The sequence below is a fragment of the Pseudomonas migulae genome, assembly GCF_024169315.1.
GTDB lineage: Bacteria > Pseudomonadota > Gammaproteobacteria > Pseudomonadales > Pseudomonadaceae > Aquipseudomonas > Aquipseudomonas migulae_B.
Genome location: NZ_JALJWR010000001.1, coordinates 4,619,505 through 4,734,847, shown reverse-complemented (window position 1 = coordinate 4,734,847; position 115,343 = coordinate 4,619,505). Strand labels below are relative to the sequence as shown.

The window sequence follows — 115,343 nt, the reverse complement described above, 5'->3', positions numbered from 1 at the left end:
GACGATTTCCAGTACGTCTTCCAGGGTCACTGGTTCGAAGTACAGGCGATCGGAGGTGTCGTAGTCGGTGGAAACGGTTTCCGGGTTGCAGTTGACCATGATGGTCTCGTACCCGTCTTCACGCAGGGCCAGTGCCGCGTGTACACAGCAGTAGTCGAACTCGATGCCCTGGCCGATACGGTTTGGACCGCCGCCGAGGATCATGATCTTGTCGCGACCCGATGGCGCGGCTTCGCACTCTTCCTCGTAAGTCGAGTACATGTAGGCGGTGTCGGTAGCGAACTCGGCCGCGCAAGTGTCAACGCGCTTGTAGACCGGGTAAACCTCGAGCTTGTGGCGATGGCGACGCAGCGCCTTCTCGGTCACGCCCAACAGCTTGGCCAGACGCATGTCGGAGAAGCCTTTGCGCTTGAGGCGGAACATCACGTCGCGGTCGATGCTGGCCAGACCCAGGGTCTTGACCTTCTCTTCTTCCTTGATCAGATCTTCGATCTGCACCAGGAACCACGGGTCGATCATGTTCATGCCGAAGATGTCTTCGACCGACAGGCCGGCGCGGAAGGCGTCAGCCACGTACCAGATACGCTCGGCGCCCGGCACGGTCAGTTCGCGCTTGAGCACGCTCATGCTTTCCGGGTTGCTCAGGTCGAGTTTCTCGTCCAGGCCGCAAACGCCCACTTCCAGACCGCGCAGGGCTTTCTGCAGGGATTCCTGGAAGGTCCGGCCGATGGCCATGACTTCACCGACCGACTTCATTTGAGTGGTCAGGCGTGCGTCGGCTTTCGGGAATTTCTCGAAGGCGAAGCGTGGCAGCTTGGTCACGACGTAGTCGATGGACGGCTCGAAGGACGCAGGAGTCGCGCCCCCGGTGATTTCGTTCGACAGTTCGTCGAGGGTGTAGCCGATCGCCAGCTTGGCAGCGATACGCGCAATCGGGAAACCAGTGGCTTTCGAGGCCAGTGCCGAAGAGCGGGATACACGCGGGTTCATCTCGATCACGACCATACGGCCAGTGTCCGGGCAGATGCCAAACTGAACGTTGGAGCCGCCGGTTTCCACGCCGATCTCACGCAGTACCGCCAACGAGGCGTTACGCATGATCTGGTATTCCTTGTCCGTCAGGGTCTGTGCTGGCGCCACAGTGATCGAGTCACCGGTGTGCACGCCCATCGGGTCAAAGTTTTCGATGGAGCAAACGATGATGCAGTTGTCCTTCTTATCGCGGACAACCTCCATCTCGTACTCTTTCCAGCCGATCAGGGATTCGTCGATCAGCAGCTCTTTGGTTGGCGACAGGTCCAGACCACGGGCGCAGATTTCTTCGAACTCTTCACGGTTGTAAGCGATACCGCCACCCGTGCCGCCCATGGTGAAGGACGGACGGATGATGCACGGAAAGCCCAGACGCTCAAGAACGGCGTTGGCTTCTTCCATGCTGTGGGCGATACCCGAGCGCGGGCAGTCCAGGCCGATGGATTTCATCGCCTTGTCGAAGCGCGAACGGTCTTCAGCCTTGTCGATGGTGTCCGCGTTGGCGCCGATCATCTCTACGCCGAACTTCTCCAGAACGCCTTCACGCTCCAGGTCCAGCGCACAGTTCAGAGCGGTCTGGCCACCCATGGTTGGCAGCAGCGCGTCCGGACGCTCTTTCTCGATGATCTTGGCAACGGTCTGCCATTTGATCGGCTCGATGTACGTGGCGTCGGCCATGTCCGGGTCTGTCATGATGGTCGCCGGGTTGGAGTTCACCAGGATGACGCGATAACCCTCCTCGCGCAGGGCTTTGCAGGCCTGGGCGCCGGAGTAGTCGAATTCGCAAGCCTGGCCGATAACGATCGGGCCAGCGCCGAGAATCAGGATGCTTTTAATGTCTGTACGTTTTGGCATGGGTTTGTCACTCAAATCCGCAGGTCAGTCGGCAAGCCGTCTTGTTCAATCTTTAAAGCCTTGAGGGGGCCGCCGGTGTCGGGACCACCCTCAAGCTTTGCTGCATCAAGGCGAGCGATCAGCGTCGCTTGGCCATTTCGTTGATGAAGCGATCGAACAATGGCGCTACGTCGTTCGGGCCAGGGCTGGCTTCCGGGTGACCCTGGAAGCTGAAGGCGCTCTTGTCGGTGCGCTCGATGCCTTGCAGGGTGCCGTCGAACAGCGATTTGTGAATCGCGCGAACGTTGGCCGGCAAGGTCGCTTCGTCTACCGCAAAACCGTGGTTCTGGCTGGTGATCATCACCACACCGCTGTCCAGATCCTGAACCGGGTGGTTGGCACCGTGGTGGCCGTGGCCCATTTTCAGGGTCTTGGCGCCAGAGGCCAGGGCCAGCAGTTGGTGACCGAGGCAGATACCGAACACCGGGATCTCGGTTTCCAGCACGTCCTTGATCGCCTGGATCGCGTAGTCGCAAGGCTCCGGATCACCAGGGCCGTTGGACAGGAACACGCCGTCCGGCTTCATCGCCAGCACGTCGGCAGCTGGTGTTTGAGCCGGCACTACGGTGACGCGGCAACCGCGCGCGACCAGCATGCGCAGGATGTTCAGCTTGACGCCGTAGTCGTAGGCAACCACGTGGTACGGCAGCTCGGAAGCGTCGATGGTCGCGTGGCTGTCGGTTTTCAGGTCCCAGACAGTCGAGCGCCATTCGTACTGCTCTTTGGTGCTGACGACTTTTGCCAGGTCCATGCCTTTCAGGCCAGGGAAGCCTTGAGCCGCGGCGATGGCCGCTTCTTCGGAAATGTTGTCACCGGCCATGATGCAGCCGTTCTGCGCGCCTTTTTCACGCAGGATGCGCGTGAGGCGGCGGGTGTCGATACCGGCGATGGCCACAACGTTGTTGGCTTTCAGGTAGTCGGACAGGGACATCGTGTTACGCCAGTTGCTCGCAACCAGTGGCAGGTCACGGATGACCAGGCCAGCAGACCAGACGCGGTCGGACTCGGCGTCTTCCGGCGTGGTGCCGGTGTTGCCGATGTGCGGGTAAGTCAGGGTAACGATCTGTTGGGCGTAGGAAGGATCGGTAAGGATTTCCTGATAGCCGGTCATGGCGGTGTTGAACACCACCTCTCCAACGGTTTGACCGTCGGCTCCAATGGCTTCGCCGCGAAAAATGCTGCCATCAGCAAGGGCGAGTATGGCTGGCTTAGTCAAGAAGACCTCCCGTAAATAAAGCCTGAAAGGGCGATCGCAGGTTGTAAAAAAGCGGAGTGACGTATGGACACGTCACCCCGCTTCTTCACTGAATTATTCTGCGCGCTTTTAGTGGACACACTAAAGCTGTAGCTTACAGAAAAAGGCATTTTTGGTCTACCGCCAATGAGCCTTAAAGGCCGGGGAATGCGACAGGACGTCGCTTGGCGTAATAAAACCGGGCCCCATCGCTGGGTTGGAGCCCGGTTTCGGCTGCATCTTAACGCAGGTCGAGCACGTCTTGCATGTCGTAAAGGCCAGGCTCACGACCGTCAAGCCACAACGCCGCACGCACCGCGCCCTTGGCGAAAGTCATGCGACTCGACGCCTTGTGCGTGATTTCGAGACGCTCGCCCTCACAGGCGAACAGCACGGTGTGATCACCGACCACATCACCGCCACGCACAGTGGCAAAACCGATCGTTTCACGCTCACGCGCACCAGTGTGGCCTTCACGCCCGTAGACCGCGACCTTCTGCAGATCACGATCCAGTGCACTGGCAATCACCTCTCCCATGCGCAGTGCCGTGCCCGAAGGCGCGTCGATCTTGTGCCGATGGTGAGCCTCGATGATTTCGATATCTGCATCATCGCCCAGCACGCGCGCAGCCATGTCGAGCAGCTTCAGCGACAGGTTCACGCCGACACTGAAGTTGGCGGCGAACACGATAGGAATGTCCTTGCCCGCCTCGACCAGCAACTGCTTCTGCGCAGCATCGAGCCCGGTCGTGCCGATCACCATGGCCTTGCCCGCCTTGCGGCAGAACGCCAGGTTTTTCAGCATGACTTCCGGCAGCGTGAAGTCGATCAACACATCGAACTCTTCTGCCACCGACTCGACATGACCGGACAACGGCACACCGATACGTCCCAACGAAGCCAGCTCACCGGCATCCACACCAATCAGCGTGCTGCCGGGGCGCACGATGGCTGCCGTCAGCCCCGTCTGCGGCGCGCGTTGCTGCACCGCTTCGACCAGGATCTTGCCCATGCGGCCAGCAGCGCCCATCACAGCTATACGTCGCATGCTCACTCCTTACAGATCGCCGAAGAAGCGCTTCACGCCTTCGAACCAACCGGTGGTTTTCGGCGAATGGCTGTTGTCGTCTGCCAGCGAACTGCGGAATTCTTCCAGCAATTCGCGCTGACGGCGACCCAGGTTGACCGGGGTTTCGACCGCCACACGGCACATCAGGTCGCCGGCACCACCGCCACGCACAGGCGCGACGCCTTTGCCGCGCACACGGAATTGCTTGCCGGTCTGAGTCCCTTCAGGGATTTTCAGTTTGACCCGACCATCGAGGGTCGGAATCTCCAGCTCGCCACCCAGCGCCGCATCGACGAAGCTGATCGGCACTTCGCAGAACAGGTGCTTGCCATCGCGCTGGAAGATCGCGTGCTCGCGCACATTGATCACTACATACAGGTCGCCAGTCGGACCACCCTGAGCACCCGCCTCGCCTTCGCCGGACAGACGAATGCGGTCGCCAGTGTCGACACCGGCCGGCACTTTCACGGAAAGGGTCTTGTACTCTTCAACGCGACCGTCACCGTTACAGGAGGTGCATGGATCGGAAATGATCTTGCCCTGGCCATGGCAGCGCGGACAGGTCTGCTGCACCGAGAAGAAACCTTGCTGCATGCGGACCTGACCGATACCGCCGCACGTCGGGCAGGTGATCGGAGAGGAGCCTTTCTTGGCGCCCGAACCATCACACGGTTTGCAGTTGACCAGTGTCGGAACGCGGATATTCACGGTCGTGCCGCGCACCGCTTCTTCCAGATTCAGCTCCAGGGTGTAACGCAAATCGCTGCCGCGCTGGGCACCGCCACGAGCACCGCCGCGACCGCCACCGAAGAAGTCACTGAAGACATCGCCGAAGATGTCGGAGAAGTTCTGACCGCCAAACCCGGCACCGCCGCCGCCCATGCTCGGGTCGACGCCGGCATGACCATACTGGTCGTACGCCGCGCGCTTGCTGGAATCGGACAGCACTTCGTAGGCCTCGTTGGCCTCTTTGAACATTTCTTCCGACGCTTTGTCATCGGGATTACGGTCCGGGTGGTGCTTCATCGCCAGCCGACGGTAGGCCTTTTTCAGGTCCGCTTCGCTCGAGCCACGCTCAACACCCAACACTTCGTAATAGTCACGCTTTGCCATAAGTCTTTGCACTCTTAAGGACGTTCGGCAAACCTCTCCTGAGCCTCGCCAAACTCGTTGAGCCCCAATACAGGCCCGGACCCAACTCACGTCAATTCAACGATCCTGGTCTTTGATTCATTGCGGCACTTACGGCTCGAAAAGCAGGAGCATTTTCGGCCATACCGCCAACACGCGAACGCTGTCGCATGCTGTAAAAATTCGTGTACTCCAGACACGCCAACGCGGGAGCAAGCTCCCGCGCGGCGACATCCTACCAGTCACCGCCGCAAGGCAGTCAACCGGGCGACCACTAACTTACTTGTGGTCTTTGACTTCTTCGAACTCGGCATCGACAACGTCGTCAGCCTTCTCAGCCGATTCGCCTTGCGGTGCAGCGCCTTCAGCAGGCTGGGCCTGTTCGGCGTACATCTTCTGCGCCACTGGAGCGGAGACTTTCGACAGCTCTTCAACCTTGGCTTCGATGGCAGCCTTGTCGTCGCCTTTGATGGCGGCTTCCAGGGCAACTACTGCGGCTTCGATTGCAGTCTTCTCTTCAGCGGTCACTTTATCGCCAGCGTCCACGACCATTTTGCGCGTCGAGTGAACCAGTGCATCGCCCTGGTTGCGGGCAGCAGCCAGCTCTTCGAACTTGCGGTCTTCCTCGGAGTTCGCTTCAGCATCGCGAATCATTTTCTCGATCTCTTCATCAGACAAACCGGAGTTCGCCTTGATCACGATCGATTGAGCCTTGCCGGTGGCCTTGTCTTTGGCGCCTACGTGCAGGATGCCGTTGGCGTCGATGTCGAAGGTCACTTCGATTTGTGGCACGCCACGTGGTGCTGGTGGAATCTCGGCCAGGTCGAACTTGCCCAGGGACTTGTTCTGAGCGGCTTGCTTACGCTCGCCTTGCAGCACGTGAATGGTCACGGCGCCCTGGTTGTCGTCGGCAGTCGAGAACACTTGCGATTTTTTGGTAGGAATCGTGGTGTTTTTCTCGATCAGCGCGGTCATCACGCCACCCATGGTTTCGATACCCAGGGTCAGCGGGCTGACGTCGAGCAGCAGAACGTCTTTCACGTCACCAGCCAATACGGCGCCCTGGATAGCAGCACCCATGGCAACGGCTTCGTCCGGGTTCACGTCTTTACGAGCTTCTTTACCGAAGAACTCGGTCACCAGCTTCTGAACCAGTGGCATACGGGTCTGACCGCCGACCAGGATCACGTCGTTGATGGCGCCAACGTCGATACCGGAGTCTTTCAGAGCGATGCGGCAAGGTTCGATGGTGCGTTGAACCAGGTCTTCTACCAGCGCTTCAAGCTTGGCGCGGGAGATTTTCACGTTCAAGTGCTTAGGACCGGTGGCGTCTGCAGTGATGTACGGCAGGTTCACGTCGGTCGAATTGCTCGAAGACAGTTCGATCTTGGCTTTCTCAGCGGCTTCTTTCAGGCGCTGCATGGCCAGCGGGTCACCCTTGAGGTTCATGCCGCTTTCTTTCTTGAACTCGTCGACGAGGTAGTCGATCAGACGAATGTCAAAGTCTTCACCGCCCAGGAACGTGTCACCGTTGGTGGCCAATACTTCGAACTGGTGCTCGCCATCGACTTCAGCGATTTCGATCACGGAAACGTCGAAAGTACCGCCGCCCAGGTCGTAAACGATCACGGTGTGATCGCCTTTCGCCTTGTCCATACCGTAAGCCAGCGCGGCTGCGGTAGGTTCGTTGATGATACGTTTAACGTCCAGGCCCGCGATGCGGCCGGCGTCTTTGGTCGCCTGACGCTGGCTGTCGTTGAAGTAGGCCGGAACGGTGATCACCGCTTCGGTCACTGGCTCGCCGAGGTAGTCTTCGGCGGTCTTCTTCATTTTCTTCAGAATTTCAGCCGAGATCTGTGGCGGCGACATTTTCTGGCCGTTCACTTCTACCCACGCGTCGCCGTTGTCAGCCTTGGCGATTTTGTAAGGGACCATCTTGATGTCTTTCTGTACGACTTCTTCGTCGAACTTACGACCGATCAGACGCTTCACCGCATACAGGGTGTTGTGCGGATTGGTCACAGCCTGACGCTTGGCCGACTGACCAACGAGGATCTCGCCATCGTTGGCGTAAGCAATGATCGACGGCGTGGTACGCGCGCCTTCGGCGTTTTCAATAACTTTGGCTACGCCGTTTTCAAGCACGGAGACGCAGGAGTTGGTAGTCCCCAGGTCGATACCGATAATTTTGCCCATGTTCACTCTCCCGAAACTTTGGATTTGGTTGCCGCAGCAGTGGTGGCTAACTGCGGTAGCACTTAAACGCTTGACTTCTAAATGGGGGCCTTGCGGCTAATTTCAAGCCTGCTCGTCAATCGAAGGCGAAACCGGCGCAGGAGCCTTGCTGACCACGACCATGGCCGGGCGCAGCAGGCGACCGTTGAGCTGATAACCCTTCTGGAACACCTTGAGCACGCTGTTCGGCTCGACGTCGGCGCTTTCCTGCATGGCCATTGCCTGATGCTGAACGGCGTTGAACGGTTCGCCATGCGGATCGATCGCTTCCAGCTGATAACGCTTCAGGGTGTCCTGGAACATTTTCAGGGTCAGCTCGATACCTTCGCGCATCGGACGGATGCTTTCGTCGTCCGGGCTGGACAACTCCAGGCCACGCTCCAGACTGTCGATGATCGGCAGCAAATCGCCTGCGAATTTCTCCAGGGCGAATTTGTGCGCTTTTTCTACATCCTGTTCGGCGCGGCGGCGGACGTTCTGCAGATCAGCTGCTACACGCAAGGCCTGATCCTGGGCGCCAGCCAGCTGCTCTTCGAGCACTTGTACACGAGCCGCCAGGTCTTTACCCGATTCCTGGGCAGCCTGATCGGCGTCTAGATTTTGCGTATCCACTGTCTGTTCGTCAGCCATAGATTTCTCCTTTCAATTTCGTCCGCGAGCTCAACTCGCGCTTCTGTCCCGGTATATGGGGCCGCAAAAATCAGCTTCAAGGGGCTTGCCATGATTAACCCTACAAAAAACAGCTGCATTGTCATTCCTCGATGCACTAACGATTTCGTCGGATCGAGCAAATCGAGCTAAGAGAGGGCATTGTCAGCCAGAAACAAAACACTGTATAAATAACCAGACCTAAAGCCTGGGAGCGGCCTTTATGCTGGTGCACCTGTCCGTACACAACTACGCCATCGTTGAACATCTCGATCTCGAACTCGATCGCGGGATGAGCGTGATCACAGGGGAAACCGGCGCCGGCAAGTCGATCATGCTCGACGCCCTTGGCCTGACCCTGGGCGATCGCGCCGACAGCGGCGTGGTCCGCCCCGGCGCCGACAAGGCCGACATCCTGGCCACCTTCGATCTTGTAGACATTCCGGAGGCCAGTGCCTGGCTGGCCGAGCGCGACCTCGAAAGCGATGGCCCGTGCATCCTTCGCCGGGTAATCACCGCCGAAGGACGCTCGCGCGGCTATATCAACGGCACGCCCTGCCCGCTCGGTGATCTCAAGTCCCTGGGCGAACTGCTGATTGATATCCACAGCCAGCACGAACACCAGTCCCTGCTCAAGACCGACACGCACCGTCGCCTGCTCGACGAGTATGCCGGCGCCACCGATCTTGCCCGCCAGGTTCAGCTCGCCGCCCAGCGCTGGCGCCAGACCCGGCAGGAGCTGGAACGCCTGTCGAACTCAGGTGACGAACAGCGCGCCCGCCACCAATTGCTCAGTTATCAACTCGAAGAACTGGAAAACCTCGGCCTCGGCGAAAACGAACTGGAACAGTTGGAGCAGGAACACAAGAACCTGACCAACGCCGAAACCTTACTGGGCATCTGCCGACAAGTGGTCGAGCAATGCAGCGAAAGTGATTCCGGCAATGTCTTGAACGCCCTGACGGCCAGCCTCAATCGCCTGTCGAGCGTGAACAACTCGATCGGCGCGCTGGGCGAAGCCAGCAGCTTGCTGACCAGTGCGCAGATCCAGGTGGAAGAGGCCGTGGGCGAGCTGAATCGCTTCCTCGACAACTTCGATGCCGACCCGGCGCGCCTGCAATACCTGGAAGAACGCCTCGACGCGATCTACACCATGGCACGCAAACACCGCATCCAGCCCACCGAGGTGGCCGAGATGCAGCAGCGATTGCTGGATGAAATCGAAACCCTGAATGCCAATGATGAATCCATTGAGCGGCTGAGTGACGAGCTGGCCTCTTATGCCCGCCATTATCAGGAGAAGGCTCGGGAACTGAGCGATCTGCGCCATCAAGCGTCCACGAGCCTGGCCTGCGCCGTGGAGCAGGAAATCCAGCGATTGGGCATGCCCGGCGGTCGTTTCACCATCGAATTGCGCCCCAACGCCAGCGATGAATTACTCCCCAACGGGCTGGAACAAGTCGAGTTACTGGTGAGCGCCAACCCCGGCCAACCCTTGAAAGCCCTGGCCAAAGTAGCCTCGGGCGGCGAGCTGTCACGGATCAGCCTCGCGATTCAGGTGATCACCGCGCAGACTTCACGCGTACCGACCCTGGTATTCGACGAAGTGGACGTGGGTATCGGCGGCCCGACCGCCGAGATTGTCGGCCAGCTGCTGCGTCGCCTTGGCGAGCGCGGGCAGGTATTGACGGTGACTCACTTGCCGCAAGTGGCGGCGCAGGGTCATCAGCATCTATTTGTACACAAGGTCCGTGGCGAGGATGCGACCCATACGGCCGTCTCCAAACTCAGCAAGAATGATCGCGTCGAAGAAGTCGCACGGATGCTGGGGGGCATCGATCTGACCAAGGAATCCCTGGCTCACGCGAAAAAAATGGTCGTTACCGCAAAAATCTAGGAACGGCAGAAAGCACGAAGGCGACCCAGGGGTCGCCTTCGCTCGTTTCGCGAACCTGAAGTTCGCGCGACATGCTTACTTTTTCTTGCGCACGTACAGCACAAGGTTGTGATCGACCATCTCAAAGCCATATTTGTCGACAATGGCTTTCTGCAGGCGCTCGATTTCTTCGTCGAAGAATTCGATCACTTCACTGGTCTCGACGTTGACCATATGGTCGTGATGCTTGCCGTCGTCCAGCTCGAAGACCGCATGGCCTCCGTCGAAGTTGTGCCGCACCACAAGGCCAGCTGCCTCGAACTGGGTCAGTACACGGTAAACCGTGGCCAGACCGACGTCCTCACCAGCCTCCATCAGCGCCTTGTAAACATCCTCGGCACTCATGTGGCGTTGCTCGGCGGAATCGAGCATTTGCAGAATCTTGACCCGTGGAAGGGTCACTTTGAGGCCGGCTTTGCGTAGTTCGCTATTTTCAACCATGGTCAGCTTTCTCGCGATGCTGCTTCGCAGCTTCTCTTAATGCGGGTATGATCGGCGTTTACGTTGTCCCAGCCAAGATAGTGGAAGTCGCCCACCGATGCAAAACACCAAGCTCTTGCTAACCAGTTTCACCTTTGTGGGACTGCTCGCACTCGCCGGTTGTTCATTCCCCGGGGTTTACAAAATCGACATCCAGCAGGGCAATGTCGTCACGCAGGACATGATAGACCAGTTACGCCCGGGAATGACCCGTCGGCAAGTACGGTTTATCATGGGTAACCCTCTGCTGACCGACACGTTCCATGCCGATCGCTGGGATTATCTGTACAGCCTGCAACCGGGTGGCGGTGAACGCCAACAGGAACGCATTAGCGTTATCTTCAACCCAAATGACCAACTTGTCAGCCTCTCTGGTGATTTCATGCCAGGCGTGAGCCGGGACGAAGCCATTCTCGGCAAGGACAGTGGCACTAACGTGACCGCTCCTGCAGAAAACGCCGAGAAGCCGAAACCGGAAAAACCGGTCAAGCCGGGTTCGTTGCTGGATCAGATCCAGAAGGACGTAGACGGTGTAGAAACCGTTCCGGTCCCGACGCCAGAACCGCTGGAAACTTCGCCGCAATAATTTGCGACGCAATAAAAAACCCGGAATGTCCGGGTTTTTTATTGTCTGGCGTTTGTCGCATCACTGATTCCGCGCTTTGGCCTCGGCTGCCTTGGCGGCGCGAAGCCGGCGAACCTCTTTCGGATCAGCCAACAGCGGCCGATAAATCTCGATCCGATCCCCCGCCTGAACCTGACGGGTGTCGGGATCCGCGACCACCTTGCCGAATATCCCCACCGGACAATCAGCCAGATCCAGTTCCGGAAACGCCTCGGCCACTCTCGACTTCAACAAAGCCATGCGCACTGTCGTGCCGGCGGGCACCGTTTCACAGAGAAGCACCTGACGATGCACGGCGGCATACACCACCTCAAACTCGATCACGGCCTCAACCATGGATCTGTTTGGCGCGCTGGCAGAAGGCGTCCACCAGCGTATTGGCCGCCTGATTGAACAAGGGCCCCAGGGTTGCACGAACGATCGGCCCGGCGTAGTCGAACGAAAGATCCAGGCTGATCTTGCAGGCCTTGTCGGTCAACGCCTTGAACACCCAGATACCGTGCAACTGAGTGAACGGGCCTTCCTCGAGATTCATTTCGATCGATTGCCCGGGCACCAGCGTGTTGCGCGTCACGAAATGCTGGCTGAGGCCAGCCTTGGCCACACCGACACTTGCGCGCATGTGCTCGGGAGAGCTTTCCAGGACCTCGGCCGACGAGCACCACGGCAGAAACTCCGGGTAACGCGCCACGTCATTGACCAGGTCATACAGCGCTTGCGCCGGATACGGCAGCAGAGCCGAACGTTGAATGTGTGTCGTCATGTCAGCGTCACTTCCACAGCTGGGCGGCAAACACTACGAGAATGCCGATGGGCGCCACATAGCGCATCAAAAACAGGGACAGAGTAAACAGCCTGGGACTGCGGATCGACAGCTCGTCGCGCACCGCTTCACGCCCCATCACCCAGCCCGCAAACACCACGAAACACAAACCACCGAGTGGCAGCATGATTCGCGAGGTAAAGAAATCGATCACGCCAAAGAAATCCAGGCCGCCGGCCGCACCCCATTGATAGAGATGGAACATCCCGCCTTCGTTCACGAAAAACTTGGCCTCCTTCCAGATATTGAAGGAAAACACTGTGCCCAGACCAACAAACCAGCAAGTGAACGCCAGCCAGAACGTCACCCAGGCGCGACTGACTTTAGTACGCTCAACCAGGTAAGCCACCATCGGTTCCAGCAACGAAATCGCCGAACTCCAGGCTGCAATCGCTACCAGCACGAAGAACACTACGCCCATCAACTGGCCGAACGCTACGTTACCAAAGGCAAATGGCAGGCTGACGAACATCAGGCCAGGGCCTTCGCTCGGATTCAGGCCGGCAGCAAACACTATTGGAAACAACGCCAGGCCGGCCACGAGAGAAACAAAGGTATCGAGCAGCGCCACGCCGACGACGGTGCCTGAAATCGACGAATCCTTCGGCATGTAGGCGCCGTAGATCATGATCGAGCCCACGCCCACGCTCAGGGAAAAGAACGCATGCCCCATGGCGGGCAGCAAGCCGTCGAGGACTTTTTCCGGGTGGAAGTCGAACATGAAATGCACGCCCTCCATGAAATGGCCGGTGGTCATGCTGTAACCCAGCAGCACCAGAATCATTACAAAGAGCAACGGCATCATGATGCGCAGGCTGCGCTCGAGCCCGGCAACGACGCCTTTGGCGATCACAATGGCGGACAGCAGCATAAAAATCGTGTGCCAAAGTGTCAGGCGCCATGGATCGGCGATCACCTTGCCAAAGTACGCGCCGACCTGATCAGGCGTTACACCCTGGAAATCTCCGCGCCCCATGTCGACGATGTAATCCAGCGACCAGCCGCCGACCACACTATAGAAGGACAGGATCAACAGTGCCGTGATCATCCCGGCGAAAGCGCCCCAGGACCACTTGCCAGAATGCCCCGCCTCCAGTGCCAGCACCTTCAAGGCATTGGCCGGACTTTGCCGGGCGCGCCGGCCGATCAGCGTTTCCGCCAGCATGACCGGTACGCCGATCAGTGCGATACAGGCCAGGAACATCAACACAAACGCACCGCCGCCGTAGACCCCGACCATGTACGGGAACTTCCAGATGCTACCCAGGCCCACGGCCGAACCGGTCGCGGCGAGTATGAAGACCCAGCGGCTAGCCCAACTGCCGTGGACAGAAACCTTGTCTGTCGACATCGTTACCACGTCCAAGCATTGAAAAAAGAGGGCGCATTGTCCGGGATTCAATCAACCTGCTCAAGCACGCTGCGTCACCGTAGCCGACTCGCTTGCAACTCCCTATAATGCCGCCCCTATGGCTAAACAGAAGAAACACCCAACAGGGACCATCGCGCAAAATAAAAAGGCGCGACACGATTACTTCATCGAACATCGGTTCGAGGCTGGTCTGGTCCTGGCCGGCTGGGAAGTAAAAAGTCTGCGGGCGAGCAAGCTGCAGCTGGTTGACAGTTATGTACTGCTCAAGGACGGCGAAGCATGGCTGCTCGGCAGCCACATTACGCCGCTGACGACCGCCAGTACCCACGTCATCGCTGATCCGACGCGCACCCGAAAATTGCTGCTCAACCGCCGCGAGCTGGAAAAGCTGGCCGCCGCCGTGCAGCAAAAGGGTTACGCCTGCGTGTGCCTGTCCTGGTACTGGAGCAAGCACATGGTCAAGTGCGAGATTGCGCTGGGCAAGGGCAAGAAGGAATACGACAAGCGTGATACCGAACGCGAACGCGACGCCGGTCGCGAGTTGCAGCGTGCGGTGCGCAACAAGGGCAAGGAAGATTAATCTTTCGCCCTGAGGCCGCCTTCGCGGGCAAGCCTCGCTCCTACATTGGACGTGTGGTCCTGTTGAGCGAGGCTTGCCCGCGAATGTTTCACCGCAAATTCAACTGACTACATCCCCTTGCGCCGCTCCGCCCGGGCCACGCGCTGCACTTCCTGACGCACCTCTTCCAGCACTTCCTGCACATACAAAATGTGTCGACTGGAAACTTCCCGCGCCTGTTCTGCCCTTCCTTCGATAATCGCCATGTACAACTCCCGGTGCTGCGTGATCAGCATGTCGCGGGTTTCAGTGCGTTGTTTGTACATACCGCCAATGTTGGTCACCACGTTGCGCTTGAGCAGGTCGAACAGCCCGCGAATGGTGTGCAGCAACACCGCGTTGTGACTGGCTTCGGCGATGGCCAGGTGAAATTTCGCATCCGCCGCGCCCTCTTCCGCTCGGCTCACTTCATCGTGCCGCGTGTAGCAATCCTGCAATTCATTGAAAGCCGCGGTCAGTCGCTCGCGGTCGACATCCGTGGCGCGCAACGCGGCGTAATAGGCGCAGGACGCTTCCAGGGTGTGGCGAAACTCCAGCAGATCACGCTGGGCCTCGGGGTTGCTTTCCAGCAGATGAAGCAGCGGATCACTGAACGTCGTGCCCAGTGATTCCACCACGTAATTTCCGCCGCCCTGACGACTGACCAGCAAGCCCTTGGCCGCCAGTTTCTGAATGGCTTCGCGCAACGAAGGGCGTGACACGCCGAACTGCTCGGCCAGCGCGCGTTCTGCCGGCAAGCGCTCACCCGCCTTCAGCGTGCCCTCGAGGATCATCCCCTCGAGCTGCTCGACAATATCGTCAGACAAACGGCGCTGACGAATTTGATCAAACCCCATAACTCAAATCTCCACGATCCCGACGGCTCGGCGGGCTCTCTATTCTGGCCTATCGGCGCTGTGCCAGCACCTATCAGGCGGCATTTGTTCGAACGCATCACTGGCAAACCACAGCGCTTGTTCGACAAAAGTTTTAGGGCGGCAAATTGACACACCGCCTAGAAGGCTTTTACCCTAGCGAACAGCGATTGTAAATTGGTATTACCAATTATCCAAGAACGCTGAACAGTGCCTGACCAACAACAATTAGGGGCCACCCCATATGCAAACCTGGCAACAGCTCTATACCCCGCTCGGCAGCCTCGGCCTTTCCGCGCTCGCGGCCGTTATTCCCATCGTGTTTTTCTTTCTGGCGCTGGCCGTGTTCCGGCTCAAAGGACACGTGGCCGGCAGCATCACGCTGGCCTTGTCCATCGCGGTCGCCATCTTCGCTTTCCAGATGCCGGTCGACATGGCATTCGCCGCCGCCGGGTATGGCTTCGCCTACGGCCTCTGGCCGATCGCGTGGATCATCGTGGCAGCGGTGTTCCTCTACAAACTGACGGTCAAGAGTGGTCAGTTCGAGGTCATTCGCAGTTCCGTCCTGTCGATCACCGATGACCAGCGCCTGCAGGTGTTGCTGATCGGTTTCTGCTTCGGTGCATTCCTTGAAGGTGCAGCCGGTTTCGGCGCACCGGTAGCGATTACTGCCGCACTGCTTGTAGGACTGGGCTTCAATCCGTTGTACGCCGCGGGCCTTTGCCTGATCGCCAACACCGCGCCGGTGGCGTTTGGTGCCTTGGGGATTCCGATCATCGTGGCCGGGCAAGTGACCGGTATCGATGCGTTCAAGATCGGCGCCATGACTGGCCGTCAATTGCCGCTGCTGTCGCTGTTCGTGCCGTTCTGGCTGGTGTTCATGATGGACGGCTTGCGCGGCGTTCGAGAAACCTGGCCAGCAGCATTGGTGGCCGGCTTGAGCTTTGCCATCACCCAATACTTCACCTCGAACTTCATCGGCCCTGAGTTGCCGGACATCACCTCGGCACTCGCCAGCCTGATTTCCCTAACGCTGTTCCTGAAAGTCTGGCAGCCAAAACGCGCTGCCGGCCAACACATCGCGGGCGCGGTCTCGGCCTCCGTCGTGACGGCCAGCGCCGGCGGTTTCGGCCAGCCGCGCACCACCGTGGCTTCGCCTTACAGCCTCGGTGAGATTTTCAAAGCCTGGTCGCCGTTCCTGATCCTCACCGTCCTGGTCACCATCTGGACCCTGAAGCCGTTCAAGGCGATGTTTGCCGCTGGCGGTTCGATGTACAGCTGGGTGTTCAACTTCGCCATCCCGCACCTGGATCAAATGGTGATCAAGGTCGCTCCGATCGTGACGGCTCCGACGGCCATTCCGGCGGTGTTCAAACTCGACCCGATTTCCGCGACCGGCACGGCGATTTTCTTCTCCGCGCTGATCTCGATGCTGGTGCTGAAGATCAACATCAAAACTGGTCTGACCACTTTGAGAGAGACCTTCTACGAACTGCGCTGGCCAATTCTGTCCATCGGCATGGTGCTGGCGTTTGCCTTCGTCACCAACTATTCAGGCATGTCGTCGACCATGGCCCTGGTACTGGCAGGCACTGGCGCAGCGTTCCCGTTCTTCTCGCCGTTCCTCGGCTGGCTGGGCGTGTTCCTGACCGGTTCCGATACTTCGTCCAACGCGCTGTTCAGCTCGTTGCAGGCGACCACCGCGCACCAGATCGGCGTCAGCGACACCTTGCTGGTCGCGGCGAACACCAGCGGCGGCGTCACCGGCAAAATGATCTCGCCACAATCGATCGCCGTGGCCTGCGCCGCGACCGGGCTGGTGGGCAAGGAATCGGACCTGTTCCGCTTCACCCTCAAGCACAGCCTGTTCTTTGCAACGATCGTCGGCCTGATCACCTACGTCCAGGCCTACTGGCTCACCGGCATGCTGGTGCACTAAGTACTACAAGAAAAAACGCAAAAACCGACGCCGGACCACGATTCCGGCGTCAGCTATTCACAACCCGGTCTGTAAGGCTGCTGAAAGCATCACTCACTATATTCAGCAGCCTCAGCGGACGGATAACCGGGCCCACCCGGAGACACGCCTGATGAGCGAGCTTTTTTACAACGCCGTGCCGAACGCGACCCGCGTCGCCCCGCCACTGCCCGAGCCTCGGCAGTACCCCAAAGAAAAACCGTCACGGGTCTACCTGTTCGGGACCTGCGTGGTGGACTTGTTCTACCCGGAAGCCGGGATGGACGCGATTCATCTGTTGGAACGCGAAGGCATTCGTGTCGAGTACCCGCTGGGACAAAGCTGCTGCGGGCAACCGGCCTACACCTCCGGTTACACCGACCAGGCCCGGACCGTGGCACGCTCGCAATTGGCGCTGTTCGCCGGGGATTATCCGGTGGTGGTGCCGTCGGGATCGTGTGCTGGCATGTTGCGCGAACACTACGCCGACTTGTTCAAGGACGAGCCGGAAACACTGAAACAGGTTCAGGCGCTGGCCGCCCGGACTTATGAGTTGGCCGAGTTTCTGTTGTTCGTCTGCAAGGTGCAGCTCAAGGACAGCGGCGAACCGGTCAAAGTGGCGTTGCACACCTCGTGCTCGGCACGTCGTGAGATGAACACCCACCTGCACGGCCGCGAGTTGTTGGCGCAGCTGGGCAATGTGGAACGCGTCGACCATAGCCATGAAAGCGAATGCTGTGGCTTCGGTGGGACATTCAGCGTCCGTATGCCAGACATTTCCGGCGCGATGGTGGCTGACAAGACCCGCTCGTTGAAGGAATCCGGTGCGCACAAGGTACTGAGTGCCGATTGCGGTTGCCTGATGAACATCAACGGCTCGCTAGAGAAACAGAAGGAAGCGTTGCGCGGCCAACACCTGGCCAGTTTCCTCTGGCAGCGCACCGGAGGCGGCCAATGAACGCTTCCGCGATTATTCCTACGGTTGCCGTAGAAGAAGATTTTCGCACCCGGGCTCACAAGGCGTTGGGTGACAAACAACTGCGAAATAACTTTCGTACGGCGATGGATTCGCTGATGACAAAACGGGCAGCGTCCTTCAGCGATGCCCACGAAAGAGAACATTTGCGAGTGCTGGGCAATGCTGTCCGCGCCCGTGCGTTATCGAAGTTGCCCGACCTGCTCGAGCAGCTTGAACAGAACCTGACCCGCAACGGTGTAACAGTGCACTGGGCGGAAACGGTGGACGAAGCCAATGGCATCGTCCTCTCGATCATCCGCGCTCACGAGGGGCGGCAAGTGATCAAGGGCAAATCGATGGTCAGCGAAGAGATGGAAATGAATCATTTCCTCGCTGATCAGGGCATTGAATGCCTGGAATCGGACATGGGCGAGTACATCGTCCAGCTCGACCACGAGAAGCCTTCACACATTATTATGCCGGCGATCCATAAGAATGCCGGTCAGGTCGCGTCCTTGTTCCACGACAAACTTGGCGTGGAATACACCAAGGACGTTGACCAACTCATTCAGATCGGTCGCAAAGTCTTGCGACAGAAATTCTTCGAAGCCGACATTGGCGTCTCCGGTGTCAACTTCGCCGTGGCCGAAACCGGCACCCTGCTGCTGGTGGAAAACGAAGGCAACGGGCGCATGACCACCACCGTGCCGCCAGTGCACATCGCTGTCACCGGCATCGAAAAAGTCGTGGAAAACCTGCGCGATGTGGTGCCGCTGTTATCTTTGCTGACCCGCTCGGCCCTTGGCCAGCCGATCACCACCTACGTCAACATGATCTCCGGCCCGCGCAAGGCCCATGAACTCGATGGTCCGCAGGAAGTGCATCTGGTGTTGCTGGACAACGGTCGCAGCCAGGCCTTTGCCGACAGTGAGTTGCGCCAGACCCTGAACTGCATTCGCTGCGGCGCCTGTATGAATCATTGCCCGGTCTACACTCGAATCGGCGGCCACGCCTATGGGGAGGTTTACCCTGGGCCTATCGGAAAAATCATTACCCCGCACATGGTCGGCCTGGCGAATGTCCCGGATCATCCGAGCGCATCATCGTTGTGCGGTGCTTGCGGTGAAGTTTGTCCGGTAAAAATTCCTATCCCCGCATTGCTGCGTCGCCTACGGGAAGAAAACGTAAAAGCCCCGGACAGTCCGCATCAAGTCATGCGCGGCCAAGGCAGCAAATATTCGCGCAAGGAACGTTTTATCTGGAATGCGTGGGCAACGCTCAACAGCTCGCCGACGCTGTATCGCCTGTTCGGTTTTTTCGCCACGCGACTGCGCGCCCTCGCACCGAGCAACGTCGGCCCGTGGACGCAAAACCACAGCGCCCCGAAACCCGCTGCCCGCTCACTGCACGACATGGCCCGCGAGCATCTGGCCAAACAGGGAGACCGCTGATGAGCGCCAAACAAAATATCCTCGCCAAGTTACGGAACAGTCTGACCGGCACAACGCCCGTGCCTGACGAATTCAACGTCGAACTGGTGACAGCGCCCTACACCTACGCGCCTGAGCAACGCATTCCGCAATTGCGCAAACAGATGGAAGCGGTGCACACGGAAATCCATCTGACCTCCGGTGAAGGCTGGCCAGCGCTGCTCGCACAATTGCTTCGAGATCGCCAATTACCGAGCCTGCTGATCGCGCCGACTACACCTCACGGTCAACGTGTCACTCAGCACTGGGCGAACAATCCAGGTCTGCCCACGCTTAAGTCCTACGACCGTCCGGTCGAAGAATGGAAAGCAGAGTTGTTTAACGACACGCCCGCCAGCCTGACCGGAACCCTCGGTGCAATCGCTGCCACAGGCAGTCTGATTCTGTGGCCGACACGCGAAGAACCGCGCTTGATGAGCCTGGTGCCGCCGGTGCACTTCGCCCTGCTCAGGGCCAGTGAAATCCGCGACAACTTCTATCAGGTGCAGCAGGAATTCAACTGGGCGCAAGGCATGCCGACCAACGCGCTGTTGGTCTCCGGCCCGTCGAAGACCGCCGACATCGAGCAGGTCCTGGCCTACGGCGCTCATGGTCCGAAAGACTTGGTGGTTTTGATCCTGGAGGACCAATGACTCTACCCGCGGCTTTCCTGCGAGATGCACAGAAACTCATCCCCCAAGAGCGACGTTTCGACGATCCGCTGTCGACATTGGCCTTCGGCACCGACGCCAGCTTCTACCGGCTGATTCCGAAACTGGTGATCCGCGTCGAATCCGAAGACGAAGTGGTGGCGCTACTCGGACTGGCGCAACGGGATCACGTCCCGGTGACGTTCCGCGCCGCCGGCACCAGCCTGTCCGGCCAGGCCATCAGCGATTCGGTGCTGATCGTGCTGGGGGATAACTGGAACGGGCGAGTGATCCGCGGCCAGGGCACGCAAATCCGCCTGCAACCAGGCGTGATCGGCGCGCAGGCCAATGCATGGCTGGCACCGTTCGGGCGCAAGATCGGCCCGGACCCGGCGTCGATCAACGCCTGCAAAATCGGTGGCATCGTCGCCAACAATGCCAGCGGCATGTGCTGCGGCACGGCGCAAAACACTTATCACACGCTGGCCGGTATTCGCCTGGTGCTCGCCGACGGCAGCCGTCTCGATACCGAAGATGCGGCGAGTGTCGCGGCGTTTCGCGAAAGCCACGCAGCGCTGCTTGAACGTCTGGCGCAATTGGGTCGCGAGACCCGCACCAATTCCCAATTAGCCGCAAAAATCCGCCACAAGTATCGTCTGAAAAATACCACCGGCTTGTCACTCAACGCCTTGGTGGATTTCGATGAGCCTGTGGATATCTTGAGCCACCTGCTGGTGGGTTCCGAAGGCACGCTCGGGTTCATCAGTGCAGTGACCTACGACACCGTGATCGACCACCCGAACAAGGCCTCGGCGCTGATCGTGTTCCCGGATGTGGAAACCTGCTGCAACGCCGTCACCGTGCTGAAAAGCCAACCGGTGTCGGCCGTGGAACTGCTGGACCGGCGCAGTCTGCGCTCGGTGCAGAACAAGCCCGGCATGCCGGTTTTCGTACAGCATCTGTCGAACAATGCCTGCGCCCTGCTGATCGAATCCCGCGCCGCATCGTCCACTTTACTGCACGAACAATTGGCGCAAATCATGGCGTCGCTGGCCTCGTTCCCGGTGGAGAAACAGGTCGACTTCACCGAGGACCCGGTCGAAAACGCCCGCCTCTGGGCCATTCGCAAGGACACCTTCCCCGCCGTCGGGGCGGTGCGCAAAACCGGCACCACGGTAATCATCGAAGACGTGACGTTCCCGGTGGAACAACTGGCCATCGGCGTAAACCGTCTGATCGAGCTGTTCGACAAACATCACTACGACGAAGCGATACTTTTCGGACACGCCCTGGAAGGCAATCTGCACTTTGTCTTCACCCAAGGCTTCAACAACCCGGAAGAAGTCGCACGCTATCAGGCGTTCATGGATGACGTCGCGCAATTGGTCGCCGTGGAGTTCGGCGGTTCGCTGAAGGCCGAGCACGGCACCGGCCGCAACATGGCGCCCTTCGTCGAACTGGAATGGGGAAGCGATGCCTACCAGTTGATGTGGCAGCTCAAACGCCTGCTCGACCCGAATGGCATTCTCAATCCCGACGTGGTGCTCAGCGACGATCCGCAGATCCACCTGAAGAACCTGAAACCGCTGCCGGCGGCCGACGAGATTGTGGACAAGTGCATCGAGTGCGGTTTCTGCGAGCCGGTTTGCCCGTCGAAAGGCCTGACCCTGAGCCCGCGCCAGCGCATCGTGATCTGGCGTGACATTCAGGCGAAGAAACGTGCCGGCGTGAACACCACCGAACTGGAAGCCGCTTATGAATACCAAGGCATCGACACTTGCGCCGCCACCGGGCTGTGCGCGCAACGTTGCCCTGTAGGAATCAACACCGGCGAGCTGGTGAAAAAGCTCCGAAGCCGTAAGGCGACGCACACGAAAACCGCCAATTGGCTGGAAGGCAATTTCGCCACCGCGCTGCAAGGTGCACGCTTCACCCTGCACGTGGCTAACGGCGCGCGGATGCTGCTGGGGGCGCCACGTCTGGCGAAACTTTCGGCGACGCTGACGAAGCTGTCCAAAGGTCAGGTCCCGCAATGGACCAACGCCATGCCGCAGCCGGAAAAGGCCATTCGCTTCAGCCCGACCGTGACGGATGCGCGTCCGCGAGTGGTGTACCTGGCGGCCTGCGTCTCGCGGGTGATGGGGCCTGCAGCCGGTGATAAAGAGCAAATGTCGCTGTACGACAAAACCCGTGGCTTGCTGGAAAAAGCCGGCTACCAAGTCGTCTTTCCGGACAATCAGGACAGTCTCTGCTGCGGTCAGCCGTTCGCTTCCAAGGGCTACGCCGAACAGGCCGAACACAAACGCCAGGAGCTGATCGGCGCGTTGCTGCACGCCAGCCGTGGCGGTCTCGACCCGATCTACTGCGACACCAGCCCTTGCACGCTGCGCCTGGTTCAGGACCTGGGTGATGTTCGACTGGACCTGTACGATCCGGTGCGTTTTATCCGTACGCATTTGATGGACCGGCTCGAATTCACGCCGCAGGAAGCGCCAATCGCCGTGCACGTCACCTGCAGCACCCAGCACTTGGGGGAAAGCCAGGCGCTGATCGATCTAGCGCGCAAATGCAGCAAGAACGTGATCATTCCCGAGGGCATTCATTGCTGTGGTTTTGCCGGCGACAAAGGTTTCACCACGCCAGAGCTGAACGCCCATTCGTTGCGCACGCTCAGGGATGCGGTGCAACAGTGCAGCGAGGGGATTTCCACCAGTCGCACCTGTGAGATCGGTCTGACGCAACACGGTGGAATTGACTACCACGGGTTGGTCTATCTGGTGGATCGGGTGACCCGGTCGAGGGCCCTCTGAAGAAAAATAGAACCCTGACGCACCGCCGTAGTCCACTGGTTAAGCCCGGACATTGCCGGGCCTTTCCCAAACTTGGCAGCCCGTCCTGATGGCCAGCAAATGCCTGGACCCTCAGTTCAAGGAGATACACATGAAACGTTCTGTACTGTTAGGTCTGTTCGTTACTGTCTCGCTGATGGCGTCCCCTTCGTTTGCCGTCGAAGACCTCTGTGCGGTCAATCTGAAGACCATAGAAAATGCCAAGGCACAGATTCCTCCGGATATGAATGAACAGGTCATGGACAGCGTCGAGAAAGCCAAAGCTGATCATGCAAAAGGTACCAAGGAAGGGACTAATGATTGCATCGCCGAGACCACCAAAACCATTCAGGCCATTCAGAAGGTAAGTGACGGCGGCAAACCATAGCCCCAGCACAATGCCAGCCTTCGGGTTGGCCTTCTGCTCCCCCGGCGTGACCCGATATGAAACACACCAAAACCCGCCAAGTGCGGGTTTTGTTGCAGCTGGGGTTTGGTTCTTTCAAAAAGATTCCCCATAACCTTTTTTTCAAGAACCGAATTCCTGCGCTGCGCCGTAGTCTTTTAAGTAGGCCTCATCCATCGTGGCTTGTTTTCCGACCTCGGCCGAGCCACACGCTCATACGGCAGCACCGAGACCATCAGTTCAAGGAGATATCCATGAAACGCACCGCACTCGCTGGTCTGTTCATTTCTGCTGCAATGTTGGCTTCTCCCGTGTTTGCTGCGGACAACAACCTTTGTACGAGCAAGCTGCAAGAGCTCAAAAGCAAGGTGAATTCACTGCCGGCGAGCTCCAGCAACACCGCAATGGAAGTCAAAAGACTGATGTCCAGCGCCGAAGCGTCCCAGGCTTCCGGGGACGACAAAAAATGCGTCACCGAGGCCACCCAGGCATCGGCACTCGCTGACAAACAACGCACCGAACACAATCCATGATCGGTGGCGGCCAACCTTCGGGTTGGCCTTCTGAGCCGCGTTGGCGTACACTGCGCAGGCTTGTTGCTCACTTTGATTCACAGAGCAACAGGCTCGGGGCCGTTTAGGATTCGACGCCGGTTGCGAAACTTTAGGTGCATGCCGAGTTGGTAACAGAACTCGTAAATCCACTGTTGCAACTTCTTATAGTTGCCAATGACGAAACCTACGGGGAATACGCTCTCGCTGCGTAAGCAGCCTTAGCCCTTCCCTTCTGGTACCTTCGGGTCCAGCAATCATCAGGGGATGTCTGTAAACCCAAAGTGATTGTCATATAGAACAGAATCGCCGTGCAGTACGTTGTGGACGAAGCGGCTAAAACTTACACAACTCGCCCAAAGCACCCTGCCCGTCGGGTCGCTGAGGGTTAACTTAATAGACACGGCTACGCATGTAGTACCGACAGCGGAGTACTGGCGGACGGGGGTTCAAATCCCCCCGGCTCCACCACTTCATCATCTAAAGACGTCCACGGACGTCTTTTTTTGTGCCTGAAATTCAGAAAAACCAAGGCATCAACGTCCACTTGGGTCGCCCCCCCGGCCACCAGCAGGCGTCCGCAGAACCGCCCGCCCCGAACGCCTGCTCGCTCCATCGCCGCGGTCAGGCTGCGCCGTATGCAGCACTAACGATCGGGAACGCAGGGAAGTCCGTATAACCCGCTCCTCCGCGTCGGGTGTAGTAAGTTGATCGGTCCGCTTCGGCTAACGGCCAGCCATGCTTAAGACGCTCAGCCAGATCCGGGTTTGCAATATAAGGTCTGCCGAAACCGATCAGGTCCACCAACCCTGTGTCCAGCGCATCCTGCGCGCTCTTGCGGTCAGTGAAACCGCCGCACCAGATGATTGCGCCAGAAAACGCCTTGCGGATTTTCCTGAGCAAAGCGTGGTCGAGATGATTCGTTTTGAACTGGGCGACCTCCATGTTCGCCTCAGGCATCAGTTCATAGACCAGATGCAGATAGGCGACGCCTAGACGCCCCAGGCGCTCGGCAACGTACAGCAAGTTTTCCTCGGTGCGAGGGTCCGCCGGAATGCCGTTGAACTTGCCAAACGGCGACAGGCGGACACCCACGCGTCCCGGCCCCAATTCGCGCACCGCCGCTTCAACGACCTCCAACAGGAACCGTGTACGGTTTTCTACGCTATCGCCGCCGAAGCAATCAGTGCGCGTATTGAGCACCGAGTTCATGAACTGCTCGAACAGATAACCGTTGGCGCCGTGGATTTCGACGCCGTCGAATCCCGCCTCGCGAGCCTGGACGCAGCGTTGGGTAAAGGTGTTGACCAACGCAAACACCTCTTCCGTTCTCAAACGCCGGGGCTTGCCTGCGGGAATATGCTCCAGCTTGCCGTCCGGGCCGTGGGCAAACACCTGGGCCTCAGCCCGCTCCTCGGTCACACCCCAAGGCGCCTCGCCGTTCGGCATGAGCGATGGGTGGGCCATCCTGCCGACGTGCCATAACTGCAAAAATATCGTGCCGCCATTGCGGTGAACCTGGTCGGTCACCAACCGCCAGCCCTGCCGTTGAGCATCCGTGTAGATGCCGGGTGTCATCGCATAGCCGTTGCTGGACGGAGCAACGTCGGTTGCCTCCGTCACGATCAGGCCGGCACTGGCTCGCTGCCCATAGTAGGTGGCCATCAACTCATTCGGGACGTCGCCATCGGACGTTCGCGTGCGAGTCATAGGGGCCATGACGATGCGGTTCTTCAGCAGAGCGGTGCCGCCAACCAATAGAGAATCAAACAGGTCTATCATGGACTTTCCTTCGGATCGGTGTTGATCGGAAGGAAAATGTACGGTTCGATAGTCGTCCCCATCTACACACCGTTTTGTCAGTGGAAGCACATGAAGACCATCAATAGACTGCCCGGTTTGCCGATCGAGCGGACGCTGGCAATCCTCTCCGGGCGCTGGAAGGCGGTCATTCTTCATGTGCTGCTGGACGGTCCGCAACGCACCTGTGATCTGGAGAAGCGCATTGTCGGCGTCTCACAGAAAGTGTTGATCGAGCAACTGCGAGCGCTTGAGGAGCATGGAGTGGTGAGTCGGCAGTCCAGCACCGTGGATCGGCAGGGGATTGAATACCTGCTCACCCCGCTTGGCGAAAGCCTACGACCCATTCTGGAGTCGTTGATCGAATGGGGTGTCCATCACGCCTCGGAGCTGGACGATCTCGACAGGTTGCTGCCCTGTGATGCTGTCGTTCGAGATCGCATTAACTGACCCGCATCAGGTTTTGTCGTGTATGGATGAGGCTTGTCGGCTTTCGCGGACACATCGCTTTCCCGGACAAGCCTCGCTCCTACAGTGTCAGCGTCAGAGGACCTTCAACTCCACCTGCACATGCCCCCGCGTCATCCGCGAATAAGGGCAGATCTGATGCGCCGCCTCGGCCAACTCCCGTTTCACGCCCTCCTCCAAGCCAGGAATATTGACGTTCAACCGGACCGCCAATTGAAAATCCCCGCCACTGGTTTTGCCAAGATCCACCTCGGCATCCACCGACGTATCTTCCGGTAATTTGACTTTCAATTTGCCGGCGGCGACCTGTATCGCACCGATGAAACAGGCTGAATAACCCAGTGCAAACAGTTGCTCCGGATTGGTCCCCGGCTTGCCTGAACCGGGGGAACTGAATTTCACATCCAGCTCGCCATCGCTGGATTTGCCGGTGCCGGTGCGGCCGCCGACGGTGTGGGTTTTTGCGGTGTAAAGAACGGTTTCCAGGGACGTACTCATGACGGTATCTCCTGAACGGCTTTAGGGGCAATAACGGCCCACGAACAACACGACTGTCCAAGCCTAGCAGCGCACTATCGGCTTTCAAGTGACGTCAGTCGGAAGCCACCGGGCGAAAAAAAAGGCACTTGGCGATGATCGCCAGTGCCTTTTCATACCCGCAACAACCGTTAACGCGATGACAGCATGAACGTGTCGTACTCCAGGTCTTCCAGCGCCGTGGACAGTCGGTGTAGCCCAAGCAGCACACAGACCAGCAACGACAGCGTGAACCCGTAGCCAAAGAAGCTCGGGCCAAGGTACATGCTCAGCAGGGTTAGCGCCCCATTCAACACCGCGAACAGCACGCACAACTCCAGCACCACAGTGCGCTTGTCCAGGTAGAAGAACACGTTGAGCAACGCCATGAACACCACTTGGATACTGACGCCGATCAGGTCGATGTAGAACAGCGGCAGGTAGTAGCTGGAGATGCCCAGCCAATCCAGCAACCGCGGCGCGAACAGGAACAGCAGCACCACCGTCAGCCCCTGCACCTTGCAGATTTCCAGCAGCCCCTGACGGATCGACAAGGTCATTTCGGTTTTCAGCGAACCGATGTGCTGCAAGGTTTCACCCTCGCGGATCGCCCGGAACAGACGGTCATACCATTCAGCGAAATCGGTTTCGATGCGCACCAGGAACACCGCCATCCCCGGAATGATCGCCAGGTACGCGAGGAAGATCGGCATGTCATACAGGATCGACGCACGCAGCGGGCCGATGACGTTGCTGGACGTGCCGGGGTTGAACCAGAACAGGAACTTGTCGATCCAGATGCCGAAGTTGTAGAAGAAACCGGTGGCGAGCAGGCTGAGGAATACCTGGCGCCGATCGAGGAAGTCGAAGGCGATCAGCTTTTCCGCGCGGTACTCGCGCAGGATGTCGTAGAGGAACAGGAACAGCAGCGTGCTGTGTCCGATCAACAGCGCCAGCAACAGGCCCGGTATTTTCAGGAAGGCCAGCACATAGGCGCTGGCCACCATCAGCGTGTAGCCCACCAGCATGACCAGCAGAATGCGGTTATAGGCCTTCATCCCCGACAGAAAGATGATCACCAGCCACAAGTTGCACAGCACCACGAAATTCGACAGCACCAGCACCCGGTAGATCAGCGGTTGGTCGAACATCACGGCCAGCACGATGATGCCCAGCACGCCGGCGGCGAGCGTGACCAGCAACAGGATGCCCAGCAAGTTGGGCAGGATCTGTTCGTACTTGTGCTCGAACAAGCGGTCGGACACGAACCGGGTGAAGAACAGCTGCAAGCCGCCCGTGAGAATCAACGAGGTGGCCATCAGGTAGGTCACCGTCACCAGAAACTGCCCCACCAGCGTGTTGGGTATCACCAACCCCAGACTGATGATCCCCACCAGCATCACGCTGATGATCGATAACACCCAGGGCCCGGAACTGATCAGGCCGGCATACATATAAGCGTGCAAGGTCGCGGTGTAGGAGTCGCGCGAAAGGATCTTGCGCAGTTCGAAGCCAATGCCGGCCATTTAACTGTTCTCCATGGCTGCTTGATACAAGTCGCGATAACGCTGCAGCATCAAGGCTTCGGTGTAGTAACGATTGACCCGCAGCAAGCCGCTGGCCTGCGCGGCATTCCAGCGTTGCGGGTTGCGTAGCAGTTCGAGGATCGCGGCGCAGGTGGCCTGTGGATCGGCAATCGCCACCACTTTGCCGGCCAGGCCGAGGTCGCGGTCTTCGGCGCTGCCGCCTTCGATCAATTCGCGGCACGAGCCCACATCGCTGCTGACCACCGGCGTACCGGCGGCCCAGGCTTCGAGGATCACCAGCGGTTGCGCCTCGCTGATCGAGGTCAGCACCATCAGGCCGAGTTTCGGCAGGATGTCCTGGATGCGCTGGAAACCCAGGAAATGCACCTTGCCTTCCAGACCCAGGCTGGCCATCAGGCTACGGCATTCGCTGACGTATTCCGGGTCTTCCTCTTCGGGACCGACGATCCAGCCTTCGGCCTCCGGCATGGCGCTGATCACTCCGCGCATGGCCCGCAGGAAGGTTTTCACGTCCTTGATCGGCACCACACGCCCGATCAAGCCCACCACGGGTGTAATGCCGGGCGCACGGGATTCCAGGGCCGCGGTCCACTGCGGCAGGTCGATGCCGTTCGGGATGACCTGCGTGCGGGCCGGGTCGGCACCGTCCTTGATCTGCCGCTGACGGTTGCCGTCATACAACGCGATGATGTTGTCGGCGCTGTTGTAGGTCAGCTGACCGATGCGCTCGAAGAAGCGCACCCACAGCGTACGAATGTAACCCGAGCCGGCGTCGAGGCTGCGATTGAGCGCCTGGCCTGAACTCTCGGCGATCCAGCTGGCCTGGGCCAGGTCGATCTTGCGTTCCTTGGTGTAGATCCCGTGCTCGCTGAGCAGGTAGGTGCAGTTCCAGCGCTGCTTGAGAATGCACCCCAGCAGCCCGGCGTAACCGGTGGAGATCGAATGCAGCATCCGCGCTCGCGGCATTTTGCGCGACGCTTCGGCGAGCATCAGCAACGGCGACTGCATCGAACGCAGGGTCCAGAAATAGTTGACGAAGGACGGGTCGGCGCAATGCAGCCGATAGCCCTCGCTCAATGCCTCCCAACTGGCGCGGCTGCGCAGCACGTCGTCGAGGGTAATGCGGCCCTGCGCGATGCAGTCGAGCAGGCGTTCGCCCAACTCGGGCTCCGGCGTGTCCGGGTGGTGCAGGAAACGATACAGATCCAACAGATGCTGCGGGTCTGCCTCTCGCGGCGTTCCACGGGTGTTGACCGGATGGGTCGCGTCTTCGAGAAACACCTCCTCGATGTGCAGCACATTCGACGGGACTTCATAGCGCCGCGACGGGTAGGCCGAACGTTGGCCGCCGATGAACATCACCGAAAAGGTCAGCTCCGGCAGGCCGAGAATCATCTGGTGAATCCAGCTCGATACACCGCCGCGCACGTAAGGCCAGGTGCCTTCGAGCAGCAGACAGATGTCGGCCGTCGGTGCCTCTTCCTTGTGGTTCATGTCCAGCTCCTCACCAGTTCAGCGAAGGGTGGCCGCTGACGGGTTTTCTCCGGAAGCTTCTCGAGCAACCCGGGGATTTCGTGATAACGACCGGCCTCGAACGCCAGTTCGGCGTGGAACGGCAGAACCTGCGCTGCGCCCATGCCGTTGTCCTGGGCCTGATGCAAGAGCACTTCGGCGCGCTCGATATCACCGCGCTCCAGCGCAATGCGTCCGGCCAGCAAGAACAGTTCACCGCCCTCGCCCGCTTCAAGCCCTTGCTCGGCATGTTCGGCGGCCTGATTGAGTACGTGTTCCAGCACACTGCCTTGCGCCAGGCCGAGGTACGCCAACTCCCAATACCAGCGCGCCAGCGTGCCATGCAGCGCACCGGCGGTTTTGGCATTGGCGCCGCCCAGTTGCCCGAGGGCGATCTGGATACGCAGGTTGATGTCGCTTTCCTGCTTGTCGAGCATTGAGTACGCCAGGAGCCGCACGTCGTCGCTGGGATCACCCAGCGCCAGTTTGAGGATCGGTACCGCTTCCTTGCCCGGCATGCGCCGCGTGGCCAGCAACGCGGCCAGACGCTGATCAGGATCGGGTGCGTGGCGCAGCACATCCTGCAAACCGCCGTCGGCAAAGATCGGCGAATGCAATTGCAGCTGCGCGCGATACGGCAGGCTCGGAATACCGACAGCCTGCCAGGCTTGCTTGTCGCGTTTACGTGGCAGGTACAGCGCCGGAAATATCGACAGGACCACACCGACCGCCCCGATCACCGGCACGAAGAACGCCAGGCTGAAAATGAACAGCGGGCTCCACGGCAACGGCGCACGGTAGCGTGCCGGCAACAACAGCCACACCGCGGCGCACAGCATCACGCACGCCAGACCATGGCTGAGGGCGAACACCAGCAATTGTTGCAACTCGGGCGCCGCGAGCCACAAACTGGCCCAGCTGCCCGCCTCTAACAACAAGGCTCCGCTAAACAGCCACTTGCTGATCATTCAGGCCACACTCGTTGAACAGGAAATTACGCAGCCCGTCGCGTTCACAGCCAGGCTCCAGATTGAAAGGCATCACTCGCACACCCAGGCTCGCCATGTCACTTTCAATACCAAAGTGCTCATGCAACAACAGGCTGATCCGCGCCAGATAACCTTCGGTGCCCTGCGGGCTGGTCAACGGCAAGAGCACCAGCAACAGTTGATGATCGCGATTGTTGCGCACCGGCAAGTGCAGATCGAGACCGCGCTGGCTGCGTTCCAGCAGACGCGTCAGCTCGTCGTTGGGACGGGTCATTTCAAAGGCAAACAGCCCGGCCGGCAACGTGTGTTTCTCGACATCCACCAGCGAACGCTTGAGCTGCAGGGTGAACTGCTGCGCATCGGCGTCGGGCAGTTGCAGCACGTGCGGGTCACGACGCAACAGGTCGGCGATGTGCCCGGCGAGCAGCGCCAACAGGCTCAGGGTACGATCCTGGAAGGCGAAGAACGGCATCTGCCGAACCGCCAGAATCGCCAGCAGACGCCCCTCGGCATCGATCAACGGAATGCACGCCTGTAACGATGAGAACTGCGCCGAGGTGCCGGAATCAATCAGCTCCTGACGCACGCTCACCAGTTCGCCGCGCTCCAGGCACAGCTTGACCAGACCGTCTTCGGTGCCCAACGGCCCCATGACGCCGATCGTTGCCAACGCTTCAGGCAAGACATTTTCTTCACGCTCGTCAACGCGGTACAGACCGGCCACGCGCAACGCGCCGTACTGTCCAAGCATCGACGTGATCGGGTCTGCCAGTGCGGTCAACGCATCGCCCGCGTCCGGCATCACCCGCAATTTTTCGCGCAAGCCCAGCAAGGAGCTGCGCAGGCTCTGGTCGCTGCCGGCCACCCGCTGCTCGAGCAGGTCGTGGGAGACCCGCAGAATCTGGTGCGCCCGGGTGAACTCGTCGAGACGGTACTGACGGTATTCGTTGGCCATCTGCAGCCGCTCCAGGCGCCGCATCCACTGGTCGCGAACCTCACCCACCAGCATCCCGCAAACCAGCACGCCGACAATGAATGACGGATCGATCCGGGCGTAGCCTTCGAGACCGCTGTAGCGTAGGGCAAACATCGCCAGGACCAACAGGCTGGCGCTGAACAGACCACGCACAAAACCGTAACGCACGCCCAGCAGCAGCGGCGCGAGAATCGGCCAGGGGAACCCGCCGTGTATCTGCAACGGGTCTTCAGGGGTCAGCCACAAGCCCAGGCCGATGGCCGCGCCGGTGACCAGAAACGTTTCCAGCCAAGACACCGGGCCGCTGGCTTGAGGCGCCAGGCTGTAATCCATGTGGGGAGAATTCATTGCAATCACTCGAACCGAAGGGCGCCGACAAGTTTGTCGAGCACCGTTTGCGCAGTGCCCGCGAGGCTTTCACGGGACCAGCCGGCACGTGCGCCACTCTTGCTCCAGAGTACGCGACCGCTGCTGCCTTCGAGTACGCGCAGGCTGATGCCCACCGCTGGCTCGCCGTCCAGGCCGTTCTTGTACTGCCACTCTTCCACGCTGCCGGCGATCACATAATCGAGTTTCTGCTCGCGCGCCCATTCCAGGGCTCCGGCCAGACGCTCGTTGTCATCCATCAGCGCTTGTTCGCCCTGGGTGCTGACCGGGTAAACCTGGGGTTGCAGACCGTGGCTGCTGAGGACACTGAGCAGGATCTGTTCGCTGCGCTCACCGGCCTGCGGTGTCTGCGAATAGTTGACCATCGGCACGATGCCCCACTGCGCGTTGCGCGGCAGGTTCGGACTGGATTCATCGGTGAAGCTGGCGCAACCGGCGACGAACAGGACGGCGAGGGCCAGACCCAGATTACGAATTGCTTGCATAGTTTTTCTCCGTAGACATTCCATGATCAGCGTCCAAACCGCACGCCGTAGCTCACACCCAGTGTTCCGCCGGACTGACCATCCCCGCCTTGTGGCGCGGATTGGTAGCCGAAGGTCAGGGCCAGTTCGTCATCACCCAGCACTTCAAAACCGATCCCGGTATTGATGCCGTAGTTAAAAGTTTGATCCAGCCATTGCCAGCCTGCCGTCACGTCCACCAGCCAGGTGTATTGCGGCTTGGTGCGAACCAGTGCGCCGGGTATGCCGCGACGCCAGGACGAGCCGACATAGAGTTGGCCGTAGCGGCTTTGTAGCAGGTCACTGGCAAGCACCGTCGTTGCGTCGTCCGAGTCATCAACGCGCTTTATCGGGCCGTCTTCTTTAGCTTCGGACAGATAATCCAGCGTGCGGTCCTTCACGTTGTTGTGCTGATAATCGACACCGCTGCGCACGGTCCAGTTAGGCCCCGCGAATTCCAGCGTGTGGTTGTATTCCATTTTCAGCGCCTGGCCATTGCCCAGGTCGTTGCCAGCACGGGTGGAGAAGGATCGCTGGGCAACTTCCCAGCTGATCTGATCACGAGCGGAAAGCCCATGCCGACCACCCACCCACACACTGTCTTGCTGACCGAAAGCACGCATAAACCCGCTGTCTTCACTTTTGCGATGCCAGCCCAGACCGGTCTCGAGTTCATCGCTGACGCCCAACTGCCAGATCCGGGAAAGACCCAGGCCATTGCGGTCGTCATCGCTGCGCTGGCTGGTGTCGGCAAACAGTTTATAGCTGCCATCCTCCACCCGGCGGATCAAGGTCAGGGCGGCATTGCGCTCCTCACCGATTTTCGATGAACGTACGTCGTCACCGTCGTACTTGCCCTGTTCCAACTCAAGATCGGCGTACCACTTGTCACCCAGGTTGTGGGCAATCTGCAGGCGCGGAGCATTGAAAGCGATGCCGCCGAAATTCTGATCCTGCCACGACAGCAGTGCACCTTGCGGTGTGCTTTCGTGAATCTCCACGGCCTGGCGTCGCAGCTGGTCGCGCACCGCCTCGGGTTGCTCGTCACCGAGCGCAGACAGGTTGGTATCCAGCGCTTCATTGACGCGCCCAAGGCGGCTGAGGGCCTGGGCCCGCTGTGCCGGGTTCAGATCGCTACTCGCCAACAGCGTTTCGACCTGAGCCTTGTTGCGGCTGCGCAGCGCCTGCTGAATCTGCTCATAGCGGTCGACTTTCAAGCCTTGGCCACGCGCCCACTCCAGCCATTGGTCTTTTTGCGATTCCTGATTGGTCGCGTCCAGGCGCGCCAGCAAACGCTCGAACCACAATTGCAGCATCGCCGGCGAACCGTCCTGCCACTTCTGCACTTCTTGCTGAGCCTTGCGTGGCGAATAGCTGCTGGCCATCAGGCGCAACCAGATCACGTAGCGCTGGGACGACGGTTGAAGGTTTTCACTCTCGGGGCTGCGCAGCAACTTCAGGCGCAGACGCTGGGCCGCATCCTGATAACCGGCGCCGTCGAGCGCATCGGCATAAGCCGCCTGTACCAACCAATCCTGAGGACTGTTCTTGAGGTACATCCGATACCAGGCCAACGCTTCGCTGCTGCGGCCGAGCATCTGGCTGGCACTGGCGAACGGCAACCACAACACCCGGTCTGTACGCGCCCGGGCTTTCCATTCCGTCAGCAACGGCTTGAGTTTGGTGGTGTTGCCCTGATCGACGTAGAGCCACATCAGGCGCTCGCGAAACAGGTTGTCATCGGGGTAGCGCGACAAGCCCAGCAGGTACAAACGCTCGGCCTCCTCGTCCTGCCCCTGCTGAGTCGCCAAGGCACCGCGTACCGCCAGCACCTGACCCTGCTCGTAAATGTCCGGGTACTGTTCGGCATCCTTGAGCAGTGCGATCACCAGCGGCCAGTCCTGCAGTTCCTGGGCCAGCTGCAATGCCTGTTCCAGGCGCTGCTCATCGTGGGTGCGCTTCCAGCTGTCGACCATCAACTCCAGGGCACGCCGTGGATTACTGGTGCGGTAAAGGGTGATCAACTGACTCTCTTCGCCGATACCCAGCGAGCCCTTGAGCGCGAGCATTTTCTCCAGCGCCACCTGCAGTTCATCGTCCAGTTCCAGGTTCCAGGCGACTGCAGCCCGGGAGCGCCAGTAATTGGGATCGACGATCTTGCTGTTATCGACCTGCAACACCTGCCATGCGGCGTTGTTGTCAAACAGCTTCAGGTCAGTGTCGACCCAATCGACCCGCTCGGTGGTGGTCAGGACAAAACGTTTTGAATAGTTCTTGTAGACATCGGCCTTGGCCGCGAACTGCCCGGTGTTTTCCAGGTTTTGCAGCAGGCGCGTCCAGGCCAGACGATGGGTCGGGTACTTGCGCACGTAGGCACGCAGCCAGTTTTCGGCCTGTCCCGGTGTGCCCCGTGACTCATGGCCGTAAATCAGCGCGTCGAGTTCGATGTCGGTCAGCGCACGTTGATCCATGATGCCGGCGAGCAATGGAATCGCCCGGTCAAAGTCAAACTGCTGGATGGCCAGCCGCCAGGCGTGTTCACGGGTCTCCGGTGTTTCCTGCAGTTCCAGCAAACGAATCCAGTAGCCAAGCGCGGCTTCGCTTTCGCCGCGCCACTCACCGAGCCGAGCCATTTGCTCCAGCAGATCCAGGTCTTCGGGATGTTCGACCAGCAAATGCTGACCGCTGTCCCAGGCGCCGGGCAAATCGCCAAGCGCCAGACGCATGCTGAATTCCTTGCGCAGGATTTCTGTATTGTCCGGTTCCAGGAGGCGCCACTGATCCAGGAAGCGTTGCGCCAGATCGGGGCGGTTGTTCGCGATCGCGACATCAACGCCCTGCTGCACCCAGGCCACATCGGTTTGCGGATTGATCAGCAGATCGATTTCATCGGCGAGCACCTGCGTAGCCCGCTCTCCCTTTCCGGAGGCCAACAGGCTGTTGAACGCGAGTTGTGCGTACTCCCGGCGTGCGCCTGCCTGATCGCTGTCCTTTTTCAGTTCCAGGTAGATGTCTGCGGCGCGTTCCGGCTGCTCGCCCGCCAGATACCATTTCGCGGCGGACTGGAGGGCATCGCTGCGCTGCTGCGGATCACGAGCGGCGATTTCCTCATAGACACTGGCGGCGAAAGCCGGCGCCTGCAATATCAGCGCGAGCTTGGCCAGGCTTTGTAATTGCGGCAACGGCAGCAAGCGATGATCAAAGCTTTTCAGACGCTCGACCAGGGCCTGTTGCGTGATCAGATCGCTATCTTTTGCAGCGTCCAGCGCGTCCAGCTCAAGCCGGTAATACGCCTGCAATTGCGGATTCGGATTTGGCCAGTTTTCCACGTGCTGGCGTGCTTTGGCGTAGTCGCCGAGACGGATCAACAGATCGATCAATTGCAGCCGCAGATGCTCGTCCTCCGGGTGCGCAGTCAGCAGCAACTCGGCATAGTTGGCCGACACCGCATCCGGCTCGCGACCGTCAGGCTGGAACACTTCTTCACGCTGGAAAGTCGCCCACAGCAGACCTCCCACGGCAACCGCCACCACCGCCAGGACCCATGGATTGAGGAGGCGGCCGCTTTTAGTGGCTGAAGAGTTAGTTGCAGATGAGCTGAGCATTACTCACCTGCTTCATAGGTAATTGAAAAGTCCACAGACCGGCCGAGGCCTTGCCTGCAAAACGCTGCCCATCCACTTCGACCCGGCAAGCGCTCGCCGAGCGCACCGAGAAGGTCAGGTCTATTTGACCTGCAAACGAAAAGCTCACTCGCTGGTCATCCAGATAACGCCACTGCTGCAACGGTAAATTGGCTTCCTCCAGCGCTGGCCGCGGATCGCGCTCAGGGCGCAGGACGAGCAATGCCTGGTCGCGGCTCAAGTGCACATAGCGCCCCTGCGGCAAATCGCGAACCCCGGCGACGCCTTGCGAGCGCAGAAGGTCCGGCCACCCCATTTGCGGGTCGAGTCGCAGCGTGCGCAACGCATCCATGCCGCGAACCTGCCAGGCACCGTCGGCGGTACGCGCCAGACTGGACTGATACAGACCGTGCAGACGATCAAGGTAATCGCTCATCCACAGCGACATCGGCTGCTGGTCGCGCATGTAGCCATAGATCTCGTTCATGGCTTTGATCGAGGCTTGCTTGGTGCTCGAATAGAAGTGGTAATAGAGATGCAGGCCGCGCAGTCGTCGTGGGCTGTCGGTCAGCTCGAAGGTATCGATCACATCGCGGAAACCGTAGTACGGCCCCTTCCAAAGATTGGTGTAAAGGTTCTCGTTGATGATCGGCGCGTAATACTGCAGACCACCTTCGGTGGGCCTTAACAGCGGGTTCAACCCTGTCAGCGACGGGTTGGCCTTGGTCAGCATGGTCGAGGCGCCGTTGACGTTTTTCAGACCGGCGTCGTAAGCCATTTTGATGGTCGCCGCCGACGGCAAGGCATCGCCCGGCCAGAAGATCATCTTCACTGGCTTTTCCGGGGTGGTCAGCCGCTGATTGATGTAGTCACGCGAGCCAAAAACCTCGCGATGGAAATCGAGTTTGTCATAACCCGGAATGGCCATTTTCAAGCCGTATTCCGCGTCGAAGTTTTCGCGTTTCTGCGCCACTTCCGGCTGCATGAAGAACGGATGGCTGAAGGTGTGAGTGGCCACTTCGACTTTCGGGTTGGCAAACAAATCACGCGCGATAGGCTCCAGCTCGCGCGCCAGGTGCGGGAACATCCCGCGCGGCGAAATCTCACCTTCGATGATCGACACCGAGGTCAGAAACGGGTTCGGTTGAATGAAATCATCGAGCACTTGCTTGCCGGCGTAGGGCGAGCCACGCACTTCGGCGCGCGACGGGAAACCATCGCCATCAATGTGCACGGTCGCGATGCGACGACCGTTTTCCGTGGTGGTATCCGGACGCGGTTGCACCGGCAAATGCAAGCTGGCCTGCAAGAACGCAAACGGATCGAGAATCCAGCGACTGCGCTCGTTGTTCACCTCGAGAATATACGGAGAGAGCGCAAAGCCGCCCCACTCGGCAACCGCCACCGGAACGTATGTCTGGCCACCTTTGCCGGTCAGCGACAAGGCTGCCTTCGGTCCATTGGGCAATACTGAAACAGGCGTCAAGTCACGGGATCGGGGCTGCACCGGTGCTTCGAACGCCCCGATCAGCGACTTGTCCTGATGGGTTATGGTCACGGCCTGGGTGCCAGGCGCGACCGAGCGACTCAGGCCCAGGCGCTTGAGCAAACTGCTGTCCTCAACCGGCAGCCCCGCGAAAAATACCAGAGGCACCTGTTCGTCCAGGCGCTTGCCGAGCCAGCGATTGAACGCCGAACTGTCCTGCGGCGGGCCGGTGGTCATCCAGGTCACGATGCCCGCGTACAAACCGCGAAAACGATGCTCCGGCAATGAACTGTCGGCCGCCAGGTAATCGACCCGGTAACCAAGGTATTCGAGCAGGCCGCCGAGCAGGGTGTGCCCGGAGTTATTGATCAGGTCATCTTCGCGCGGATCGAAAACCAGTGCGATTCGACGCGGCTGGACCTCGATGTTGCTGATACCCATCGAGTCCAGTTCAGGCGTGCTGATAAAGGGAATGAAACCCTCATCGCGCAGGCGTTTGGCCAACTTGCGTGCTTCTTCACGACGTTCCGGTGGCAAATAGTCGATCGCAACCAGCGGTATGCCTTTGGCGCGCAGGGGTTGCAACTCACCCAGCAACCACTGGCGATCCGCTTCCGGGACCGGCCGATAACGCTTGGCGGCAGGATCCCAACCGGCGTACAGGGATTCGAAAGCCACGGCTGCCGCCACGCCATCAAGCTCGGGCAACACTTCAAATCCGCGATTGAAAAACAGCTTCAGCGTTGGCTGACGGTTGTGCAGTTCGCGCAGAAAACTGGCAAGGGCAACACGCTGGGCTTGCTGCGACGCTTCCGGCAACAACTGAAAACTGTCGAGGGTGTCGAGAAACAGACCGGCATAACCTTGTGCTTGCAACGCTTTGGCGCGGCCGAGCAAGTGCTCCCGCCAGGCTGGCGCGGTGAGGTCCATGACCTGACTGTTCCAGGAGTCGTTCCGCACGGCAGTGACCGCTTTACCCAGCCCCGCCTTGTCGATTTCAGCCTTGTTGCCATCGAACTCGCCGACGGACACATACGCAAACGGCTGGCTGCCTAATTTGCGCAAGGTTTTGACATCGTTCGCCGTCATGTGCCCCGGCTCGACCACAGACCATTCAAACTGAGCCAGTTCAGACAGCGGTGGCTGTTCGGCATACCAGAAAGCCACACTGGATGGAGACTGTACCGCTGCAGCCTGTACAGCTGGTCCACTCACGAAGAGTGCCACGGCAGCGAATAGCCGCCTGGCGACCGAGCGGACACGCGTCCTGCGAAAAACGATTTCCATAATTCACTCTTGAAAGGAACTGAACCGAGACTGCCTGCACACCAAGCGGTGGAACCGGCGGGTTACAAACTGCGCAAAAGCTGTGCTAAACCGTCACCAATGGAGGTTGGTGCCGCCAGCGTGAAGCGCTCCAGCAGGCGAGCGTTATTGGCGCGTGAATGGCGTATGTCGCCTTGACGCGGAGCCTGATAAGTCACCGCCAAAGGATTGCCGGTGGCGCTCCCCAACTCGGTGATCAGGTCGTTGAGGCTGGTGGAGCGACCAAGCCCGACATTCACCGCGCCGGGGCTCGGCTCGCTCGCTTCCACGGCCTGGACGAGAATGCTCACCAGGTCCTGGACGTAAACGAAATCACGGGTCTGTTCACCGTCGCCGAAAATCGCCACAGGCTGCCGGGCCATGGCCCGTTCGGTGAAGATGCTGATCACGCCGGAGTACGGCGACGAAGGGTCCTGGCGCGGGCCGAAGATATTGAAGAACCTCAGGACCACCGGCTCCAGGCCATGCTCACGGCGGTAGAAGTCCAGGTAATACTCGCTGGCCAGTTTGTCGCTGGCGTAAGGAGTCAGCGGTGACTTGGGGGTGTCCTCGTCGATCGCCGAACCTTCGCCATTGTTGCCGTAGATGGCCGCGCTGGACGCGAATACCACGCGCTTGATCCCGGCCTTCAACATGTGTTCACACACGTTGAGCGTGCCGACGAAATTGCTTTGATGGGTGCTGACCGGATCATCTACCGACGCCTGAACCGAGGCCACCGCTGCCAGGTGCACGACTGCGGTGCAATCACGCATGGCTTGTTCTACAGCGGCATCGTCCGCTACATCGCCGACGACCAGGTTCAGGTTGGCATTACCCACCGGCAGGTTACCGACCTTTCCGGTCGACAAATTATCCAGTACGCGAACCTTGTAGCCTTTGCCAAGCAAAGCTTCCACAAGGTGTGACCCAATAAATCCTGCACCGCCGGTAACCAGTATTCGCCCATCAAGCATGAAGTTTATTCCTGAAGATTCACACGGACACTTCGTATGTAAAGTCCGCCAAACGGTGACTCTGTAGATCATTGATCCAGGCTGATGGCACTTGGCCCATCACGCCTGAGACTGCGACATCGCCCCAATCTCGAAGGTTCAAAATCATGAATCGGGTTTGTCCGGTCAACGTCGATTTTATGGCGCTAGGCCATTAACGCGGCGCCGATGATGTGAGATCGACGACGCACTGTCAATAGTTTGTCTACAAAGCTGCCGTATGGTTTTTAATTACGATAAATCGCCATTTAATTGACGACATTTAATAAATACATACCGACATACAATGAGGCATGCGACACCGCCCTACGGAACCCACACCATGCATCAAGCCCTCCTCATCGTTGACGTCCAACCCTGTTTCACCCCGCCGCAATGGCTGGTCGACGGTATCCGGAAACTCATCGGCACCCTGCCGAGCGTCGCTACCGTGGAACGCCACGATGAATCCAGAACCCCCTTCCAGAAACAACTTGGCTGGCACCCCGCACCGGATGATGAAAGCCTGATCCAGGCTGATCGCATTTTCATCAAGCACGGCTACGCGCCAACGCCCGAAACCATAGACTATCTATCCGGTTTGCAAGTGGATCGCGTGCTGGTGTGCGGTCTTCAGACCGAGACGTGCTGCCTGGCGGCGGGGTTTGCGTTGTTCGACGCAGGGTTGCAACCGACGTTGATCACGGACCTGACAGTGGGGTCATCGCTGGACCGGTCGGGGGGAATGGGCGTGCGGCTGTGGGAGCATCATTTCAGGCACACGGTGACGTTGGGGGAGTTGCATCGGGTTTAGGAGCGGAGTGGGGTTGAAGGAGTGACGTCCTAGGAAGTTTCCCGCGACCTGTGGCGCCTGCCATGAACTGGAGAGTGATAGGTAAATGCGTATGCTTTAAACATTCTCCTTTCCAGCTTAAGCGTGTCCTTGCAAAGGATTGAGCCAATGACTCCTGCTGAACAGCGTATGCAAAATGAAGCCCTCACCTTCGCACGATCGAAGAAGAAAACCATAGCCTGACAAAGGACCGATATTTCCATATATCCACCAGAGCAGGAGCCTGTTTCAGTATTCATGGCTGGCTCACCTGGAGCAGGAAAGACAGAGGCGTCAATCGCTCTAGTAAATCTCTTTGCTGACACTGCGATCCTAAGAATTGATCCTGATGAGCTCCGCAGCGAATTTGATGACTATGCGGGAGGAAACGCTTGGATTTTCCAAAGCGGAGTGTCAATTTTGGTGGATAAAATTCTGGATCTAGCGTTCGACCAAAGACAGTCTTTTGTCCTGGATGGAACGCTTTCCAATATTGAGGTGGCGAGGAGGAACGTGGAGAGATCCCTGCGCAAAGGTAGATTCGTGCAAATTCTTTACGTCTACCAGAATCCGCTCCTCGCATGGGAATTTGTCAAAGCCCGCGAAGAGGCTGAAGGAAGAAGAATCCAAGCACAGCATTTTATCGATCAGTATTTTGCCGCACGTGACGTAGTGAATACGCTTAAGCTAGAGTATGGAGGCGACGTCCATGTGGATTTGCTGCTCAAGCATATCGATAATTCAGGACGCCTCTACAAAGCTGGGGTCGATAAAATTGACTACCATATCCCTGAGCGTTACACGCGAGCCGATTTAATGGCCATGCTCGGGTTAGAATCAGGAGCACATCAATGATTTCGATCAAGCTAGGCCTTAGCAAGGGTGCCAAAAGCCCTTTTGCCGACTTTATTCGCAACGCAAAATCAGATCAGAAAAAACGTGTCTACAGTGAAGTGCTGACCGAAGCTACCAAACAGCAAAATCTGGTGATGATGGAAGCTGAAGCTAAACGCGGTTAAGTGATATTGCTGTAAGTGAAGCCCGACCAAGTGTCGGGCTTTTTTGTTTCTTGCTATCGCGCCTTGCATATTGGCTTGGCAAATCTCGCGTCAATCAAACTGACTGCTTCACCGTGCATTGCTTCTGCGTCATAACGAAAAACGAAATCCGCCGCGCTGGTGAGGACGCGCCCGCTATAGCCTTCCGGGGTGTTGACGATGAGCGAAGTCATTTTCATTCAGAACAGTTCCCCAAGTTCTTCCAGCGTCGGCATGGCCGCTGGAATGACCTTGAGCTCACACTCCAGAGCGCCTAAAACCCGCGCGTAAGCCATCATACTCACAGAGAGAGCGCCCTTCTCGACGGCAATGACTTTTTGTCGCGTCAGCCCGGCGAGTTCGGCTAATTGCGCTTGGGTGATACCACGATTCATACGCTTTTCGCGTATCTGTCTGCCAAGGCGCGAGATAAGTAGAGCGTGGTCCATGTTCCGATACCGTAACATTTACATCTGAATGTATGGCATACGTAACATTTTGGCGACGTCAAAATGCGCTGGCCTTTGCGCCACATAAAACTTTCTTCACCCCATCACGCCTCGCCAACCGGTACATTGCCCTCGCTCATTCAAGAAACTACGGTTTGCCCGCCCTCCCGCGGGCTTTTTTTGCCTTCAGGAAAGGCTGGTCGACTGGATTAAAACCACCGGCTCTTCCTGTTTCTGCTGCACCGGCAGTTCCAGGCGCGCTCGCCCGTAAAAGGCCAAGGCCGTCAGCAAACACGCCAGCCACACGAAGATCCCGGCCCAGAAGGTATGGGACATGTAGTGCCAGCCTTGCAGGACCCGCGTCGTGCCGTAGACGAAACCGAGCAGCAGCGAGCCGTACATCAGCGCTTTCGAATAGCGCCAGCGATAACGGCGCGCCACAAAGTACAGCGCAAGCATGGTGAACCCGCCCGAAGCATGCCCGCCCGGCCAGCAGCGGCCATCGCCGGCTTCCTTGAACAACTGGAAGTTGCTGTACCACTCCATATGGGCAATTTTCCCGCCGTAGAGAGTCGTTTCAATCGGGCAATACACGCTGGTGTGCGCCTTGAGGAAATGAATCACGCCGGTGCAAATGGCAAACGCGAACACCACAAACAGAAAGTCCCGACGATGGTCGTGGGTAAAACGCAGCACCGGGGCAGCCTTGCACCGCTCCAGGAAACGGCCCAGACGCGGATACTTTTGCGGGTTGATCAACGGCCAGGCAAACGACAGCATCGCGCCGATCAAAGCGATTTCAGCGGTCCAGTTCGGAATGATGCGCGCCCACTTGTGGGTGAGCTTTTCAAAGAAGTGAACCTGATCGAGCGGAAAGGTCTGGGTCACCGGATCAAAAAACAGATTACTGAACGCGATGTCGATTTTTGTCATATCGAACAACAGGAAAACCATCGCCGCGCAAGCCAGAGGAATACCAAAATTGAAGCAGTAAAAGCGTATGGACTTTTTCATTGTGTGGTCATCGTGCGCCAGTCGGAAGCTTCGATAAAACCGAGCATGTGTGGTGCCTGGGGCGTGGCGGCGGAGATAAACAAAGAGGCGCCATAACCGAGATTGGCAGTCGGCAACTTGAGGTCTTTCTCAACCTGCGCCATGCATTCGCTGTGCGTCACCAGAATCAGATTGCGACCTGCCACTTTGTGCGCCAGGGCATCGCGCAGCATCGTGCCCTTGCAGCTGATCAACCAGTCTTCATCGACGCCCACCTTGTTGAACATATAGCTGGCGGTCTGTGCGGTACGAATCATCGGGCTGTTGTAGATGTCTGCCCTGTCCAGCCCCAGTTGCTCGAACTGTGCGCCGACATTGACCGCGACGCTTCGCGAGCGATCTGTGATGCCGTCATTGCCACTCAGGCACGCAGCTTTGGAGTGATCGCAACGCTCGACATGACGCACCAGCACAATCATGTCGCCGTTGGCCCAGCCGGTCTGTAACGCCTGGGCGCCGGCGACATTGCCGTGGGCCAGGTCTGGCACAGCGGCAGGCCGCAACAGCCAGACCGTCAGCGGAATCACCAGCAGCGCCGAGGCCAGTACGACCGCGGTATTTCGATAGCGGGCAAAGCGGCTCAGATCAATCGAGCGCGTTACCCCGAACAGACTCAGTCTCAGTTCCACATCAGGCCGCCTCACCGGCATGCATCACTTGATTCGATGCCGCGAGGGTAGAGAGCCCGGCGTCCGCTAGCGGTGAAACCGATGTGAAAAAAAGCTTAATCCGCCCTCAAAAACCTTGTTACACATCGCTCCGACAAAATCCTTTCAGCTCTCGTTATTGCTGCCGATACAGACCTGCTACCTATCCTTGGCTACCAAAAACAACAATCTTCCAGCCAACCGACGACCAAAAGCGCAACGTTCCTGGAGGAATTTGATGAATAGCTGGTTCGGCAACATCAGCGTGAACATGAAACTGGGCCTGGGGTTTGGCCTGGTCCTGGCACTGACCTGCGTCCTCGCCCTGACCGGCTGGACAAGCCTGGGCGGCTTGATTGACCGCAGCAACTGGATGAGCGACATCACCCAGCTCAATGCCGGCCTGACCAAACTGCGCGTGGTTCGCCTGCAATACATGCTGACCAACGGCGACGAAACCGCCGCACAGAATGTACAGACCACTCTTGATGCGTTCTCTGCCCAACAGCAAGCGCTGCTGGTGAAATTCAAGAGCCCGGAAAACCTCAAGCTGCTCGAAGAGCAAGGCGCTGTCATCGAGGCCTACAAAGCGTCCCTGAACAAAATGCGCAGCGCCTACCGCACCGGTAACAGCGCGCGCGATGCCATGGGTGCCAACGCGGAAACCGCGAATACGCTGATCAACGTCATCAGTACCCACGTGCAGCAAATGCCATTGAGCGACCAGCGTTTCGAACAATTCCAGGCCATCACGGCCGCCAAGGAAGCGTTCCTGCTGGCCCGCTACGAAGTGCGCGGCTACACCGCGACCACCAACGCCGAAACCGAGCAGAAAGCCATCGGCCAACTGGACGCGGCCATCGCCAGCCTGAAACAACTGAATGTGCATTTCGCCGACACTGAGCTGGACAACCTGCGTCAGCTGGAAACGGCATTGAGCAATTACCGCAGCGCTTTGCAGGCCTATAAAACCGCGAGCAGCGAGGCGGTGCAGGCACGCAAGGAAATGACTGACCAGGGCGCCGCCATCGTCACCCTCAGCGAGCAGCTGTATCAGATCCAGCTCGATCGCCGTGACGCCGAAAGCGCGCAGGCCCGCACCCTGCAACTGATCAGCACCTTACTGGCGTTGCTGGTGGGCGTCATCGCCGCCGTGATCATCACCCGTCAGATCACCGGACCGCTGCGCGACACGTTGGCCGTGGTTGAACGCATCGCCAGCGGCGACCTGTCCCAGGACGTCAAGGTGACTCGCCGCGACGAACTCGGTGTGTTGCAGCAAGGCATCGCGCGCATGGGCGTGACCCTGCGCGACTTGATCAGCGGCATCCGCGACGGCGTGACCCAGATCGCCAGCGCTGCCGAAGAACTGTCGGCCGTGACCGGGCAGACCAGCGCCGGCGTGAATAGCCAGAAGATCGAGACCGATCAAGTGGCCACCGCCATGCATGAAATGACGGCCACCGTGCAGGAAGTCGCGCGCAACGCCGAAGAAGCCTCGCAAGCCGCAGCCGCTGCAGACGGTGAAGCCCGCGAAGGTGACAAGGTGGTCAACGAAGCCATCGCCCAGATCGAACGTCTGGCCAGCGAAGTGGCGCGCTCCACCGAAGCCATGAGCGTGCTGCAACAGGAAAGCGACAAGATCGGCAGCGTCATGGACGTGATCAAGGCCGTCGCCGAACAGACCAACCTTCTGGCGCTCAACGCCGCCATCGAAGCCGCCCGTGCCGGTGAAGCCGGTCGTGGTTTTGCCGTGGTCGCCGACGAAGTCCGTGGCCTGGCCCAGCGCACGCAGAAATCCACCGAGGAAATCGAAGGCCTGGTAGCGGGTCTGCAGAACGGCACGCAACAAGTGTCGACGGTGATGAACAACAGCCGCGCCCTCACCGACAGCAGCGTCGCCCTGACCCGCAAGGCCGGTGTATCACTGGAAAACATCACCCGCACGGTGTCCAACATCCAGTCGATGAACCAGCAGATCGCTGCCGCTGCCGAGCAGCAAAGCGCCGTAGCCGAAGAGATCAGCCGCAGCATCATCAACGTGCGCGACGTGTCGGAGCAGACCGCCGCCGCGAGCGATGAAACCGCTAAGTCCAGTGTTGAACTGGCGCGGTTGGGCAATCAGTTGCAGATGATGGTGAGTCACTTCCGGGTTTGACACTCACTTTGCGGTGAATGAAAGGCCCATTCGCGAGCAAGCCCGCTCCCACGGGTTTTGTGTCGATGCCACTTTCTGCGGCACACATGAAACCTTGTGGGAGCGGGCTTGCCCGCGAAGGCTATCTACCTGTCACCAAAAGCATTCAGGCCTGCCACGGATTGATTACCTCAATGCCAGGAAACTCAAAGTCCCGGACATTACGGGTGGCAATCGGAACGCCGTGACTTCGGCAGATTGCGGCAATCTGCGCATCGGCCATCGACGCGGTCCGACCATTAACTTCACAGCCAGCTACCAACGCCGCGTACTCCACCGCAGCATGAGCATCAAAAGGTAAAATCCGTCCGACAAAGTCCTCTTCGAACATTGCCATCGCATGAGATTCAAGTTTCTGTTTGCGTTTGCCAAATGGAAGCCGGGCAATGCCGTGGAGAATTTCTGCCACGGTGACAGCACTGATTGCCAGCTCCATCGCCGGTTGTGCATCAACCCAAGCAAGCACTTGAGCGTCAGGCTCGACCCGCATGAACTCTGAAAGAACATTGGTATCGAGCACTATCATTCGGAGCAATCCACCGCGGTTGCTTTCTCGTGACGGGGTGGAAGATCGAGATCAATTCCACCGGTAGCGCTGAATCTTTTACTAATCCGGCTTCCGAGCCCCCCAGCGCGATCAACGGTAGATAAGGCTCGACCTAAAATCAGGCGAGCCTCTTCTTCCATCGAATGCCCGTTGTGGGCTGCAGCGATGCGCAGTTGTTCTTTGACCTGATCGTCAAGGTTTCGAATAGTGATGCTGGCCATGACGCCTCCTGCAATCAATGAAATCATTGATTGAGGCTAACACATCGCACATCACCAATAACTACGAAACTGCCGAGTGGCTTCAAACACTAATCGCATTAGTAAACACCAACCGATTCCCGAACGGATCGGCGATGGTCATGTCCTGGCTGCCCCACGGCATTGCCTGAATCTGTGGGTGCGAAAACTTGTATTCCTTGGCCAGCAACTGTTGCTGAAACGCCTCCAGCTCATCGGTCTCGATGCGCAATGCCGAACCCGGTGTGCTGTCGCCGTGGTGCTCGGACAAATGCAGCACACATTCACCGCGGGAGACTTGCATGTACAACGGAAAATTCGGCTCGAAACGATGCTGCCAGTCGATCTTGAAACCAAGGAAGTCGACGTAGAACTCCACGGCCTTGTTTTCGTCGAAAATCCGCAGGATCGGGGTGGTTTTGCCGAAGCTCATGAAGTTGCTCCCAAACTGGAAAGGCCCAGAGTGTAGCTGGGCTGGTGTCAGCGCTTCGGCTTGGCGATGGCTTTCTTTAATTGCAATGTGCCATCACTGTGACGCAGCGCTCGGAATGCTCACTGAAACCCGTCACGCAAATCCCCTTCCCGCGCCAGAAACCGCCCTTCCCTTCTGCCATTCGCCTGCCCTTCGCTGTAACTCAACACACCGTTGACCCACACGCCGTCGATGCCTTCCGCTGCCCGTTGCGGATCATTGAAATCCGCGACATCGCGAATGGTCGCAGGATCGAACAGCACCAGGTCCGCCCAATGCCCTTCACGGATTTCACCTCGCTGTTTCAAGCCGAATCGCGCCGCGGACAACCCGGTCATTTTGTGCACCGCCGTGTGCAGCGGAAACAGTCCGACATCGCGACTGAAATGTCCAAGCACCCGTGGGAATGCGCCCCACAGGCGCGGATGCGGGAACGGGTCTTCCGGCAGTCCGTCAGAGCCGACCATCGACAGCGGATGCGCGAGGATTCTTCGCACATCGTGCTCGTCCATTCCGTAATACACCGCGCCGGCCGGTTGCAGTCGGCGGGCGGCTTCGAGCAGTGGCACGCCCCATTCGGCAGCGATGTCCATCAGGTCGAGACCGCCCAGTTCCGGGTGCGGCGTGGACCAGGTGATGGTGATGCGGTGGGCGTCGGTGACTTGCTTGAGGTCCAGAGTCGAAGAGCTCGCCGCGTAGGGATAACAATCGCAGCCCACCGGGTGGGTTTTCGCCGCTTCTTCGAGCGAAGCCAACAGTTGCGGACTGCGTCCCCAGTTCCCCGCGCCGGCACATTTGAGGTGGGAAATGATCACCGGTGATTTCGCATGGCGACCGATCTGGAACGCCTCGTCCATGGCCTCCAGCACCGGCTCGAATTCGCTGCGCAAATGGGTGGTGTACACCGCGCCAAATGCCGTCAGTTCTTCGGTCAGTTGCATCACTTCATCGGTGGACGCCGAGAAGGCGCTGGCGTACGCCAGGCCGGTGGATAAACCCAACGCGCCGGCTTCAAGACTTTCGCGCAGTTGCTCGCGCATCGCGCTGATTTCATCCGGCGTGGCCGTGCGGAACAGGTCGTCGAGGTGATTGCTGCGCAATGCGGTGTGGCCCACCAATGCGGCGACATTCAGCGTGGTATTCGCCGCTTCGACCGCCGCGCGGTAGTCGCTGAATCTCGGATAAACAAAGGCTGCCGAGGTGCCGAGCAGGTTCATCGGATCGGGCGGATCACCTTTCAGACTCACCGGCGAAGCACTGATCCCGCAGTTACCGACAATGACGGTGGTCACGCCCTGGCTGAGCTTGGGCAGCATCTGCGGCTGGCGGATCACCACCGTGTCGTCGTGGGTGTGCACGTCGATGAAACCCGGCGCGAGTACACGGCCGGCGGCGTCGATTTCTTCGATGGCGGTGGCGTCGTGCAAGTCGCCGATGCGCTCGATGCGTCCGTTCAGAATCGCCACGTCAGCGGGGTAACCGGGGGTGTTGCTGCCATCGATGATCAAGGCGTTGCGAATCAGCGTGTCGTACATCATGTCAGTCTCCCAGCGGCAAATGATCGTCGCCGCCGCGGTAATCGTCGAGGGCGAGTTTGATCCGCCGCAGACGTTCTTGATTGTCTTCAGGATTGGCCAGCGCCAGCTCGGTGGCAAGCACGTCGATGGCCAGCAGCATGCCGTAGCGCGCCGCCGTGGGTTTGTAGATGAAGGAGGTTTCGACGCCTTGCAGCGGCAGCAGCACATCGGCCAATTGCGCCAGCGGCGAATCGGCCCGGGTGATGGCGACAATCCGTGCGCCGTAGTTGCGCGCCAGTGCGACGGCTTCGAGCAATTCAGGGGTGATGCCGGTCAGCGAACACACGATAACCGCGTGTTCCGCACCTAGGCTGGCGGCAGTGACACGCATCATTACCGGGTCGTGGCACGCTGAGATCGGGTAGCCGAATCGTACCAGTCGCACTTGCAGTTCATCGCTGCACAGGGTCGAGCAACCGCCCATGCCGAATGCGTGAATCATCCGCGCCTTGCCCAGCAGCTTCACTGCATCAGCGAAACGCGACTCGTCGAACGCCGACAGATGCTGGCGCAATGTGGACTCGATATCGCCGACGATCTGCCCGTAAAACGCCGACTGATCGGGCGTGCCCGCCGGGTCGAGAAAACGACTGCCGACGCCGCTGGCCTGAGCCAGTTGCAGGCGCAAGTCCCGCAAGTCGCGGCAACCCACGGTGCGGGCGAAGCGCGACAGCGTGGCGGTGCTGACTTCCGCTCTCAGCGCCAGCTCGTCGAGGCTGGCGGCAGAGGCAAACCCTACGTCGTCGAGCATCAGCCGAGCGATGCGTCCTTCGCCCGCGCTGAAGGAATCCTGACGGGCGCGGATCTGATAGAGGATGTCCATGGCAGGCGGCTCCGGTTAAATCAGGTAGGAAAGACCCACGGTCAACGCGAAGGCGACCACCGAAATGATGGTCTCCAGCACGGTCCAGGTCTTGAAGGTCTGGGCGACGCTCATGTTGAAGTATTCCTTGATCAACCAGAAGCCGCCGTCGTTGACGTGGGAAAAGATAACCGACCCCGCGCCCGTCGCCAGCACCAGCAACTCCGGATGCGGATAGCCCAGACCAATGGCCACCGGCGCCACAATCCCCGACGCGGTGGTCATGGCCACGGTGGCGGAGCCGGTGGCGATGCGCATCAGCGCCGCGAACAGCCAGCCCATGAGCAGCGGCGACAGGTGAAATTCATGGGCCAGGCTGACGATCTGGTCAGTGACCCCGGCGTCCACCAGGATCCGGTTCAACCCGCCGCCGGCACCGACCAGCAGGGTGATGCTGGCGGTCGGCGTCAGGCATTCGTTGGTGAACTTGAGGATCGATTCGCGGTTGAAGCCCTGGGCGATGCCGAGGGTCCAGAAGCTCAGCAAGGTTGCCAGCAGCAAGGCGATCACCGAGTTGCCGATGAACAGCAAAAACTGGTTGAAGCCGCTGCCCGGCGTGGAAATCAGGTTGGCCCAGCCACCGATCAGCATCAGCACCACCGGCAACAGAATGGTCGCCATGGTGATGCCGAAGCCCGGCAGGCTGTCGCGTGGTTCGCGCTCGAGGAACTGGCGCTCCAGCGGGTTTTCCGCCGGCAGCTGAATGCGCGGCACGATGAACTTGGCGTACAGCGGACCGGCGATGATCGCGGTCGGAATGCCGATCAGAATCGCGTACATCAAGGTCTGCCCGACCGACGCCCCATACACCTGCACTGCGAGCATCGCCGCCGGGTGCGGCGGCACCAGGGCATGCACCACCGAGAGCCCGGCCACCATCGGCAAACCGACCATCAGGATCGACACGCCGACGCGCCGCGCCACGGTGAAGGCGATCGGCACCAGCAACACAAAACCGACCTCGAAGAACAGCGGCAGCCCGACCAGGAACGCGATGCAGACCATCGCCCAGTGCGCGTTCTTTTCGCCAAAGCGGTCGATCAGGGTCCGCGCCACCTGCTCGGCGCCGCCGGACTCGGCCATCATCTTGCCGAGCATCGTGCCCAGCGCCACCACCAGCGCGATATGCCCCAGGGTCTTGCCAACGCCGGCCTCGTACGCGCCGACCACCCCGGACGGCGGCATGCCGGCCAGCAGCGCCAGGCCGATGGAGACCAGGGTGATGACGATGAAGGGATTAAGCCGGTAACGGGCGATCAGAACGATCAGGGCGATGATGGCGATGGCGGCATACACCAGCAGCCAATAGCCGAAGGACAGGGTCATGCGGTACTCCTCGAAAGGGTCACGTCGAAAGTTTTGTGAAACTCTTAAAACATTTCGAGGCGCAATATTCAAACGAGGTGAAAGTAATTTTCGTGCAGGGGTAAGGGTTGTCGCTGAGAGGTATGCGAGGTCGGTCAATATGAAAATCAGGCAGGCGGATTTACATCCGCCTGCCACAGGATCAGGACTTCAGTCGTGACTCACCCGCGCGCGCTTCAGCAACTTCTTGCAGCGCAAGGACAAGTGCAACACACGCAGGTGCTTGCCCGCTTTCTCGTAACGCTCGCGCAAAGTCTTGAGCGCCGCGATCGCCGAGTAATCGACGAAGCTCAGGTGACGACAATCGATCGTCACCATGGACGGGTCATTGGCGGGATCGAACTGGTTGAGAAAAGGCGTCGTCGAGGCGAAGAACAGCGTGCCATGCAGCAGGTAAAGCTTGCTCCCGTCGGCCTCGAGGTGACTGTCGGCATACAGCTCGCGAGCCTGCTGCCAGGCGAAGTTGAGCGCAGCAATGATGATCCCGCACAGCACGGCGGTGGCCAGATCGGTGAACACGGTAATGACCGTCACCGCGACGATCACCAGCACGTCATTCAGCGGCACCTTGTTCACCACCCGCAGCGAAGCCCAGGCGAAGGTTTGCTGCGAGACCACGAACATCACCCCGACCAGTGCAGCCAGCGGGATGCGCTCGATCAAGGGCGATAAAAACAGGATGAACAGCAGAATCAGCACGCCGGCCACCACGCCGGACAGCCGGCCACGACCTCCGGAACTGAGGTTGATCACGGTCTGGCCAATCATCGCGCAGCCACCCATGCCGCCAAACACACCGGAAACCATGTTGGCCGCGCCCAGCGCCACGCACTCGCGATCCGGGAAGCCACGGCTTTCGGTGATTTCATCGGTCAGGTTCAGGGTCAACAGGGTTTCCAGCAGGCCGACCAGCGCCATCAGGATCGCGTAAGGCGCGATGATGCGCAGGGTGTCCAGCGTCCAGGGAATATCGGGCAACGCAAAGGTCGGCAAGCCACCGGCAATGTGCGCCATGTAGCCCAGCGTGCGGGTCGGCAGGCCGAGCAGATACACCGCCAGTCCGACGCCCAGAATCGCCACCAATGCCGGTGGCACGGCACGCGTCAGGCGCGGCAGCAGATAGACAATCGCCATCGTCAGCGCCACCAGCCCCGTCATCACATACAACGGCATGCCACTGAGCCAGGCGTCACCGCTCTTGAAGTGTTCGAGTTGCGCCAACGCAATGATGATCGCCAGGCCGTTGACGAAGCCGAGCATCACCGGGTGCGGCACCATGCGCACCAGCTTGCCCAGTTTCAGCAACCCGAACGCCAGCATGATCAGGCCACCCAGCAACACGGTCGCGAGCAAGTACTGCACGCCGTGCTGCACCACCAACGCGACGATGACCACCGCCATCGAACCGGCCGCACCGGAGACCATGCCCGGCCGCCCGCCGAAGAGCGCGGTCAGGGTGCAAATGATGAACGCGCCGTAAAGCCCCATCAACGGATTGAGGTGGGCCACCAGCGCGAAGGCGATGCATTCGGGCAATAGGGCAAACGAAGTGGTGAGTCCGGCCAGGACATCGGCGCGCAGACGTTTTGCTTTCATGAGAGACGGACACAACAGGGAGAGAGGAAGCGGATGTTACGGAAATGAGCACGGACCGGCCAGTTGCAGTGCGGCTGAAAAAGCAATCGCGGGCAAGCCACGCTCCCACAGGTTTTGTGTCGTTCGCCAATTCCGTGAACGACACAAATCCTGTGGGAGCGTGGCTTGCCCGCGAAGAACGATGACGCGGTCTACAGCGAACTCAAACCATCTCGTCCCGAATCCACTCAACCACCGACGTCCGCTTCGGCGCCCAGCCCAGCAGTTCCCGTGCATGCTTGCCGCGCACCCGGCTGTTGGAACCCAAACCATAGTTGGCCATTTCATAACCCCACTCGGCTTCGGCGTCTTTCAGCGGCCAGTCTTGTGGCTCGCCCAGTTTTAACGCTTCGGCAATCGCCGTGGTCATGTCGATGAACGATGCTTCACCGCTTTCAACGAAGTAGAAGGTACCCGGTACGTTTTTGCTCAGCGCCAGCAGGTACAGGGAAACAACATCTTCAATGTGCACGTTGGACCAGATGTTCTGGCCGGTGCCGACATGGCGAACCACACCACTTTTGCGCGCCTGTTTCAGCAAGCGCGGCAACTGCACGCTGTCACGCTTGACGCCCAGGCTGTGGCCGTAGATCAGCGTGTTGCAGATGACTGCCGAGTTCACGCCGTCCTTCGCCGCGGCGAGGATAAGATTGTCGATGGCTACGCGTGCAGCCTTGTCGACGGTCGGTTCCGGCAGGCTGTCCTCGTAATAGATGACGTCACTGGATTTACCGCCCGACGCATCGCCGACGATGCTCGAACCGCTGGTGTGCAGGAACACTTTGTTGGAGCCGCGCAAGGCATTGAGCAAAGCTTCCACCGCACCGCGATGGTCGCTGCTGGCGGCGTTGATCACGGCGTCGGCAGCGCGGGCCTGTTCGGCCAGTAGTGCGCTGTCGTCAAGAGTGCCGATGACCGGGGTGATGCCCAAAGCGCTCAGTTCATCGGCCTGTTCGGTACTGCGCACCAGACCGGTGACTGTGTGGCCAGCGCGGACCAGGCCCGTGGCGATGGAGCCGCCGATAAAACCGGCGGCGCCGGTAACGAATACGTTCATGGAGAAACTCCCTGCGTGAATAAGTGATGCAACGAGTATCAAGCAGTCATCGCGGTCGAAAAATCCCCGTTGACCCAATTCACTCTTGCGCAGGGATCACGAATCAGCCCTTGAAATCCGAGTTCGCGTACACCGCCAACTTGCCCTGGATGAAGTCCAGGAAGCACTGAATCCGCAGGGCCAGTTGCGAGTTGCGGTAGTACACCGCGTTGATCGGCTGGCGATAGCCGCTGTTGAAATCCGCCAGCAGCACCTTCAGGCGTCCGGCGCGGATGTCGTCGATGGTCATGAAATGCGACAGGCTGGCAATGCCCTGGCCTTCCAGCGCCAGGTGCCTGATCGTCTCGCCGCTGGATGCGCTGATCGACGCCTGAATCGGCCAGCGATCGCCATGCACATAACGCAACGGCCATTGGTTCAGGCCTTCGTTATGGGTAAAGCCCAGCAGCGCGTGCCTGGTCAGCTCCTCGACCACCGTCGGTGTTCCGTGTTTTTCAAGGTAGGCCGGGCTGGCGACGATGTGCAGCGGGCTGCAACCCAGTGAACGGGCGTGCAGGGTCGAGTCGGCCAGCGTGCCGATGCGGATGGCGATGTCGGTGCTCTGTTCGAGCAGGTCGATGATCAGGTCGTTACTGTTGAGTTCCAGCTGAATGTCCGGGTAGAGCCGGCGGAACTCATCGATGTACGGCACGATGGCGTGCAGCATGAACGGCGATGCCGCGTTGATCCGCAAACGCCCGGACGGGGTTTGCTGGCGTGAATTGAGGCGCTCTTCGAGTTCGTCCATCTGATCGAGAATCAGCTTGGCGTGCTCGAAGAAATATTTGCCCTCCTCGGTCAGGTCCATGCGTCGCGTGGTGCGGTTGATCAGCGTGGTGTCGAGCTTGGCCTCCAGCCGCGACAGCGTGCGGCTGACCGCCGAAGGCGTTTGCCCGACCTGCTCGGCCGCAGCCGAAATCGACCCGCACTCAATCACGCAGACGAAAATCTGCAACTCATCGGATCTGGCTTTCACGTGTGTTCCTTATCGATAGTCCGGCCCAATACTACTGTGTTGAAGGGGGTCAGTGTGGCGAGGGGATTTATCCCCGTTGGGCTGCGAAGCGGCCCCCAAAATGGGGCTGCTGCGCAGTCCGACGGGGATAAATCCCTCGCCACAAATCAGCGTCCGCTCAAGATATCGATAGTAGCCGAGCCTCAAGCCTTGAGGCCAAACACCTCGGTCAAATGCTGTTCATAACGCGCCACATCGGCTTCGATGTTCGGGCGCTTCATCACGTCAACGCAGAGGAACGTCGGCAAGGCAGTCATGCCGATGAACTCGTTGGCCTTGTGGAACGGGAAGTACACCGCGTCCACGCCCTTGGCTTCGAAGAAGTCGGTCGGGTCGTCGAAGGCTTGCTGCGGCGCGTTCCAGGTCAGCGACAACATGTATTGCTTGCCCTGCACCAGACCACCGCTGCCGTACTTTTGCGAGGCGTCGGAACGGGTGCGGCCGTCACTGGCGTAGAGGCTGCCGTGGCCTTCGGTGAAGACTTCGTCGATGTACTTCTTCACCGTCCACGGTGCGCCCATCCACCAGCCGGGCATCTGATAAATGATCACGTCGGCCCAGAGGAATTTGGCGACTTCTTCGGCGACGTCGTAACCCTCGTCGATGAAAGTGGCTTTCACATCAACACCGCCGCGATCCAGCACGCTCAACGCGGCTTCATGCAGGGTGGCGTTGTAGCGGCCGTCGGAGTGAGCAAACTTTTTGCCGCCATTGAGCAACAGGACTTTTTTCATCGGAAATCTCGGAAGGGTCAGAAATTGAATGGCGGCAGGTTAATGGCCGGCCTCGCGCGGAATAAGCCCTGAATTCACAAAATTCATTTGACTCATACGCACGAATCAACAGGCGATTGTTGCCATAGACTTGCGCCGATTCTGAACTTGAGGAGATTTTCTGATGAGTGAAATGCAAGGCTTCATCCTTCACGCCAAGACCCGCCCGGAAAAATCCGACGCTTTCGATGCGTTTTTCCGTGGCTATGTGGAAGCGAGCCGCGCCGAGCCCGGCTGCATCGAGTACCACATGCTGCGTGACAAACAGGACCCGACACTGTTTATCTTTTTCGAGATCTGGCAATCCCAGGCGCACCTCGATGTGCACTCGAACCTGCCGCACATGAAGCAGTTCCTCGCGCAGCGCGAAGAGTATCTGGAGCGGGATTTCGAGATCCGCGCCATCGACATGCTCAGCCCGTCGTCCGCTACCCGCTGATCAGCAAGTGGCCGCCGAGTACGCCGAGGCCGATGAAAAACACACGCTTGAACAAAGGGGCGCTGATCCGTTGACGCAGCCATTGGCCGAGCAACATGCCCAGCACTGCCGGGATCAGCGCCAGCAATGACGCGCTCAACTCGCCACCGCCCAACGCCCCACGCCACAACAGGCCGGCGGCGAGTGCGAGGGTCGACACGGTGAACGACAGGCCCAGCGCCTGCACCAGTTCATCCTTGTTCAAGCCCAGTGCTTGCAGGTACGGCACCGCCGGAATCACGAAGACGCCGGTGGCCGAGGTAATGACGCCGGTCAGCAGGCCACACAGCGGACCGAGCCGGCGTTCGGTCTGGCTGCCGACGCGCAAGGTCGGCAGGAACAACCCGCTCAACGCGTAGAGCAGCAACGCCGCGCCCAACCCTCGCACCACCCAATGACCGCCGGCCATGCCGATCCACAACGTACCGGCACCGGTGCCGATGAAAATCGCCAGCAGCATCGGCCACAGCCGTTTGACCAGCCCACGCAGATGCCCGCCGAATGCCAGTTGCCAGACGTTGGTCAGGGTCGCGGGAATGATCAGCAACGCCGCAGCCTGCGACGGCGCCATAGCCAGACCGAGCAGGCCCATGGCGATGGTCGGCAGGCCGAGGCCGATGACGCCTTTGATCATCCCGGCCAGCAGAAAGGTCGCAATGACCAGCAGGGAAAGGGTCAGGCCCAGATTTTGGTAGAACGCGGCGAGTGTATTCATGTGCCTATCCTGAGCCCGGAATGGCCTTGTGAAAATCTGCCATATACTGAGGGTGCCTCTTGTTTCCGCAGAGGCTGAAAAATGCATCGATACAACTGACGCCATCGCGGGCAAGCCCGCTCCCACAGGTTTTGCGTCGTTTCGGCAATTTTGCGGCCAGCACAATACTTGTGGGAGCGGGCTTGCCCGCGAAGGCGTCCGCCCAGACAACACACCTCCCGAGGCAGCACCGATGCACTTCGACCTGACCGACCTGCGCCTCTACCTGAACATCCTCGACACCGGCAACATCACCGCCGGCGCCGCTCGCAGCCATTTATCCCTGGCGGCAGCCAGCGCACGAATCCGCGCCATGGAATCATCGCTGGGCATCGATTTTCTCGAGCGCGGTCGTCGCGGAGTGACGCCTACACCTGCCGGAAAAGCCCTGGCGCAACACGCCCGGCTTGTGCTGCAACAGGCCGAACGCATGCAGCAAGACCTGGCCGAATATGCCAAAGGCGTCAAAGGTCAGGTGCGCTTGTTGTGCAACACCACAGCGATCACCGAACACTTGCCGGAAGTGCTGGCGGACTTCCTGTGCCGTCATCCCAACCTCGACATTGACCTGCAAGAGTTGCCCAGCGCCCGTATCACTCACGCCCTGCGCCAGGGCGCTGCAGACCTTGGCATCGTCTCCGACGCCGTGGACACCCACGCCCTCGAAACCCTGCCCTTCCGCGATGATCCGCTGGTGCTGATCATGCCGCCCGACCACCCCCTGGCGAACGGCGCGACACCGAACTTCAGCGACACCCTGCATCACGATTACGTGGGCCTGAGCGCCAATAGCGCATTGGCGGTGTACCTCGAAGAACAGGCGCTGCACGCGGGGATGCGCCTGCAAATCCGCATTCGTGCGGAAGGCTTCGACGGCGTGATCCGCATGGTCACTCGTGGCGCCGGGCTGGCCATTGTGCCGCTGGCGGCGATCCAGCGCCGGGCCGTCAATCAACCGTTCAAGAGCTTCGCGCTGAAGGAAGACTGGGCACAGCGCAAATTGTTGTTGTGCGCCCGTTCATTCACTGGCCTGCCCGGTTATGCCAGAGCTTTGCTCGACGCGTTGCGCGCTCCTTGAACACCAGTGTTTGGCCCAACAGGCACCTGTATGACGAGGACTGCGCAGAGTAATATCTGCCCTTTCAAATCAGGCCTGACCACAACAACCAAAAGGGAATCAGATGGCGGATGAAATCTTGCAACCGGCAACGCTCAAGCGGGGGTTGAAAAATCGGCACATTCAACTGATCGCATTGGGCGGCGCCATTGGTACGGGGCTGTTCCTGGGCTCTGCCGGAGTGCTCAAGTCCGCCGGACCGTCGATGATCCTCGGCTATGCGATTGCCGGTTTCATCGCGTTCCTGATCATGCGCCAACTGGGCGAGATGATTGTCGAGGAGCCCGTGGCCGGCTCGTTCAGCCACTTCGCTCACAACTACTGGGGCGGCTTTGCCGGTTTCCTCTCCGGCTGGAACTACTGGGTGTTGTATGTCCTGGTGGGCATGGCCGAGCTGACCGCCGTCGGCAAGTACGTGCAGTTCTGGTGGCCGGAGGTTCCCACCTGGGTCAGCGCAGCGGTGTTCTTCGTGCTGGTCAACCTGATCAATACGCTGAACGTCAAAGTCTTCGGTGAGATGGAATTCTGGTTCGCGATCATCAAGGTCGTGGCCATCATCGGTATGATTCTCCTCGGCTGCTACATGCTGTTCAGCGGCACCGGTGGCCCGCAAGCGTCCGTGAGCAACCTGTGGAGCCACGGCGGTTTCTTCCCCAACGGCACCACCGGTCTCCTGATGGCGATGGCGTTCATCATGTTCTCCTTCGGCGGCCTGGAACTGGTCGGCATCACCGCAGCGGAAGCCAGCGAACCGCGGAAGGTCATTCCCAAGGCCATCAATCAGGTGGTTTATCGGGTGTTGATCTTCTACGTCGGCGCACTCACCGTGCTGCTGTCGTTGTATCCCTGGGACCAACTGCTGCAGACACTCGGCGCCTCGGGCGATGCCTACAGCGGCAGTCCGTTCGTGCAGATTTTCGCCTTGATCGGCAGCGACACCGCCGCGCAAATCCTCAACTTCGTGGTACTCACCGCCGCCCTCTCGGTCTACAACAGCGGCGTCTACTGCAACAGCCGCATGCTCTACGGCCTGGCCGAACAAGGCGATGCCCCCAAGGTGTTGATGAAGCTGAACAAGCAAGGCGTGCCGTTGCTGGCACTGGGCGTTTCGGCGTTGATCACGATGTTGGCCGTGCTGGTCAACTACGTCGCTCCGCATGAAGCGCTGGAGTTGCTGTTTGCCCTGGTGGTTGCCTCGCTGATGATCAACTGGGCGTTGATCAGCCTGACGCACCTGAAGTTTCGCAAGGCCATGGTGCAGCGCGGCATCGTGCCAGGCTTCAAGGCCTTCTGGTCGCCGTACACCAATTACCTGTGCCTGGCGTTCATGGCCGTGATCATCTGTGTCATCTGGATGATTCCACCGGTGCGCGCCTCGGTGTACGCCATGCCGGTGTGGGTGTTGGTCATCTACGGGTGCTATCGGTTGCGCATGGCCAGGCATCGAAACCTGCCAGTGGCTCAATAAACACTGAATAAAAAAACGCCCCGGCATTCGATGAATACCGGGGCGTTTTTTATTGGGCGCGCAGTGGAACCAGCGTTTCTGGATACCTCGATGTCGAGCACAGACAACTGATGCCGCACCAAGCCCTATAGGGTGCGACTTCAGTTATCCCTCACGCTCGGAGTCATCATGTCCGCACCGATTACCGTTCTTCGCGACACCCACCCGCTGCCAGTCCTCGACGCCTGCAAATGGGAAAAACTCGAAGGCGACCCGCACACCGTCAACCTCAACGCCTACACCAGCGAAGACGGCAGCAAGATCATGGGCACCTGGATCTGCACACCGGGCAAGTGGTACGTGGAATACGTGAAGTGGGAATACTGCGATTTCCGCGAGGGTTATTGCATCATCACCCCGGAAGGCAAAGAGCCGATCCACCTTCGCGCCGGTGATATTTTCGTCATTGAGCCGGGCATGAAAGGCACGTGGGAAGTGGTTGAAACCGTGCGCAAGTATTTCGTGTTTGCCTGATGCAAAAAAACCGGGAGATCACCCGACGTGATTTCCCGGTAAATGTCGATGCGTACATGCAGACCTGTGGCGAGTGGGCTTTTGTGGTGAGGGGGTTTACCCCCGTTGGAGTGCGTAGCGCTCCCCTACATTCTTTCAGCCACACCGTGTAGACAGGTTTACGACGGCTTTCGCCGCCGAACGGGGGCAAGCCCCCTCGCCACAAAAGCCCCTCACCAAAGCCCTTATTGGGGTGCTCTTACTGAGGTTTGCGATAGCTGTTGATGATCGCCGAGAAGTCCTTGCCACCCTCCCCACGCTGGCTCATCGCCTGATACAACTGCTGCGCCACCGCGCCGAGTACCACCGGCTGGTGCGCCTGACGTGCCGCTTCCGTGGCCAGCCCCAAGTCCTTGAGCATCAGTTCGGCACCAAACCCGCCGGTATAGCCGCGCGAGGCCGGCGCCGTTTCGACGATGCCCGGCCACGGGTTGTACATTTCCGAACTCCAGCAACGTCCGGTGGAACTGTTGATGATGCCGGCCAGCACGCTGGTGTCGATCCCCAGTGCATCACCGAGCGCCATGGCTTCGCTGACGCCGACCATGGAAATCGCCAGCAGCAGGTTGTTGCAGATCTTGGCGATTTGCCCGGTGCCGACTTCGCCGCAATGGACGATGTTGCGGCCCATCTGCGCCAGCACCGGTTGCAGCGTGGCGAACAGTTCCGGCGTGGCGCCGACCATGAAGGTCAGCGTCCCGGCCGCCGCGCCGCCAGTGCCACCAGACACCGGAGCATCGGCCATGGCCACGCCTTGCTTGGCGGCCGCCGCTGCGACATCACGCGCCGTTTGCGGATCGATGGTGCTGCAATCCACCGCCGGCACGCCTTTGGCGATCCCCGCCAGCACGCCGTCTTCACCCAGCCACACGCTGCGCACATGCACAGCGGCGGGCAGCATGGTGATCACCAGTTCTGCGCCTTGAGCGGCTTCACGGGCTGTTGCGCTGATGCTGCCGCCCAGTTGCTCCAGTTCGGCCAGAACGGTTTTGTTCAGGTCGACCAGACGCAGCGAATGGCCGGCCTTGATCAGGTTGCGCGCCATCGGCGCGCCCATGTTGCCGAGACCGATAAAAGCAATTTTCATGTTCGGCTCCTTAACGCAAGTTGATGGTGGTGTTCACACCGTCGTTGACGCTGTCGTCATCGAACCAGCGACTGGTGACCGTCTTGGTCTGAGTGTAGAACTGCACCACTTGCTTGCCATACGGGCCGAGGTCGCCGAGTTTGGAACCGCGCGAACCGGTGAAGCTGAAGAACGGGACTGGCACCGGAATCGGGATGTTGATGCCAACCTGGCCGACATCGATTTCGTTCTGGAATTTGCGCGCCGCCGCACCGCTCTGGGTGAACAGGCCCGTGCCGTTTCCGAACGGGTTGGCGTTGACCAGTGCGATGGCCTCGTCGAGCGTGTTCACTTCCAGCACCACCAGCACCGGGCCGAAGATTTCCTGGGTGTAGATCTGCATGTCGGTGGTCACGCCGGAGAACAGGGTCGGGCCGACAAAGTTGCCCTTCTCGTAACCCGGAACCGTAATGTCGCGACCATCCAGCTCAAGCTTGGCGCCTTCCTTGATGCCGCTTTCGATCAGATCGAGAATGCGCTGCTTGGCTTTTTTCGAGATCACCGGACCAACATCGGTGCCTGGCTCGCTGCCGGCATTCACGGTCAGTTTCTGCGCCAGCGCTTTCAGGTCGGGCAGCCATTGCTTGGCCGCGCCCACCAGCACCACCACGGACGTCGCCATGCAACGCTGACCGGCCGCACCGAAACCGGCACCGACCAGCGCATTCAGCGCTTGTTCGCGGTTGGCGTCCGGCAGCACCACGGCGTGGTTTTTTGCGCCCATCATCGATTGCACGCGCTTGCCGTGTTTGCCAGCCAGGTCGTAGACATGAGTACCAACGGCGGTCGAACCGACGAAGGAAACGGCCTTGATATCTTTATGAGTGCAGAGCGCGTCCACCACGTCCTTGCCGCCATGAACGACGTTAAGCACGCCTGCCGGAACGCCGGCCTCGATCGCCAGTTCCACCAGCAGCATGGTCGACATCGGGTCCTGTTCGGACGGCTTGAGCACGAAGGTGTTGCCGCAGGCGATGGCCATCGGGAACATCCACAGCGGAATCATCGCCGGGAAGTTGAACGGGGTGATGCCCGCGCAGACGCCGATTGGCTGACGCAGGGTGTAGGTATCGACGCCGCCCGCGACGTTCTCGGCGAATTCGCCCATTTGCAGGCTGCCGATGGAGCAGGCGTGTTCGACCACTTCCAGGCCACGGAAAATATCGCCTTCAGCGTCGGCAATGGTTTTGCCCTGCTCGTTGCTGAGCACCACCGCGATGCGTTTGGAATGCTCGCGGATCAACGCCTGGAGCTTGAGCATGATGCGCATGCGCGCGCCGATCGGGGTCAGCTTCCAGGTCTGGAAAGCGCGATGGGCGGCACTGATCGCGGCGTCGACTTCCTGCGCCGTGGCAAACGGAACCTTGGCCAGTACTTGCTGGGTCGCCGGGTTGACGATGTCGTGCCATTCAGTGGTCTGGGACTCGACCCACTCGCCGTCGATCAACAGCTTGACCTTTTGCACAGTGGTTTCGTTGGGCGTAAGCGATGCGTTCATGTTGGTCTCCGGGACATTGTTCTTATTTAGAGAGCTATCTAGGGAGCCAAGGCGAGAAAGTCGCCTTGAGATGAGGCGTGTGTCGCGAATTGGTTGTCGGACTGTTTTTGGAGTATAGATGTGCAAACTTCTAATAAGAACGCACATAAAAGCCGGTCCATCATGCAAAAAAACATCACCTCCCTGGGTTCACTGAACTGGGATGACCTCAAGTTTTTCCTCGAAGTCGCCCGCACCCGCAAGGCCAGCACTGCGGCCAAACGCCTGGCGGTGGACTACACCACCGTGTCGCGGCGCATCAGTTCGCTGGAAGCGGCGTTGGGCACGCTGCTTTTTGAAAAGTCCCGGACCAGCGGTTTCGTCCTGACGGCTGAAGGTCAGCGATTGCTCGGTTACGCAGAGTCGATCGAAAGCACGCTACACATGGCTTGCGAACAGGTTTCGGGTTCTGGCGTGGCGCTGTCCGGACACGTGCGCATGGGTTGCACCGAAGGGTTCGGCAGCTTTTTCATCACCCCGCAGCTGAGCCATTTCGTCGACGCCTACCCGGCGATCTCGGTGGACATCCTGCCGCTGCCGCACTTCATCAGCCTGTCCAAGCGCGAGGCGGACATCGTCATTGCGCTGGAGCGCCCGGAGCATGGCCCGTACGTCTGCTGCAAACTCTGCGACTACAAATTGCAGCTGTACGCGACCGAGGACTACCTGGACAAACACCCGCCCATCCGCCGCCCGGCAGACCTGGGCAAGCATTCATTCATTAGTTATGTCGACGATCTGGCGTTCAGCTCGGAGCTGTTGTACCTGGCCAACGTGCTGCCCGGCGCCAGCGCCAACCTGCGCAGCACCAGCGTGATCGCGCAGTTCGTGGCGGCGCAGCAAGGGCGGTCGCTGGCGATCCTGCCGTGCTTCCTCGCTGCGCAGGATTCACGTTTACTGCCGGTGTTGCCGGAAGAGATCAACATCACGCGGCAGTTCTGGATGTACTGCCGCGAGGACCTGAGGAAGCTCAAGCGGATCACCCTGTTGTGGGATTACATCCGTGCGGTCACTGAGCAGAATCAGGGTCTGTTGATGGGTGAAAGCCGGGAGATGCTGTTCGCCGATTGACTGTTCTTCAAGGAATCAGGTAGCGGAATCGTACCGAGATCAGCAGGCCTTTTCCAACGGTTTGTAACAGGAATTGGTACTCGACTTGTAACACCTCGTCGTCGACAGTCAGAGACGCACAGGCACGCGATAAGGACCACGCGAGGGCTCCCATAGTGGGGACGCCTGCACATTCGCGCACTGAGGTGGTCACTCAGATTTTCTGTCAATTTCTGCTTTAGCGTTGAATGCCTGATGGGTAGCATGGCATGTCAAATTGAGATCAATGAAGCAACCTGAAAGGAATCGTTGTGAAGCTGAAAGAACTCGCCGGGAAGCTAAGAGGTTGCCTAAAAGGCAATGGCTGGATGGTGGCTCTCGTCATCGGGCTCGGCGTGGTTGGCGTGAGCAGTTGGAAGGTCTTTCGGTTGTATTATCAATATCTGCCTTATATATCGGACAACCCTGATGCGTGGGGTAGCTTCGGGTCGCTGCTGAGCGCGTTCATTACGCTTGCCGGTTTCGTCATCACGATCGCGACTCTTCTATTCTTAAACAGCCAAAATCAAAGCCAGAAAAACTTCATCGAGTGGCAGAAGAAGACTCAAGGTTTCGACTGGTACATCAAGCACCGTCAACTGCATATGGAGCGCTTGCGAGAACTTCAAGTGGCCTCTGGGGACCAAATACGCTTCCGCAATCCCGAAAAGCTCTACGAAGGTATTTTCCAAGATAACTATTTAATGATGGCGGGCTTTGCGAAGGCGCCTCAGCGGTCAGAGCTCGCGGGAAAACTTCTGGATCATGTTGCTGGGAAGCTTGATAAGCTTGACGAGGACACTCAGAAATCAATGTGGAACCGTAGAGAAGCCAAGTCATTCGCAGCCAACCTCATAGACGTCACTTATGACCTAGAAATTGAGTGGATTGGTGAGGACTCAGATGGTGACCTGAAGTGGAATGGACGTAATACAGGCATAAATATTTATTCGATTGAAGAGGCGACAGGTCGACTCCACGCTGTCTTCGATTCATTGTGTTATTTTGCAGGCTTACCGGAATATAAGGGCTTTCAACGTAGCCCCATGAGCTATCTCAAAGACGCCCTCATCGAGTATTTTATCCACCATCGCCCTGGCGGCATGCTGCAAGTGATCAAAACATCACCGTACCTTCCCCTACTGGAAGATTTATTACCCATCGTCAAGGAGCTGAGGGACGATGCCAAACAGCTTCTAATGCCTCGGACATATAATGCCATTGTCGCCGCTCTACGCAGCCGCAATGACGTGAGGAAACTGGGGGACGGATTGGCTACGGGAAACATCTACGATATAGGATATGTCGAGGCCGCAATCGCGTCCGACCGCTCTGATATTGACGAAGAAAGCCGTAAAAGCCTCGCCTGTTGCGTGGAAGCTTTAGAAACGATTCAGGTAGTTCTCGCCTACAATAAAGTTCCCGGATTTTAGCTTGGCCAAAGGTACACCGTTACTCAGCACCGCCATCAAGTAGCAGAGTCCCCCCTTAAAACATCTGCTCTTGCATCCGCTCACCATTGCCTGATAGCGTGGACCCTCGCTGCATCTGTAGCGATACCTAAAGGAGAAGCGCATGGCGGAGGTTGCTTACTACTACGTTTACAAGGATGCCAAGAGTGAATGGCGTTGGAAGTTCGTAGCGAAAAACACGAAGACAATTGCGGTTAGCTCTGAGGGCTATAACAACCTCAGCGATTGCGAGCATTCCATCGGGCTAATCAATACTCAGGGCCCCGGCGCTCCAGTCGTAGGTGATGATAATTTCAAAGCCGCTCGTAAAAAGTAAGTCACAGATGGCTTCCTTGTGTTCCTTGGGGAGCCATCGCTACGTTTCGCTCCCTCTCATCACCAGCTTTGCCATAGAAGACATCATAGTTTCACTCAACACAGCCACCGAGTAGAACGCACACGACACTCCCAAAGCCTACGACTGGCGTATCCGCATGATGGCGTCTGTGATGCCTTTAGCGTTGGTGTCCAGCGTTTCCATGGCCGCTATAGCGTTAGCTGCGACACTCCCCACTCCATTCTCTGAGAGCCACTTGGTGAACTCATCTATAGCGGCACCTATGGCGTGTTGGTTATGCAGGAGCAATGTCAGTGCGTCTGCCGTGGCTACGTTGGCGTCTGAGTTATCTGACATGGGTATAGTCCTTGAGTGGTGATGCGGAAATCCTAGCTCACCTTGCCGCAGGCTGGAGCTTGGTGGTAATTGCTCAGGTCAGCGCAATCGTTTACGTTCGATTTAACCTTCCTTCGGATCAGATTTGACCAGCACGCTTCATGATTATGGCCGGTAGAAGTCGGCCAAAAGCTGCCCTTCGTGACCGGCAGCTAACCCAAAGCGGACACTAACGATCAGGATAAACGGCAGGCAAAAGCGTACCATTTGACTGTCCGGCAAGCCAAGTAAGCGACGTTTGCGTATTGTTAAAAACCATATACACAATTGCCTAGTAAGTCGCCAAAGGCGTTAGTTAGCGTGCCAATGGCAGTAATAACGATGCCTAGTGCAACATTATTACCAATCCTTCGTTCTTCTGCTGTCGTGATTATCGGCGTTCCGTCGGTGTGGAGGTCAGCGAAGCGCCCAGCGCCGGATTGTGACTTATAAATCCCGCTTGAAAACAGAGGTGACATAGTAAAAAGCAGGCCGGCCACTATAACCACCGCGCCAAATCGATTCATCCACGACCAGTTTTCATTAATTAATGAAAAAACAATTCCTGCGCCAAAGGCTGCTAAAGAAATAAAAATTAAGAAGCCCTTGGAGGCGAGGGGTTTTACTATTGGATCGAGTACATGTCTGTCTGGATGTCGGTTTTGGGTGAACACGGAGCATTCCTTTGGCTACTAACGTTTGGTTAAGGGGCGGGCTTTAGCCCGTCCCAGTGAGCGAAGCGAATGATTTGAACCATTCGTTAGGTGGTGTGAGCTCATGTGTGAATGATGTTGGCTGTTACAGATAGAGTTGAAAAAGCTCCGCGCCCAGGATCTTCAATGCCTGAATGGGCATAGCACTTGCTCCAGCCTTCAACAATTTTAAAGTAGCATTGCCTTTTTAACTTCAGCTCCTTTATTTCTGTGACCTCGAACATCGAGTCTAAACCCAGAAACGCCTGCTCATCGGCTCTGAATGGTTGAAAGAGACCAAATGAACTCCAAGAAACTAAAAGTGACCACATTCTAACTAGTAGGCGCAGGTCATTGTCAACGTCACTCCACTGGACAATTGGCATTGCCTCGTTGTGGGAAACTAGCTTGTTTCTGAATAATAATGTCTTGGAGTTTTCGTTTGTAAAGAGGCCGGATTTTATTTCCATTGCCGAGTGGATATAGTCGATTTCTTCTTTAGTGCACGCGCCGTTAGAAAGCATTAATGGAGAGGCAAGCCCCCACAACTTGCGCAACGAGTTGTCGCGTTTGTCTTTGCTTACAAGCTTTCCAATAATCGTGAACACACCATAGATTGAGCCGAGATACCATTGAGCATAAAAACCACTGTCTTTGAACGGATTATTTTTTGTTTCCACATTTTGAAATGCATACACCATGGCTCGCCATTCGATGAGTTCAAGAATTAACTCATCAATGCCCTGAGGATAGTTTCCTTGCTTAAAGTCATCGCTATTTTTCCATTCTTTCAATTTTTCCAGTTCACTTAGCCATAAGCCCCGAGATTCCTCACTGTGTGCGCTCTCAAACATTTCCTGATAATGGCTTATGGTTGAGTTAATTTCTTCAAGTGACTTCGCTTTGTTTGTGAGAGCGACAACATACTCTTTAGCTTCTTCTACAGTGCAAAACTGCATGTGTGGCTCCACCTAACGATTAAACTAAGGGGCGGCGGCAGGCCGTCCCAGCGAACGAAGTGAGCGATTTCAGCGCCTTGTTAGGCAGCTTAACGGATGCGCCCATGAGGTACCCCCATTGTCCCGGCCAGCCTAGCGAAGCACACCTGATCCAAGTGACCGATCTGGTCTGAGATGTTCTTGAATACCTCGGGACGCCAGAACTCAAGTTTCACCATGAGTGGCTGGGATTGCCCTTCGACCGGCTTTAGCTTGAGTGCAGCTACAACGGCCTTCTCCTTTCGTTCGCTCGCCGGACGGTAGAGCATGTAGTCGCGACCGAGCGACACGTGGGCATGTCCAATCATGTTCCGGACATGAAAAATGTGCTCCAGCTCTTGCAACTCCTCAGTCGTGAGGTCGGGTGAAAAGGCCGCAAGGAATTCTAGCTTTACATCACCGAATTGCTTCTCCCAGTAGCTGGCCCGCAATTTTCCAAATGCCTCGGGCACCTTCTCGGGATTTGCCACGAAGTCTGTAATCAGGTTGGGGTTCTTCTTTAAAATGATCAGGTCAGACATTTGGCCTTGAAGCCAAACGCTGAACAGAAAGATCAACCCCGCGTTCTGCATGTTTTCTAAAGGGCGGTCCATCGCTACTCCAAGGCGGATAACATGACGTATTGATACCACCAATCTGCTCTGGAAAAGGCTGGGGGTGATCAGGCTTCCGCAAGGCTAACCTCGGAGTGAGCCGCTCACAATCTCTGCTTCAGCAATCTATCGCGACTGACTACTTTTGGCCGTTCTCTGTCGGCCATAACCCACCCTTTGAAATCCGCTGATACTAACTTCCAAATTCTGCGCCTGCCAAGGATCGAACATCACCATTGAATCCGAGACGAAATATCAACGAGGTTTCGGCCAGAACGGCAGATTACTCGCACAGAGTGGGTCGGGTCGAAGCGCGGGGCCAGGTTGCAAAAAGACAGATGCAGCCCCGACAGGGGGAGTTGCCGTGCCACAACTTCCTACTAGCCCTCTACCCCAGTACCTACAGCGTGCGCGATGGCCTAGCTGTGATACCGGGGATTGCTACAGGGTGACTCAGTAACCGGCTGCATCCAGCTCAGCAGCGGTGACAGTACCGGCCTTGATCTTGTCCAGCAGTGCCAGACGTGCAGCGGCTTGAGCCTTACGGGTTTCCAGATCGATAGCGTCCTGCTCTTCCTTCAACTTGCGTGCTGCCTCTGCTTTGGCTTTGGATTGCTTATCACAAATGACAGCGCCCAGCCGCGCTAGGTTGAACTGCACGGTCTGCACCTCGACGGCAGCGATACGACGACCACGCCCCTCGCGGAACATTGCGGAGTCACCGAGCGCAGCATAGATGCAGTCACTGTGCTTATCAGTCCAGCCAGCAGCTACAAGGGCTTCAGCGTCTTCAATGCGCAGCAGGGTGTTAGCCATGATTGGCAACATGTCGATGCAGGTGCGACGGCTGTAATACGGACCCACGATCAGATCGAGTTCGGCACGCAGCGCCTTGACCAGTGCAGGGCCACGACCTTCGGCATTGAACAGCAGGGCATAGACAGCTTCGCCGGTTGACGTCCAGCTACGATAGTTAGCAGGGGTCATGGCTTGCATGCGGCTGTAGTCAGAACCAGCAATGGAGGCCGCCAAAACGCCAAGGAACGCAGGTAGGTCAGCGCCATGACGTTCAGCCAGGAATGTCTGGAACTCTGGATAATCCCAGCCCATCGTGTGATAGGAGTTCTTCAACATGGTGTTATCAGGGGCTTGCGTGTTGATGGAATCGACCAGCGCAATCAGGTAGGTGAAAGCGTTCGTGTAGTCCTCTGCAACCGGCAAGCTCTCAGGCAGTTGGCCAATGGTGCGACCAGTGTCACGCAGGCTCTCGATATGCTGACGCACGAGGTCTTTGCAAATGGAGATTTCACGCAGCTTGGCATCATGCTCCGAACGTCCGGGAATCAGGTCGCCAAGATACGCACGGAACAGCAGGGTAACGTCCTCAAGGATCGCGCCCACCGACTGTGTGGCGAGCTGGGATTTGATCTTGTTGGTGCCGTAGCTCTCGATCAGCGCATTGGCGGTCGGAACGTGCATCTGGTAAATCGTGTGCAGGGTGATACTGGTAGCGGTGTTCATGGTCTCTTTACCTCTCAGGTTGTGAATTAACGGCATGCAGAAACACCAACAGAATTGCTGGTGCTTACTTAGGGTTTTCGGGGGGTTATCTGGGTCTGGACTTAGATGCCAGTTGGCAACCACGAGCGGGACTGAAGCTGCTGGTGATATTAGTGACTAGGTGGGATAGATAAGGCGGTAGGCTATTTACGGTGTCGTCTTCGTCTGCTGAGGCCACTACCCCGCCGTAGTTGAACGATGGGTTATATCCCGTCAGGTGGAACATTTGCGCATCATCTTGGTTGCGGCGTTTATCTCAGCGGCATGCTCAATTAGCCATTTACGCCCATATGCCTTCATGCAGATAGAGTCGTCTATCTTTCCGTTACCTCGGTTAACTATTAAGCCCGCATTAATGCCCGAAGCTTTCATGGCAATACTTGTCTTACCTTTAATCGTCTGCTCACTCCACATAAGGTACTCAGTCCATAGATAAAAACGAGCCTTACGGGAGTCTTCGATACCAGCTAGGCAACAACTGTTGTGCCAACCCTGATAGGACTTATCAAGGCGGTTATATGCATTCAGCTTAGCGCAGTTATTATCAAGCATCTCTTGATACTCAGACTCCATGTTGCGATAGACCATTGCCGTCAGCCGGTCGTCATTACGCACAGCGATGAAGGTGGAGACAACCATACGGTAGAAAGAGACCGAAACCCACATTGCATAAGCAATACAAGCTGTCTCAGTTGCGAGGGTATAAGCATCCTTACCTTGAGTGAAATGCAAATTTGCATCTCTCTCTAGATCACGCGCAATACTATTACGCCACTGGCTGGGCTTCTTGGATGCAGGTAGTTCTAGCATCCGCCACATCTCTGTCAGATTAAACATGCCATCATCATTGGGGACAAAGGAATACTTATTACCGTCTGCATTTTGCAGCACAACGGGTAATGCATTGGTCGTGTTCATAGTTCAGGTCTCTCACATTAAGGGGATGAATTGCTACAAGTGAGCCACCAGCCGACCCGCTATGACAGGCGACCAAACCCGGAGGACCGGGCAGACGGGTAACTCACTTGTAGGAACTCAGGGATGGCACGCATAAGAAAGCCCACTCGGCCACCCATGAAGGAAGGGGACCAGACCGTTGATTCAGGTGGGAATGGGCTTACTGTATGCGTACTGCTACACATGGCACGTATGCCAGAGGTGCAGGGTTACTCGGGGTTTAGATGGGACACTGGAAGTCGGTCTATCTATAAGGCAACTTAAAAGCCGTAGCTGTAGTTAGCCTTTAATAGTGCTTCCTGCATACGATTCTGAAGGGGTGACGTAAGTGCATTTCTATGTAACTCATCTTCACGGGCTGCTTGCGCTTCACGATCCGCTGCTTATCTGTACCCGCACTGGTAGCAAGTCCTAGAACTCGTGCCCTAAGCAGTACTGTTTTGTACCTACTAGAATATTACTGCCACCGCATCCTCAAACTGAAACGCTATCAATGTCAGAGTAAACAGGTTGGTACTGTGGCTCACTTATAAAACGTGATACCAACGGCGACCATCCATCAGTTGGCCCGCTACCATGAGCAATCATTAAGCTCATACGGCCTGTACTGATATTGCCCTCATCCACAGCTATAACCAAAGCACCTAGTCGCTTGCCCGAAAGATTACTCTGGTTAATAGGGTGACTTGCATCTGAAATATCCCTATAGCCAACTTGCGGCATATTGTGCAGGGTAACGCCTTGCTGCTGCTTGACCGGAACGGTGGATGCCATATCGCCTGTAATAGGGGTTGCCATAGTCTGTACCTCGCTATAGTTGCTGATTAGAGGGCATAGGAGGACAGAGCAATAAACGCCCCACTAAAGAAACGGGTTTCTATTGGTTGCTACTGTCACTTTCCCTAACGGGTCTTTTCTCATAAGAGAAAAGAAGAATTCATACTGTCACTACTGTCACTACTGTCACTACTGTTCTTCTTGTCCTACCAATTCCATTGGGATCGCAGACCGATGAACCAGATAATAATTCTCATCTAGGGCATCGGCCTGTGCAATTGAAAAAGCGTTTGAACTTTTATATAAATCGCGATTTGGCGAATACTCGACTCGCTCTTCTATAATGCAACTTAATTACCGGGGCTATCGGTGTGAGACTTTCTGGGACTCCCGGCCAAAACGAGAAAGCCCCTGAGGCTCGCTATGGGCGCCTGAGCTTTTGTGGGACGCGTAGGTCAGTGCTCTGCCCCGTTGCGGTCTGCGCGCGGCCTGGGGCTGGCTGGGTTGGATACCTCGTAGCGTCTATTAGCTCTCCCTCTCTCCATTAAGGAGAAGAAGGGAGGGAACAACTATCACTACTTGAGCAACTAGACAATACTGGGCTACTACACTACATCTCCCACTGCAGACTACTTAACCTACTCTCCCTAATAGACAATACTGAGTGCTACTGTAACTACCATCACTACTACACTACTGTTGCTACTTGGGGATTCTCCTATAATGCAACTTAAAGGCTGTGAGACTCTGAAAGCCCCGGTTTATAAGGGCTGTAGCGCTGTGAGACTTTGTGACCAGAACTGGCGATCCGGTCACGCTTGCCGCTGGCCGCTCTGGAATTCGCAAACTGTGGGATTTCAAGTGTCTAACACTGTGAGACTCAGCAAATCTAAGCTACTGGCCATCCTATAATGCAATTCAAAGCCTAAACCCGCATTGAACCCGTGAGGCCCTGAGAGCGCGCCTGAGGCTCGTTTGCCCGTACCCGTCACATCGTCCTGGGGTTTCATGTGACAGCCGCAAGCGAAGCAGACAGCTAACTGCCCGGAGCTTTAGCAGCACATCGCGCATAGCGACCCGGCGTTTGCCCTAAACCGCTCAGCCCTCGACCAGTAGGACAGCCGCTGTCAGGTGGGATACCGCAACCGTGAAGGCCGGTGATCGGTATTGGCCTGCCCCGTGGATCGACGTAGCGTCTGCGCGCTCTGGTGGCCTTCCACGGTCAACATAGGATTGATCAGGACATAACCCGCTAGACGGCTTGCAACTGGAATAACCGGTGATGCAAGTGATCGCATGCCCGCGTGTAAATGCTGGGTCTCAAGCTCAAGCCCCCGCGTTACGACTCAGGCAGACTCCTTGGCGCAATGGCGCTTCACGGTCCGCAGGGACAGTCCCAGAGCCTCGGCAACCTCAGATTGACTCATACCCTTGGCACGCAGCTCGCGCACCTGAGACGTGACGTCATCAGCTACAGGACGACCCAGCTTCACACCCGCAGCCTTGGCACGGGCTAGGCCCTCACTGGTACGCTCCCGGATACGGCCACGCTCCATCTCAGCCAGCGCCGCCATTACCTGCATGATGAATCGACCTTCTACGCTGGTCAGGTCTGAGGCTGGCAGGTCGAGCGAGATAACCCGAATGCCCAGAGCCATCAGTTTATCGATGGTGGCCTGTACGTCGATGCTGTCACGACCAAGGCGGTCAAGTTTCAGCACTACCAGCGTATCGCCACTCTCTAGACGATCTACCAACCTTGCGAATACTGGACGTTCTGAGGCTGGCACTGAGCCGCTGATAGTCTCGCTGTGTACCCGATTCGCAGGAATGATGTATCCCCGCTCCTTGATCGCGTGCATCTGGTTGTCAGTGGTCTGCTCGGTAGTGGATACCCGGCAATAGGCGTAAGTACGTGCGGTCATGGTGTCACCTCTGGTCTGCCTAGCTGGCATATGGTGCCAAGTAATGGTGACAACAATACGAGTGGTGCCAACAAGTGTCAAAGCCTATTTTGATGTCACCCTCTTACGACCCTATTTTCAGATGACGACAATCGATCGTTTGATGTCACCACCTACAAGCCACACTGACCGGCATCAGCGCCACGGCCAGCACACCTCCTGAGCCTTTGCAGAATGGAATACCGCACTCTGCACCTGATCAGCCCTCAAGCCCCTGAGAGGCCACATGTATTGAGAGAGGCCGTGCCCTAGGATTGTGTAGGAGGCATGCCCGTTTCCAGCGAGAGACAACGGCAGCCCCAGCCAGCCCCAGAAAAGAGAGGTGCCCCATGCCCCCGGCTGCACGCACAGCCACACACCGGCCCCCGGCATGGGGGAACCACCACTAGCCTCGCGTGCGAGATATGCCTCACGGGTGCAAACCATTTTCGATTCGGGGCCGGTGGTTGCCATTGATAAAAAGCCCCCTGAGTACCTCAGCGATGGTTTCAACGGGAACACCAGAGCCGTATGTATCAAAAGTAATCGTGCCAGAAGCATGACCCATCACAGCCTGAGCATGCGTAGTGGGAACTCCTTTGACCTGCATTAGCGAAGCTAACGAATGGCGCAACGAATGGAACACCAAGCCTGGCCCATAGGTGTCACCAAGAGCCACTGGGATTGCCTGTTGATTTACCCACTCTCCGGCTGTCTTGTAGCCAATCTGAGCTAATGAGTCCGACCCACTGACCTTGCGCGCATCGACGTATCGCAAGAATGCTGTGAGGTCGAACCCATAGGCACTGTCAGTCAGTGGCACCAACCGTTCACTGCGTTTGTTCTTGATCGACTTTCCTTCACCTACCTCGTTGATGTGTATAGCGGTGATACCTGAAGCAAGGGCCTGCACGTCACTTACCGTCAACTGTGAGATTTCATTGAGGCGTCCGCCAGTGATGGCACCAAGGCTCAATAGCCAGCGCTTCCATGAGGACTCAGGGAGCGTGTTGGAATAAGCCACCAGCATGCATACCTGATCCTGCGTGAACGCCTTGCGGCTCGACTCAAGGCCCTTAGTGAGCTTCAGTTTCTTATCGTATGACTTGGATATGTGACCGTTTTCAACTGACCATGCGAGGACAGCCGATAGCTTCACGATCAGCTTATTGACCGTTGAGGGCATGCGACCATCTCCAAGACGATCACGCAGCGCGACGAGGTCAGCCCGTGAATGAGTCCGCATATCCAGTTCACCGAGGGCCGCAGAGATGGTGCCGTGGCAAATCTTGGTTTCCTTCAGGGTCGATGCCTTCTGATCTTGCCCACGGTCGGCCAAGTAGAGCGAAGAAAGGGCCTCAAAGGTCACTGCTGGGGCGATTACAGATAGGGATACCGAAGCGCTCTTTGCGGACTTGGGGTAACTGAGCGAGCCGCCCACAGGGCCAGTGTTGCTGTCATGCAGACCACCCCACACCTGCGTAACGTCGCCATCACGTCCAAACTCAAACAGCTCCGCTGAGGCCAAACGGAAATGCTCTTTCAGCTTCCCCCAAGAGGCTTCTGGGTTTGCCAAATGGAACGTCCTGACAGACCCCGCGAGCTGTTCTGAAGCGTCTAATGCGTTACGTCTATTGCTGGTCTTGAGGGAAACCGAAGCGTACTCAGTGGTGCTGCCAGTAGCCCTGAGCCGTATGTAGTAAATGCCGTTGCGCCTGTAGTGATACGGTTTAGCGAGTCTCGTGGAGGGTCTCGAAGGACCTACAAGAATTGGTACAGGACTTGTAACAGCAGAGCATTCTAAAAGGCGATTCATAAAGGTTTAACCCCGTAAACATTGGGAGAAACCTGTATTCCTTGAAGTTCTGGATGTACTGCCGGGAGGATCTGAGGAAGCTGAAGCGGATTACTTTGTTGTGGGATTACATCCGGGAAGTCACTGAGCAGAATCAGGGCCTGTTGATGGGCGAACGTCGGGACATGCTGTTCGCCGATTAATCCGCACTGACCACGATCGACACCCGGCGGTTCTCGGTTCGGCCGGCTGCGGTGTCGTTGGAGGTGACGGGCTGACTGCTGCCGAGGCCGCGTAGCTGGATGTTTTGTTCTTTCATGCCCACCGCGATCAGAACCTTGCCAACGCTTTTCGCGCGACGCAGGGACAGCTGTTCGTTATACGGTTCTTTGCCCGACGCATCGGTGTGACCATCGATCCGTACCCGCTCGATCCCGACACCCAGCAGCGCCATGCCAATGCGCTCGACGATCTCGGTGCTCTGCGGATTGAGCGTTTCAACGTCACTGCCAAACAACACTTTGCCGGACAGCCCGAACGCCCAGCCCTCGTCGGTCAACTCGAAACCTTGCTGTTTGAGCACCGCGACCTGCGCCGGGGTCAGGCCTTTTTGCGGCGCCGTCTGGCAACCGGTCAATGCCAGCACGGCCATGAACAGGATGATCGTGAAAAATCGCAGGGGGAGTGAGAACACGGGCATTAGCTCCTGGTTTGAACATCGGCGACAGGGTGCTCCGACCCTGACGTGTGCTGAGCCCCTCTGGCGAGGCGCTTGGCTTGGTACATGGCCACATCGGCAGCGTTGAGCAGTGCCCCGGGTGTCGTTCCATGATCGGGGTACACGGCGATGCCGATACTGAGGGAGGTCAAGACCTGGCTGCTCCCCGGCAACGGAATCGGCATTTCCATGCTTTCAAGGATTTTGTCGGCGATCCGCTCGGCGTCTTCGGTCTTGTGCAGCGGGGTCAGCAGGACGGCAAATTCGTCGCCACCCAGACGCGCCACCAGATCGTCTTCGCGCAGCTGCGCACGAACCCGATTGGCCACGGCCACCAGCACCGCATCGCCGGCGGCGTGACCGAAGTTATCGTTGATTTCCTTGAACCGGTCGCTGTCGAGAAACAGCACCGCCACGCGTTCGTCGAGCTTGTGGGCGTTACGCAGCGAACGCATCAACCGGCCTTCGAAAAACGCCCGGTTCGGCAACCCGGTGAGGCTGTCATGACTGGCCTGGTGGGCCAGGGTTTCGTTTTCGCTTTGCAGGTGGGTCTGCCAGGATTCGAGCTCATCGAGCAAGGCATTGAAGTCGTTGCCCAGGTTGTCGAGTTCGGCAATGGCGGCCGGCGGCACACGCCGATCGAAGGCACGTTCGCTGCGCACAGCGTGAGCCACCGAAGCCAGGCTACGCAGTGGGCCGGTGATACCGCGAAGTTGTCTGCGTGCGAGATACAGCGCCACCCAGGCACTGATAGCGGTGCACAGAACGATTCCCACCAGGCCACTGAGCAAAAAGCGCATCAGGCTGCCACCGTGACCGGTGAGCTGGATGCTGCCGATTTCCTGGCCCTGATGGACAATCGGCATGCTGATCGGTTTTTCCAGAAACGCCTTGGCCATCTGCATTTCCAGGTCCGAGAACAATCCGGTTTCCGGTCGCTGCCAACGCGCCAACAACTTGCCGCGCTCGTCCAACACCTGGGCGTCGGCCACTTCTTCGGTGGACGCGATCAATGCCAGCGCTTCCGTGGCGGCGGCCTTGTCATTGAACACCACCGCTGCTTCCACGGTGTAATTGATGGAGCGCGCGATCAGGTGCAGGTTGTGGTCGGCGTAAACCCGCAAGGCCAGCACGCCGAGCAACGTCAGCGAGATACTGGCCATGGCCACGCCCACCAGCGCGACGATCAAATGACCGCGACCGATGACCGAGCGCAAGGTCGGGCGGCTATCCGGCTTGAATAGCGTCATGGTGCCGCCGGCTTGCGGCGGGACAGTTGCAGCACACTGGGGTGGATTCTCACGCCGCTGCGGGCGACGGAGTCGAGGTTGACCTCAAAGGACACTTGCTCATCGCCGACCCGCAGGCAGAACAGGCTGCCGACGGTGCATTGGTCATCGCTTTCGCTGATGCTCAGTACCGGACGCTCCGCCAGTGAAGCGAAGAGCCGGCTGCGTTCCTCGCTGGTCAGTTTGCCGATGTACACCGCGTCGCACTCACCGACAATGGACGGGTTGTCGGCCAGCAACCGGCGCACGGTGACGGGACGGCCGGTGGCCTGGGTCGTGCCTTTGACAAGATCGTCGGTGTACTCGGTGGGGCCCACTATGCACAAGCGCAGTTGTGCGGGCTCAACAGGCCAACGGGCATAACTGAGGATGCCGAGCACCACCTGCGTGACGGCTTGGGCGCGTTGATCGGCCATGCCGGGGGGCGTTTGCACTTGCGCGAAAACGAGGCCACTGAGCAAACAGAGAAGGCCTGCCAGCATGACTCGCTTGCAGACAACAATGCGCTCTGTCGTCCAGACAGCCACCTTCATGCAGGATTCTCTTCGATCGTATCAGGATGATGCCGCAACGATAGCATAGCGTCCAAACGCTCGCGAGGCCGCGCAACACAGCACTTCGGACAGTTTCCGGCGTCTGGCGCCGCCGTCCTCAATCCGCCGCCGGTACGACTTCTTCCAATTCCAGCATCAGCCCGCTCAGGCGCTTGACCTTGCGCCGCACCGCCTCTTCAAACACGTCGGCTCGCGGCTCGATCAAGGTGAACCAGTGCTTGGCACGGGTAATGCCGGTGTAGATCAGCTCCTTGGTCAGAACCGGGTTCAGGGCGTCCGGCAAAATCAACGCCGTGTGAGCGAACTCGGAGCCCTGGGACTTGTGCACGGTCATGGCGTACACCGTTTCGACGTCATTCAGCCGGCTCGGCAGGACAAAGCGCACGCCGCCCTGGCCGTCGTTGCGCGGGAAGGCCACACGCAGCACGTGGCGCCCCGCGTCGGGACCCTCGCGCTCCGGCAGCTTGAGCGCAATGCCGATGTCGCCGTTCATCAAGCCCAGGCCATAGTCGTTGCGGGTCATCAGCACTGGCCGACCTTCGTACCACTGCTGGTTGCTGTCGATCAGTCGGGCCTTGAGCAGCGCGTCAGTCACTCGCAGATTCAAGCCTTCGACGCCCCATGGCCCCTTGCGCACGGCACACAGTAACTGGAAGGCATCGAAGGCTTGCAACACGTCGCGAGCCCAATCGGTCCAGCGCGGATCATCGAGGGTGCTGTCGAGCGCCGGTCGTTGATTGCGCAGCAGGCTCAGGTAATGCCGATACCCTTGCGGACCATCGCCATGGCCGTCGAGCAACAAGCGCTCCAGCGCCCTGTCGTGTTCACCTTTGAGAGGCAGGGAAAACACATCAGCGTGGCTTCCAGCCGCCAACAACTTGCGAGCTTCTTCGGGTTGCTGCTGGTTGACCCAGCGAGCCAGTTGGCCAATGCCGCTACCCTCGCCGAACCGGCGCGAATGCCGCAACATCACGACCTGCTGGGCCAGCGGATGAGTCCCGTGAGTGTCTTCCTGCAAACCGCTGGCCTGGAGGTTTTCACCACTGACCGCTTCGAGCCACTGACGGGTCTGCGGGCTGTACCAACCCGCCTCGGCGTCGCGGCACAAATCGCCCAGCACGGCGCCGGCTTCCACCGAGGCCAATTGGTCCTTGTCACCGAGCAGCACCAGCCGGGCATGGGCCGGCATCGCGTCTAGCAGATTGGCCATCATCTCCAGGTCGATCATCGAGGCCTCGTCGACCACCAGTACATCCAGCGGCAAACGATTACCGGCGTGGTGCCGAAAATGTCGAGTACCGGGACGGCTGCCGAGCAAGCGGTGCACGGTGGTGACGTCTGACGGAATTTTTTCTCGCACGGCCTCGGCCACTTCCAGCGTCCGGACTTGCTGGCTGATGGACTCCGTCAGCCGTGCCGCCGCTTTACCGGTGGGGGCGGCAAGACGAATGCGCAGTGGTTTGCCAGCCTCCACCGCCGGTGCCTGCAACAGCGCCAGCAAACGCACGACCGTGGTGGTCTTGCCGGTGCCGGGACCGCCGGTGACGATGCTGAATGCACTGCGGGTCGCCAAGGCACACGCAAGTTTCTGCCAGTCGATCACCTCGCTGGGCTTGGCGGGACCGAACAGGCCGGTGAGGCGTAGGGGCAAGTCATTCGGTGTGGATTCGTGTTCCGCCAGACGCAGGCGCAGTGCGTTATCGATACGTCGCTCGTACGCCCAATAACGGCGCAGGTACAGGCGTTTCCCCGATAACACCAACGGCCTTTGCTGCGCCGTTTCGCTGCCATCGGCTGCCAACGCAACCAGTCGGCTGGAGGCCAGGACCTTGCACCAGTGGGCGCCGTCCAGCGTCTCGAGCAATTGCGAAGGCAGCAGCATCGCCCCACTTTGCAGATCGCCTTCCGGTGGCAACGACAGGGCGAAGTCCGGCGCCTTGAGCGTCTCGAACAGGTCCAGGCAGACGTGACCGTGACCCAGTTGATGACTGGTCAATGCCGCCGCCAGCAGTACCAACGGGTCATCGTCGGGAGCAAGCTCGTGCAAAAAGGCAACGAAGGCTTTGTCCAGCGCTCGCAACCAGCCGCGCTCGACCCAGCGCGTGAGCAGCAACAGCAAGTCATCGGCGCGACTCAACGGCGCCAGACTCACCAGGCTTTCAGCTGCCAACGGGGTGGGCAACAAATCGGAGAAGGTGCGGCTCATAGCAATACTCCCTGTTCCCAGGCCGGTTCGGCCTTGGGCTCCGGTTTGCCCTGGAACAGCCGGTCCAGACGCTCGATCAACGCTTTTGGCGGACGGGCAAAATACACGCCCTGACTGGACGCGCGCGTACCGCGCAGGAACAGATACAAAGCACCTCCGACATGCCTGTCGTAATCGTAATCGGCAAGCCGCGCCTTGAGTTGACGATGCAGGGCCAACAGGTACAGCACGTATTGCAGGTCGTAGCGATTGTCCAGGATCGACTGTTCCATGGCCTGCTCGGTGTAGGCCATGTCATCGACACCCAGCCAGTTGGATTTGTAATCGGCGACGTAATAGCGACCATCGTGCTCGAACGTCAGGTCGATGAAGCCTTTGAACATGCCATTGAGCAGCACCGGTTCGGCCGCGACACGGGCAACGCCGTTGTGGGTATGCTGGCGGACCAGTTCGTCGAGCTTGAGCACATCGACCTTATGGCTGGCGAACCAGAACTCCATTTCGACACGGTATTGCTTCAGTTGCCCAAAGATCACGGGCGCCTGTCCAGCGCCGATGTGCAGCGGGGACTTGAGCAAGTGCTGCAGCCAATCGCTCAGCGTGTTGATCCAGCCTTCCCAGCCACGACGGTTGCAGCGACGGGCGATCGCGTCTTCCACGGCTTGCGGCGGGGCGGCAAAACCTTCGTCACCGGCCCACTCGAGCAAACCATGGAGAAAGGTGCCGGGGTTCGGACCGCGAGGGAATCGATGGATATCGGCACCGCCGGCGATCACTTCGCGCGGCGCTTCGGGATCGAGGCGCTCGTCGTCGAACAGCTTTTGCGCCTGCGGGTTTTCCGGTGCTTCATCACTGCCCACGCTCAGGCTGTCGCCGATTCGAAGGGCGCTGTAAGAAGCAATCCACCAGTTTTCGCTGGCTTTGCGCTTGGGGATCAGTGGAGCGAGCAACGTCGCATCGTTCTGCGGCGGATGGTAATGCTCATCCGTTTTTTCAGGCATCTCACTGTAATTCAGCGCTGGACAATCCTGCTGCAGGTTTTCCAGCCAACGCTTCAAGCCTTGCGACTCCGTCAATGGAGCACCGCCGCCCAACAGATAACCCAACGCAGAGAGGTGCAACACCGAGCCGTTGTTATTACCGCGCTTGAGGTCAGTGACGCCGAGCCAGCAGGCGTGTTGAGCCCGGGTCAGGGCCACATAAAGCAAACGCAGATCCTCGGCCAGTCGTTCATCATCCGCCAGTGCGATCAATTCGGGCGTTGGCTTCAGGGTCACCCGGGCATTGCCGGTTTCATCGTGGTAATGCAGGGGTAAACGGCTGCCGTCCACCGGTTTCGCCGAACACACGAACGGCAGAAACACCAAGGGATACTCAAGCCCCTTGGACTTGTGAATGGTCACGACCTTGACCAGTTGCTCGTCACTCTCAAGACGCAGGATCTGTTCCTCACCCGCCTGGCCGGACAGCGCCAGATGTTCGGACAAATGCCGGATCAATGCTTGCTCACCATCAAGTTCAGAGGCCGCCTGTTGCAGCAACTCGGACAGATGCAGCAGGTTGGTCAGCACCCGCTCGCCGTCGCTACGCGCAATCAATGCCTGAGGCAGCTGGAAGTCATGCAGCAACCGCCGCAACATGGGCAGCACGCCTTGCTTGCGCCAGAGCTCGCGATAACCACGGAACTGCATGACCCGCGCTTCCCAGGCCAGCTCGTCCTGATTCAACTGCTCAAGCTCTGCCAGCGACAGGTTCAACGTGATGCTCGCGAGCGCGGCTCGCAACGGACGCTCGACATCCGGCTCGGCGCAGGCCTTGAGCCAGGTCAGCAGATCGTGGGCTTCCTGGGCGGCGAACACCGAATCCTTGTCCGACAGATAAACGCTGCGCACGCCGCGGGCGGAGAGTTCTGCGCGTACGGCCTGAGCTTCTTTGCCGTCACGCACCAGAATCGCGATATCCGCCGGCAACAGGCCCCTGAAGTCCTTGCCGTCCTGGATGAAACCGGCCTTGCCTTGCTGCCCGCCGTTAAGTAACGCGGTGATTTCACTGGCGCAAGCGGCAGCCAATTGCTGCCGGTAAACCGCGCCGGACAGGGGTTGATCGGCGGACAAATGCCAGATGTTCAGCGCGGGCACAACCTGCCCCTCGATGCTCAAAACTTCTTTGCGTCCCTGGGAGGCGACCGGCAAAAACGGCACGGGGTTTACGCCATTCTTTTCGCGAAACAGGAACGCGCCACGCCCGGCCTCGCGCGACTCGGCGCGCGCAAACACATGGTTTACCGCACCGACCATGCCATGGCTGGAGCGGAAGTTGGTGCCCAGGGTATGCAGTCGGCCTGCGGTGGCTTGACGAGCGCGCAGGTAGGTATAGATATCGGCACCCCGAAAGGCATAGATCGCCTGCTTGGGGTCGCCGATCAGGAACAGTCCGCATTCGGGGTTGTTGTCTTCAATCCGATAGATGCTTTCGAAGATCCGGTACTGCACCGGGTCGGTGTCCTGGAACTCGTCGATCAACGCCACAGGAAACTGTTCGCGGATCAAGGTCGCCAGGCGCTCGCCACCCTCGGATTGCAACGCGGCATCGAGGCGCAGCAACATGTCATCGAACCCCATTTCCGCGCGACGACGTTTTTCCGCCTCGAACCTTGCACCCACCCACTGGGCGGCGTGTTGCAGAACCGCGGCATCGGGGGTCGGCAATCCATCGAGACTGACCTTGAGGCCAGGCATGGCGTCCAGCCCGGGATGAGTGGGGACTTCGCCCTTTTTCCACGCCTCGGCCATGCCGTCGGCTGTCAGGCGGGTGAAGCCGGTGCCAATATCCAACTGCTCAAGCAATTCGTCTTCAGCCCAGGCCTTCAGCTTTTCGAACCAGGGTTCGAAGTAGCGCGCCTGCATCTTGCGACCGTCGACGCTCTTGCTCGCCACACCCTCATGACAGATCGCAAGCAACTCGTCCGCCCACTGACGCCAGGGCATTTTCAGTTCGATCAAGGCTGCCCGGCGCTCCTGCAGACACTCGCTGATCAGCTCGGCAGGCTCTTTGCCTTCGACGCTGTCGCGTTCACTGGCGAACAATCCACGGACTCGTGGCAACAGGGCCGCCGGGCCGCCCCAATTCCCGCGCACCCAGTTCAACGCATCGCCTTGCATCGGGTAGCAGAACAATCGCCAGTAATCGCGCAGGACTTCGCCCAGCAAATCGCTGTGATCGGTTTCCAGGGTCTGGGTAAACAGGCTGCCGCTGTCGAACGCATGCTCGCGCAACATCCGCTGACACCAGCTGTGGATGGTCGAGACAGCCGCTTCATCCATCCACTGGGCAGCGATGTCCAGACGATTCGCGCATCCGGGCCACTGCTCCGGAAGGTACTGGTCACGCAACTCTGCGATCAGGGCATCGGGTGGCGGTGTTTCATCGCGGAAAAAACGCGCGGCTTCTGCCAGGCGCGTTCGAATGCGTTCGCGCAGTTCCTTGGTCGCGGCGTCAGTGAAGGTTACAACGAGGATTTGCGGCGGCAACAATTCACGCCCGAAACCGCTCGATTCGCCACCGTGTCCGAGGACCAGACGCAGATACAGCGCGGAAATAGTGAAAGTTTTCCCGGTCCCGGCACTGGCTTCGATCAGTTGACTGCCGCGCAGCGGGAACGCCAGGGCCAGCGGTGTTTTCGCGGTCATGAGCGCGCCTCCTCACTGCCCAATGAACGCCACGACGCTTCAAGCATCGGTTTGTACAAAGCGTTGCACCAATCGGGAAAGGTCTCGTCAGCGATCAGTGCGTCGTAGTCAGCGAACTGCCGGGCGAGCGCGGGACTTTCCCGGCGCTCGCCATCCGTGGTGATGCCATCGCCTTCGTAGGCTTTGCGCGCAGCGGCATCGGCCTTGGCCGGATCTGTCTGAGTCAGCCAGGCAAATGCTGTTTTCACCGCAATGGGCAGAGGCTGGCGCATGCCTGTTTGCCAGGCCATCAACAGGTCGCCCAGGATGTGGGAGGCGTTATTTTTTTCAATCGGACCCAGTAACAGACTGTCGTCACTGGCCACGAGTGCAGTGGTCATCTCCATGCCACTGGCGCAGGCAACCAGATGATTGACCCATGGTCGTGTCAGACGATGCCATTTGCGGGATTTGATCGAGCCGATGCTGTTGGGGATCGTAGTGACCGACAGCAATCCACCGTCTGCGCGTTGATGCAGACCGCTGAGCCATCCTTCCAGACGCAGACCTTGAAGTTCGAGATTGACCGGCAGAGCGCTGGTGAGTGGCGTGGGCCATAACGCCAGAAGCTGTTGATAGCGTTGCAGCAGATCCGGTAACGGTTCGATCAGCTCTCGTTGCAGGCATTCGCCGAAACCGGCCATGGGCAGTAGCCCGCTGTTTTGCAGGCGCTTGGCATGCGCGTCCAACACCTCATCCGCCCGTTCAAGCTGTGCCAGCGCGGCGCCAAGCAAACTGTCGCTGAGGCTATAGCGTTGCAGCGCATCGAGTACGAAGGGTTCTTCATCGGCCAGCGGTACTTCAGCGGCCTCGAAGAACACCTTCAATCGCTGGCTGAAGAAATGCCGCACAGGATTGCGCAGGAAATCCTGTAACTGACCGAGGCTCAGCGGCTCCTCCTGAACGTAAGGGTCCAGGATGTTGTTATCGCTTGCTGGCTCAACAGCTTGATGAAGCACCTGCCATTCGTTGGCGAAGCTGAACAGCTCATCGCCTTCATGGAAGTAACGGGCGCTGAATGGTTGCAACGGATGTTCCTGCGTCAGGGCCTCGAGCAGATCTTCATCTGCATTGACCAATCGCCAGCCACTGGCCAGATGGTCGCGCAACTGGCCGATCAATACGGAGGCGGGACGCTCGCTGTTATCGCGAATGCTACGGCCGACCCAGCTGATATAGAGCTGGTCGCATGCCGACAGCAGCGCCTCCAGCAGAAGATAGCGATCATCTTCGCGACGCGAGCGGTCACCCGGTCGGTAATCGCTGCCCATGAGGTCGAAGTCCAGGGGCGGTTGCGCGCGCGGGTAGTCGCCGTCATTCATGCCGAGCAGACAGACCAGTTTGAAAGGGATCGCGCGCATCGGCATCAACGTGCAGAAATTGACTGCGCCGGCAAGAAAGCGCTGGGACAAGCGACCCTGATCAAGGCCGGCGAGCCAGGCTTCGCGAACGACCGTCAACGGTAATTCGTCGTGCAAACCGACAGACTCACAGGTCTCAAGCCAGGTTTCGCGCAACTCCTCGAGCTGAGCCAGCAGGTAGTCGTCATGTTCATTGCTGGCCTGGAAAAACAACTGCATCAGCGCCTGCAAGCGCACGCCCCATTGTTTGGGTGGAGCCGGTTGCGAGAGTTCCTGATGGGCAATCTCCAGTGCATCCAGCAGCGCAACCAGAGGACCGATGAGCGCGGCATCCAGACCACCGATCTCATCGTAGGGCTCGATGCCTTCGCAGGCACTGCCGCTTCCCACGGCATAGCCGAGCAACATCCGCCGCAGTCCGAAGCGCCAACTGTTTTGCTCCAACTCCTGAGGCAAGCCCAAACCCGCTCGTTGTCCGGCGTTCATGCCCCAACGGATGCCTGCGCCTTCGATCCAGCGATGCAGGGTGGGCAGGTCTCGCTCCTCCACACCAAAGCGAGCGCGCAGGGCTGGAACATCCAGCAGGTCGAGGATTTCACTGACCGGGAATCGACTGTCCGGCAATTTGAGCAGATGTTCCACTGCGATCAGTAGCGGATCACGGCCACGTTGCCCTTGGTCTGCGAGCGTGAACGGAATAAAGCGCGGGTCATTGCGTTCGAGCTGCCCGAATACTGCGCGGATATGCGGTGCGTAGCTGTCGATATCCGGGACCATCACGATGATGTCGCGAGGCCTTAACTCAGGGTCGGCACTGAAGCGGGCGAGCAATTGATCGTGAAGGATCTCCACCTCCCGCTGCGCACTATGGGCGATGTGAAAACGGATTGATTGATCCACGTTTGGATCGACTGCCGGCCAGCGCTCACGCGTTTCATTCAGAGGACGTAACTCAAGAATGTCATCCTGCAATTGATTGAGCATGTTCAGTGGCTGGCTGTCACTGAACAGGTCGATTCGACCGTCACGAAATGCCGAGCGATAGCTGTTGGGATCGTCGTAGCTATCGAGCAGATTGATGTAGTCCCGCCCCTGCTTGCCCCACGCAGCCAACAGGGGATGGGCATGCTGATGCAGGGTTTGCGGGTCCAGGACAACCGGCATGCCGCTCTTGCGAGCCTGACGTTTATATTGATGCCGCAACAGGTCTTTATCGGCGACGATGTCCGCCCAATGGTGGCGACACGGGTTATGAACGCACAGCAAAACCTGACTGAAACGGGCCAATCCGGCAAGTGCTTCCAGGGCCTGGGCGGGAAGTGAAGAAATGCCAAAAACGATCACTCGTGAAGGTAGTCCATCAGGCGCGACGTCGAGGCTGTTGATACGCTCGATAAATCGTTGATGGACGCCGGCACGGCTTTGCGCCATGCCTTGTTCACCGACATCCAGCAACAATGCCCGCCACAATTCTGCCTGCCAGCAGTTGGCCGGGGTCAGGGCTTTCGCTTCACCCCGACCGTTGCGTAATTGATGACGTCCTTCTGCCCAGTCTTCGAGCCAGTCGGCCCGGTACACCTGATATTGGTCAAACAGATCAGCCAGTCGCTCGGCCAATTGATAGCGTTTGCGCAAATCGGTGTCATGGGTAAGGAAACGTTGCAGAGGTTCGAAGTGTGGCTGATCGATCAACTGCGGAAGCAGGCGCATGAGGCGCCAGGTCAGCGGGGCTTTATCGAGCAGGGATTTGACCGGAATTTCATCTCGTCCAAGGACCATGCGATAGAGCTGCCACATGAAACTGCCCGGTAACTGCACATCGATCGCTGCGGCGATACCACAGCCGCCCATGTCGCCCTCTTTCGGATCTTCAGCCAGTGCCAGTTTCAACCATTGGGCGATGCCATTGCTCTGCACCAAAGCGATTTCATTTTCCAAGGGTGCCAGCGGGTAACGCCGCATCCAGCTCACCACCAGGCTGCGCAACTCGTCCAGGCGGTTACCGTGAACCACCATAAAACCAGCACTGAGGGACGTCGCGTCCGGCATAAAGGCTTCCTTGGGAAAATACAAAAGCTAGGGCCGAACCTTAGCATTGTCGGGAGACTGTGACAGCCGGAAGCCGTCCGGTACTGCTGTACGAACTTTCCTGCAGGCAAAACAAAACCCCAACTGCTTTCGCAATTGGGGTTTCGGAATTTAATCTTGACGATGACCTACTCTCACATGGGGAAACCCCACACTACCATCGGCGATGCATCGTTTCACTACTGAGTTCGGGATGGGATCAGGTGGTTCCAACGCTCTATGGTCGTCAAGAAATTCGGTAGCCGGCTCGTTTTCTCTTGCGAGATCACGCTCCAGCGAATGGGTATGCGATAGTTTGTGTGTTTGTATCCGAACTTTCGGTTCGTTTCGTCTTCACACACCGCAATCTGGCCTCTCTCGAGTTCACAGATTGCTTGGGTGTTATATGGTCAAGCCTCACGGGCAATTAGTATTGGTTAGCTCAACGCCTCACAGCGCTTACACACCCAACCTATCAACGTCGTAGTCTTCGACGGCCCTTCAGGGGACTCAAGGTCCCAGTGAGATCTCATCTTGAGGCTAGTTTCCCGCTTAGATGCTTTCAGCGGTTATCTATTCCGAACATAGCTACCCGGCAATGCCACTGGCGTGACAACCGGAACACCAGAGGTTCGTCCACTCCGGTCCTCTCGTACTAGGAGCAGCCCCTCTCAAATCTCAAACGTCCACGGCAGATAGGGACCGAACTGTCTCACGACGTTCTAAACCCAGCTCGCGTACCACTTTAAATGGCGAACAGCCATACCCTTGGGACCGGCTTCAGCCCCAGGATGTGATGAGCCGACATCGAGGTGCCAAACACCGCCGTCGATATGAACTCTTGGGCGGTATCAGCCTGTTATCCCCGGAGTACCTTTTATCCGTTGAGCGATGGCCCTTCCATACAGAACCACCGGATCACTAAGACCTACTTTCGTACCTGCTCGACGTGTCTGTCTCGCAGTCAAGCGCGCTTTTGCCTTTATACTCTACGACCGATTTCCGACCGGTCTGAGCGCACCTTCGTACTCCTCCGTTACTCTTTAGGAGGAGACCGCCCCAGTCAAACTACCCACCATACACTGTCCTCGATCCGGATAACGGACCTGAGTTAGAACCTCAAAGTTGCCAGGGTGGTATTTCAAGGTTGGCTCCACGCGAACTGGCGTCCACGCTTCAAAGCCTCCCACCTATCCTACACAAGCAAATTCAAAGTCCAGTGCAAAGCTATAGTAAAGGTTCACGGGGTCTTTCCGTCTAGCCGCGGATACACTGCATCTTCACAGCGATTTCAATTTCACTGAGTCTCGGGTGGAGACAGCGCCGCCATCGTTACGCCATTCGTGCAGGTCGGAACTTACCCGACAAGGAATTTCGCTACCTTAGGACCGTTATAGTTACGGCCGCCGTTTACCGGGGCTTCGATCAAGAGCTTCGCGTTAGCTAACCCCATCAATTAACCTTCCGGCACCGGGCAGGCGTCACACCCTATACGTCCACTTTCGTGTTTGCAGAGTGCTGTGTTTTTAATAAACAGTCGCAGCGGCCTGGTATCTTCGACCGGCATGGGCTTACGCAGTAAATGCTTCACCCTCACCGGCGCACCTTCTCCCGAAGTTACGGTGCCATTTTGCCTAGTTCCTTCACCCGAGTTCTCTCAAGCGCCTTGGTATTCTCTACCCAACCACCTGTGTCGGTTTGGGGTACGGTTCCTGGTTACCTGAAGCTTAGAAGCTTTTCTTGGAAGCATGGCATCAACCACTTCGTCATCTAAAAGATAACTCGTCATCAGCTCTCGGCCTTAGAATCCCGGATTTACCTAAGATTCCAGCCTACCACCTTAAACTTGGACAACCAACGCCAAGCTGGCCTAGCCTTCTCCGTCCCTCCATCGCAATAACCAGAAGTACAGGAATATTAACCTGTTTTCCATCGACTACGCTTTTCAGCCTCGCCTTAGGGACCGACTAACCCTGCGTCGATTAACGTTGCGCAGGAAACCTTGGTCTTTCGGCGTGGGTGTTTTTCACACCCATTGTCGTTACTCATGTCAGCATTCGCACTTCTGATACCTCCAGCAAGCTTCTCAACTCACCTTCACAGGCTTACAGAACGCTCCTCTACCGCATCACCTAAGTGATACCCGTAGCTTCGGTGTATGGTTTGAGCCCCGTTACATCTTCCGCGCAGGCCGACTCGACTAGTGAGCTATTACGCTTTCTTTAAAGGGTGGCTGCTTCTAAGCCAACCTCCTAGCTGTCTAAGCCTTCCCACATCGTTTCCCACTTAACCATAACTTTGGGACCTTAGCTGACGGTCTGGGTTGTTTCCCTTTTCACGACGGACGTTAGCACCCGCCGTGTGTCTCCCATGCTCGGCACTTGTAGGTATTCGGAGTTTGCATCGGTTTGGTAAGTCGGGATGACCCCCTAGCCGAAACAGTGCTCTACCCCCTACAGTGATACATGAGGCGCTACCTAAATAGCTTTCGAGGAGAACCAGCTATCTCCGAGCTTGATTAGCCTTTCACTCCGATCCACAGGTCATCCGCTAACTTTTCAACGGTAGTCGGTTCGGTCCTCCAGTTAGTGTTACCCAACCTTCAACCTGCCCATGGATAGATCGCCCGGTTTCGGGTCTATTCCCAGCGACTAGACGCCCTATTAAGACTCGCTTTCGCTACGCCTCCCCTATTCGGTTAAGCTCGCCACTGAAAATAAGTCGCTGACCCATTATACAAAAGGTACGCAGTCACCCAACAAAGTGGGCTCCCACTGCTTGTACGCATACGGTTTCAGGATCTATTTCACTCCCCTCTCCGGGGTTCTTTTCGCCTTTCCCTCACGGTACTAGTTCACTATCGGTCAGTCAGTAGTATTTAGCCTTGGAGGATGGTCCCCCCATATTCAGACAAAGTTTCTCGTGCTCCGTCCTACTCGATTTCATGACTAAGAGATTTTCGCGTACAGGGCTATCACCCACTATGGCCGCACTTTCCAGAGCGTTCCGCTAATCTCAAAGCCACTTAAGGGCTAGTCCCCGTTCGCTCGCCACTACTAAGGGAATCTCGGTTGATTTCTTTTCCTCAGGGTACTTAGATGTTTCAGTTCCCCTGGTTCGCTTCTTAAGCCTATGTATTCAGCTTAAGATACCTAACTTATGTTAGGTGGGTTCCCCCATTCAGACATCTCCGGATCAAAGTCTGTTTGCCGACTCCCCGAAGCTTTTCGCAGGCTACCACGTCTTTCATCGCCTCTGACTGCCAAGGCATCCACCGTATGCGCTTCTTCACTTGACCATATAACCCCAAGCAATCTGGTTATACTGTGAAGACGACATTCGCCGAAAATTCGCGATTAAACTCACAAATTTTACCTTAGCCTGATCCGTTACCAGTGAAAGTAACGTTCAGTCTATCTTTCTATCACATACCCAAATTTTTAAAGAACGATCTAGCCAAAGACTAGAAATCAACATTCACCATCATCACGATGGAATGCTCATTTCTAAGCTTTCAACAAACAGAAGCAGTAGTGGTGGAGCCAAACGGGATCGAACCGTTGACCTCCTGCGTGCAAGGCAGGCGCTCTCCCAGCTGAGCTATGGCCCCGTATTGCTACAGGATCCCACACAAAAATTGGTGGGTCTGGGCAGATTCGAACTGCCGACCTCACCCTTATCAGGGGTGCGCTCTAACCAACTGAGCTACAGACCCAATTTCGAGCGCGTAACTGTTAGCTTGGAGCTATCAGCTTGGAGCTTAAAGCTGCTTCTATCGTCTTCTTCAATGAATCAAGCAATTCGTGTGGGAACTTATGGAGCAGCTGATGTCGTCGATTAAGGAGGTGATCCAGCCGCAGGTTCCCCTACGGCTACCTTGTTACGACTTCACCCCAGTCATGAATCACACCGTGGTAACCGTCCTCCCGAAGGTTAGACTAGCTACTTCTGGTGCAACCCACTCCCATGGTGTGACGGGCGGTGTGTACAAGGCCCGGGAACGTATTCACCGCGACATTCTGATTCGCGATTACTAGCGATTCCGACTTCACGCAGTCGAGTTGCAGACTGCGATCCGGACTACGATCGGTTTTGTGGGATTAGCTCCACCTCGCGGCTTGGCAACCCTCTGTACCGACCATTGTAGCACGTGTGTAGCCCAGGCCGTAAGGGCCATGATGACTTGACGTCATCCCCACCTTCCTCCGGTTTGTCACCGGCAGTCTCCTTAGAGTGCCCACCATTACGTGCTGGTAACTAAGGACAAGGGTTGCGCTCGTTACGGGACTTAACCCAACATCTCACGACACGAGCTGACGACAGCCATGCAGCACCTGTCTCAATGTTCCCGAAGGCACCAATCCATCTCTGGAAAGTTCATTGGATGTCAAGGCCTGGTAAGGTTCTTCGCGTTGCTTCGAATTAAACCACATGCTCCACCGCTTGTGCGGGCCCCCGTCAATTCATTTGAGTTTTAACCTTGCGGCCGTACTCCCCAGGCGGTCAACTTAATGCGTTAGCTGCGCCACTAAGAGCTCAAGGCTCCCAACGGCTAGTTGACATCGTTTACGGCGTGGACTACCAGGGTATCTAATCCTGTTTGCTCCCCACGCTTTCGCACCTCAGTGTCAGTATCAGTCCAGGTGGTCGCCTTCGCCACTGGTGTTCCTTCCTATATCTACGCATTTCACCGCTACACAGGAAATTCCACCACCCTCTACCATACTCTAGCTTGTCAGTTTTGAATGCAGTTCCCAGGTTGAGCCCGGGGATTTCACATCCAACTTAACAAACCACCTACGCGCGCTTTACGCCCAGTAATTCCGATTAACGCTTGCACCCTCTGTATTACCGCGGCTGCTGGCACAGAGTTAGCCGGTGCTTATTCTGTCGGTAACGTCAAGACACCAACGTATTAGGTTAATGCCCTTCCTCCCAACTTAAAGTGCTTTACAATCCGAAGACCTTCTTCACACACGCGGCATGGCTGGATCAGGCTTTCGCCCATTGTCCAATATTCCCCACTGCTGCCTCCCGTAGGAGTCTGGACCGTGTCTCAGTTCCAGTGTGACTGATCATCCTCTCAGACCAGTTACGGATCGTCGCCTTGGTGAGCCATTACCTCACCAACTAGCTAATCCGACCTAGGCTCATCTGATAGCGCAAGGCCCGAAGGTCCCCTGCTTTCTCCCGTAGGACGTATGCGGTATTAGCGTCCGTTTCCGAGCGTTATCCCCCACTACCAGGCAGATTCCTAGGCATTACTCACCCGTCCGCCGCTCTCAAGAGAAGCAAGCTCCTCTCTACCGCTCGACTTGCATGTGTTAGGCCTGCCGCCAGCGTTCAATCTGAGCCATGATCAAACTCTTCAGTTCAAACATCTTTGGGTTTTTAAGAAACCCTAAACTTGGCTCAGCAATCGTTGGTTACATCTTTGATTTCTCGCGGAGTAACTTGCGATGCTGATAATCTTGTTGACTATCAGTCTGACTCCACAAGCACCCACACGAATTGCTTGATTCAGTTGTTAAAGAGCGGTTGGTTAAGATCTTTCGTCTCAACCGAGGCGCGCATTCTACAGCGTCCCCTGTATCTGTCAAGCGGTTATTTTCAGAAGTTTTCAAAGTTTCCTTTGCAACTTCAACCACTTGCGCTTCCGATCTCTCGTTAGCGGGAGGCGAATTCTACAGCGTTACTCGCTGCTGTCAACACCTCTTTTTCTCCGCTTTCGACCGAGAAGATCGAACCGTCAATCAAGCGAAAACACACTGCTCAACCAACTCCTTCTGGGCTTCGATGATCTGAAGCAACTCGCTGTCGAAAACTGCGTAACTCTTTGTTTACCAAGGAGTTTTCCGTTTCGACTGCGCCGGAAGTGGGGCGAATTATAGACTTCCAGAATCTGCCGTCAACCCCTTATTTTCACATTTCTGTCATATAGGTCAAAAAAGCCCAGAAGCACGAAGGCCGAGCCCCAAGGGGCTCGGCCTTCTTCCCTTCTACTTACAAGCTAGGGAACGCAAATTGCGACGCTTCATGGCTCGCACGCTGCGGCCAACGCTGGGTAATGGCTTTGCGACGGGTGTAGAAGCGCACGCCATCCGGGCCATACGCATGCAGGTCGCCGAACAGCGAACGCTTCCAGCCGCCAAAGCTGTGGTAAGCCACCGGCACCGGCAACGGCACGTTGACGCCGACCATGCCGACTTCGATCTCATCGCAGAACAACCGCGCCGCTTCCCCATCACGGGTAAAGATGCAGGTGCCGTTGCCATACTCGTGATCGTTGATCAGCTGCATCGCCTCTTCAAGACTGTTGACCCGGACGACACACAGCACCGGCCCAAAGATCTCTTCTTTATAGATGCGCATTTCCGGCGTGACGTTATCGAACAGGCAGCCCCCCAGGAAGAACCCTTCCTCATGACCGGCGACGCTCAGACCACGACCATCAACCACCAAGGAGGCACCTGCAGAAACGCCGTCTTCTATATAGCCACTGACTTTGTCGCGAGCCTGACCGGAAACCAGCGGCCCCATGTCCAGACCACAAGAAGTACCCGCACCGATTTTCAGCGCCTTGATCTGCGGAGTCAGTTTGGCCACCAATGCATCTGCCACTTGATCGCCGACGCACACAGCCACCGAGATCGCCATGCAACGCTCACCGCAAGAACCGTAGGCCGCGCCCATCAGTGCGCTGACGGCGTTATCCAGATCTGCATCCGGCATCAGCACCGCGTGGTTCTTCGCACCACCCAGCGCCTGAACGCGTTTGCCGCGCTTGGTGCCTTCGGCGTAGATGTATTCGGCAATCGGCGTCGAGCCCACAAAACTCAGGGCTTTGACTTCCGGTGCTTCGATCAGCGCATCCACGGCAGCCTTGTCGCCATGCACCACGCTCAACACACCTTTAGGCAGACCGGCTTCGAGCAACAGCTGAGCAATCAGCAGCGTCGAGCTTGGATCACGCTCGGACGGTTTGAGGATGAAGCAGTTGCCGCAGACGATCGCCAGCGGGTACATCCACAGCGGCACCATCGCCGGGAAGTTGAACGGAGTGATCCCCGCGACCACGCCCAACGGCTGGAAGTCCGACCAAGCATCAATGTTCGGGCCGACGTTACGGCTGTACTCGCCCTTGAGGATTTCCGGCGCCGCACATGCGAACTCGACGTTCTCGATACCGCGCTTCAGTTCACCGGCAGCATCTTCCAGGGTCTTGCCGTGTTCTTCGCTGATCAGTTGGGCGATCCGTGCTTCGTTCTGTTCCAGCAGTTGCTTGAAGCGGAACATCACCTGCGCACGTTTGGCCGGTGGCGTGTTACGCCAGGCCGGGAAGGCAGCCTTGGCCGAGTCGATGGCTTTTTGAATGGTTTCGCGGCTGGCCAGCGGCAGCTTGTGGATCGCCTGGCCGGTGGACGGGTTGAACACGTCAGCCGTGCGACCGTCTTCGGTCACCAGTTCGCCATTGATCAAATGCGGGATAAGGCTCATGCGGGGCTCCAGAAAAGTTGTCCACAGGCGCCCCTTCGAAGGGCGCCTCTATATAGAAGGGAAAATCAGTCGATTTTGTTCAGCACTTCGCCGACCGCGTCGAACAGACGATCAAGGTCTTGCGGCTTGCTGTTGAAGGTTGGGCCGAACTGCAGGGTGTCGCCGCCGAAGCGCACGTAGAACCCGGCTTTCCACAGCGCCATGCCCGCTTCGAACGGACGCACGATGGCGTCGCCGTCACGCGGGGCAATCTGGATCGCGCCGGCCAGACCGTAGTTACGAATGTCGATCACGTTTTTCGAGCCCTTCAGGCCGTGCAGGGCATTTTCGAAATGCGGCGCGACTTCAGCGACGCTCTGCACCAGGTTTTCCTTTTGCAGCAGGTCGAGGGCTGCCAGGCCCGCGGCGCAAGCCACTGGGTGCGCGGAGTAGGTGTAACCGTGCGGGAATTCCACGGCGTACTCAGGCGTCGCCTGGTTCATGAAGGTCTGGTAGATCTCGGAGCTGGCAATCACTGCGCCCATCGGGATCGCGCCGTTGGTGACTTGCTTGGCGATGCACATCAGGTCCGGGGTCACGCCGAAGCTGTCAGCGCCGAACATCGAGCCGGTACGGCCGAAACCGGTGATCACTTCATCGAACACCAGCAGGATGTTGTGTTGATCGCAGATCTCGCGCAGACGCTTGAGGTAGCCCTCAGGCGGAACCAGCACGCCAGCGGAACCGGCCATTGGCTCGACGAAGACAGCGGCGATGTTCGAAGCGTCATGCAGTTCGATCAACTTGAGCAGCTCGTCCGCCAGGGCGATACCACCCTCTTTCGGCATGCCGCGCGAGTAAGCATTGCTCGCCAGCAAGGTGTGCGGCAGGTGATCGACGTCCATCATCGCCTGACCGAAGATCTTGCGGTTACCGTTCACACCGCCGAGGCTGGTGCCGGCAATGTTCACACCGTGGTAGCCACGGGCACGACCGATCATTTTGGTCTTGGTTGCCTGGCCTTTCAGACGCCAGTAAGCGCGAACCATCTTCACCGCGGTATCCGCACACTCGGAACCCGAGTCGGTGAAGAACACGTGATTCAGATTGCCCGGCGTCAGGTCGGTGATTTTCTCGGCCAGCTGGAACGACAACGGGTGGCCGTACTGGAAGCCCGGCGAGTAATCGAGGGTGCCCAACTGCTTGGCGACTGCCTCCTGGATTTCTTTGCGAGTGTGCCCGGCGCCACAGGTCCACAGACCGGACAACGAATCGTAGACCTTGCGGCCCTTGTCATCCGTCAGCCAACTGCCTTCAGCCGCCACGATCAGTCGCGGATCGCGCTGGAAATTCCGGTTGGCGGTGTAGGGCATCCAGTGAGCATCGAGCTTGAGCTGGCTGGCCAGGGAGTTCGGGGCGTTTTCAGGCAAGTTCATGGGCAAAACCTCGCAGGGCAATAAGCGGCGTGGAGATGAAAAGCGTTCTTGCAGCTAAATTGCCACGGGGATAAAGTCGGTGAAATCCAACTTTTGTAACGTTCAGTCAGGCCGTTACTAAACTTTGAGTAGTTAAAGCATGAGCACTCGCCGCCCCGATCCGCTGGCACAAGTCAGCGATTTTGATATCCGCCTGCTCAGAATTTTTCGCAGCGTGGTGGAATGCGGCGGTTTCTCCGCAGCCGAATCGGTGCTCGGCATCGGGCGCTCGGCGATCAGCCAGCAGATGAGCGACCTGGAACAGCGTCTCGGTTTGCGCCTGTGCCAACGCGGTCGCGCCGGTTTTTCCCTGACCGAGGAAGGTCGCGAGGTCTACCAGTCCGCATTACAGTTATTAAGTGCGCTGGAAAGTTTCCGCACCGAGGTCAACGGCCTGCACCAAAATCTGCGCGGAGAATTGACCATCGGCCTGACCGACAACCTCGTCACCCTGCCCCACATGCGCATCACCCACGCCCTGGCGCAATTGAAGGAGCGCGGGCCGGACGTGCAGATTCAGATCCGCATGATCGCGCCCAACGAAGTCGAACAAGGCGTGCTCGACGGTCGCTTGCATGTCGGCGTGGTGCCGCAGGCCAGCGCGCTGTCAGGCCTGGAATACCAGCCGCTCTATAGCGAGCGCTCGTTGCTGTACTGCGCGGTCGGGCATCCGTTGTTTTATGTCGACGACAAACAACTGGACGACGAGCGTCTGAACAGTCAGGACGCCATCGCCCCGACCTTCCGTTTGCCGGCCGACATTCAGGCGCATTACCAGGCCCTCAACTGCACCGCCAGTGCGTCGGATCGCGAAGGCATGGCCTTCCTGATTCTTACCGGACGCTATATCGGTTACCTGCCCGATCATTACGCCAGCCTCTGGGTTCAACAAGGTCGTTTGCGCGCACTGAAGCCTAAAGCGCGCTTCTATGACCTGAGCCTCGCATCGGTCACACGCAAGGGACGTCGCCCGCATCTGGTGCTGGAAAGCTTCCTCGAAAGCCTGGCCGCGACGCGCTGAAAGCGATGGAAACATGTAGGAGCGAAGCTTGCTCGCGAAGGCGGTGTGTCAGCTGTATTCGATATCGACTGACACGCCGCCTTCGCGAGCAAGCTTCGCTCCTACAGGGGTTGTGACGTTCAGGTTTTATTGCGTCAGGACTTGTCGGATGCCCATGGGTGCGCTATCAACGCATTGGTTGCACCCACCCACCTGTCCGGAAGTGCCTATGACCTTTGAAGTCCCCGCTCACGGCGGCAAACCCGCCAGCCGCATTCGTCAGAAGAACGAAGAGACCATCATCAAAGCCGCCGAAGACGAGTTCGCCCGACACGGGTTCAAAGGCACCAGCATGAACACCATCGCCCTGAATGCCGGGTTGCCCAAGGCGAACCTGCATTACTACTTCACCAACAAACTGGGGTTGTACGTGGCGGTGCTGAGCAACATCCTTCAGTTGTGGGACAGCACGTTCAACACCCTCACCGCCGAGGATGATCCGGCCGAAGCGCTGACCCGGTACATCCGCGCCAAGATGGAATTCTCCCGCCGCCAACCGCAAGCCTCGCGGATCTTCGCGATGGAAGTGATCAGCGGCGGCGAATGCCTGACCGAATATTTCAACCAAGACTACCGCGCCTGGTTCCAAGGCCGGGCAGCGGTGTTCCAGGCGTGGATCGATGCGGGCAAAATGGACGCGGTCGACCCGGTGAACCTGATCTTCCTGCTGTGGGGCAGCACCCAGCATTACGCCGATTTCGCCACGCAAATTTGCCGGGTCAGCGGCCGTACCAAGTTGACCAAGCAAGACATGGAAGACGCCGGCAACAACCTGATCCGCATCATTCTCAAGGGCTGCGGCCTGACTCCGACTATTTAAGACGACTATGCCTTTTACCCTCAGCGGCTTTTGCGAATACCGCGAAGAGATTCGCAAAAGCCGTTTCATCACCTTCGCCGCGCCGATCAGCAGCCCTGCTGAAGCCCAGGCGTTTATCGAACAGCACAGTGATTTGAATGCCACGCACAACTGCTGGGCGTGGAAGCTCGGCGCTCAATACCGCAGCACCGATGATGGCGAGCCGGGCGGCACGGCGGGCCGACCGATACTCGCGGCGATCGACGCGCAGGATTGCGATCAGGTCGCCGTGCTGGTGATCCGTTGGTATGGCGGCATTCAACTGGGCACCGGCGGGCTCGCCCGGGCGTATGGCGGCGGCGCCAACAAGTGCCTGCAACCCGCGCCGAAGATTGAGCTGATCAGCCGAGTGCCGGTGAGTTGCGCCTGCGGGTTTGCCGAACTGACGCTGGTGAAGCTTCGTGTGGCCGAGCTTGGCGGGCTGGTGATAGAAGAAACGTTCACGGCCAACGGTGTAGAGCTGCAATTGGCGATGGGCGAAGCGCAGATCGAAACCCTGCAAACCCAGCTCGCGGATTTGAGTCGCGGGCGCATTCTGTTGCAGCGCTGATCGCACCAACAACGTACACCGCCCGCTCATCGAACCACTGCAGTTGCCCACATCTACTGTGCACCCGGCTGTGGATAACCTGAGCACATACCGCTGTAACCCTTCTGTCATGCGGCTTTGCGGGCATTGCTCATTTTTCGCCCAATTTGCCATCACCAAGACTAAATCTACGTAAAAACAACCAGTTAGCGTTGTTTATCTCCTTTAGAAGAAAGCCGCTCAGTGCTTATGCCCGAGCTTTGCGCTTGCGCACAAATACTGTGGAGCAATCTGTGGATAACCCGTTCATGGCTGTCGCGGCCCCATGTCCGGCATGGCTTGCATTGGGTTGCTCGTTTTTTGACCAACCCTTGATGAGCAAAAGCGGAGCCTGATCAACGGCTTCGCCCTCAAGTGGTGCCTGACTGGAAATCCAAAGATGGCGAGACAGCGTCCTTGACGCCCCGCTCGCCATGGGTTTTCAGATTTCCTGCCTCAATGGGCAGATATTGCTTTATCCACAGGCCTGACTTCGCTCGGCCCCACCTCGCTTGCAACGGCAACTCGAACCGGCAACACCTGAACCACGCCCCACGCCAATTCAAAGACCAAAAAAATCACCAACAGCGAACTGGCCCCATGCAACAAGGCATAGAGTTGCCAAGCCGAAAACAGAAATCGGCCGACCGCGTCATACCGACCAAACACCTGCTGCGGATCACGAATCCGCAGCACCGCCCACACACAGACGATCGATCCCAACAGGTTCGCCATCAGCATGTGCATCGGCTCGAACGCCGGCAATTCTCCGGGCAAGTCGAACGCCTGGCTCACGCTCGTCAAAACACCGTGCAACGCCGCAAATGTCCACGGCGTGACAAACGCGGCCGTCACGATCAAGTCATACCAGGCACTACCAAGCACCAACCGGCGATATTGAATTGAAGTCCACATCAGCCTTGCTCCATAAATTCAGGGAGCAACAAGGCTAAAGCCTGGAGTATGCTCCAGGGTCAAGCCCCTCTCGAGACATCAAGATGCGCATCGGTGAATTAGCCCAGGCCAGCGCCGTCAGCCGTGACACGCTGCGTTTCTACGAGCAACGCGGATTGATCGCTGCGCAACGCAGTGCCAACGGTTATCGCGACTATCCGCCGGACGTGGTGCAACTGGTGCTCTACATCAAAACCGCTCAACGGCTGGGCTTTACCCTTGGCGAAATCGGCAACAGCGTCGCCGCGTTGTGGCAGTCACCCGATCCGGACAGCGCCGTCACGCAACTGCTGCAAGACAAACTCAAACTGATCGAAACCCGAATGGATGAACTGGGCGCGCTGCGACACGAGTTGCAGCAACGTCTTGGTCAACGTTGTCCATTGAATCCGTGATTCTCATTTATCAAGGAAGCCACTCATGTCCAAGGCAAAAACCGCACTCATCATCGGCGCCTCCCGGGGCCTGGGCCTCGGTCTGGTGAAGACCTTGCTGGCCGACGGCTGGCAAGTCACCGCCACCGTGCGCAACCCGCAGAATGCCGACGCCTTGCAGGCATTGGGCAAGGTGCGGATCGAAAAACTCGACATGGATGATCAGCAGGCGGTCATCGCGCTGAGTCAGCAACTGAAGGGTGAAGTGTTTGATCTGTTGTTCGTGAATGCCGGGGTCAAGGGGCCGGAAGTGCAGACACCGGGCGGCGCGACGCTGGCCGAAGTCGGTCAGTTGTTTTTCACCAATGCCGTGGCGCCGATCAATCTGGCGCAACGATTCGCCGGGCAGATTCGTCCGGAGACGGGCGTGCTGGCATTCATGAGTTCGGTGCTCGGCAGCGTGACCATGCCGGACGCGCCGGAGCTGGCGTTGTACAAGGCGAGCAAGGCGGCACTGAACTCGATGACCAACAGTTTCGTGACGCAATTGGGCGACCAGAAACTGACCGTGCTGTCGCTGCATCCGGGTTGGGTGAAGACCGACATGGGCGGTGAAGGTGCTGATATCGATGTGGAAACCAGTACGCGTGGGCTGGTGGATCAGGTGAATGCGTATGTCGGCAAGGGCGGGCATCACTTTGTGAATTACAAGGGTGAGACCATTCCCTGGTAATCACCACCGTCCCCTGTGGGAGCTGGCTTGCCTGCGATGGCGTCACCTCGGAAGACCTGAAAGACCGAGGTGCCTGCATCGCGGACAAGCCCGGCTCCCACAGGATTTTTATCGTCCTGTCGGGCCGGGCTTGCCCACAACGTGGTTTTGTTTGAAACTCCGCACCTCGTCCCTCGCGGCGACCCTGGATCAGCAGACAGGGTAATCACTGAGCTGGCTAACCTGAACCCCACTTTCAGAGGAGCCGGCCAACATGCCTGCGACCCGTACCTGGTTAAAAAATCCCCTCGCGATCTTCACTGCCAATGGCCTCGATGCCCGTGGCGGCCTGGTTGTGCAAGACGGTGTGATCGTTGAAGTGCTCGCCGCCGGCCAGCAACCTTCCGCGCCCTGTGGACAAGTCTTCGATGCCCGCGAGCATGTGATCCTGCCGGGGCTGATCAACACCCATCACCACTTCTATCAAACCCTGACCCGTGCCTGGGCACCGGTGGTCAATCAGCCGTTGTTCCCGTGGCTGAAAACCCTGTACCCGGTCTGGGCACGGCTCACCCCGGAGAAACTCGCCCTCGCCACGAAAGTCGCATTGGCTGAGTTGCTGCTGTCCGGTTGCACCACCGCGGCCGATCACCATTACCTGTTTCCCGAAGGCCTGGAAAATGCGATCGACGTGCAAGTCGAAAGCGTCCGCGAACTGGGCATGCGCGCCATGCTCACGCGCGGTTCCATGAGCCTCGGTGAAAAGGACGGCGGCCTGCCACCGCAGCAGACGGTGCAGGAGGGCGAAGTGATTCTCGACGACAGTCAGCGCCTGATCGCCGAATACCACGAGCGCGGCGATGGCGCGCAGATCCAGATCGCCCTGGCGCCGTGCTCGCCGTTCTCGGTGACCCCGGAAATCATGTCCGCCAGTGCCGAACTGGCGAACAAACTCGATGTGCGCCTGCACACGCACCTGGCCGAGACCCTCGACGAAGAAGACTTCTGCCTGCAGCGCTTCGGCCTGCGAACCGTGGATTACCTGGACAGCGTCGGCTGGCTCGGCCCGCGCACCTGGCTCGCGCATGGCATCCACTTCAACCCGGACGAAATCGCCCGCCTCGGCGCGGCCGGCACTGGCATTTGCCATTGCCCGAGCTCGAACATGCGTCTGGCCTCCGGCATTTGCCCGACACTCGACCTGACCGCCGCAGGCGCGTTGCTGGGGCTGGGTGTGGACGGTTCGGCGTCCAACGATGCGTCGAACATGATGCTCGAAACCCGCCAGGCGCTTTACATTCAGCGGTTGCGTTATGGCGCCGAGAAGATCACCCCGGAATTGGTCCTGGGTTGGGCGACCAAGGGCTCGGCGAGTTTGCTCGGGCGTACCGATATTGGTGAGATGGCGGTGGGCAAGCAGGCGGACCTGGCGTTGTTCAAGCTGGATGAGCTGCGCTTCTCCGGCAGTCATGATCCGGTGTCGGCGCTGCTGCTGTGCGGTGCGGACCGGGCGGATCGCGTCATGGTCGGTGGCAAGTGGCGAGTGATTGACGGGCAGGTTGAGGGGCTGGATCTCAAGGGGTTGATTGCGGATCACAGCCAGGCGGCTCGGCAGTTGATTGCGGGCGTCTGATCTGACGCCATCGCGGGCAACCCTCGCTCCCACAAGGTTCATGCGAAATCTGTAGGAGCGAGGCTTGCCCGCGAAACTTTTAAAGCCCTAGCAACGACAACATGATGAACGTCGCAAACAGCACAAAGTGGGTCATCCCTTCGATGGCATTGGTTTCGCCATCGTTGAGATTGATCGCGCTGACGATCAGGGTGAGGAAGATCATCACTGTCTGCACCGGCGTCATCGCCATCTGAAACGGTTGACCGGTGTAGAGCGCCATCGCTTCCATCACCGGCACCGTCAGGATCACCGTCGACAGCGATGCGCCCATCGCAATGTTGACCACCGACTGCATGCGATTGGCCAGCGCCGCGCGCAATGCCGTCAGAATCTCTGGCGCCGCGGAAATCCCCGCCACCAGAATCGCCGTGATGACCGGCGGTGCGCCCGTCCCTTCCAGGCCCAGATCGAGGGTCTTGGACATCACCTCGGCCAATGCGCCGATGACCACCACACCAAACACCAACGTCCCGATACTCAACGCAAGGTTGACCGGTTCAGTTTGTTCCTCCGGGACTTTTTTGCGGCGTTTTTCCGGGTAGCTGTAGCTGAAAAAATAACTGTGCGGCCCGACCTGCATGCGCAGGAACAGGGTGTAAAGCACGACCATCGCTCCAATGGTGAACGCGGAATACAGCTTCCAGTTTGCCTCGGGAATAAACTCCGGCACCACCATGGAAACGCCCATGGCGGTGAGGATCATCACGCTGTAGCTGCGCGCCGAGTCATCGTTGTAGGACTGTTCGCCATGCTTGATCCCGCCCATCAACGCCGCGAGGCCGAGGATGCCGTTGATGTCGAGCATGACCGCGGAGTAAATCGTGTCACGCACCAGCGTCGGCGACGCTTCGTTGCTCATCATGATCGCCAGGATCACCACTTCTACCAGTACCGCTGCCAGGGTCAGGATCATCGTGCCGTAGGGATCGCCGACTTTCTCCGCCAGCAGCTCCGCATGATGGGCGACGCGCATGGACGCAGCGACGATGAAGGCGATCAGCACGAGGCCGGCGGTCAGGGCGATGGGTTGGCCGCTGTGCAGCATCCAGTGCTCCATCGGGTAAGCGATGAAGGCAGCGATCAGGGCCAGCAGCAGAAACTTTTCTTGCTTGAGGAGTGTGAGCATTGCGGGCCTTTTTGCCGAATGGAGCGGGGTCAGCGTAATGAACTACTGACTGCTGAGCGGCGCTAACGTTTCGTTACACCTTAGCGCACTCGTGGATGGCAGCCGGTTGATGGACCTCTTGGTCAGGTTTTAACAATTGTTGCGGCGAGCATCTGTAGAATGCCCCCATTGCACCTGATGAGATGTCGACAAATGTACGATTGGCTGAACGCCCTGCCCAAGGCAGAACTGCACCTGCACCTCGAAGGCTCGCTGGAGCCTGAACTGCTGTTCGCCCTCGCCGAACGCAACAGGATCGCCCTGCCGTGGAGCGATGTCGAAACCCTGCGCAAGGCGTACGCCTTCAACAACCTGCAAGAGTTTCTCGACCTGTATTACCAGGGCGCCGATGTGCTGCGTACCTCCCAGGATTTCTACGACCTGACCTGGGCGTACCTGTTGCGCTGCAAGGCGCAGAACGTGGTTCACACCGAACCGTTCTTCGACCCGCAGACCCACACCGACCGTGGCATCCCGTTCGAAGTCGTGCTCAACGGCATCGCCGCCGCATTGAAGGATGGCGAGCAGCAACTGGGCATCACCAGCGGTTTGATCCTGAGTTTCCTGCGTCACTTGAGCGAAGATGAAGCGCAGAAAACTCTGGATCAGGCGCTGCCATTCCGCGAAGCGTTCGTGGCCGTCGGCCTGGACAGTTCGGAAATGGGTCACCCGCCGAGCAAGTTCCAGCGAGTGTTTGATCGTGCCCGCCACGAAGGTTTCCTGACCGTCGCTCACGCCGGTGAAGAAGGCCCGCCGGAATACATCTGGGAAGCCCTCGACCTGCTGAAAATCCAGCGTATCGACCATGGCGTGCGTGCCATCGAAGACGAGCGCCTGATGCAACGGATCATTGACGAGCAAATCCCGTTGACGGTGTGCCCGTTGTCGAACACCAAGCTTTGCGTGTTCGATCACATGTCCCAGCACAACATTCTCGACATGCTTGAGCGCGGCGTGAAAGTCACCGTGAACTCGGATGACCCGGCGTACTTCGGCGGGTATGTGACCGAGAACTTCCACGCGCTGTATACCGATCTGGGCATGACCCAGGATCAGGCCAAACGCCTGGCGCAGAACAGCCTGGATGCACGGTTGATAAAACCGTAAGCCTCACCGCATAACCCCTGTGGGAGCGGGCTTGCTCGCGATGACGGAGTGCCAGTCAACATCGTTGGCCTCTGATTCACCGCGATCGCGGGCAAGCCCGCTCCCACAGGTTGTGCGTTCAGCCGATTACAGAAGATTCACTCAACTCCTCCAGCGTCTTGCCCCGCGTTTCCATCCCGAACACCCACACCACCCCCGCCGCAATCGCAAAACACATTGCCCCCAGCGCGAACACGCCGCCCTGCCCGGTCATAGGGAACACCAGCCCGGTCACCAATGGCCCAAGCAGCGAACCCACGCGGCCAATCGCCGATGCAAAACCGGACCCCGTGGCCCGCGCCGACGTCGGGTACAACTCAGGTGTGTAGGTGTAGAGCACCGCCCACATGCCGAACAGGAAAAACTGCATCAACAGCCCCGACGTGATCAGCAAGCCGACATTGCCGCCAAACACCGCGCTCTGACCGTAAAGAAACGCCATCACCCCGCCGCCGAGCAACGTCACCACGCACACCGGCTTACGTCCCCAGCGCTCTACAAGCCAAGCGGCCATGAGGAAACCGGGAATCCCACCGAGGGAAATCAGCACGGTGTAATACATCGACTGGGTCACGGCGAAACCAGACTGCTGCAGCAACGCGCTGAGCCACGACGTCAACCCGTAGAAGCCCAGCAAGGCAAAGAACCAGACGCTCCAGATCATCATCGTGCGCTGGCGATACAGCGGCGACCAGATCTGCTGCAAGGCCGAGAAAAAGTTGCCCGGCGTGCTTGCCACACGCGGCAAGCGGATCGGTTCCGGCAAATCCGCACGCCCCAGGGATGTCCGGACCCGCGCTTCGATACCCAGCAAGACCTTGTCCGCCGCCTCATCACGCCCGGCCTGTTCCAGCCAGCGCGGTGACTCGGGAATGAAAAAACGAATCGCCAGGACAAACACCGCCGGCACCGCCAACACCAGGAAAATGTCCCGCCAGCCGATCACCGGCAACAGGAAATACGACAGCACCCCGGCCGCGACAAATCCCAGGGGCCAGAAACCATCCATCAACGCGATGTAACGCCCACGCCTTTTCGCCGGTATCAATTCCGAAAGCATCGACTGGGCGATGGGAAACTCCATGCCCATGCCAATTCCCAAGAGGATACGGAAGAGCGTCAGCGTCTCGACATTCTGCGCCGTAGAGCACAGGTAACTGGCGATGCCCCACAACACAATGCTCCACTGGAACACCGGTTTGCGGCCGAAACGGTCCGCGAGCATGCCGGACAATGACGCGCCCACAACCATGCCGAAGAAACTCGAACTGGCGAGCAACCCGGCCTGCGCCGTGCTGAGGCCGAACTCGGTTTTGATCGAGCCGAGCAGGAAAGTCATCATCGCCAGGTCCATGGAGTCGAAGAAAAACGCCAGGGCGATGATGATGAAAATGATCCGGTGATAACCGCTGATGGGCAGCCGTTCCAAACGTTCTGCCGCGCTGAAGCCTCGTGTTTCCATGCCACATCCCCCGTCCGAAAGTCCCTGGTCGAGTGTGCGCGATGGCTGCCGGGGGTTATTGCTGGATACGACCCGGCCACAGCTCTGAACGACGCCCGAAACCCCGGACGTCGATCACGATGCCTCTACAACGCCATTTCCAGCTCGGTTTCCTTGGCAAAACGGTGGATTTCACGCTGCCCCGTCGCAGTGACATGCAAGGCTCGCGAATCGTTCGGCAAGCTCAGCCATCCGGACTGCATGAACAATTGCAGCAACGCCGCCCCCAGTGAACCGCCCATGTGCGGACGTCTTTCGCTCCAGTCAGGACAGGCACAGGCGGCTCGGTTGGTGCTCTGCGCCAGCGCCTGGACGAAAACGCCGCGTGTCGCCAGTTGCGTTGCGCCCTTGTGCGTGATCGACACCCGATGATCGAACTGTTCGATCCAGCCTGCATCCAGCAAGCGCTGGTACAGGTCGGCGGCCAGCGTGCCGCCTAAATGATCGTCGCAGAGCCGGGCGCGCAACAAGGACGAGGGCGCGGCCTGACGTTTGGGGATGGCGGGGGTGCGTTTGAAAATATCGGGAATGTCCCGGGGTGTGCTGGCGATCGTCGCACTGGCAAGCGCTTCTATCGCGGCACCGACTTCGGGAGCGGCCAGCCGGAAGAATCGCTTGCGGCCGCGGGTTTCGACTTTCAACAGACCTCCGGCGGACAAACGCCCCAGATGTGCACTGGCCGAAGACGGCGACAGGCGGGCCAGCAATGCCAGCTCTTCGGTCTGCCGCGCAGCGCCGTCCATCAAGGCCCACATCATTGCGCTGCGCTTTGGGTCAGCCAGCAACGTGGCTATCTGGCTGATGCAAGGTGCATCTTCCATGTATTCACTCCCTGTTGAATCGTTTCGTCTACTGCTCGGAGACATCTTGACCAGTAATGTGTCGTCGGCCAAGACGTGGTAACCGCCATAAACCGGGCAAAGCCATCCACTCACACAAGCCATTGCTTCGAGGACATTGCAAAGGCCTTGGATTGACGGTGGAGCCTGACCGACTCGAACGCGGACTCGCCATGGCGAGGTCGACGGTGCGTACATGAGGCGAGCGCTAGTATAAGCGCGTTGACCCTCGGTTCCTGCCCCCCGGAAACCATTGGTGGTGATTGATCCTGAGGGAAATTTCGCTATTTGCCTGCGACTAATGATCGACACCCGCCAAGACGGGAAATTGGCTGCTTATATGAGTACATCGGCTGGCAAGCATTTCCCGCAAAAGGTTCACCGGCTTACTCAATTGTGCGCGATGGGCGCACAGCAAATTCAGCGGTGCGCGCTCACAGAGCAGCTCCGGCATCAGCACTTTCAAGCGACCGGCCAACACATCGGCGGCAACATCGAGCCAGGATTTGTAGGCGATCCCGAAGCCCGCCACGGCCCACAAACGCACCACATCGGCATCGTCACTGAAGCGATCTCCGCTGACGGTCAGGCTGACTTCGCGTTTGCCGTCGTGAAAACTCCAGTGGTCGTGAACCCGGCTGCCGAGCATGAACAGCAGGCAATTGTGCTGCGCCAGTTGCTCCAGTTGCCGTGGCTCGCCATGCCGGGCCAGATAGCTCGGGGCGGCACACAGCATGCGGCGGTTGTGCGGGGCGATGGGCAGCGCGACCAGGCTCGAGTCTTCCGGCTCACCGTAGCGCAGGGCAATGTCCACCGGTTGGCGGAACAGGTCGGCGATGCGGTCGCCCAACAGCAGGCGCACCGTGAGTTTCGGATGTTCACGCTGGAACTCGTCCAGCCAGGGCAGCAGCAGGTTGCGACCGAAATCCGATGGCGCCGACAGTTGCAACACCCCACTGACCTGGTCCTGACCGCTGGCCAATAATCGACGGCCCTCGTCGAGGTTGCTCAGCGCGGCCCGGGCGTACTCGAGAAAGCCTTCGCCCTCGGCGGTCAGGCGCAGGCTGCGCGTGGAACGGGCGAGCAACCGGGCACCGAGTTGCTGTTCGATGCGCTTCAACGCCGCGCTGGCCACCGCCGCCGACATGTCCATCCCCCGCGCCGCCGCCGACAGGCTCCCCAGGTCCGCCGCCCGGACGAACAACTGCAAGTCATCGAAACGCAGCATTTTCAGCCTCGATTATCAAAAAAATATTGAAAGAGACTGCTCTTTTAGCGGGTTTTATCTTGCAGAGAAATAGCCAATTATCTGTCCCATCGAAATCATCCCGCTTCCGGAGTCGAACATGTCCCAGCCTTTCACCGCCATTGCCACCCTGATCGCCAAAGCCGGCCAGCAGGACGCGCTCGAACAACACCTGCGTGCACTGCTGGAGCCGACCCGCGCCGAAGCCGGTTGCGGTCAATACGACCTGCATCAGGACCTGGCCAATCCGCTGGCCTTCTACATGATCGAACAATGGAGCAGCGACGAAGCGCTGCAAGCCCATGACGCCAGCGCGCACATCCAGAACTTTCGCGCCCGGGCCGGCGACCTGATCGAACACTTCGATCTCAAGCGCCTGCGTTCCGTGGCTTGATCCCTTCCTCTATTACTTCCGGAATCCCCCATGAAAGCCATTGCCTACTACGCCTCATTGCCTATCAGCGACGAAAATTCCCTGCAAGACATCGAACTGCCTGAACCGGTCGCCGGCCCGCGTGACCTGCTGGTGGAAGTCAAAGCCATCTCGGTCAACCCGGTGGACACCAAGGTCCGCCAGAACGTCCAGCCGGAAAGCGGCGCGGCAAAAGTGCTGGGCTGGGACGTGGCCGGCGTGGTCAAGGCCATCGGCAGCGAAGTGACGTTGTTCAAGGCCGGTGACAAGGTGTTCTATGCCGGCTCGATTGCCCGCGCCGGCGGCAACAGCGAACTGCACGTGGTGGACGAGCGGATCGTCGGCCATATGCCGAAAACCCTCGGCTTTGCCGAAGCGGCCGCGCTGCCGCTGACCGCCATCACCGCATGGGAACTACTTTTCGAACGCCTGCAGGTTCGCGAAGGCAACACCGATGAAGGCCAGAGCTTGCTGATCGTCGGGGCGGCCGGCGGTGTCGGTTCAATCCTGACGCAACTGGCCAGTCAACTCACCGGTTTGAAAGTTATCGGCACTGCGTCCCGGGCGCAAACCCAGAGCTGGGTGCGTGAGCTGGGCGCCGATCTGGTGATCGATCACAGCCAGCCGCTCAGTGAAGAACTGAAACGCGCAGGCGTTGCCCAGGTGACCCACGTCGCCAGCCTGACCCAGACCGATCAGCATCTCGATCAATTGGTCGAGGCCCTGGCGCCACAAGGCAAGCTCGCGCTGATCGATGATCCGAAAGCGCTGGACGTGACCAAGCTCAAACGCAAGAGCCTGTCCCTGCACTGGGAGTTCATGTACACCCGCTCGCTGTACGAAACGGCGGACATGATCGAGCAGCACAAACTGCTCAACCGCGTGGCCGGGCTGATCGACGCCGGAACACTGAAAACCACGGTGGGCGAGCACTTCGGGACCATCAACGCGGCGAATTTGCGGCGTGCGCACGAGTTGCTGGAGAGCGGCAAGTCCAAGGGCAAGATTGTGCTCGAAGGCTTCTGAAACAGATTGATACAAGTGTCGTCCGCATGGACGACACCGTCAGTCCGAAGGTTGACCGTTGTCATAATTGCGATCGTATTCGGGTCTACAATCGTGAACTCTGCGATGCAATCTTTTAACCGAGGAGGTCAGCAATGAAGATCCTGATAAAAGAATTGGCAAAATCCCAGTGGCAGGTCCGCCTGGACCAACACGCGGTCACGTTCCGTAGCGAAGCCGAAGCTCGCGCGTTCACCCGAACCCTCGAAGCACGATTGCACGCCCCTCATCAGATTCCCGCCCAACAGCAGCGCGCTGTCGGCTGAGACCTGCCTCACACCTGGGCTTGCAGCAACGCCCGGGCATTTTGCAAACGCCGGGTGAGCATCGCCACGCTCACTACCAGAATTCCGCACAAGCTGATGACCATGGCCATCGGCACGGCGCTGCCATCGTACAAAATACCCACCAGCGACGCAGCCCCGGCGGCGACGCTGAATTGCAGGCACCCGAGCATCGCCGACGCACTCCCCGCGCGGGCGCCCTGCCCGTTCATGGCACAGGCCGACGCGTTGGGGAGGATGCAGCCGAGGCTGGCAATACAGATGAACAGTGGAATCAGCAGCGGCCACAACTGCTCGGTGTGCAGCGAGCTGACGACCAGCAGCGCCAGGCCGGCAGCCAGGTAAATCCACACGGTACGCGCCAGTAAAAACGCGGGGCCACGCTTGGCCAGCAGCCGCGCGTTGACCTGCGCCACCAGAATGAAGCCCGCTGCATTGGTCCCGAACAGCCAGCCGAAATGCTCGGCCGGTACGCCGTAGAGTTTGATGAAGACAAACGGCGAACCGGCGATGTAGGCAAACATTCCGGCGATGGCGATGCCGCCGGTCAGGGCGTGGCCGAGGTACACCGGGTCCGACAACAGGCGTCCGTACTGACGCAGCGCGCCCGACAGCGGTTGACGTGGCACATGCGCGGGCATGCTTTCCGGCAAGCCGAGCGCCACAGCCAGCGCCGCCAGGGCACTGAAACCGGTCAACGCCAGGAAGATCGACTGCCAGCCCGTGGTGTTGACCAGCAACCCGCCGAGCATCGGCGCGAGAATCGGCGCCAGGCCCATGACCAGCATCAGCTGGGAAAAGACTTTGGCCGAACCCACCGCATCGCATTTGTCGCTGACAATCGCCCGGGAAATCACCATCCCCGCGCAACCGCCCAGCGCCTGGACAAAACGCGCGCCAAGCAGCCATTCAAGATTCGGCGCATAGGCGCACGCCAAGGAAGCGGCGGTGAACAGGCCGACACCCGTCAACAACGGAATGCGCCGACCAAACCGATCCGCCACCGGGCCGTACATCAGCTGACCGATGGACAAACCCAGAAAATACGCCGCCAGCGTCAGCTGAACGTGTTGTTCATCGGTGCCGAACGCCAGCGCCATGGCCGGGAACGCCGGCAGATAGAAGTCGATTGCAAGCGGCCCGAAAGCGGTCAGGGCGCCAAGTATCAAAATGGTACGGAAGTTCATCAGGCATCCAGGGCTGAGATCGGCAGCTCCACAGTCTAGCTGCGTGGGGACGCCTTGAACATTCCGATAGCTCGCTAACTATTAAAAACCCTTGCATGAATACGAAATTCCTCGTGGGAGCGGGCTTGCTCGCGAATGCGGTGGGTCAGTTACATGAATTTCGACTGAAACACCGCTTTCGCGAGCAAGCCCGCTCCCACAGGGATTGTGTGTGGCCTTAAGCGACTTTTACTTCGTAGCCTTCTTCAGTGATCGCGGCGATCACTTGATCCTCGGTCAACGCACTCTCGACGCCGACTTCCTTTGCCGCCAGATCAATCCGCACGCTGGCCGCAGGATCCCTCGCTTGCAGGGCTTGAGTGATGGCTTTGACGCAGTGACCGCAGGACATGCCTTGAACGTTGAACACTTGCATGGAATGACTCCTTTAGTGAGATTGAGTGCAGTCTCGAGCTTGCCACCATGGCAAGGTCAAGTTCTGAAGTGATCTGCCGGGCTGGCAATCGGCGTCGCGCTCGGCCAAGCTGCGTGCATCTATGACTCGATCTCAGGAGATTCAGCCATGCGCTGGTCAGCTCTCAGCCTGTTTGGCTTCCTCAGCCTTTTCGCCGCCGTGCCCTCGGTCAATGCCGCCGGGGAGGATTACGGCGTGCTGATCATTTCCCGCGAGCGCCTGGAAGTCTCGACCAACTGCGAAATCGGCGTGTACATCCAGGATCAACTGTCGGCGCGGCTGTTTCAGGAGCAAAGCACCTCGTTCAACCTGCCGCCGGGCAATGTTTCGCTACGCCTGAAACTGCTGCCGGGCCAGGCGCCAGGTTGCAATCCGGGGATGCTGGCGCCGGGGTCGCAGAACATCACGCTCAAGGCCGGGGATGTGTTGAAGTTCCGGATCGCGATGACGCAGGAAGGGATGTACCTGAAACCTGCTTCCCTCGATTATTGATCCACCACCGTCTTTGCAGGAGCGAGGCTTGCCCGCGAAGAGGCCATTGCATTCACCCTCCATGTTGAATGTTACGGCCCCTTCGCGGGCAAGCCTCGCTCCTACAGGTCGGTTTTAGCATCTCTATCTTTGCGCTTGACCTTGCCAGCATGGCAAGGTTGATCCTGTAGACATCTTCTACAGGGAGCGCGACCGATGTCCGAAACCACCACTTTCGATCTGCCGATTGCCGGCATGACCTGCGCCAGTTGCGCCGGGCGTGTCGAGCGAGCCTTGAGCAAAGTCATCGGCGCCTCGGCCGTCAGCGTCAACCTGGCCACCGAGCAGGCCCGCGTTCAAGCCCCCAGCGACAGTCTGCCGGCGTTGATGGACGCGGTGCAGCAAGCCGGTTACAGCGTGCCGCAGCAGAGTCTGGAGTTGAGCATCGATGGCATGACCTGTGCGTCCTGCGTCGGTCGGGTCGAACGGGCGCTGGCCAAAGTGCCGGGGGTCAAACGTGTCAGCGTCAACCTGGCCAACGAACGCGCCCACCTCGAATTGCTCGGCCAGGTCGATCCGCAAACCTTGATCGCTGCCGTGACCAAAGCCGGTTACAACGCCAGCGTCTGGGAAGTCGAACACCCTACAACCGACACTCAACAACAGCGCCTGCACCGCGAGCGCTGGGTCTTGATCATGGCGATCACCCTCGCCTTGCCGCTGGTGTTGCCGATGCTGCTGCAACCGTTCGGTGTGCACTGGATGCTCCCGGCATGGGTGCAGTTCGCGTTGGCCACGCCAGTGCAATTCATCTTCGGCGCGCGCTTTTATGTAGCCGCATGGAAAGCCGTGCGCGCCGGCGCCGGCAACATGGACCTGCTGGTCGCCCTCGGCACCAGCGCCGGATATGGCCTGAGCCTCTACGAATGGGCCACCGCCGCCGGGCGCATGCCCCATCTGTATTTCGAAGCCTCGGCCGTCGTGATCGCCTTGGTCTTGTTGGGCAAATACCTCGAAAGTCGCGCCAAACGCCAGACCGCCAGTGCCATCCGCGCCCTCGAAGCGTTGCGTCCGGAGCGAGCGATTCAAGTGATCGACGGCCGCGAACAGGACGTCGCGATCAACGCCTTGCGCCTGAATGATCTGGTGCTGGTCAAACCCGGCGAACGCTTTCCGGTGGACGGCGAAGTGGTCGAAGGCCAGAGCCACGCCGACGAAGCACTGATCAGCGGCGAGAGCCTGCCCGTGCCGAAACAGCCCGGCGACAAAGTTACCGGCGGCGCCATCAATGGCGAAGGCCGGTTGCTGGTGCGTACCCAGGCCCTGGGCGCGGAAACCGTGTTGGCGCGGATCATCCGTCTGGTGGAAGACGCGCAAGCCGCGAAAGCGCCGATCCAGAAACTGGTGGATAAAGTCAGCCAGGTCTTTGTGCCAACGGTTCTGCTGATTGCCTTGGCGACCCTCATTGGGTGGTGGCTGTACGGTGCGCCGATGGAAACGGCGCTGATCAACGCCGTCGCGGTGCTGGTGATCGCTTGCCCTTGCGCCCTCGGGCTCGCAACGCCAACAGCGATCATGGCCGGCACCGGTGTCGCCGCGCGCTACGGCATTCTGATCAAGGATGCCGAGGCACTGGAGCGGGCCCATGAAGTCAGCGCCGTGGTCTTCGACAAAACCGGCACGCTGACCTCGGGTTCACCACGCATTGCCCATTTGAGTGCCATCGACGGTGATGAAGCCAGCCTGTTGAAATTGGCCGGCGCACTGCAACGCGGCAGTGAACACCCCTTGGCTAAAGCGGTGCTGGACGCTTGTGTCGAACGCGGATTGACCGTGGCCGATGTCAGCGACAGTCAATCACTGACTGGCCGAGGCATCGCGGGCACGCTCGACGGTCGGCGGCTGGCGCTGGGCAATCGACGCTTGCTGGAAGAGAGCGGATTAAACGCCGGTCCTTTAGCCGACTCTGCAACCGCCTGGGAAACCGAAGGCCGGACCCTGTCCTGGCTGATCGAGCAAAGTCCGCAACCGACCGTTCTGGGCCTGTTCGCCTTCGGTGACACGCTCAAACCCGGCGCGCTGCAAGCGGTGCAACAACTCAGCGCACGCAGCATCAGCAGCCATCTGCTGACCGGCGACAATCGCGGCAGCGCCAAAGTGGTCGCCGAGGCGCTCGGCATCCAGGACGTCCACGCCGAAGTGCTGCCGGCCGACAAAGCCGCCACGGTCGCCGAACTGAAGAAAACCGGCGTGGTGGCGATGGTCGGCGACGGCATCAACGACGCCCCGGCCCTGGCCGCCGCGGACATTGGCATCGCCATGGGTGGCGGCACCGACGTCGCCATGCACGCGGCCGGCATCACCCTGATGCGCGGCGATCCACGACTGGTGCCGGCTGCGCTGGAAATCAGCCGCAAGACCTACGCAAAGATTCGTCAGAACCTGTTCTGGGCCTTCGTCTATAACCTGATCGGCATTCCGCTGGCCGCGTTCGGTTTCCTCAACCCGGTACTGGCGGGCGCGGCGATGGCGTTGTCCAGCGTCAGCGTGGTGAGCAATGCGCTACTGTTGAAAACCTGGAAACCCAAGGATCTGGAGGACAACCGATGAACATCGGCCAAGCAGCCCGCCACAGTGGCCTGAGCGCGAAGATGATCCGTTACTACGAGTCCATCGGTTTGCTCAAGGCGGCCCATCGCACCGACAGCGGTTATCGCGTGTACGGTGATGACGACTTGCACACGCTGGCGTTTATCAAGCGTTCGCGGGACCTGGGGTTTTCACTGGAAGAGGTCGGCAAACTGCTGACCCTCTGGCAGGACCGTCAGCGCGCCAGTGCCGACGTGAAGGCGTTGGCTCGTCAGCACATCGACGAGCTCAACCAGAAAATCCGCGAACTCGGGCAGTTACGCGATACCTTGCAGGACCTGGTCGAGCACTGCCACGGCGATCACCGTCCGGACTGCCCGATCCTCAAAAATCTTGAGTCGGGTTGCTGCGCCGCACCCGCTCGCCCCTGATCGCAAGTCCCTTCATTACCAGCAACGTGGTGAGGGGAATGCCGTGGAACAACAGCACCACCGCACCGGGCGTCCACCATGCGTAGAACGGCGCGGCGATCAGCATGCCGACGCCGAAACCGGTCATCTGCAACAACGTCAGGAAACTGAAAATCGGCAGGCGCAGGCTGTCCGGTTCACGTTGCAGTCGCGACATCAGGCCGA

General features: G+C 58.6%; 97 protein-coding genes, 2 tRNA genes, 3 rRNA genes, 1 other RNA gene and 3 pseudogenes (2 of these 106 cut by a window edge). 38 read left to right on the top strand and 68 right to left on the bottom strand.

The window, feature by feature from the left end; translation table 11 throughout:
- The 6 genes from carB to grpE form a co-directional block, all read right to left on the bottom strand.
- Positions 1-1,887, bottom strand: partial view of a carbamoyl-phosphate synthase large subunit gene (gene carB, locus J2Y86_RS21695; protein ID WP_253436181.1) — the 5' portion only. It extends 1,335 nt beyond the left edge of the window; 1,887 of the gene's 3,222 nt are visible here — the first part of the coding sequence; the start codon lies at positions 1,885-1,887; the stop codon falls past the left edge of the window.
- Between the two features lie 118 nt (positions 1,888-2,005).
- Positions 2,006-3,142 (bottom strand): glutamine-hydrolyzing carbamoyl-phosphate synthase small subunit, encoded by a 1,137-nt coding sequence (gene carA / locus J2Y86_RS21690; protein ID WP_253436178.1) that lies wholly within the window; start codon positions 3,140-3,142, stop codon positions 2,006-2,008.
- Between the two features lie 259 nt (positions 3,143-3,401).
- Positions 3,402-4,208, bottom strand: a complete 807-nt coding sequence (dapB, locus tag J2Y86_RS21685) for a 4-hydroxy-tetrahydrodipicolinate reductase (protein WP_253436175.1) — start codon at positions 4,206-4,208, stop codon at positions 3,402-3,404.
- A gap of 9 nt (positions 4,209-4,217) precedes the next feature.
- Positions 4,218-5,342 (bottom strand): molecular chaperone DnaJ, encoded by a 1,125-nt coding sequence (gene dnaJ, locus J2Y86_RS21680; protein ID WP_253436172.1) that lies wholly within the window; start codon positions 5,340-5,342, stop codon positions 4,218-4,220.
- A 297-nt stretch (positions 5,343-5,639) separates the two neighbouring features.
- Positions 5,640-7,556: a molecular chaperone DnaK gene (gene dnaK / locus J2Y86_RS21675; protein WP_253436169.1), complete on the bottom strand. Its 1,917-nt coding sequence runs from the start codon at positions 7,554-7,556 to the stop codon at positions 5,640-5,642.
- Positions 7,557-7,658: 102 nt separating this feature from the next.
- On the bottom strand, positions 7,659-8,225 hold the full coding sequence (grpE, locus tag J2Y86_RS21670; RefSeq protein ID WP_253436165.1) for a nucleotide exchange factor GrpE: 567 nt from the start codon (positions 8,223-8,225) through the stop codon (positions 7,659-7,661).
- Positions 8,226-8,466: 241 nt separating this feature from the next.
- Between grpE and recN the strand changes: the two genes are divergently transcribed.
- Positions 8,467-10,140: a DNA repair protein RecN gene (gene recN / locus J2Y86_RS21665; RefSeq protein ID WP_253436162.1), complete on the top strand. Its 1,674-nt coding sequence runs from the start codon at positions 8,467-8,469 to the stop codon at positions 10,138-10,140.
- 75 nt (positions 10,141-10,215) lie between these two features.
- On the opposite strand, the gene fur is transcribed toward recN, so the two are convergent.
- Positions 10,216-10,620 carry a ferric iron uptake transcriptional regulator gene (fur, locus tag J2Y86_RS21660; protein ID WP_003197684.1) on the bottom strand — a complete coding sequence of 135 codons (405 nt, stop codon included), beginning with the start codon at positions 10,618-10,620 and terminating at the stop codon, positions 10,216-10,218.
- Between the two features lie 97 nt (positions 10,621-10,717).
- Between fur and J2Y86_RS21655 the strand changes: the two genes are divergently transcribed.
- Positions 10,718-11,245 (top strand): outer membrane protein assembly factor BamE, encoded by a 528-nt coding sequence (locus J2Y86_RS21655; protein WP_150633548.1) that lies wholly within the window; start codon positions 10,718-10,720, stop codon positions 11,243-11,245.
- Positions 11,246-11,305: 60 nt separating this feature from the next.
- Here J2Y86_RS21655 and J2Y86_RS21650 read toward each other — a convergent pair whose 3' ends face one another.
- From J2Y86_RS21650 to J2Y86_RS21640, 3 genes are read right to left on the bottom strand one after another with little or no spacing between them, the layout of a single operon-like run.
- Positions 11,306-11,620 carry an RnfH family protein gene (locus J2Y86_RS21650; RefSeq protein WP_253436159.1) on the bottom strand — a complete coding sequence of 105 codons (315 nt, stop codon included), beginning with the start codon at positions 11,618-11,620 and terminating at the stop codon, positions 11,306-11,308.
- Positions 11,613-12,047, bottom strand: a complete 435-nt coding sequence (locus J2Y86_RS21645) for a type II toxin-antitoxin system RatA family toxin (protein ID WP_253436156.1) — start codon at positions 12,045-12,047, stop codon at positions 11,613-11,615. The genes J2Y86_RS21650 and J2Y86_RS21645 overlap by 8 nt, the downstream gene beginning before the upstream one ends.
- 7 nt (positions 12,048-12,054) lie before the next feature.
- Positions 12,055-13,458 (bottom strand): sodium-dependent transporter, encoded by a 1,404-nt coding sequence (locus J2Y86_RS21640; protein ID WP_253436153.1) that lies wholly within the window; start codon positions 13,456-13,458, stop codon positions 12,055-12,057.
- Positions 13,459-13,576: 118 nt separating this feature from the next.
- Here J2Y86_RS21640 and smpB point away from each other — a divergent pair, with 118 nt between their 5' ends.
- Complete coding sequence (smpB, locus tag J2Y86_RS21635; protein ID WP_018929470.1) at positions 13,577-14,059, top strand: SsrA-binding protein SmpB; 483 nt, start codon at positions 13,577-13,579, stop codon at positions 14,057-14,059.
- 107 nt (positions 14,060-14,166) lie between these two features.
- Here smpB and J2Y86_RS21630 read toward each other — a convergent pair whose 3' ends face one another.
- The gene (locus tag J2Y86_RS21630; protein WP_253436151.1) at positions 14,167-14,934 is read right to left on the bottom strand and encodes a GntR family transcriptional regulator; all 768 of its coding nucleotides are present in this window, start codon (positions 14,932-14,934) and stop codon (positions 14,167-14,169) included.
- A gap of 262 nt (positions 14,935-15,196) precedes the next feature.
- Here J2Y86_RS21630 and J2Y86_RS21625 point away from each other — a divergent pair, with 262 nt between their 5' ends.
- The 8 genes from J2Y86_RS21625 (at position 15,197) to ssrA (ending at position 24,242) form a co-directional block, all read left to right on the top strand.
- A complete protein-coding gene (locus J2Y86_RS21625; protein WP_253436148.1) occupies positions 15,197-16,891 on the top strand; it encodes a lactate permease LctP family transporter in 1,695 nt (564 codons plus the stop codon).
- Between the two features lie 151 nt (positions 16,892-17,042).
- Entirely contained in the window at positions 17,043-17,867 is an 825-nt protein-coding gene (locus tag J2Y86_RS21620; RefSeq protein ID WP_253436145.1) for a (Fe-S)-binding protein, read from the top strand.
- A complete protein-coding gene (locus J2Y86_RS21615; protein ID WP_253436142.1) occupies positions 17,864-19,318 on the top strand; it encodes a LutB/LldF family L-lactate oxidation iron-sulfur protein in 1,455 nt (484 codons plus the stop codon). The genes J2Y86_RS21620 and J2Y86_RS21615 overlap by 4 nt, the downstream gene beginning before the upstream one ends.
- Positions 19,318-19,989 carry a LutC/YkgG family protein gene (locus J2Y86_RS21610; RefSeq protein WP_253436139.1) on the top strand — a complete coding sequence of 224 codons (672 nt, stop codon included), beginning with the start codon at positions 19,318-19,320 and terminating at the stop codon, positions 19,987-19,989. Before J2Y86_RS21615 ends, J2Y86_RS21610 begins: the two co-directional genes overlap by 1 nt.
- Positions 19,986-22,796 carry an FAD-binding and (Fe-S)-binding domain-containing protein gene (locus tag J2Y86_RS21605; protein ID WP_253436136.1) on the top strand — a complete coding sequence of 937 codons (2,811 nt, stop codon included), beginning with the start codon at positions 19,986-19,988 and terminating at the stop codon, positions 22,794-22,796. The genes J2Y86_RS21610 and J2Y86_RS21605 overlap by 4 nt, the downstream gene beginning before the upstream one ends.
- Before the next feature lie 130 nt (positions 22,797-22,926).
- Positions 22,927-23,202 (top strand): hypothetical protein, encoded by a 276-nt coding sequence (locus tag J2Y86_RS21600; protein WP_253436133.1) that lies wholly within the window; start codon positions 22,927-22,929, stop codon positions 23,200-23,202.
- Between the two features lie 272 nt (positions 23,203-23,474).
- Entirely contained in the window at positions 23,475-23,753 is a 279-nt protein-coding gene (locus tag J2Y86_RS21595) for a hypothetical protein (RefSeq protein ID WP_253436130.1), read from the top strand.
- 95 nt (positions 23,754-23,848) lie between these two features.
- Positions 23,849-24,242, top strand: a transfer-messenger RNA (tmRNA) gene (gene ssrA, locus J2Y86_RS21590).
- 153 nt (positions 24,243-24,395) lie between these two features.
- On the opposite strand, the gene J2Y86_RS21585 is transcribed toward ssrA, so the two are convergent.
- Entirely contained in the window at positions 24,396-25,553 is a 1,158-nt protein-coding gene (locus J2Y86_RS21585; protein WP_253436127.1) for an alkene reductase, read from the bottom strand.
- A gap of 90 nt (positions 25,554-25,643) precedes the next feature.
- On the opposite strand from J2Y86_RS21585, the gene J2Y86_RS21580 reads away from it, so the two are divergent.
- Positions 25,644-26,021, top strand: coding sequence for a winged helix-turn-helix transcriptional regulator (locus J2Y86_RS21580; RefSeq protein WP_253436124.1), 378 nt, complete (start codon positions 25,644-25,646; stop codon positions 26,019-26,021).
- 93 nt (positions 26,022-26,114) lie between these two features.
- On the opposite strand, the gene J2Y86_RS21575 is transcribed toward J2Y86_RS21580, so the two are convergent.
- The 9 genes from J2Y86_RS21575 to J2Y86_RS21535 all read right to left on the bottom strand — a co-directional run bounded on the left by J2Y86_RS21575 (position 26,115) and on the right by J2Y86_RS21535 (position 39,860).
- On the bottom strand, positions 26,115-26,537 hold the full coding sequence (locus J2Y86_RS21575; protein WP_253436121.1) for an organic hydroperoxide resistance protein: 423 nt from the start codon (positions 26,535-26,537) through the stop codon (positions 26,115-26,117).
- Between the two features lie 170 nt (positions 26,538-26,707).
- On the bottom strand, positions 26,708-28,081 hold the full coding sequence (gene pelG, locus J2Y86_RS21570) for an exopolysaccharide Pel transporter PelG (protein WP_253436118.1): 1,374 nt from the start codon (positions 28,079-28,081) through the stop codon (positions 26,708-26,710).
- A complete protein-coding gene (gene pelF / locus J2Y86_RS21565) occupies positions 28,082-29,596 on the bottom strand; it encodes a GT4 family glycosyltransferase PelF (RefSeq protein WP_253436114.1) in 1,515 nt (504 codons plus the stop codon).
- A complete protein-coding gene (locus tag J2Y86_RS21560; RefSeq protein ID WP_253436111.1) occupies positions 29,593-30,582 on the bottom strand; it encodes a HEAT repeat domain-containing protein in 990 nt (329 codons plus the stop codon). The genes pelF and J2Y86_RS21560 overlap by 4 nt, the downstream gene beginning before the upstream one ends.
- Positions 30,560-31,927 (bottom strand): PelD GGDEF domain-containing protein, encoded by a 1,368-nt coding sequence (locus J2Y86_RS21555; RefSeq protein ID WP_253436108.1) that lies wholly within the window; start codon positions 31,925-31,927, stop codon positions 30,560-30,562. The genes J2Y86_RS21560 and J2Y86_RS21555 overlap by 23 nt, the downstream gene beginning before the upstream one ends.
- Before the next feature lie 5 nt (positions 31,928-31,932).
- Positions 31,933-32,451, bottom strand: coding sequence for a penicillin-binding protein activator LpoB (locus J2Y86_RS21550; protein WP_253436105.1), 519 nt, complete (start codon positions 32,449-32,451; stop codon positions 31,933-31,935).
- Positions 32,452-32,477: 26 nt separating this feature from the next.
- Positions 32,478-36,074 (bottom strand): tetratricopeptide repeat protein, encoded by a 3,597-nt coding sequence (locus J2Y86_RS21545; RefSeq protein WP_253436103.1) that lies wholly within the window; start codon positions 36,072-36,074, stop codon positions 32,478-32,480.
- Positions 36,052-38,865, bottom strand: a complete 2,814-nt coding sequence (locus J2Y86_RS21540; protein WP_253436100.1) for a bifunctional glycoside hydrolase 114/ polysaccharide deacetylase family protein — start codon at positions 38,863-38,865, stop codon at positions 36,052-36,054. The genes J2Y86_RS21545 and J2Y86_RS21540 overlap by 23 nt, the downstream gene beginning before the upstream one ends.
- Positions 38,866-38,927: 62 nt before the next feature.
- Positions 38,928-39,860 (bottom strand): NAD-dependent epimerase/dehydratase family protein, encoded by a 933-nt coding sequence (locus J2Y86_RS21535; protein ID WP_253436097.1) that lies wholly within the window; start codon positions 39,858-39,860, stop codon positions 38,928-38,930.
- Positions 39,861-40,221: 361 nt separating this feature from the next.
- Between J2Y86_RS21535 and J2Y86_RS21530 the strand changes: the two genes are divergently transcribed.
- The 3 genes and pseudogenes from J2Y86_RS21530 to J2Y86_RS21520 all read left to right on the top strand — a co-directional run bounded on the left by J2Y86_RS21530 (position 40,222) and on the right by J2Y86_RS21520 (position 41,729).
- On the top strand, positions 40,222-40,692 hold the full coding sequence (locus J2Y86_RS21530; RefSeq protein WP_253436094.1) for an isochorismatase family protein: 471 nt from the start codon (positions 40,222-40,224) through the stop codon (positions 40,690-40,692).
- 147 nt (positions 40,693-40,839) lie between these two features.
- Positions 40,840-41,565: pseudogene (locus tag J2Y86_RS21525) on the top strand (zeta toxin family protein).
- A complete protein-coding gene (locus J2Y86_RS21520) occupies positions 41,562-41,729 on the top strand; it encodes a hypothetical protein (RefSeq protein ID WP_253436091.1) in 168 nt (55 codons plus the stop codon). The pseudogene J2Y86_RS21525 and the gene J2Y86_RS21520 overlap by 4 nt, the downstream one beginning before the upstream one ends.
- A 53-nt stretch (positions 41,730-41,782) precedes the next feature.
- Here the strand turns inward: J2Y86_RS21520 and J2Y86_RS21515 are convergent, their stop codons facing one another.
- The 4 genes from J2Y86_RS21515 to J2Y86_RS21500 all read right to left on the bottom strand — a co-directional run bounded on the left by J2Y86_RS21515 (position 41,783) and on the right by J2Y86_RS21500 (position 43,878).
- Positions 41,783-41,947, bottom strand: a complete 165-nt coding sequence (locus tag J2Y86_RS21515; RefSeq protein ID WP_253436088.1) for a hypothetical protein — start codon at positions 41,945-41,947, stop codon at positions 41,783-41,785.
- Positions 41,948-42,196, bottom strand: a complete 249-nt coding sequence (locus tag J2Y86_RS21510) for a helix-turn-helix transcriptional regulator (protein ID WP_253436084.1) — start codon at positions 42,194-42,196, stop codon at positions 41,948-41,950. It abuts the gene before it with no gap.
- Between the two features lie 186 nt (positions 42,197-42,382).
- Positions 42,383-43,210 carry a phosphatase PAP2 family protein gene (locus tag J2Y86_RS21505; protein ID WP_253436081.1) on the bottom strand — a complete coding sequence of 276 codons (828 nt, stop codon included), beginning with the start codon at positions 43,208-43,210 and terminating at the stop codon, positions 42,383-42,385.
- Positions 43,207-43,878 carry a histidine phosphatase family protein gene (locus tag J2Y86_RS21500; protein ID WP_253436078.1) on the bottom strand — a complete coding sequence of 224 codons (672 nt, stop codon included), beginning with the start codon at positions 43,876-43,878 and terminating at the stop codon, positions 43,207-43,209. Before J2Y86_RS21500 ends, J2Y86_RS21505 begins: the two co-directional genes overlap by 4 nt.
- Before the next feature lie 256 nt (positions 43,879-44,134).
- On the opposite strand from J2Y86_RS21500, the pseudogene J2Y86_RS30535 reads away from it, so the two are divergent.
- A pseudogene (locus tag J2Y86_RS30535) lies at positions 44,135-45,196 on the top strand (methyl-accepting chemotaxis protein); the annotation flags it as partial.
- Positions 45,191-46,054 (top strand): methyl-accepting chemotaxis protein, encoded by an 864-nt coding sequence (locus J2Y86_RS30530; RefSeq protein WP_414879634.1) that lies wholly within the window; start codon positions 45,191-45,193, stop codon positions 46,052-46,054. The pseudogene J2Y86_RS30535 and the gene J2Y86_RS30530, both read left to right, overlap by 6 nt.
- 145 nt (positions 46,055-46,199) lie before the next feature.
- On the opposite strand, the gene J2Y86_RS21490 is transcribed toward J2Y86_RS30530, so the two are convergent.
- The 10 genes from J2Y86_RS21490 to J2Y86_RS21445 form a co-directional block, all read right to left on the bottom strand.
- A complete protein-coding gene (locus J2Y86_RS21490; protein ID WP_253436072.1) occupies positions 46,200-46,619 on the bottom strand; it encodes a type II toxin-antitoxin system VapC family toxin in 420 nt (139 codons plus the stop codon).
- On the bottom strand, positions 46,616-46,861 hold the full coding sequence (locus tag J2Y86_RS21485) for a FitA-like ribbon-helix-helix domain-containing protein (protein ID WP_253436068.1): 246 nt from the start codon (positions 46,859-46,861) through the stop codon (positions 46,616-46,618). The genes J2Y86_RS21490 and J2Y86_RS21485 overlap by 4 nt, the downstream gene beginning before the upstream one ends.
- An 82-nt stretch (positions 46,862-46,943) precedes the next feature.
- On the bottom strand, positions 46,944-47,312 hold the full coding sequence (locus tag J2Y86_RS21480) for a glyoxalase superfamily protein (protein WP_253436065.1): 369 nt from the start codon (positions 47,310-47,312) through the stop codon (positions 46,944-46,946).
- Positions 47,313-47,431: 119 nt separating this feature from the next.
- Complete coding sequence (locus tag J2Y86_RS21475; RefSeq protein WP_253436062.1) at positions 47,432-48,889, bottom strand: N-acyl-D-amino-acid deacylase family protein; 1,458 nt, start codon at positions 48,887-48,889, stop codon at positions 47,432-47,434.
- A 1-nt stretch (position 48,890) separates the two neighbouring features.
- The gene (locus J2Y86_RS21470; RefSeq protein ID WP_253436057.1) at positions 48,891-49,751 is read right to left on the bottom strand and encodes a MurR/RpiR family transcriptional regulator; all 861 of its coding nucleotides are present in this window, start codon (positions 49,749-49,751) and stop codon (positions 48,891-48,893) included.
- 15 nt (positions 49,752-49,766) lie between these two features.
- Complete coding sequence (locus J2Y86_RS21465; RefSeq protein WP_253436054.1) at positions 49,767-51,116, bottom strand: GntT/GntP/DsdX family permease; 1,350 nt, start codon at positions 51,114-51,116, stop codon at positions 49,767-49,769.
- Between the two features lie 189 nt (positions 51,117-51,305).
- On the bottom strand, positions 51,306-52,751 hold the full coding sequence (locus tag J2Y86_RS21460) for a SulP family inorganic anion transporter (protein WP_253436051.1): 1,446 nt from the start codon (positions 52,749-52,751) through the stop codon (positions 51,306-51,308).
- A 202-nt stretch (positions 52,752-52,953) separates the two neighbouring features.
- The gene (locus J2Y86_RS21455) at positions 52,954-53,847 is read right to left on the bottom strand and encodes an NAD-dependent epimerase/dehydratase family protein (protein WP_253436047.1); all 894 of its coding nucleotides are present in this window, start codon (positions 53,845-53,847) and stop codon (positions 52,954-52,956) included.
- A gap of 103 nt (positions 53,848-53,950) precedes the next feature.
- Positions 53,951-54,862, bottom strand: a complete 912-nt coding sequence (locus J2Y86_RS21450) for a LysR family transcriptional regulator (RefSeq protein WP_253436044.1) — start codon at positions 54,860-54,862, stop codon at positions 53,951-53,953.
- A gap of 182 nt (positions 54,863-55,044) precedes the next feature.
- Entirely contained in the window at positions 55,045-55,635 is a 591-nt protein-coding gene (locus tag J2Y86_RS21445; protein ID WP_253436040.1) for an NAD(P)H-dependent oxidoreductase, read from the bottom strand.
- A 163-nt stretch (positions 55,636-55,798) separates the two neighbouring features.
- On the opposite strand from J2Y86_RS21445, the gene J2Y86_RS21440 reads away from it, so the two are divergent.
- Entirely contained in the window at positions 55,799-56,113 is a 315-nt protein-coding gene (locus J2Y86_RS21440; protein WP_253436036.1) for a putative quinol monooxygenase, read from the top strand.
- Here the strand turns inward: J2Y86_RS21440 and J2Y86_RS21435 are convergent.
- Positions 56,103-56,867, bottom strand: a complete 765-nt coding sequence (locus J2Y86_RS21435; RefSeq protein WP_253436033.1) for a sulfite exporter TauE/SafE family protein — start codon at positions 56,865-56,867, stop codon at positions 56,103-56,105. The genes J2Y86_RS21440 and J2Y86_RS21435 overlap by 11 nt on opposite strands.
- Before the next feature lie 232 nt (positions 56,868-57,099).
- On the opposite strand from J2Y86_RS21435, the gene J2Y86_RS21430 reads away from it, so the two are divergent.
- From J2Y86_RS21430 to J2Y86_RS21420, 3 genes are all read left to right on the top strand, one after another.
- Complete coding sequence (locus J2Y86_RS21430) at positions 57,100-57,984, top strand: LysR substrate-binding domain-containing protein (RefSeq protein WP_253436030.1); 885 nt, start codon at positions 57,100-57,102, stop codon at positions 57,982-57,984.
- Between the two features lie 103 nt (positions 57,985-58,087).
- Positions 58,088-59,491: an amino acid permease gene (locus J2Y86_RS21425; protein WP_253436027.1), complete on the top strand. Its 1,404-nt coding sequence runs from the start codon at positions 58,088-58,090 to the stop codon at positions 59,489-59,491.
- A 168-nt stretch (positions 59,492-59,659) separates the two neighbouring features.
- Complete coding sequence (locus J2Y86_RS21420) at positions 59,660-60,004, top strand: cupin domain-containing protein (RefSeq protein WP_008024653.1); 345 nt, start codon at positions 59,660-59,662, stop codon at positions 60,002-60,004.
- A gap of 238 nt (positions 60,005-60,242) precedes the next feature.
- On the opposite strand, the gene mmsB is transcribed toward J2Y86_RS21420, so the two are convergent.
- Together mmsB and J2Y86_RS21410 are read right to left on the bottom strand one after the other, a co-directional pair.
- Complete coding sequence (gene mmsB, locus J2Y86_RS21415) at positions 60,243-61,130, bottom strand: 3-hydroxyisobutyrate dehydrogenase (RefSeq protein WP_253436023.1); 888 nt, start codon at positions 61,128-61,130, stop codon at positions 60,243-60,245.
- A 10-nt stretch (positions 61,131-61,140) separates the two neighbouring features.
- Complete coding sequence (locus J2Y86_RS21410; protein WP_253436021.1) at positions 61,141-62,667, bottom strand: CoA-acylating methylmalonate-semialdehyde dehydrogenase; 1,527 nt, start codon at positions 62,665-62,667, stop codon at positions 61,141-61,143.
- A 162-nt stretch (positions 62,668-62,829) separates the two neighbouring features.
- Between J2Y86_RS21410 and J2Y86_RS21405 the strand changes: the two genes are divergently transcribed.
- The 3 genes from J2Y86_RS21405 to J2Y86_RS21395 all read left to right on the top strand — a co-directional run bounded on the left by J2Y86_RS21405 (position 62,830) and on the right by J2Y86_RS21395 (position 65,583).
- Complete coding sequence (locus J2Y86_RS21405) at positions 62,830-63,777, top strand: LysR family transcriptional regulator (protein WP_253436018.1); 948 nt, start codon at positions 62,830-62,832, stop codon at positions 63,775-63,777.
- Positions 63,778-64,067: 290 nt separating this feature from the next.
- A complete protein-coding gene (locus J2Y86_RS21400) occupies positions 64,068-65,228 on the top strand; it encodes a hypothetical protein (RefSeq protein WP_253436015.1) in 1,161 nt (386 codons plus the stop codon).
- Positions 65,229-65,370: 142 nt separating this feature from the next.
- Positions 65,371-65,583, top strand: a complete 213-nt coding sequence (locus J2Y86_RS21395) for a YegP family protein (protein WP_253436012.1) — start codon at positions 65,371-65,373, stop codon at positions 65,581-65,583.
- A gap of 138 nt (positions 65,584-65,721) precedes the next feature.
- On the opposite strand, the gene J2Y86_RS21390 is transcribed toward J2Y86_RS21395, so the two are convergent.
- The 9 genes from J2Y86_RS21390 to J2Y86_RS21350 all read right to left on the bottom strand — a co-directional run bounded on the left by J2Y86_RS21390 (position 65,722) and on the right by J2Y86_RS21350 (position 75,054).
- Positions 65,722-65,940 (bottom strand): hypothetical protein, encoded by a 219-nt coding sequence (locus J2Y86_RS21390; RefSeq protein ID WP_253436009.1) that lies wholly within the window; start codon positions 65,938-65,940, stop codon positions 65,722-65,724.
- Between the two features lie 287 nt (positions 65,941-66,227).
- On the bottom strand, positions 66,228-66,632 hold the full coding sequence (locus J2Y86_RS21385; protein WP_253436006.1) for a hypothetical protein: 405 nt from the start codon (positions 66,630-66,632) through the stop codon (positions 66,228-66,230).
- Positions 66,633-66,733: 101 nt separating this feature from the next.
- Positions 66,734-67,609, bottom strand: coding sequence for a hypothetical protein (locus J2Y86_RS21380; protein WP_253436003.1), 876 nt, complete (start codon positions 67,607-67,609; stop codon positions 66,734-66,736).
- 89 nt (positions 67,610-67,698) lie between these two features.
- On the bottom strand, positions 67,699-68,241 hold the full coding sequence (locus tag J2Y86_RS21375; RefSeq protein WP_253436000.1) for a hypothetical protein: 543 nt from the start codon (positions 68,239-68,241) through the stop codon (positions 67,699-67,701).
- Between the two features lie 453 nt (positions 68,242-68,694).
- Positions 68,695-69,762: a hypothetical protein gene (locus J2Y86_RS21370; RefSeq protein WP_253435997.1), complete on the bottom strand. Its 1,068-nt coding sequence runs from the start codon at positions 69,760-69,762 to the stop codon at positions 68,695-68,697.
- Positions 69,763-70,014: 252 nt separating this feature from the next.
- On the bottom strand, positions 70,015-70,719 hold the full coding sequence (locus J2Y86_RS21365) for a hypothetical protein (RefSeq protein WP_253435994.1): 705 nt from the start codon (positions 70,717-70,719) through the stop codon (positions 70,015-70,017).
- Positions 70,720-71,232: 513 nt separating this feature from the next.
- Positions 71,233-71,556 carry a hypothetical protein gene (locus J2Y86_RS21360; protein WP_253435991.1) on the bottom strand — a complete coding sequence of 108 codons (324 nt, stop codon included), beginning with the start codon at positions 71,554-71,556 and terminating at the stop codon, positions 71,233-71,235.
- A gap of 1,325 nt (positions 71,557-72,881) precedes the next feature.
- Entirely contained in the window at positions 72,882-73,460 is a 579-nt protein-coding gene (locus tag J2Y86_RS21355) for a recombinase family protein (RefSeq protein ID WP_150654368.1), read from the bottom strand.
- Between the two features lie 448 nt (positions 73,461-73,908).
- A complete protein-coding gene (locus J2Y86_RS21350) occupies positions 73,909-75,054 on the bottom strand; it encodes a tyrosine-type recombinase/integrase (RefSeq protein ID WP_253435988.1) in 1,146 nt (381 codons plus the stop codon).
- A 284-nt stretch (positions 75,055-75,338) separates the two neighbouring features.
- Here J2Y86_RS21350 and J2Y86_RS21345 point away from each other — a divergent pair.
- Positions 75,339-75,476: pseudogene (locus J2Y86_RS21345) on the top strand (LysR family transcriptional regulator); the annotation flags it as partial.
- Here the strand turns inward: J2Y86_RS21345 and J2Y86_RS21340 are convergent.
- From J2Y86_RS21340 to J2Y86_RS21280, 13 genes are all read right to left on the bottom strand, one after another.
- The gene (locus tag J2Y86_RS21340; RefSeq protein WP_253435985.1) at positions 75,473-75,973 is read right to left on the bottom strand and encodes an OmpA family protein; all 501 of its coding nucleotides are present in this window, start codon (positions 75,971-75,973) and stop codon (positions 75,473-75,475) included. The pseudogene J2Y86_RS21345 and the gene J2Y86_RS21340 overlap by 4 nt on opposite strands.
- Positions 75,973-77,241, bottom strand: coding sequence for a diguanylate cyclase domain-containing protein (locus J2Y86_RS21335; protein ID WP_253435982.1), 1,269 nt, complete (start codon positions 77,239-77,241; stop codon positions 75,973-75,975). The genes J2Y86_RS21340 and J2Y86_RS21335 overlap by 1 nt, the downstream gene beginning before the upstream one ends.
- Positions 77,238-77,813 (bottom strand): YfiR family protein, encoded by a 576-nt coding sequence (locus J2Y86_RS21330; protein WP_253435964.1) that lies wholly within the window; start codon positions 77,811-77,813, stop codon positions 77,238-77,240. Before J2Y86_RS21330 ends, J2Y86_RS21335 begins: the two co-directional genes overlap by 4 nt.
- Before the next feature lie 118 nt (positions 77,814-77,931).
- Entirely contained in the window at positions 77,932-80,040 is a 2,109-nt protein-coding gene (recD, locus tag J2Y86_RS21325; RefSeq protein ID WP_253435961.1) for an exodeoxyribonuclease V subunit alpha, read from the bottom strand.
- Positions 80,037-83,729: an exodeoxyribonuclease V subunit beta gene (gene recB / locus J2Y86_RS21320; protein ID WP_253435958.1), complete on the bottom strand. Its 3,693-nt coding sequence runs from the start codon at positions 83,727-83,729 to the stop codon at positions 80,037-80,039. The genes recD and recB overlap by 4 nt, the downstream gene beginning before the upstream one ends.
- On the bottom strand, positions 83,726-87,178 hold the full coding sequence (recC, locus tag J2Y86_RS21315; RefSeq protein WP_253435955.1) for an exodeoxyribonuclease V subunit gamma: 3,453 nt from the start codon (positions 87,176-87,178) through the stop codon (positions 83,726-83,728). The genes recB and recC overlap by 4 nt, the downstream gene beginning before the upstream one ends.
- 154 nt (positions 87,179-87,332) lie before the next feature.
- Positions 87,333-87,448, bottom strand: a 5S ribosomal RNA gene (gene rrf / locus J2Y86_RS21310).
- 154 nt (positions 87,449-87,602) lie between these two features.
- Positions 87,603-90,494, bottom strand: a 23S ribosomal RNA gene (locus J2Y86_RS21305).
- A 236-nt stretch (positions 90,495-90,730) separates the two neighbouring features.
- Positions 90,731-90,806: transfer RNA gene (locus J2Y86_RS21300), tRNA-Ala, on the bottom strand.
- Positions 90,807-90,834: 28 nt separating this feature from the next.
- A tRNA-Ile gene (locus tag J2Y86_RS21295) sits at positions 90,835-90,911 on the bottom strand.
- A 123-nt stretch (positions 90,912-91,034) separates the two neighbouring features.
- Positions 91,035-92,571 (bottom strand): 16S ribosomal RNA (locus tag J2Y86_RS21290).
- The 16S, 23S and 5S rRNA genes sit together here with 2 tRNA genes alongside, the layout of an rRNA operon.
- 628 nt (positions 92,572-93,199) lie before the next feature.
- Positions 93,200-94,693, bottom strand: coding sequence for a CoA-acylating methylmalonate-semialdehyde dehydrogenase (locus J2Y86_RS21285; protein WP_154980539.1), 1,494 nt, complete (start codon positions 94,691-94,693; stop codon positions 93,200-93,202).
- A 65-nt stretch (positions 94,694-94,758) separates the two neighbouring features.
- Positions 94,759-96,108, bottom strand: a complete 1,350-nt coding sequence (locus J2Y86_RS21280; RefSeq protein WP_253435951.1) for an aspartate aminotransferase family protein — start codon at positions 96,106-96,108, stop codon at positions 94,759-94,761.
- Positions 96,109-96,247: 139 nt separating this feature from the next.
- On the opposite strand from J2Y86_RS21280, the gene J2Y86_RS21275 reads away from it, so the two are divergent.
- The 3 genes from J2Y86_RS21275 (at position 96,248) to J2Y86_RS21265 (ending at position 98,616) form a co-directional block, all read left to right on the top strand.
- On the top strand, positions 96,248-97,168 hold the full coding sequence (locus J2Y86_RS21275) for a LysR family transcriptional regulator (RefSeq protein WP_253435948.1): 921 nt from the start codon (positions 96,248-96,250) through the stop codon (positions 97,166-97,168).
- Positions 97,169-97,376: 208 nt separating this feature from the next.
- Entirely contained in the window at positions 97,377-98,027 is a 651-nt protein-coding gene (locus tag J2Y86_RS21270) for a TetR/AcrR family transcriptional regulator (protein WP_253435945.1), read from the top strand.
- Between the two features lie 7 nt (positions 98,028-98,034).
- Entirely contained in the window at positions 98,035-98,616 is a 582-nt protein-coding gene (locus J2Y86_RS21265) for an IMPACT family protein (protein WP_253435941.1), read from the top strand.
- Positions 98,617-99,090: 474 nt separating this feature from the next.
- On the opposite strand, the gene J2Y86_RS21260 is transcribed toward J2Y86_RS21265, so the two are convergent.
- Complete coding sequence (locus J2Y86_RS21260; RefSeq protein ID WP_253435938.1) at positions 99,091-99,549, bottom strand: hypothetical protein; 459 nt, start codon at positions 99,547-99,549, stop codon at positions 99,091-99,093.
- A gap of 83 nt (positions 99,550-99,632) precedes the next feature.
- On the opposite strand from J2Y86_RS21260, the gene J2Y86_RS21255 reads away from it, so the two are divergent.
- The 3 genes from J2Y86_RS21255 to J2Y86_RS21245 all read left to right on the top strand — a co-directional run bounded on the left by J2Y86_RS21255 (position 99,633) and on the right by J2Y86_RS21245 (position 102,307).
- A complete protein-coding gene (locus tag J2Y86_RS21255; RefSeq protein ID WP_253435935.1) occupies positions 99,633-99,983 on the top strand; it encodes a MerR family transcriptional regulator in 351 nt (116 codons plus the stop codon).
- A 25-nt stretch (positions 99,984-100,008) separates the two neighbouring features.
- Positions 100,009-100,695: an SDR family oxidoreductase gene (locus J2Y86_RS21250; RefSeq protein WP_253435931.1), complete on the top strand. Its 687-nt coding sequence runs from the start codon at positions 100,009-100,011 to the stop codon at positions 100,693-100,695.
- A gap of 253 nt (positions 100,696-100,948) precedes the next feature.
- A complete protein-coding gene (locus tag J2Y86_RS21245) occupies positions 100,949-102,307 on the top strand; it encodes an 8-oxoguanine deaminase (RefSeq protein ID WP_253435928.1) in 1,359 nt (452 codons plus the stop codon).
- A gap of 79 nt (positions 102,308-102,386) precedes the next feature.
- Here the strand turns inward: J2Y86_RS21245 and J2Y86_RS21240 are convergent, their stop codons facing one another.
- A complete protein-coding gene (locus J2Y86_RS21240; RefSeq protein ID WP_253435925.1) occupies positions 102,387-103,475 on the bottom strand; it encodes a calcium:proton antiporter in 1,089 nt (362 codons plus the stop codon).
- A gap of 192 nt (positions 103,476-103,667) precedes the next feature.
- On the opposite strand from J2Y86_RS21240, the gene J2Y86_RS21235 reads away from it, so the two are divergent.
- Positions 103,668-104,621, top strand: coding sequence for an adenosine deaminase (locus J2Y86_RS21235; protein WP_253435923.1), 954 nt, complete (start codon positions 103,668-103,670; stop codon positions 104,619-104,621).
- A 118-nt stretch (positions 104,622-104,739) separates the two neighbouring features.
- On the opposite strand, the gene J2Y86_RS21230 is transcribed toward J2Y86_RS21235, so the two are convergent.
- From J2Y86_RS21230 to J2Y86_RS21220, 3 genes are all read right to left on the bottom strand, one after another.
- The gene (locus J2Y86_RS21230; protein WP_253435920.1) at positions 104,740-106,122 is read right to left on the bottom strand and encodes an MFS transporter; all 1,383 of its coding nucleotides are present in this window, start codon (positions 106,120-106,122) and stop codon (positions 104,740-104,742) included.
- A 125-nt stretch (positions 106,123-106,247) separates the two neighbouring features.
- On the bottom strand, positions 106,248-106,982 hold the full coding sequence (locus tag J2Y86_RS21225) for an ArsR/SmtB family transcription factor (RefSeq protein WP_253435916.1): 735 nt from the start codon (positions 106,980-106,982) through the stop codon (positions 106,248-106,250).
- 316 nt (positions 106,983-107,298) lie between these two features.
- Positions 107,299-108,228: a LysR family transcriptional regulator gene (locus J2Y86_RS21220; protein ID WP_253435913.1), complete on the bottom strand. Its 930-nt coding sequence runs from the start codon at positions 108,226-108,228 to the stop codon at positions 107,299-107,301.
- A 118-nt stretch (positions 108,229-108,346) separates the two neighbouring features.
- On the opposite strand from J2Y86_RS21220, the gene J2Y86_RS21215 reads away from it, so the two are divergent.
- The 3 genes from J2Y86_RS21215 (at position 108,347) to J2Y86_RS21205 (ending at position 109,989) form a co-directional block, all read left to right on the top strand.
- Positions 108,347-108,640, top strand: a complete 294-nt coding sequence (locus J2Y86_RS21215) for a putative quinol monooxygenase (RefSeq protein ID WP_253435910.1) — start codon at positions 108,347-108,349, stop codon at positions 108,638-108,640.
- Positions 108,641-108,670: 30 nt separating this feature from the next.
- Complete coding sequence (locus J2Y86_RS21210) at positions 108,671-109,684, top strand: zinc-binding alcohol dehydrogenase family protein (protein ID WP_253435907.1); 1,014 nt, start codon at positions 108,671-108,673, stop codon at positions 109,682-109,684.
- Positions 109,685-109,818: 134 nt separating this feature from the next.
- Positions 109,819-109,989, top strand: a complete 171-nt coding sequence (locus tag J2Y86_RS21205) for a hypothetical protein (protein ID WP_253435905.1) — start codon at positions 109,819-109,821, stop codon at positions 109,987-109,989.
- A gap of 8 nt (positions 109,990-109,997) precedes the next feature.
- Here the strand turns inward: J2Y86_RS21205 and J2Y86_RS21200 are convergent, their stop codons facing one another.
- Together J2Y86_RS21200 and J2Y86_RS21195 are read right to left on the bottom strand one after the other, a co-directional pair.
- Positions 109,998-111,194, bottom strand: a complete 1,197-nt coding sequence (locus J2Y86_RS21200) for a multidrug effflux MFS transporter (RefSeq protein WP_253435901.1) — start codon at positions 111,192-111,194, stop codon at positions 109,998-110,000.
- Positions 111,195-111,411: 217 nt separating this feature from the next.
- Positions 111,412-111,609 (bottom strand): heavy-metal-associated domain-containing protein, encoded by a 198-nt coding sequence (locus J2Y86_RS21195; protein WP_253435898.1) that lies wholly within the window; start codon positions 111,607-111,609, stop codon positions 111,412-111,414.
- Between the two features lie 147 nt (positions 111,610-111,756).
- Between J2Y86_RS21195 and J2Y86_RS21190 the strand changes: the two genes are divergently transcribed.
- The 3 genes from J2Y86_RS21190 to cueR all read left to right on the top strand — a co-directional run bounded on the left by J2Y86_RS21190 (position 111,757) and on the right by cueR (position 115,139).
- A complete protein-coding gene (locus J2Y86_RS21190) occupies positions 111,757-112,140 on the top strand; it encodes a hypothetical protein (protein ID WP_253435896.1) in 384 nt (127 codons plus the stop codon).
- A 195-nt stretch (positions 112,141-112,335) separates the two neighbouring features.
- A complete protein-coding gene (locus J2Y86_RS21185; protein ID WP_253435893.1) occupies positions 112,336-114,729 on the top strand; it encodes a heavy metal translocating P-type ATPase in 2,394 nt (797 codons plus the stop codon).
- The gene (gene cueR, locus J2Y86_RS21180; protein WP_253435889.1) at positions 114,726-115,139 is read left to right on the top strand and encodes a Cu(I)-responsive transcriptional regulator; all 414 of its coding nucleotides are present in this window, start codon (positions 114,726-114,728) and stop codon (positions 115,137-115,139) included. The genes J2Y86_RS21185 and cueR overlap by 4 nt, the downstream gene beginning before the upstream one ends.
- On the opposite strand, the gene J2Y86_RS21175 is transcribed toward cueR, so the two are convergent.
- A protein-coding gene (locus tag J2Y86_RS21175) for an MFS transporter (RefSeq protein WP_253435886.1) crosses the window boundary here: on the bottom strand, positions 115,093-115,343 show its 3' portion. Its footprint extends 967 nt past the window's final position; the window shows 251 of its 1,218 coding nt (coding positions 968-1,218); the start codon falls outside the window, past its right edge; its stop codon occupies positions 115,093-115,095. The two genes, cueR and J2Y86_RS21175, sit on opposite strands and share 47 nt — an antisense overlap.

What these genes read in the sequence shown, in the direction of transcription:
- dapB (WP_253436175.1), bottom strand. Translation starts at nt 4,208, where the DNA reads ATGCGACGTATAGCTGTGATGGGCGCTGCTGGCCGCATGGGCAAGATC.
- dnaJ (WP_253436172.1), bottom strand. Translation starts at nt 5,342, where the DNA reads ATGGCAAAGCGTGACTATTACGAAGTGTTGGGTGTTGAGCGTGGCTCG.
- dnaK (WP_253436169.1), bottom strand. Translation starts at nt 7,556, where the DNA reads ATGGGCAAAATTATCGGTATCGACCTGGGGACTACCAACTCCTGCGTC.
- grpE (WP_253436165.1), bottom strand. Translation starts at nt 8,225, where the DNA reads ATGGCTGACGAACAGACAGTGGATACGCAAAATCTAGACGCCGATCAG.
- recN (WP_253436162.1), top strand. Translation starts at nt 8,467, where the DNA reads ATGCTGGTGCACCTGTCCGTACACAACTACGCCATCGTTGAACATCTC.
- fur (WP_003197684.1), bottom strand. Translation starts at nt 10,620, where the DNA reads ATGGTTGAAAATAGCGAACTACGCAAAGCCGGCCTCAAAGTGACCCTT.
- J2Y86_RS21655 (WP_150633548.1), top strand. Translation starts at nt 10,718, where the DNA reads ATGCAAAACACCAAGCTCTTGCTAACCAGTTTCACCTTTGTGGGACTG.
- J2Y86_RS21650 (WP_253436159.1), bottom strand. Translation starts at nt 11,620, where the DNA reads ATGGTTGAGGCCGTGATCGAGTTTGAGGTGGTGTATGCCGCCGTGCAT.
- J2Y86_RS21645 (WP_253436156.1), bottom strand. Translation starts at nt 12,047, where the DNA reads ATGACGACACACATTCAACGTTCGGCTCTGCTGCCGTATCCGGCGCAA.
- J2Y86_RS21640 (WP_253436153.1), bottom strand. Translation starts at nt 13,458, where the DNA reads ATGTCGACAGACAAGGTTTCTGTCCACGGCAGTTGGGCTAGCCGCTGG.
- smpB (WP_018929470.1), top strand. Translation starts at nt 13,577, where the DNA reads ATGGCTAAACAGAAGAAACACCCAACAGGGACCATCGCGCAAAATAAA.
- J2Y86_RS21630 (WP_253436151.1), bottom strand. Translation starts at nt 14,934, where the DNA reads ATGGGGTTTGATCAAATTCGTCAGCGCCGTTTGTCTGACGATATTGTC.
- J2Y86_RS21625 (WP_253436148.1), top strand. Translation starts at nt 15,197, where the DNA reads ATGCAAACCTGGCAACAGCTCTATACCCCGCTCGGCAGCCTCGGCCTT.
- J2Y86_RS21620 (WP_253436145.1), top strand. Translation starts at nt 17,043, where the DNA reads ATGAGCGAGCTTTTTTACAACGCCGTGCCGAACGCGACCCGCGTCGCC.
- J2Y86_RS21615 (WP_253436142.1), top strand. Translation starts at nt 17,864, where the DNA reads ATGAACGCTTCCGCGATTATTCCTACGGTTGCCGTAGAAGAAGATTTT.
- J2Y86_RS21610 (WP_253436139.1), top strand. Translation starts at nt 19,318, where the DNA reads ATGAGCGCCAAACAAAATATCCTCGCCAAGTTACGGAACAGTCTGACC.
- J2Y86_RS21605 (WP_253436136.1), top strand. Translation starts at nt 19,986, where the DNA reads ATGACTCTACCCGCGGCTTTCCTGCGAGATGCACAGAAACTCATCCCC.
- J2Y86_RS21600 (WP_253436133.1), top strand. Translation starts at nt 22,927, where the DNA reads ATGAAACGTTCTGTACTGTTAGGTCTGTTCGTTACTGTCTCGCTGATG.
- J2Y86_RS21595 (WP_253436130.1), top strand. Translation starts at nt 23,475, where the DNA reads ATGAAACGCACCGCACTCGCTGGTCTGTTCATTTCTGCTGCAATGTTG.
- J2Y86_RS21585 (WP_253436127.1), bottom strand. Translation starts at nt 25,553, where the DNA reads ATGATAGACCTGTTTGATTCTCTATTGGTTGGCGGCACCGCTCTGCTG.
- J2Y86_RS21580 (WP_253436124.1), top strand. Translation starts at nt 25,644, where the DNA reads ATGAAGACCATCAATAGACTGCCCGGTTTGCCGATCGAGCGGACGCTG.
- J2Y86_RS21575 (WP_253436121.1), bottom strand. Translation starts at nt 26,537, where the DNA reads ATGAGTACGTCCCTGGAAACCGTTCTTTACACCGCAAAAACCCACACC.
- pelG (WP_253436118.1), bottom strand. Translation starts at nt 28,081, where the DNA reads ATGGCCGGCATTGGCTTCGAACTGCGCAAGATCCTTTCGCGCGACTCC.
- pelF (WP_253436114.1), bottom strand. Translation starts at nt 29,596, where the DNA reads ATGAACCACAAGGAAGAGGCACCGACGGCCGACATCTGTCTGCTGCTC.
- J2Y86_RS21560 (WP_253436111.1), bottom strand. Translation starts at nt 30,582, where the DNA reads ATGATCAGCAAGTGGCTGTTTAGCGGAGCCTTGTTGTTAGAGGCGGGC.
- J2Y86_RS21555 (WP_253436108.1), bottom strand. Translation starts at nt 31,927, where the DNA reads ATGAATTCTCCCCACATGGATTACAGCCTGGCGCCTCAAGCCAGCGGC.
- J2Y86_RS21550 (WP_253436105.1), bottom strand. Translation starts at nt 32,451, where the DNA reads ATGCAAGCAATTCGTAATCTGGGTCTGGCCCTCGCCGTCCTGTTCGTC.
- J2Y86_RS21545 (WP_253436103.1), bottom strand. Translation starts at nt 36,074, where the DNA reads ATGCTCAGCTCATCTGCAACTAACTCTTCAGCCACTAAAAGCGGCCGC.
- J2Y86_RS21540 (WP_253436100.1), bottom strand. Translation starts at nt 38,865, where the DNA reads ATGGAAATCGTTTTTCGCAGGACGCGTGTCCGCTCGGTCGCCAGGCGG.
- J2Y86_RS21535 (WP_253436097.1), bottom strand. Translation starts at nt 39,860, where the DNA reads ATGCTTGATGGGCGAATACTGGTTACCGGCGGTGCAGGATTTATTGGG.
- J2Y86_RS21530 (WP_253436094.1), top strand. Translation starts at nt 40,222, where the DNA reads ATGCATCAAGCCCTCCTCATCGTTGACGTCCAACCCTGTTTCACCCCG.
- J2Y86_RS21520 (WP_253436091.1), top strand. Translation starts at nt 41,562, where the DNA reads ATGATTTCGATCAAGCTAGGCCTTAGCAAGGGTGCCAAAAGCCCTTTT.
- J2Y86_RS21515 (WP_253436088.1), bottom strand. Translation starts at nt 41,947, where the DNA reads ATGAAAATGACTTCGCTCATCGTCAACACCCCGGAAGGCTATAGCGGG.
- J2Y86_RS21510 (WP_253436084.1), bottom strand. Translation starts at nt 42,196, where the DNA reads ATGGACCACGCTCTACTTATCTCGCGCCTTGGCAGACAGATACGCGAA.
- J2Y86_RS21505 (WP_253436081.1), bottom strand. Translation starts at nt 43,210, where the DNA reads ATGAAAAAGTCCATACGCTTTTACTGCTTCAATTTTGGTATTCCTCTG.
- J2Y86_RS30530 (WP_414879634.1), top strand. Translation starts at nt 45,191, where the DNA reads ATGGGCGTGACCCTGCGCGACTTGATCAGCGGCATCCGCGACGGCGTG.
- J2Y86_RS21490 (WP_253436072.1), bottom strand. Translation starts at nt 46,619, where the DNA reads ATGATAGTGCTCGATACCAATGTTCTTTCAGAGTTCATGCGGGTCGAG.
- J2Y86_RS21485 (WP_253436068.1), bottom strand. Translation starts at nt 46,861, where the DNA reads ATGGCCAGCATCACTATTCGAAACCTTGACGATCAGGTCAAAGAACAA.
- J2Y86_RS21480 (WP_253436065.1), bottom strand. Translation starts at nt 47,312, where the DNA reads ATGAGCTTCGGCAAAACCACCCCGATCCTGCGGATTTTCGACGAAAAC.
- J2Y86_RS21475 (WP_253436062.1), bottom strand. Translation starts at nt 48,889, where the DNA reads ATGATGTACGACACGCTGATTCGCAACGCCTTGATCATCGATGGCAGC.
- J2Y86_RS21470 (WP_253436057.1), bottom strand. Translation starts at nt 49,751, where the DNA reads ATGGACATCCTCTATCAGATCCGCGCCCGTCAGGATTCCTTCAGCGCG.
- J2Y86_RS21465 (WP_253436054.1), bottom strand. Translation starts at nt 51,116, where the DNA reads ATGACCCTGTCCTTCGGCTATTGGCTGCTGGTGTATGCCGCCATCGCC.
- J2Y86_RS21460 (WP_253436051.1), bottom strand. Translation starts at nt 52,751, where the DNA reads ATGAAAGCAAAACGTCTGCGCGCCGATGTCCTGGCCGGACTCACCACT.
- J2Y86_RS21455 (WP_253436047.1), bottom strand. Translation starts at nt 53,847, where the DNA reads ATGAACGTATTCGTTACCGGCGCCGCCGGTTTTATCGGCGGCTCCATC.
- J2Y86_RS21445 (WP_253436040.1), bottom strand. Translation starts at nt 55,635, where the DNA reads ATGAAAAAAGTCCTGTTGCTCAATGGCGGCAAAAAGTTTGCTCACTCC.
- J2Y86_RS21440 (WP_253436036.1), top strand. Translation starts at nt 55,799, where the DNA reads ATGAGTGAAATGCAAGGCTTCATCCTTCACGCCAAGACCCGCCCGGAA.
- J2Y86_RS21435 (WP_253436033.1), bottom strand. Translation starts at nt 56,867, where the DNA reads ATGAATACACTCGCCGCGTTCTACCAAAATCTGGGCCTGACCCTTTCC.
- J2Y86_RS21430 (WP_253436030.1), top strand. Translation starts at nt 57,100, where the DNA reads ATGCACTTCGACCTGACCGACCTGCGCCTCTACCTGAACATCCTCGAC.
- J2Y86_RS21425 (WP_253436027.1), top strand. Translation starts at nt 58,088, where the DNA reads ATGGCGGATGAAATCTTGCAACCGGCAACGCTCAAGCGGGGGTTGAAA.
- J2Y86_RS21420 (WP_008024653.1), top strand. Translation starts at nt 59,660, where the DNA reads ATGTCCGCACCGATTACCGTTCTTCGCGACACCCACCCGCTGCCAGTC.
- mmsB (WP_253436023.1), bottom strand. Translation starts at nt 61,130, where the DNA reads ATGAAAATTGCTTTTATCGGTCTCGGCAACATGGGCGCGCCGATGGCG.
- J2Y86_RS21410 (WP_253436021.1), bottom strand. Translation starts at nt 62,667, where the DNA reads ATGAACGCATCGCTTACGCCCAACGAAACCACTGTGCAAAAGGTCAAG.
- J2Y86_RS21405 (WP_253436018.1), top strand. Translation starts at nt 62,830, where the DNA reads ATGCAAAAAAACATCACCTCCCTGGGTTCACTGAACTGGGATGACCTC.
- J2Y86_RS21395 (WP_253436012.1), top strand. Translation starts at nt 65,371, where the DNA reads ATGGCGGAGGTTGCTTACTACTACGTTTACAAGGATGCCAAGAGTGAA.
- J2Y86_RS21390 (WP_253436009.1), bottom strand. Translation starts at nt 65,940, where the DNA reads ATGTCAGATAACTCAGACGCCAACGTAGCCACGGCAGACGCACTGACA.
- J2Y86_RS21380 (WP_253436003.1), bottom strand. Translation starts at nt 67,609, where the DNA reads ATGCAGTTTTGCACTGTAGAAGAAGCTAAAGAGTATGTTGTCGCTCTC.
- J2Y86_RS21375 (WP_253436000.1), bottom strand. Translation starts at nt 68,241, where the DNA reads ATGGACCGCCCTTTAGAAAACATGCAGAACGCGGGGTTGATCTTTCTG.
- J2Y86_RS21370 (WP_253435997.1), bottom strand. Translation starts at nt 69,762, where the DNA reads ATGAACACCGCTACCAGTATCACCCTGCACACGATTTACCAGATGCAC.
- J2Y86_RS21365 (WP_253435994.1), bottom strand. Translation starts at nt 70,719, where the DNA reads ATGAACACGACCAATGCATTACCCGTTGTGCTGCAAAATGCAGACGGT.
- J2Y86_RS21360 (WP_253435991.1), bottom strand. Translation starts at nt 71,556, where the DNA reads ATGGCAACCCCTATTACAGGCGATATGGCATCCACCGTTCCGGTCAAG.
- J2Y86_RS21355 (WP_150654368.1), bottom strand. Translation starts at nt 73,460, where the DNA reads ATGACCGCACGTACTTACGCCTATTGCCGGGTATCCACTACCGAGCAG.
- J2Y86_RS21340 (WP_253435985.1), bottom strand. Translation starts at nt 75,973, where the DNA reads ATGCCCGTGTTCTCACTCCCCCTGCGATTTTTCACGATCATCCTGTTC.
- J2Y86_RS21335 (WP_253435982.1), bottom strand. Translation starts at nt 77,241, where the DNA reads ATGACGCTATTCAAGCCGGATAGCCGCCCGACCTTGCGCTCGGTCATC.
- J2Y86_RS21330 (WP_253435964.1), bottom strand. Translation starts at nt 77,813, where the DNA reads ATGAAGGTGGCTGTCTGGACGACAGAGCGCATTGTTGTCTGCAAGCGA.
- recD (WP_253435961.1), bottom strand. Translation starts at nt 80,040, where the DNA reads ATGAGCCGCACCTTCTCCGATTTGTTGCCCACCCCGTTGGCAGCTGAA.
- recB (WP_253435958.1), bottom strand. Translation starts at nt 83,729, where the DNA reads ATGACCGCGAAAACACCGCTGGCCCTGGCGTTCCCGCTGCGCGGCAGT.
- recC (WP_253435955.1), bottom strand. Translation starts at nt 87,178, where the DNA reads ATGCCGGACGCGACGTCCCTCAGTGCTGGTTTTATGGTGGTTCACGGT.
- J2Y86_RS21285 (WP_154980539.1), bottom strand. Translation starts at nt 94,693, where the DNA reads ATGAGCCTTATCCCGCATTTGATCAATGGCGAACTGGTGACCGAAGAC.
- J2Y86_RS21280 (WP_253435951.1), bottom strand. Translation starts at nt 96,108, where the DNA reads ATGAACTTGCCTGAAAACGCCCCGAACTCCCTGGCCAGCCAGCTCAAG.
- J2Y86_RS21275 (WP_253435948.1), top strand. Translation starts at nt 96,248, where the DNA reads ATGAGCACTCGCCGCCCCGATCCGCTGGCACAAGTCAGCGATTTTGAT.
- J2Y86_RS21270 (WP_253435945.1), top strand. Translation starts at nt 97,377, where the DNA reads ATGACCTTTGAAGTCCCCGCTCACGGCGGCAAACCCGCCAGCCGCATT.
- J2Y86_RS21265 (WP_253435941.1), top strand. Translation starts at nt 98,035, where the DNA reads ATGCCTTTTACCCTCAGCGGCTTTTGCGAATACCGCGAAGAGATTCGC.
- J2Y86_RS21260 (WP_253435938.1), bottom strand. Translation starts at nt 99,549, where the DNA reads ATGTGGACTTCAATTCAATATCGCCGGTTGGTGCTTGGTAGTGCCTGG.
- J2Y86_RS21255 (WP_253435935.1), top strand. Translation starts at nt 99,633, where the DNA reads ATGCGCATCGGTGAATTAGCCCAGGCCAGCGCCGTCAGCCGTGACACG.
- J2Y86_RS21250 (WP_253435931.1), top strand. Translation starts at nt 100,009, where the DNA reads ATGTCCAAGGCAAAAACCGCACTCATCATCGGCGCCTCCCGGGGCCTG.
- J2Y86_RS21245 (WP_253435928.1), top strand. Translation starts at nt 100,949, where the DNA reads ATGCCTGCGACCCGTACCTGGTTAAAAAATCCCCTCGCGATCTTCACT.
- J2Y86_RS21240 (WP_253435925.1), bottom strand. Translation starts at nt 103,475, where the DNA reads ATGCTCACACTCCTCAAGCAAGAAAAGTTTCTGCTGCTGGCCCTGATC.
- J2Y86_RS21235 (WP_253435923.1), top strand. Translation starts at nt 103,668, where the DNA reads ATGTACGATTGGCTGAACGCCCTGCCCAAGGCAGAACTGCACCTGCAC.
- J2Y86_RS21230 (WP_253435920.1), bottom strand. Translation starts at nt 106,122, where the DNA reads ATGGAAACACGAGGCTTCAGCGCGGCAGAACGTTTGGAACGGCTGCCC.
- J2Y86_RS21225 (WP_253435916.1), bottom strand. Translation starts at nt 106,982, where the DNA reads ATGGAAGATGCACCTTGCATCAGCCAGATAGCCACGTTGCTGGCTGAC.
- J2Y86_RS21220 (WP_253435913.1), bottom strand. Translation starts at nt 108,228, where the DNA reads ATGCTGCGTTTCGATGACTTGCAGTTGTTCGTCCGGGCGGCGGACCTG.
- J2Y86_RS21215 (WP_253435910.1), top strand. Translation starts at nt 108,347, where the DNA reads ATGTCCCAGCCTTTCACCGCCATTGCCACCCTGATCGCCAAAGCCGGC.
- J2Y86_RS21210 (WP_253435907.1), top strand. Translation starts at nt 108,671, where the DNA reads ATGAAAGCCATTGCCTACTACGCCTCATTGCCTATCAGCGACGAAAAT.
- J2Y86_RS21205 (WP_253435905.1), top strand. Translation starts at nt 109,819, where the DNA reads ATGAAGATCCTGATAAAAGAATTGGCAAAATCCCAGTGGCAGGTCCGC.
- J2Y86_RS21200 (WP_253435901.1), bottom strand. Translation starts at nt 111,194, where the DNA reads ATGAACTTCCGTACCATTTTGATACTTGGCGCCCTGACCGCTTTCGGG.
- J2Y86_RS21195 (WP_253435898.1), bottom strand. Translation starts at nt 111,609, where the DNA reads ATGCAAGTGTTCAACGTTCAAGGCATGTCCTGCGGTCACTGCGTCAAA.
- J2Y86_RS21190 (WP_253435896.1), top strand. Translation starts at nt 111,757, where the DNA reads ATGCGCTGGTCAGCTCTCAGCCTGTTTGGCTTCCTCAGCCTTTTCGCC.
- J2Y86_RS21185 (WP_253435893.1), top strand. Translation starts at nt 112,336, where the DNA reads ATGTCCGAAACCACCACTTTCGATCTGCCGATTGCCGGCATGACCTGC.
- cueR (WP_253435889.1), top strand. Translation starts at nt 114,726, where the DNA reads ATGAACATCGGCCAAGCAGCCCGCCACAGTGGCCTGAGCGCGAAGATG.